Raw genomic sequence first — 108,029 nt, 5'->3', positions numbered from 1 at the left:
GCCCGTGCCGCCGCCGCGGCGGCCGCGCCGGCCGCACACCGTGCGGCTGGGCACACCGCGCCCGAGGCTGCGCCTCGTCGCGCTGGCACTGACCGTGGTCATGGGCGTGTTCGTGGTGCGCCTGCTGCAGGTGCAGGCGGTCGACGCGTCGGCGTATGCCTCGAAGGCCGCGGTGAACCGCTGGGTCACCCACGACGTCACCGCCGACCGCGGCACGATCACCGACCGCTCGGGCGTGGCGCTGGCCGCGACCGTGGACGCGTACGACATCACCGCGGACCCGTATCTGTTCACGCCGGCGCAGGCCAAGGTCAAGGACGCCCCGCTGCAGGCGGCGGAGCTGCTCGCGCCGATCGTCGGCGGCGACGCGACGACGATCGCCCGGCAGCTGTCCACCCCCGGCTCCCGCTACCAGATCCTGGCCCGCCAGCAGTCCCCGCAGGCCTGGAACCAGATCTCCGACCTGAAGAAGGCGCTCGCCGCCAAGGCGGTCAAGCAGCCCGGCGCCGACGTGCTGGCCGGGGTGTTCAGCGAGCCGCACACCAGGCGGGTCTACCCCGGCGGCGACCTCGCCGCCGGCGTGCTCGGCTTCGTCAACAGCAAGGGCACCGGCGGCGGCGGGCTCGAGTCGATGCTGGACAAGCAGCTGACCGGCAAGAACGGCAAGATCCGCTACGCCCAGTCCAACGGCCGCCAGGTCCCCACCGCCGGCGTCCAGGAGCACCCCGCGGTGCCCGGCTCCGACGTGGAGCTGACCTTGGACCGGGACATCCAGTGGGCCGCGCAGAGCGCGATCCGCGCCCAGGTGAAGAAGTCCGGGGCCGATCGCGGGTACGTGACCGTGATGGACAACAGGACCGGCGAGGTGCTGGCGATGGCCGACGCCCCGAGCTTCGACCCCGGCGACCTCTCGCACGCCGACCCCGAGGCGCTCGGCAACGCCGCGATGCAGGACGCGTACGAGCCCGGCAGCGTCAGCAAGCTCATGTCGATGGCCGCGATCATCGACACCGGCACCGCGACGCCCACCACCCGCGTCACCGTGCCGGGCACGCTGCCGCGCGCGGACCGGGTCTTCCACGACGACGTCGACCACGGCACCTGGTACCTGACGCTGAACGGCGTCCTGGCCAGGTCCAGCAACATCGGCACCATCGAGGCCACCGGCCAGCTCGGCAAGACCCAGGCGCAGGCCAACCAGGTCCTCTACTCGTACCTGAAGAAGTTCGGCATCGGCGACCCCAGCGGCATCGGCTTCCCCGGCGAGACCCCCGGCATCCTGGCCAAGCCGCAGGACTGGAACGCCTCGCAGCAGTACACGATCCCCTTCGGCCAGGGCCTGTCGCTGAACGCGCTGCAGGCCACCTCGGTCTACGCGACGATCGCCAACGGCGGGATCAGGGTCGAGCCCAGCCTGATCCGCGGCGTCACCGGGCCCGACGGGCGCTTCGTGCCCGCCGCCCCGCCGAAGAAGACCCGGGTGGTCAGCGCCCAGAGCGCGAAGACGCTGTCCACCATGCTGGAGTCGGTGGTCGGCAGCGAGCAGGGCACCGGCATCCACGCCCGGATCGACGGCTACCGGGTCGCGGGCAAGACCGGTACGGCCAACCGGGTGGACCCGAAAACCGGCAGGTACAAGGGCTACACGGCGTCCTTCATGGGCTTCGCGCCGGCCGACGACCCGCGGGTCACCGTCTCCTGCGTCATCCAGAACCCGACCAGGGGCAGCTACTTCGGCGGCTCGATCTGCGGACCGGTCTTCAAGCAGGTGATGGAGTTCGCCCTCAAGACGCTCCAGGTGCCGCCGTCCGGCGTACCGGCGCCGAAGCTGCCGATCGACTTCGACCCTGCGGACCCCGCCCTGGGCGCGGCCCCGCCGGCCGGCACCAAGGCGCGGTGACCATGCCAGGCACCGACCGTGACCAGCACGGCGTCACCGGTGGCCGCCGCCGCGACCCGCGGCGGCCGCACCCGGCCCGTTTTGGCCCGGAGCCGGGGCAGCCCGGTAACCTCACCGCCGTGCCCAACCCTGATCAAGCCACCCTCACCCAGCCGGGCCTGCCGCGCCCGACGCGGGTCCGCCCCAAACCGCTGGCCGACCTCGCCCGGCGGCTCGGCCTACCGGACCCCGGCGGTGACACCGCTGTCACCGGCATCACCCACGACTCGCGGGCGGTCCGCCCCGGCGACCTCTACACCGCACTGCCAGGCGCCCGCTTCCACGGCGCCGACTTCACCGGCCAGGCGGCCGCCGCGGGAGCCGCGGCCGTCCTCACCGACCCGGCGGGCGCCGCCCGCGCGGCCGCGACCGGCCTGCCGGTGCTGACCGTCGCCGACCCCAGGTCCCAGATGGGCGCGCTCGCCGCGGCCGTCTACGACGAGCCGGGCGAGGCGCTGCTGCAGATCGGCATCACCGGTACGTCCGGCAAGACCACCACCGCCTACCTGGTCGAGGGCGGCCTGCGGGCCGCCACCAGCGGCGGCACCGGCCTGGTCGGCACGGTCGAGACCCGGATCGGCGAGGAGCGCATCAAGAGCGAGCGCACCACGCCGGAGGCCACCGACCTGCAGGCGCTGTTCGCGGTGATGCGCGAACGCGGCGTCGGCTCGCTCGTCATGGAGGTCTCCAGCCACGCCCTGGTGCTCGGGCGGGTCGACGGCGCCGTCTTCGACGTGGCCGTCTTCACCAACCTCAGCCCGGAGCACATGGAGTTCCACACCGGCATGGAGGACTACTTCCAGGCCAAGGCGCAGCTGTTCACCCCGCGCCGCAGCCGGCTCGGCGTGGTCAACCTGGACGACGAGTACGGCCGCCGGCTGGTCGCCGAGGCCACCGTGCCGCTGGTGACGTACTCCGCGCAGGGCCGGCTGGACGCCGACTGGCGGGCCGAGGACGTCGAGGCGGACCTGATGGGCAGCGCCTTCACGGTGATCGGCCCCAAGGGCGAGCGGCTGCGGGCCACCGCCCCGCTGCCCGGCCCCTTCAACGTCGCCAACACCCTCGCCGCGATCACCGCGCTGGCCGCCGCGGGCCTCGACCCGCAGAGCGCCGCCGAGGGCGTCGCTGCCGTGCCCGGGGTGCCGGGCCGGCTGGAGCGGGTCGACGCGGGCCAGCCCTACCTCGCTGTGGTGGACTACGCGCACAAGACCGATGCCGTGGAGTCCGTGCTGCGGGCGCTGCGCACCACCACCCACGGCCGTATCCACGCCGTGCTGGGCTGCGGCGGCGACCGCGACACGACCAAGCGCGGCCCGATGGGCGCCGCGCTGGCCAGGCTCGCCGACACCGCGGTGCTGACCTCGGACAACCCGCGCTCGGAGGACCCGCTGGCGATCCTCAGCGCGATGCTGGCCGGGGCCGCCGAGGTGCCGGCCGGACAGCGCGCCCATGTCGTCGTCGAACCCGACAGGGCCGCCGCGGTGGCCGCCGCCGTCGCCGCGGCCGAGCCGGGCGACATCGTGCTGGTGGCGGGCAAGGGCCACGAGCAGGGCCAGGACATCGACGGAGAGGTGCGCCCCTTCGACGACCGAGAGGTGCTGCGCGCCGCGATCGAGAAGGACCGGAAAGCATCGTGATCCCCCTTACCCTCGCCGAGGTCGCACGCGCGGTCGGCGGGAGCACGCACGACATACCGGACGACGGCCTGCTGGTGACGGGGCCCGTGGTCAGGGACTCCCGCGAGGTGGTGCCCGGCGCGCTGTTCGTGGCCTTCGCCGGCGAGCGGGCCGACGGCCACGACTTCGCCGGCCAGGTGGTGCGGGACGGCGCTGTCGCGGTGCTGGCGGCCCGCCCGGTCGGTGTGCCCGCGATCGTGGTGGACGACGTGCAGGCCGCGCTCGGCGCCCTCGCCCGGCACGTCATCGAGCGGCTCGGTGCCACCGTGGTGGCGCTGACCGGCTCCGCCGGCAAGACCAGCACCAAGGACCTGATGGCGCAGATCCTGGAACGGATCGCGCCGACGGTCTACACCCCGGGGTCGCTCAACAACGAGATCGGCCTGCCGCTGACCGCGCTGCAGGCCGACGAGCACACCCGGCACCTGGTGCTGGAGATGGGCGCCCGCGGTATCGGCCACATCGCGTACCTGACGGGCCTGACGCCGCCGAGGATCGGCGTGGTGCTCAACGTCGGCTCGGCCCACATCGGCGAGTTCGGCGGCCGGGAGCAGATCGCCCAGGCCAAGGGCGAGATGGTCGAGGCGCTGCCGGACGAGCACGCGGGGGGCATCGCCGTACTGAACGCCGACGACCCGCTGGTGCTGGCCATGGCGGACCGCACCAAGGCGCGGGTGGTGCTCTTCGGGGAGAGCGAGCAGGCCGCCGTGAGGGCCACTGACGTGCGGCTGAACGACCGGGGTCAGGCGGTCTTCTCCCTGCGAACACCCACCGGGTGCGCCGACGTGACCTTGCGCCTGTACGGTGAGCACCACGTGTCGAACGCGCTTGCCGCAGCCGCCGTCGCCAGTGAACTCGGCATGCCCGCCGGGGAGATCGCCACCGCGCTCTCTTCAGCGGGATCGCTCTCGCACTGGCGGATGGAGGTCACCGAGCGCCCCGACGGCGTGACGGTCGTCAACGACGCCTACAACGCGAACCCCGAATCCATGAGGGCAGCCCTGCGCGCACTCGCCGCGATGGGCAGGTCCGCACAGGCCGCGGGGGGACGGACGTGGGCGGTGCTGGGAAAGATGGCCGAACTGGGCGGGGAAGCTCTCGCCGAGCACGACGCGGTGGGGCGGCTGGTCGTCCGGCTCAACGTCAGCAAGCTCGTTGCGGTCGGCGGTACGGAAGCCGCGTGGCTGCAAATGGGCGCCTATAACGAGGGTTCGTGGGGTGAGGAGTCGGTGCACGTGTCCGACGCGGAGGCGGCGATCGACCTGTTGCGCGCAGAAGTGCGCCCGGGTGACGTCGTGCTGGTGAAGGCATCACGGTCGGTCGGTCTTGAGGCCGTCGCCCTGGCGCTGACCGAAGGCGGTCCCGGCGGTACGGCGGCCCGTGAGGGTGCCGCGCGATGAAGCAGATCCTCGTCTCCGGGGTGATCGCGCTTTTCCTGTCGCTGATCGGAACTCCGCTGCTGATCCGCCTGCTGGCCCGCAAGGGCTACGGCCAGATGATCCGCGACGACGGGCCGCAGGCCCACCACAGCAAGCGCGGCACGCCGACCATGGGTGGTATCGCCTTCATCCTGGCCACCCTGGTCGCGTACGCCTCGACGAAGCTGATCACCGGCGACAAGCCGAGCATGTCCGGTGTGCTGGTGCTGTTCCTGACCACCGGGCTCGGCGTCGTCGGCTTCCTCGACGACTACATCAAGATCGTCAAGCAGCGCAGCCTGGGCCTGCGGGCCAAGGCGAAGATGGCGGGCCAGCTCATCGTCGGCATCACCTTCGCGGTGCTGGCGCTGAACTTCTCCGACTCGCGCAACCAGACCCCGGCGTCCACCAAGCTGTCCTTCACCACGGACTTCGGCTGGTCGATCGGCCCGGTGATCTTCGTGATCTGGGCGCTGTTCATGATCCTGGCGATGTCCAACGGCGTGAACCTCACCGACGGCCTCGACGGCCTGGCCACCGGCGCCTCGGTGATGGTCTTCGCCGCCTACACCGTCATCGGCGTCTGGCAGTACGGCCAGTGGTGCGGTGCCCAGGTCAGCGCCAACGGCGCCTGCTACGAGGTCCGCGACCCGCTCGACCTCGCGGTGGTCGCGGCGGCCCTGATGGGCGCCTGCTTCGGCTTCCTGTGGTGGAACACCTCGCCGGCCAAGATCTTCATGGGCGACACCGGTTCGCTCGCGCTGGGCGGCGCCCTCGCCGGCCTGGCGATCTGCTCGCGCACCGAGCTGCTGCTCGCCATCCTCGGCGGCCTGTTCGTGCTCATCACGATGTCCGTGGTCATCCAGGTCGGCTCGTTCCGGCTGACCGGCAAGCGGGTCTTCCGGATGGCACCGCTCCAGCACCACTTCGAGCTGAAGGGCTGGAGCGAGGTCCTGGTGGTGGTCAGATTCTGGATCATCCAGGGCATGTGCATGGCCGTCGGGCTCGGCATCTTCTACGCCGGGTGGGTGGCCGCCTCATGACCGCGGGCGGCGAGTACCGGGACCTGAAGGTCACCGTGGCCGGGCTCGGGGTGTCGGGGGTGCCCGCCGCCAAGGCGCTGCACGGCCTCGGCGCCCGGGTGACCGTGGTCAACGGCACCGCGGGGGAGCGGCAGCAGGCCGAGGCGGCCGAACTGGAGGCGCTGGGCGTCACCGTGCGCCTCGGCGACGGGGACACCCTGCCCGAGGGCACCGAGCTGGTCGTCACCTCGCCCGGCTGGAAGCCGTCGAGCCCGCTCTTCGCGGCCGCCGCGGCGGCCGGCGTCGAGGTCATCGGCGACGTCGAGCTGGCCTGGCGGCTGCGCGGCCCGGACGCCGCACCCTGGCTGGCGGTCACCGGCACCAACGGCAAGACCACCACGACCCGGATGCTCGCCGCCGTCCTCACCGCGGCGGGCCTGCGTACCGCCGCGGTCGGCAACATCGGCGTCTCCCTCTTCGACGTCGTCCTCGGCGAGCAGGACTACGACGTCCTGGCCGTGGAGCTGTCCAGCTACCAGCTGCACTGGGCGCCCGGTATCCGCCCGCACTCCGCCGCGGTGCTCAACCTGGCGCCCGACCACCTCGACTGGCACGGCTCGATGGCGGAATACGCCGCGGACAAGGGCCGGATCTACCACGGCAACAAGGTCGCCTGCGTCTACAACGCGGCCGACCCGGAGACCGAGCGGCTGGTGGAGGAGGCCGACGTCGAGGAGGGCTGCCGGGCGATCGGCTTCACCCTTGAGGCGCCGCGCATGTCGGAGCTGGGCGTGGTCGACGGGCTGCTGGTGGACCGGGCCTTCGTGGAGGACCGCCGCAACAGCGCCCAGGAGCTGGCCGAGACCGCCGACGTCCAGCCGCTCGCCCCGCACAACGTGGCCAACGCGCTGGCCGCCGCCGCCCTGGCCCGCGCCTACGGGGTGCCGGCCGGCGCGGTACGCGACGGCCTGCGCGCCTTCCGCCCCGACGCGCACCGCATCGAGGAGGTCGCGGTGCTGGACGGGGTGAGCTACGTCGACGACTCCAAGGCCACCAACACCCATGCCGCGCAGGCCTCGCTGACGGCGTACGACCACGTGGTGTGGATCGCCGGCGGGCTGGCCAAGGGCGCCGAGTTCGACGAGCTGGTGGCCGCGGCCGCCGACCGGCTGCGCGGAGCTGTGCTGATCGGCGCGGACCGCGCGCTGATCCGCGAAGCCCTGGCGCGACACGCCCCGCAGGTGCCGGTGGTGGACCTGGAACGGACCGACACTGGGGCGATGTCCGCGGCCGTGGCCGCGGCGCGGCAGCTGGCCGCGGCGGGCGACACGGTCCTGCTGGCACCCGCCTGCGCGTCGATGGACATGTTCAGCAACTACAACCAGCGCGGCGACCTGTTCGCGGAAGCCGTGCGCGCCGTACTGCCGGACACCGCGGCACGCTCCTAGCCGCCGCGGCCCCGCTCCCGCAGGCCGCGGCGCACCGCACCGACGGAGGGGACCCATGACGGCACACGGCTCCACCCCCCGCGCGGCCGCACGCCCCGCCAGGGCGCCCAGCGCCCTGCGCGGGGCCGCCCGGCTGCCCGGGCGGCTGCGGGACGCCTGGGACCGGCCGCTGACCGCGTACTACGTGATCCTCGGCGGCAGCCTGCTGATCACCGTGCTCGGCCTGGTGATGGTCTACTCGGCGTCGATGATCCAGGCGCTGCGCTACGGGCTGCCGTCCACGTACTACTTCCGCAAGCAGCTGCTCGCGGTCGCGATCGGCTCGGTGCTGCTCTACACGGCCGCCAGGATGCCGGTCAGGGTGCACCGGGCGCTGGCGTACCCGCTGCTGCTGGGCTCAGTGTTCCTGATGTGCCTGGTGCAGGTGCCGGGGATAGGGCAGTCGGTCAACGGCAACACCAACTGGATCTCGGTGGGCGGCCCCTTCCAGCTGCAGCCGAGCGAGTTCGGCAAGCTCGCGCTGGTGCTGTGGGGCGCGGACCTGCTGGCCCGCAAGGGCGACAAGGGCCTGCTCGTGCAGTGGAAGCACCTGCTGGTGCCGCTCATCCCGGTCACCGTGCTGCTGCTCGGACTCATCATGCTCGGCGGGGACCTGGGCACCACCGTGATCCTCACCGCGATCCTGTTCGGCATGCTGTGGCTGGCCGGGGCGCCGACCCGGCTGTTCGCCGGGGTGCTGGGCGGCGCGGGGGCGCTGGCCGGGCTGGCCGTCGTCACCAGCCCCAACCGGATGGAACGGCTGCACTGTATCGCCGCCTCCGACCCCGACAACGGCTGCTGGCAGGCCGTGCACGGGATCTACGCCCTCGCCTCCGGCGGCTGGTTCGGCTCGGGACTCGGGGCGAGCGTGGAGAAATGGGGCGAACTCCCCGAACCGCACACCGACTTCATCTTCGCCGTGACCGGGGAGGAACTGGGCCTTGCGGGGACACTGTCGGTACTCGCCCTCTTCGCGGCACTAGGCTACGCGGGTATCCGCGTGGCCGGTCGTACGGAGGACCCCTTCGTCAGGTTCGCAGCGGGTGGCGTGACCACCTGGATCACGGCCCAGGCCGTGATCAACATCGGTGCGGTGCTCGGCCTGCTGCCGATCGCCGGAGTCCCGCTCCCGCTGTTCTCCTACGGAGGTTCTGCCCTCCTGCCGACCATGTTCGCGATCGGGCTGCTGATCTCCTTCGCCAAGAGCGAGCCGGCGGCGCGAGCCGCGCTGGCCGCGCGGGGGCGGCGGAACGGGCGTAACTCCCCGAGCCGGGCAATGACACGGACGATGCGACGGTACGTCACCCGACGGCCGTCCGGAGAGCGGTGAATTTCGGTGCATGTCGTACTCGCCGGTGGGGGGACCGCCGGCCACATCGAGCCCGCGCTCGCGCTCGCCGATGCCCTGCGCAGGCAGGACCCGACCGTGGGCATCACCGCCCTCGGCACCGAGAAGGGCCTGGAGACCAGGCTGGTGCCCGAGCGCGGCTACGAACTGGCGCTGATCCCCGCCGTTCCGCTGCCGCGCAGGCCCACCCCCGAACTGATCACCGTCCCCGGGCGGCTGCGCGGCACCATCAAGGCCGCGGAGCAGATCCTGGAGCGCACCAAGGCCGACTGCGTCGTCGGCTTCGGCGGCTACGTCGCGCTGCCCGGCTACCTGGCCGCCAAGCGGCTCGGCGTGCCGATCGTGGTGCACGAGGCCAACGCCCGCCCCGGCCTTGCCAACAAGATCGGCTCGCGGTACGCCCACGCGGTCGCCGTCTCCACCCCGGACAGCAAGCTGCGCGACTCCCGCTACATCGGCATCCCGCTGCGCCGCTCCATCGCCACCCTGGACCGCGCGGCGGCCCGCCCCGAGGCCAGGCACGCCTTCGGCCTCGACCAGAACCTGCCCACCCTGCTGGTCTCCGGCGGCTCGCAGGGCGCCCGCAGGCTGAACGAGGTGATCGCCACGGTCGCCCCCAGGCTCCAGCAGTCCGGGGTGCAGATCCTGCACGCGGTCGGCCCGAAGAACGAGCTGCCCAGGGCCGACAACATGCCGGGCATGCCGCCGTACCGCCCGGTGCCCTACGTCGACCGGATGGATCTCGCGTACGCCGCCGCCGACATGATGCTCTGCCGGGCCGGCGCCATGACCGTGGCGGAGCTGTCCGCGGTCGGCCTGCCCGCCGCGTACGTGCCGCTGCCGATCGGCAACGGCGAACAGCGGCTCAACGCGCAGCCGGTGGTCAAGGCCGGCGGCGGCCTGCTGGTCGACGACGCGGAGCTGACCCCGGACTGGGTGCTCGGCAACGTCCTGCCGGTGCTCACCGACCCGCACCGCCTCTACGACATGTCCCGCGCCGCCGCGGAGTTCGGCCGCCGGGACGCGGACGACCTGCTCGTCGGCATGGTGTACGAGGCGGTGGCCGCGCGCCGGGCACGATAGACCCGCCGGGCGTCAACACACGGGAGGCCGACGTGACAGGACCGGGAGCCGGTGCCGGAGCCAGATCCGCGGAGCGCGGCGGCCAGGACCGTACGCGGGTACCCCCCGCCGCGGCCCGCCCGCCCGCCGACGGCAGCCGCCGGCCGCGGCTGACGGTGCCCGCCCGCCGTACGGTGCTGATCGTGCTGGTGGCGCTCACCGTACTGCTGGGCGGCGGCACCTGGGTGGTCTACGGCTCGTCGTGGCTGCGGGCCGACCGGGTCGCGGTGACCGGCGGCCAGGTGCTGACCGCGCAGCAGATCCAGCGGGCCGCCGCCGTACCGCTCGGCGGCCCGCTGGTCTCGGTCAACACCGCAGCGGTCAGGAAGCGGCTGCTCAAGGCGCTGCCAAGGCTGCGCGACGCCCGGGTGCACCGGTCGTGGCCGCACACGATCCGGGTCGAGGTGACCGAGCGCACGCCGTCGGCGATCCTGAAAAGCGGCGGGAAGTTCATCGAAGTCGACAAGGAAGGCGTCAGGTTCGCCACCGTCGATCAGCGGCCGCGCGGAGTGCCGGTGGTGCAATTGACGCCGGATCAGACGGCGAGCTTTCGGCATTTCGGAACAAAGAGACTGCTGCAGGCCGCGATTAGCGTCGCCGGCCGGCTGCCCCAATCGCTGACCGGCCGGGCGACCGCGATCCGGGTGCGTTCCTACGACGCGATCACCGTCGAACTCACCGGCGGGCGGGACGTGATGTGGGGCAGCCAGGAGGACGGCGCCCCCAAGGCGGCGGCGCTGACCGCGCTCATGAAGGCCGAGCCGCACGCCACGCATTACGACGTCAGCGCCCCCACCGCCCCTGCGGCTTCCGGAAGTTGACGCGTGCGGGACGTCCGCTTCGATAGTATTCGACCCCTGGTTCACGGAGCCCGTGCGTGATCACATAGGGTCAAAAGAAAAACGGGAGGTTCGGCGTGTTCGTTGAACCACCACCGCTTGTCGACTTAGTGTCTCGTCCCAAAGGAACACATGGGACAGGCATACTGGTAACCCTAAACCTCAGGGTCAGGGTTCGGAACGGCCCCGGCGAGCGTACCGACCGTCCCACACGATTCGTAAATCGAGGCGAGAGGCCTTCGACGTGGCAGCACCGCAGAACTACCTCGCAGTCATCAAGGTCGTCGGCATCGGCGGCGGTGGCGTCAACGCCATCAACCGGATGATCGAGGTCGGTCTCAAGGGCGTCGAGTTCATCGCGATCAACACCGATGCGCAGGCCCTGCTGATGAGCGACGCCGACGTCAAGCTCGACGTCGGCCGGGAGCTGACCCGGGGACTCGGCGCCGGCGCGAACCCCGACGTCGGCCGCAAGGCCGCCGAGGACCACCGTGAGGAGATCGAAGAGGTGCTCAAGGGCGCCGACATGGTCTTCGTCACCGCGGGCGAGGGCGGCGGCACCGGCACCGGTGGCGCCCCCGTGGTCGCCAACATCGCCCGCTCGCTGGGCGCACTGACCATCGGGGTGGTCACCCGCCCCTTCACCTTCGAGGGACGCCGCCGCGCCAACCAGGCCGAGGACGGCATCGCGGGGCTGCGCGAGAACGTCGACACCCTGATCGTGATCCCCAACGACCGGCTGCTGTCGATCTCGGACCGCCAGGTCAGCGTGCTGGACGCCTTCCGCTCCGCGGACCAGGTGCTGCTGTCCGGTGTGCAGGGCATCACCGACCTGATCACCACCCCCGGTCTGATCAACCTGGACTTCGCCGACGTGAAGTCCGTGATGTCGGAAGCCGGTTCCGCCCTCATGGGCATCGGCTCGGCCCGCGGCGACGACCGGGCCGTCGCCGCCGCGGAGATGGCGATCTCCTCGCCGCTGCTGGAGGCCTCCATCGATGGCGCCCGCGGTGTGCTGCTGTCCATCTCCGGCGGCTCCGACCTCGGCCTGTTCGAGATCAACGAGGCGGCCCAGCTGGTCAGCGAGGCCGCCCACCCGGAGGCCAACATCATCTTCGGCGCGGTCATCGACGACGCGCTCGGCGACGAGGTCCGGGTCACCGTCATCGCGGCCGGCTTCGACGGCGGCCAGCCGCCCACCAAGGGCAGCCGCGACAAGGTGCTCAACTCTCCCTACGCGGGCCGCGACGACGCGGCGGCCTCCGGCGGCGCCAGGACCCCCGCCCCCGGCGACCCCCAGCGCCCCGCGCCGTCCTTCGGCGGCCTGGGCAGCGTCCCGGCCGCAGCACCCGGCGAGCGGGAGCCCGAGCCGGTCGCCGAGGCGCCGGCCGTCCCGGCACCGTCGCCGATCGTGCCGCCGGCCCGGCCGTACCAGGACAGCGCGGCGGAAGAGCTCGACGTTCCCGACTTCCTGAAGTGACCGCCAGGACGTGATAGGGAACCGCACTTCAGCGAACGGCGCGCACTTCGCCTTCACCGACAGGTGGGGCGGGGTGAGCGCCGTTCCGTACGACAGCCTCAACCTCGGCGGTGCGGTCGGCGACGACCCGGCCGCCGTCCGCGCCAACCGCGACCTGGCCGCCCGCGCGCTGGGCCGCGATCCGGGCGGGGTGGTCTGGATGAACCAGGTGCACGGCCGTGAGGTCGCCGTCGTGCACGAGCCGTGGGGCGCGGGTCCCGCGCCCGACGTCGACGCGCTCGTCACCACCGGCACGGACCTGACCCTCGGGGTGCTCACCGCGGACTGCGTGCCGGTGCTGCTCGCCGACCCGGTGGCCGGCGTCGTCGCCGCCGCGCACGCCGGCCGGCCGGGGATGACCGCCGGGATCGCCACCGCCGTGATTGAGATGATGATCACACTCGGCGCCGATCCCGACCGCACAACAGCCGTACTCGGCCCGGCGGTCTGCGGCAAATGCTATGAAGTGCCCGCTTCGCTCCGGGACGAGGTCGCCGCCGTCGAAGCGGCGGCGTACGCCGAGACGAGCTGGGGCACTCCGGCGGTCGACGTGGCCGCCGGAGTGCGCGCCCAGCTGACGCGCGCCGGAGTGCGCTCGATCGAGGGTCCCGCCGCCTGCACCCTGGAGTCCGCCGACCACTTCTCCTACCGCCGCGACCGGGTCACCGGCCGGCTGGCCGGCTACGTGTGGCTGGACGGCGACCGGTGAGCGCGCAGAACGGGACCGGAGAGGCGCGCGCGGAACAGCTCGCGGCGAACCTCGCCCGGGTCGAGCAGCGGATCGCCGACGCCTGCCGGGCCGCGGGCCGGGACCGCGAGGAGGTGACCCTCGTCGTGGTCACCAAGACCTACCCGGCCTCCGACGTACGGCTGCTGGCCGGGCTCGGCGTCCGCGAGGTCGCGGAGAACCGCGACCAGGACGCCGCGGGGAAGGCGGCCGAGACCGCCGATCTCCCGCTCAGCTGGCACTTCGTGGGCCAGTTGCAGACCAACAAGGCCCGCTCCGTGGTCCGTTACGCTGATCATGTGCACTCGGTCGACCGGCTCCGGCTGGTCGAGGCGCTGTCGTCGGCGGCCACCGCCGCCCGGCGGCAGGTCGGTTGCCTCGTTCAGGTCGCCCTGGACGCGGAGGCCGGGGATCGCGGGGAGCGCGGCGGGGTGGCGCCCGACGCGGTGCCCGCGCTGGCCGACGCCCTCGCGGCGGCCCCGGGGCTGCGGCTCGACGGGCTGATGACGGTGGCGCCGCTCGCCGGGGCGTACGCGGGTCAACCCCGCGCTGCCTTCGACCGGTTGATGGAAATCTCATCCCGCCTGCGCGAGACGCATCCGGCTGCCACCATGGTCTCGGCAGGGATGAGTCAGGACCTCGACGAAGCGGTGACGGCCGGAGCGACACATGTACGCGTCGGAACGGCGGTACTCGGAGTCCGTCCCGGGCTCCGGTAACGTCACCAAACAAGTCGGACCACAGCATAAATATGGTGTGGCGGCCGCTCCCCGAGGCGGCCGAGGACCGCAACCCCGCTGAGAGGACGCAGAGCATGGCCGGCGCGATGCGCAAGATGGCGGTCTACCTCGGCCTCGTGGAGGACGACGGATACGACGGCCCGGGCTTCGACCCGGATGACGAGTTCGAGCCGGAGATGGCCGCGCCGCCCGCGCGTGCCGTGACCGAGCAGGAGCGCGCCCCCCGCCGCCCGCACAGCCAGCACGTGCCACCGAGCCAGCACCAGCCGGCGCAGGCCGAGCCGCCCCGGCTCGTGCACGCCCCGGCACCCCGCGAACCGCGGATCGCCCCCGTGGCGTCCATCACACCCGAACGTCACAGCCTGGAGAAGAACGCAGCGGTGATCATGCCCAAGGTCGTGTCAGAACGAGAGCCGTACCGGATCACGACACTTCACCCCCGGACCTACAACGAAGCCCGTACCATCGGGGAACACTTCCGCGAAGGCACCCCGGTGATCATGAACTTGACGGAGATGGACGACACGGATGCGAAGCGACTTGTCGACTTCGCGGCCGGTCTGGTCTTCGGCCTCCACGGGAGCATCGAGCGGGTGACGCAGAAGGTCTTTCTGCTGTCGCCTGCTAACGTCGATGTCACGGCGGAGGACAAGGCCCGGATCGCCGAGGGCGGGTTCTTCAACCAGAGCTGAGCGAAACGCAACCGTAGGAACCGGCCAACAGGCCGTCGAGCAGGGGAGAGGGAAGCGCGATGAGTGTCGCACTCCAAGTGCTGTCATACGCGCTGTACGTGTTCCTCTTTGTGCTTATTTTCCGATTGGTGATGGACTACGTCTTCCAGTTCGCCCGTTCATGGCACCCTGGGAAGGCGATGGTGGTGGTCCTGGAGGGCACCTACACTGTCACCGATCCGCCACTCAAGCTTCTGCGGCGGTTCATCCCGCCGCTGCGCCTCGGGGGCGTGGCGCTCGACCTGTCCTTCTTCGTATTGATGATCATCGTTTACATCCTGATCTACGTTGTTGGGAGCTTCATGTGAACGGTGCGAGCTCCCGATATGTCGACGATCACGTTGAGGTGAAGAGATGCCGTTGACCCCCGAGGACGTTCGGAACAAGCAGTTCACGACCGTCCGCCTCCGAGAGGGCTATGACGAGGATGAGGTCGACGCCTTCCTCGACGAGGTGGAGTCGGAGCTGACCCGACTGCTCCGCGAGAACGAGGACCTGCGCGCCAAGCTGGCCGCAGCCACTCGTGCCGCAGCCCAGAACCAGCAGGGCATGCGCAAACCGGAACCGCAGGACCGTCCGGTCCCGGCGGCCATATCTGGACCGCAGCCGGTGCAGCAGCAGATGCCGCAGCAGCAGATGCCCCCCCAGCAGCAGGGCGGCATGCCGCAGTTGCCGCCCGGCCCCAGTGCCCAGCAGCAGGGTCCCGGTCCGATGGGCCAGCACCCGATGCAGCAGCAGGGTCCCGGTCCGATGGGTCAGCACCCGATGCAGCAGCAGGGTCCCGGCCCCATGGGTCAGCACCCGATGCAGCAGCAGGGTCCCGGTCCGATGGGCCAGCACCCCATGCAGCAGCAGGGGCACCCGATGCAGCAGCAGGGACCCGGTGGCGACAGCGCCGCCCGTGTCCTTTCGCTCGCCCAGCAGACCGCCGACCAGGCCATCGCAGAGGCGCGGTCCGAGGCCAACAAGATCGTCGGTGAGGCCCGCAGCCGCGCCGAGGGTCTGGAGCGGGACGCCCGCGCCAAGGCCGACGCGCTGGAGCGGGACGCCCAGGAGAAGCACCGCGTCGCGATGGGCTCCCTGGAGTCCGCCCGCGCCACGCTGGAGCGCAAGGTCGAGGACCTGCGCGGCTTCGAGCGGGAGTACCGCACGCGGCTGAAGTCCTACCTGGAGTCGCAGCTGCGCCAGCTGGAGAACCAGGCGGACGACTCGCTCGCCCCGCCGCGCACCACGCCCGCCGCGCCGTCCCTGCCGTCCGCGCCCGCGATGGGCGGGACCATGGGAGGCAACTCCATGGGCAACGGCTCCATGGGCAACGGCTCGATGAGCAACGGCATGAGCGGGATGGCTCCCGCCGGGGCCGGCGCCATGGGGCACAACGCCTCGGCGCCCTCCTACGGCGGCGGCGGTCAGGGCATGGGCGGTCACACTCCCGGCCCGACGTACGGCGGCCAGCAGCAGATGTCGCCGGCGATGACCCAGCCGATGGCGCCGGTCCGCCCGCAGGGCGGCCCCTCGCCGCTCCAGCAGGCGCCCACGCCGATGAGGGGCTTCCTCATCGACGAGGACGACAACTAGCCGCTCGCGGCAGGTTTTCAGGGCCGGGCCTCCCGGGGATCTTCCCCCGGCGAGGCCCGGCCCTTTTGCGCTCCGCGGCACTCTGTGGGGGTGCCTGTTCCCGAAGAGGGCAAGCCGAAGGGGCGCGGGGAACTGCGCGACAGTTCCCCGCGCCCCTGAAGGGCGCTGCCTCAGGCGGCCTTGCGCAGGTGGAAGGTCAGGGACAGCGGCTCGTCCGTGAAGGCGGGGCCGAATCCGTCGGAGGGGGCGCCCTCGGAGAAGGCGACGGCCAGGACCTCCTCGGCGATGAGCGCGGAGTGCGCGCGCAGCGCTTCGGCCAGGTCGGAGCGGTCCGCGGACCAGCGGACCTCGATCCGGTCCGCCACGTCCAGGCCGCTGTTCTTGCGGGCCTCCTGGACCAGCCGGATCACGTCGCGGGCCAGGCCCGCGAGTCGCAGCTCCGGGGTGATCTCCAGGTCGAGGGCGACCGTGGCGCCCGAGTCGGCGGCCACCGACCAGCCCTCGCGCGGGGTCTCGGTGACGATGACCTCGTCCGGGGTCAGCACCACCTCGGCACCGTCCACGACGACCGTTGTCGTACCGCGCTCCCGCAGATCCGCCGACAGCGCCGCCGCGTCGGCCGCGGCCACCGCCGCGGCGACCGCCTGGACGCCCTTGCCGAACCGCCTGCCCAGCACCCGGAAGTTCGCCTTCGCGCTGGCGTCCACCAGGGAGCCGCCGACCTCGGAGAGCCCGGCGAGCGAGGAGACGTTCAGCTCCTCGGCGATCTGCGCGCGCAGCTCGGGCGAGAGGTCCTCGAAGCCGGCGGCGGCGACCAGTGCGCGCGACAGCGGCTGCCGGGTCTTGACCCCGGACTCCGCGCGGGTCGCCCGGCCCAGCTCCACCAGCCGGCGCACCAGCTGCATCCGCGTCGACAGCCCGGCGTCGATCCGGCCGGCGTCGACCACCGGCCAGGACGCCAGGTGCACCGAGTCCGGCGCGTCGGGTACGACCGGCACGACCAGGTCCTGCCAGACGCGTTCGGTGATGAAGGGCACCAGCGGCGCCATCAGCCGGGTCACCGTCTCGACCACGTCGTGCAGCGTGCGCAGCGCCGCCGGGTCGCCCTGCCAGAAGCGGCGCCGCGAACGGCGTACATACCAGTTGGACAGGTCGTCCACGAACGCCGACAGCAACTTGCCCGCGCGCTGGGTGTCGTACGACTCCAGTGCCTCGGTGACGTCGCGCACCAGGACGTTCAGCTCGCCGACCAGCCAGCGGTCGAGCAGCGGCCGCTCGCCGACCTGCGGGTCGGCCGCGGAGGGCGCCCAGCCGGACGTCCGGGCGTAGAGGGCCTGGAAGGCCACCGTGTTCCAGTAGGTGAGCAGCGTCTTGCGCACCACCTCCTGGATCGTGCCGTGCCCGACCCTGCGGGCCGCCCACGGGGAGCCGCCGGCCGCCATGAACCAGCGCACCGCGTCGGCGCCGTGCTGGTCCATCAGCGGGATCGGCTGCAGGATGTTGCCCAGGTGCTTGGACATCTTGCGGCCGTCCTCGGCCAGGATGTGGCCCAGGCACACCACGTTCTCGTACGCGGACCGGTCGAAGACCAGCGTGCCGACCGCCATCAGCGTGTAGAACCAGCCGCGGGTCTGGTCGATCGCCTCGGAGATGAACTGCGCCGGGTACGTCCGCTCGAAGACGTCCTTGTTGTGGTACGGGTAGCCCCACTGCGCGAACGGCATCGACCCCGAGTCGTACCAGGCGTCGATCACCTCGGGCACCCGCGTCGCGGTCTCGCCGCACGTGCCGCAGGGGAAGGTCACCGCGTCGATGTACGGCCGGTGCGGGTCGAGGCCCGACTGGTCGGTGCCGGTCAGCCCGGTCAGCTCGGCCAGCGAGCCGACGCAGGTCAGGTGGTCCTGCTCGCAGCGCCAGATCGGCAGCGGGGTGCCCCAGTAGCGGCTGCGGGACAGCGCCCAGTCCACGTTGTTGTCCAGCCAGTCGCCGAAGCGGCCGTGCTTGACCGACTCCGGGTACCAGCTGGTCCGCTCGTTCTCCCGCAGCATCGCGTCCTTGACCGCGGTGGTCCTGATGTACCAGGACGGCTGCGCGTAGTAGAGCAGCGCGGTGTGGCAGCGCCAGCAGTGCGGGTAGCTGTGCTCGTACGGCACGTGCCGGAACAGCCGGCCGCTGGACTCCAGCTCGGCGACCAGCGCCTCGTCGGCCTTCTTGAAGAACACCCCGCCGACCAGCGGCACCTCGGGCTCGAAGGTGCCGTCCCTGCGCACCGGGTTGACCACCGGCAGCCCGTACGCGCGGCACGCCTTGAGGTCGTCCTCGCCGAAGGCGGGGGACTGGTGGACCAGGCCCGTGCCGTCCTCGGTGGTCACGTAGTCGGCGTTGAGCACGAAGTGCGCGTCGGGGATGTCGACCAGGTCGAAGGGCCGCTCGTACGTCCACCGCTCCATCTCGCGGCCGGTGTACGTCTCGCCGGTCGCCGTCCACTCCTCGCCCAGCGCCTTGCCGAGCAGCGGCTCGGCGACGACCAGCTGCTCGGTGCCGTCGGTGGCGACGACGTAGGTGACGTCCGGGTGCGCGGCGACCGCGGTGTTGGACACCAGCGTCCAGGGCGTGGTCGTCCACACCAGCAGGGAGGCACGGCCGGCCAGCGGGCCGCCGGTGAGCGGGAAGCGGACGTAGACCGACGGGTCGACGACCGTCTCGTACCCTTGCGCCAGCTCGTGGTCCGACAGGCCGGTCTGGTCGCGCGGGCACCAGGGGGCGACCCGGTAGTCCTCGACCAGCAGGCCCTTGTCGAAGATCTGCTTGAGCGACCACCACACCGACTCGACGTACTCCGGGTCCATGGTGCGGTAGGCGTTGTCCAGGTCCACCCAGTAGCCCATCCGGGTGGTCAGCTCGGTGAAGGCGTCGGTGTGCCGGGTCACCGACTCGCGGCACTTCGCGTTGAACTCCGCGATGCCGTACGCCTCGATGTCCTGCTTGCCGGTGAAGCCCAGCTCCTTCTCCACCGCCAGCTCGACCGGCAGGCCGTGGCAGTCCCAGCCGGCCTTGCGGGTCACGTGGTGGCCCTGCATCGTCTTGAAGCGCGGGAAGACGTCCTTGAAGACCCGGGCCTCGATGTGGTGGGCGCCGGGCATGCCGTTGGCGGTCGGCGGACCCTCGTAGAACACCCAGTCGGGCAGCCCGCGGGTCTGCTCCACGGAGCGGGCGAACGTCTTGCGCTCGTCCCACAGCGCCAGCACCTCGTGTTCGAGGGCGGGCAGGTCGACCTGCGCGGGGACCTGGCGGTACTGCGGCTGGCTGTTCGGGCTCATCGGGGACTTCCTCCGGCGGACACTGGGACAGGCTCCGTCGAAGGGACGAGGGCGCCGTTGCGACGCGCTCCCGCGGTACCACCCTTCTTGGCGGTGGAGGACTTCCCACCGCCCCCTCATTGGGGTAGCGATGCCGGTTCTACTCGCCCTCGCCCGAGGGCTTTCTTCCGGCGGCTCCGGGCTGATCTTCACCCCGCGCACACCCCCGGGCTTCCACCGTCCCCGGGTCGCTCTTGGCTGCGTGCGGCGCTACTCGTCCCATCCACGCCGGTTCGCTGCCGCTCAGTGTACGGGGGCGGGCGGCGCCGCGTCGCCCGCGTTCGGAGCGGCCCTGCCGGGTGAGGTGGCTGACCCGAATGGCCTGCTCCGCGCGCCAGGGCGGCGGTCGTCACGCATCGTTACGGAGGTACCGGAATACCTGGCGGCGAGCTGGGCACAACGGATGCAGACCTCTCCGCCCCGCACACCCGGGCGGCCGGGTCGGCCAGGCAGTGCCCCGTTGCCGCAGGTCCGGAGCGGATGGCCGCTATCGGCGCGGTCCGCGAAAGAGGATCACAGAGGTGAAGGGGTCGCGGCCATGGTGGTGAAGAAGTCGGCGGAGCAGCCTCCGGCGGAATCCGGCGACGCCCCCGCCGGTACCGGTTCGCACAGCACCGCCGCCGAGAAGACCGCCCCTGTGAAGAAGGCCGCGGCCAAGAAGGCGGCTCCCGCGAAGAAGGCGGCGGCCAAGAAAGCGGCGGCCAAGAAGGCGGCGCCGGCCGGGAAGAAAGCCGCCGGGAAGAAGGCCGCCCCGGGCAAGAAGGCCGCCGCCAAAGCGGCTACCCGGGGGAATGCCGCAGCAACTGCGGCACCTTCGGCAGGACAGGCCCCTGCCGTGGGTAGGAAAGCCGCAGGCAAGAAGACTGCGGCCGAGAAGGCAGCGGGCAAGAAGGCGGCCCCTGCAAAGAAGGCCGCCGCGGGGAAGCGTGCCACGGGCAGGAAAACGGCGGGCGCGAAGCACGCCGGTCGAGATGGGTCCAAGACGGGAGCTGGCACTGTGACGGTGGAGAAGACTGCGGCCGGTACGGCCGCGAGCGGCGTGCCGGCGGCGCGCGGAGCTGCCGAGGCCGGCGTGCTCGCGGTACTGCCGGGGGAGGAACCCTGGACCGCGGAAGAGGCCGAGGAGGCGAGAACCGAGCTGGTCTCGGAGGTCGAGCGGCTCAAGGCCGAGATCGCCTCCTCCGAGGCGGCCGTCGCGGGCATGCTCCGCGACTCGGCCGACAGCGGCGGCGACGAGGCCGACACGGGGGCGAAGAACATCAGCCGGGAGTCCGAGCTGGCGCTCGCCGCGAACACCCGGGACATGCTGGTCCAGGCGGAGCACGCGCTGCAGCGGCTCGACGAGGGCACGTACGGCCTGTGCGAGGTGTGCGGCAACCCGATCGGCAAGGCCAGGATGCAGGCCTTCCCCCGGGCGACCCTGTGCCTGGACGACAAACAGCGCCAGGAGCGCCGATGACCTGGCCGCGGGGTGTGCCGTACCCTCGTCAGCAGGCGGGCGACGGAGCACACACGGGCTGAGGGCTGAGGGACCACGTGACGGAAGCGGAGCGCATCATCATCACGCCGGACGACGACACTCCGGGCGGAACCGAGGAGTCCGTGTCCGGCAGCTCCGAGCATCCGGCCGCGGTACGCCGGCGGCGCATCACCGTGCTGATCGGGGTCGCGGCCTTCGCGTACCTGCTCGACCTGCTGTCGAAGATCTGGGTCGTCACCAGCCTGGAGAACCACGCGCCGATCAGTGTCCTCGGCCACTACCTGCGCTTCGACGCGATCAGGAACGCGGGGGCGGCCTTCGGCCTGGGCCAGGGCATGACGATCGTCTTCACGCTGATCGCGGCCGGCGTGATCGTGGTGATCGCCCGGCTGTCCCGCCGCCTGTACAGCGTGCCGTGGGCCATCGCGCTCGGCCTGCTGCTCGGCGGCGCCTTCGGCAACCTCACCGACCGCGTCTTCCGCGCGCCCGGCGGCTTCCAGGGCCGCGTCGTGGACTTCATCGCCCCGGCCCACTTCGCGGTCTTCAACCTCGCCGACTCCGCGATCACCTGCGGTGGCGTGCTGATCGTCCTCCTCTCCTTCCGCGGCATCGACCCCGACGGCACCCGCCACCGCGACTGATCCCCGCGCTTCCGCCGGCAGCGGTGGCCGGGCGGTTCCCCTTCCCCGGGGCGGCGCCCTTCCGCCGGCCGCGGTGCTGTGCGGTTCCCCTTCGGCAATGGGTGCCCACCAGGGGCGCGGGGAACTGCGCGACCAGCCCCCACCGGCCGGTGGTCCGTCGTCGACAGCAACTGCCCCTTCGGGCCGGTGACGACCCGCGCCCCGGTGGTGGGCCGGTCGCGCGGTTCCCCGCGCCCCTGACAAAGCACCGCCTTACGCAGAGGCACCCCCAAGGCACCGCGGCCCGCGGAAGGCTCCCCTGCCAAGGGGGGCGGGACCCGGGCGGGTCGGGGGGGACGGACGGGTCCGGCATACTCGTCTGGTGAGTACCGTTCCGGAAATCCGCTCCTTGCCCGTACCCGACGGCCTGGAAGGCGAAAGAGTCGACGCGGCCCTGGCCCGTATGTTCGGCTTCTCCCGTACCAAGGCCGCGGAATTGGCCGCCGGGGGGAAGGTGTCGCTCGACGGGTCGGTCGCGGGCAAGTCGGAGCGGGTGCACGGCGGGGCGTGGCTCGAGGTCGAGATGCCCGCGGCGGCGGCCCCGATACAGATCGTCGCCGAGCCCGTCGAGGGCATGGAGATCGTGCACGACGACGACGACGTCGTGGTCATCATGAAGCCGGTCGGTGTCGCCGCCCACCCGAGCCCCGGCTGGACCGGCACCACCGTGATCGGCGGCCTGGCAGCGGCGGGCTACCGCATCTCCACCTCGGGCGCCGCCGAGCGCCAGGGCATCGTGCACCGGCTCGACGTGGGCACGTCGGGCCTGATGGTGGTCGCCAAGTCGGAGCGCGCCTACACCCGGCTCAAGCAGCAGTTCCGCGACCGGGTGGTGGACAAGCGCTACCACGCCCTGGTCCAGGGGCACCCGGACCCGATGAGCGGCACGATCGACGCCCCCATCGGCCGGCACCCCACCCATGACTACAAGTGGGCCGTCACCGCGGACGGCAAGCCCTCGGTGACGCACTACGACCTCATCGAGGCCTTCCGCTCCGCGAGCCTGCTGGACATCAAGCTGGAGACCGGCCGCACCCACCAGATCCGGGTGCACATGTCCGCGCACCGCCACCCGTGCGTCGGCGACCTCACCTACGGCGCCGACCCGGTGATGGCCAAGCGGCTCGGCCTGACCCGGCAGTGGCTGCACGCCAAGCGGCTGGGCTTCGAGCACCCGGCGGACGGCGAGTGGGTGGAGTTCGAGAGCGACTACCCCGACGACCTCCGGCACGCGCTGGACACCGTACGGGCCGACAGCCGGTGACCGCCCTGAAGCCCGCGGTGCGGGTGGTCGCGGCCGACGACGCGGAGGCCATGGCGGCGGTGCACGCGATCCGGCACGAGGTCTTCGTGGTGGAGCAGAACGTGCCGGCCGAGCTGGAGTGGGACGGCAAGGACGCCAGGGCCGTGCACGCGCTGGCCCCGGACGCCGGCACCGGGCGGCTGCTGCTGGGCGCGGACGCGGCGGCCAAGAACGGCGGCGACCCGGATCTGGCGGTACTGGGCAGGCTCGCCGTGGTCAGGTCCGCCCGCGGTACGGGCCTGGGCGCCCTGCTGGTGCGCGCCCTGGAGGACGAGGCCGCACGGCTCGGCCTGGCGGGCGTCTACCTGGAGGCCCAGGTCCACGCCATCGGCTTCTACCGCAAGCTCGGCTACGCCGCGTTCGGCCCCGAGTTCCAGGACGCCGGCATCGCCCACCGCGCGATGCGCCGCACCTGGCGGCCGTAAGGGCCTGGTACGCGGGCCGCCGCCGTGCGGGATCGCGCGCCGCCCGGTGCGGCGCGGCCCGGCGGCCGCGGCGGCACCGCGTGGCACGCTGACGGGCGTGGATCAGCTCGCCCTGTTCTTCTCGCTCATGCTCGCGGCCGTGGTGATGGTGCCGCTCGGGGACCGTACGGGCCTGCCGTCGCCGGTGCTGATGACACTGCTCGGCGGGGTGCTCGCGCTGATCCCGCAGGTCCCGAACGTACGGATCGACCCGGACCTGATCCTGCCGCTGGTACTGCCGCCGCTGCTGTACGCGGCGGTGCAGCGCACCTCCTGGCGGCAGTTCGCGGCCAACCGGAGGGCGATCTTCCTGCTCGCGGTGGCGCTGGTCTTCGTCACCACCGCGGCCGTCGCCGCGGTGGTGGACGCCGTGGTGCCCGGCATCACCCTTGCCGCGGCCTTCACGCTGGGCGCCCTGGTGGCGCCGCCCGACCCGGTGGCGGCGACCGCGGTGGCCGGGGCGCTCGGGCTGCCGCGCCGGATGATCTCCATCCTGGAGGGCGAGGGGCTGTTCAACGACGTCACCGCGATCGTGCTCTACCACGTGGCGGTGGCCGCGGCCGTCTCCGGGCACTTCTCGCCGTCGCACGCGGTGCTCGAACTGGTGCTGTCGGCGGTGGTGGCGGTCGTCGTCGGCCTGGCGCTCGGCTGGGGCGCCAACAAGCTGATGGGGGTGGTCGGCGACCCGACGCTGCAGGTCGGCCTGTCCCTGCTGGTGCCCTTCGCGTCCTACGCCCTCGCCGAGGAGTTCTCCGGGTCCGGTGTCCTGGCGGTCCTCACCAGCGCCCTCTTCCTGGCCGAGCACGCCTTCGCCGCGGACGACGTGACCGCCCGGCTGGCCGGCACCACCTTCTGGGAGATCGTCGACACCCTCGTCACCGGGATCGCCTTCGGGCTGATCGGCCTCGAACTGCACCACGTCTTCAGCGTCGGCGCGGGCAACTGGGGGCCGATGACCCGGCATGCGGCGCTCGTGGTGGTCGTGGTGGTCGGGGTGCGGCTGCTCTACCTGCTGCCGGCCGCCTGGATCGCCAGGAAGATGCACAAGCTGCGGGACATGGACGAGGACATCCCGATGACCTGGCAGGAGACCGTGATCATGTGGTGGTCGGGGATGCGCGGGGTGGCCTCGGTCGCGCTGGCGCTGGCCATCCCGCTGGAGACCGACCATGACGGCCCCTTCCCCGCCCGCGCCGAACTGCTCTTCATCGCCTTCGCCGTGGTGCTGGCCACCCTGGTCGTGCAGGGCCTCACGCTGCCGTGGCTGGTCCGGCGGCTCGGGGTGAGCAGCGACATCGACGCCGAGCACGCCCTGGAGCACGACCTCGCGGTGCGCGCGATGGCCGCGGCCCGCGCCAGGCTCAGGGTGATCGAGCGCAGCGAGCCCATCGACGAGGACCTGTCGGAGCTGCTGCACCGTACGGCCTTCGACATGGGCGCCCGGATCTCGCCGGACATCGTGGACGAGGAGCGGCGCGAGTCGCACGCCCGCCGGGTCAAGCGGGTCAAGTCGCTGCGCCGCATCCAGGACGACATGCTGTCCGCCGCGCGCCACGAGGTGCTGGCCGCCCGCAGCGAGCCGGGCAACGACCCGGAGGTCGTCGACCGGGTGCTGCGCCACCTCGACCTGCGCTCGATGCGCGGCTGACCGCCGCCGGGGGAGGCCGGCCGCCGACCCGGCGACCACGGACTGTCACAGCGGCCTGGCACCATGGGACACGCAAGCGAAGGACCCGAGGGAGACGCCGTGACGATCGTCCTGTTCCACTCCATGTACGGCCTGCGGCCCGCGGTGCATGCCGCCGCCGACCGGCTGCGGGCCGCAGGGCACGAGGTGCACGTGCCCGACCTGTACGACGGGCGTACCACCACCGACGCGGAGGAGGGGATGCGCATCAAGGACGAGATCGGCAAGGACGAGCTGCTGCGCCGCGCGGTCACCGCGGCGGCCCCGCTGTCCGACCGGGGCCTGGTCTACGCCGGGTTCTCGCTCGGCGGCTCGGTCGCGCAGAACCTGGCGCTCGGCGACGAGCGGTGCCGCGGTCTGCTGCTCCTGCACGGCACCTCGGACATCGCCGACGACGCGGCCACCGACATCCCCGTGCAACTCCATGTCGCCGACCCCGACCCGTTCGAGCCGGACGACTGGCTGAACGCCTGGTATCTGCGGATGCGCAAGGCGGGTGCCGACGTGGAGGTGCACCGCTACCGCGGGGCCGGGCACCTCTACACCGACCCCGAACTGCCCGACTACGACGCCGAGGCCGCCGAGCGCACCTGGGCGATCGCGCTGGACTTCCTCCGGGAGCTGTAGGCCCGCCGGAGGAAGCCGCGCGTGCCGGCTACTTCTTCAGCTGCGCCGCGATGCCCGACACGACCTGGTCGGAGGCCACCCCGTTGACCTCGACGGCGGTGCCGTTGACCAGGACGTACGGGGTGCCCTTGGCCGCCGCGGGGTCCTTGTTGTAGGCGGCGGTCATCACCAGCGCCCACTTGTCGTAGGTGCCCTTCTTCACCGCGTCGGAGAACTTGGCGTTGCCCTTGAGCGCCGGGACGCTCTGCGCGATGGAGATCAGCTTGTCGGCGCTCTTGTACGAGTCGGACGTCTCGTCCGGGTGGTTGGCCTTGGCGTAGAGGGCCTTGTGGTACTCCTCGAAGGCCTCGACGGACACGTTGAGGGCGGCGCCCATGGCGCTGAGCGCCTTCTTCGAGCCCTGCCCGTTGTCCTTGTCGTCGATGAAGGTGCCGAAGGTGTAGTTGATCTGGTACTTCCCGTCCTTGGCGCCCTGCAGCACCGCGTCGCCCGCGGTCTGCTCGTAGGCCGCGCAGTACGGGCAGCGGGGGTCCTCGAACTCGTGGACGACGTTCTTGTTGCTCGCGTCGCCGATGACGATCGTGGTGCCGTCGGTGCCGGAGGTGTTGGCCGGCTTGACCAGCGTGTTCTTGGCGGCCTCTGACCAGTAGCTGGGCTTGTTCATCTCGTTGACGGCGAAGGCCACGCCGCCGGCTATCGCCAGCAGGGCGACGACGCCGCCGCCGACCAGCAGCTGCCGGCGGACCTTGGCCTTCTTCGCGTCCTTCTCGCGCTGGATGCGCAGGCGCTCGCGGGCGGCTTCCTTGCTGGCCTTGCTGTTGCGGTTGCTCATGACGGATCTCCGTGAGTACGCGTGGTGAGTGGGGGTGGTGCCGGTCCTGCGGTCAGGCGCTGACTGACGTCAGGCGCTGACCAGGACGGGCGGACCACGGCGTACGACGGCGTGGTGCAGCCAGCGGGTGGTCGGACCGCCCGCGACGGGGCCGCGGGCGGCGGGCCGCACCCGGTGCGGCACCGCGGTGAGCACGCTGCGGATGGCGGCAGCGGCGAACAGCAGCGGGCGGAAGGCGGCGACCGAGACCGCCCGTACGACCTGCTGCAGGGCCGCCTCGCCGCGGCGCAGCCACCAGGCGGCCAGCAGGCCCACGGACACGTGCACGGCGAGCAGCAGCCACGGCAGGGCGCTCGACTGCATCTCGGCGGCCGCCTGGGCGCCGCCCGGGACCGCGGCCAGCGGGGTCTCGGGGGCCGGGCCGACATGGCCCGTGTGGCACAGGAAGGCCTCGTTGAACGACCGCCACGGCCCGGTCACCGGACCGCCGAAGGCGCCGTAGCAGGCCTGCTGGCCGGTGGTCAGCAGGGTGTCCACGGCCAGTTCGAGCGGCACCATCAGACCGGCCAGCGTACGGAAGCCGCACTCGGGGCGGGCGGTGGCCAGGTAGGCCAGGCCGAAGACCGCGGCGAAGGCCCCGGCGACCGCGGGCAGCGGCAGCGGGGCCTTGGCCATCAGGACGTGCGAGGTGGAGGAGAGCGTGACGCACAGCGCGGCGAAGAGGGCAGCACGCAGTGCCCTCAGCCGCGGACGTATCTCCTCCATGGCGACAGAGTGTGCCACGGGTACCTGTGTGTGTGACCTAAGAGCGGGCAACAGATGTGGTACGCGGGGCGGCGGGGGTCTCCCGCCGCACCCTTCCGGGCCGCTACAGCCCCGGTATGCGCCCGTTGCGGAAGAGGTCCACGAAGATCCGGTGGTCCGCGCGGACCCGGTCGCCGTAGGAGTGGGCGAAGTCCACCAGCATCGGTGCGAAGCCGTCCTCGTCGGCGCCGATCGCCTCGTCGATGGCGTCCTCGGTGGAGAACGGCACCAGCGAGTGGCCGCTCTCGTCGTCCGCCGCGGCGTGCATTGTCGCGGTGGCCCGGCCCAGGTCGGCCACCACCGCCTCGATCTGTGCGGGGTCGTCCAGGTCCGACCAGTCCAGGTCCACCGCGTAGGGCGACACCTCGGCGACCAGCTGCCCCGCGCCGGCCAGCTCGGTCCAGCCCAGCCAGGGGTCGGCGTGCGCCTGCAGCGCCCGCTGGGAGACGACCGTGCGCTGCCCTTCGTGCAGGAAGTACTCGCGCACCGCGGGGTCGGTGATGTGCCGGGACACCGCGGGGGTCTGCCCCTGCTTCATGTAGATGACGACGTCGTTCTCCAGCGCGTCGCTGGTGCCCTCCAGCAGCAGGTTGTACGACGGCAGGCCCGCGCTGCCGATGCCGACCCCGCGGCGGCCCACCACGTCCTTGACCCGCAGGCTGTCGGGCCGCACCCGGCTGGCCTCGGGCAGCGTCTCCAGATACGACGCGAAGGCGGTCAGCACCGCCCCGCGGGTGGCCGCGTCCAGCGGTACGGCGCCGCCGCCCTCGGTGAAGCGGCGGTCGTGGTCGCGCACCGCGGTCATCGAGTCGAGCAGCCCCACCCGGGTGCGGGTGCGGGCGCTGCGCAGGGCGTCGAGGAGCGGCCCCTGCGCGGTGTCCAGGGTCAGCTGCGGCACCGCCTCGCCCTTGGCCAGCAGCCGGACGCGCTCGCGGTAGGCGGCCGCGTAGACCGTCACCAGGCGGCTGATCACGTCGTCGCCGAGCGCCTTGACGTAGCCCAGCAGCGCCACCGAGGCGGCGAAGCGCTTGAGGTCCCAGGTGAAGGGGCCGACGAAGGCCTCGTCGAAGTCGTTGACGTTGAAGACCAGCCGGCCGTTGGACGCCAGGTAGGTGCCGAAGTTCTCGGCGTGCAGGTCCCCGTGGATCCACACCCGGCCGGTGCGCGGCGTCACGTAGCGGCCCTCGTGCTGCTCGCCGTCCAGGTCGGCGTAGAACAGGCACGCGGTGCCCCGGTAGAAGGCGAAGGCCGAGGCGGCCATCTTGCGGAACTTCACCCGGAAGGCCGCCGGGTCGGCGGCCAGCAGCTCGCCGAAAGCGCTGTCGAAGACGGAGAGGATGTGCTCCCCGCGCGGGCCGTCGCCCGTCGTGATGTCTGCCACGACAGGGGGGACGACGCGCGGTGCCCGGATGGTTGCCTGCCGCGGCCGGGTCCGCCCGGCGCGCCGCCGGGTTGCGGCCCGCGCTGTCGTACCCGGGTCGTAGACTTCCCGACGCCGCCAGACAACCCGTTCCGATGGCCCGTTCTCGCCGGAGGTGTCGCCGCCTTGACCGATCAGCCCTTCACTCACCTGCACGTCCACACCCAGTACTCGCTGCTGGACGGAGCGGCGCGACTGAAGGACATGTTCAAGGCGTGCAACGAGATGGAGATGAGCCATGTGGCCATCACCGACCACGGCAACCTGCACGGGGCCTACGACTTCTTCCACCAGGCCCAGGCCGCCGGTGTGACCCCGGTCATGGGCATCGAGGCGTATCTGGCGCCCGAGTCGCGGCGGTACAACAAGCCGGTCAAGTGGGGCGCCCCGCACCAGAAGGGCGACGACGTCTCCGGCGCGGGCGCGTACACCCACATGACCATCTGGGCGCGCAACCAGGTCGGGCTGCACAACCTCTTCCGCGCCCAGTCCCGCGCGTCCTTCGAGGGCTACTTCCGCAAGCCCCGGATGGACCGCGAACTGCTCAGCGAGTACGCCGAGGGCCTGATGGGCACCACCGGCTGCCCCTCGGGCGAGGTCTCCACCCGGATCAGGCTGGGGCAGATGGACGAGGCGATCAAGGCCGCGTCCGAGTACCAGGACATCTTCGGCAAGGAGAACTTCTTCGTCGAGATCATGGACCACGGCATCGACATCGACCGCAGGGCCAGGGACGGCCTGATGGAGATCTCGAAGAAGCTCAACGCGCCGTTCGTGGTCACCAACGACTCGCACTACACCTACGCGCAGGAGTCGTCCGCGCACGACACCCTGCTGTGCATCCAGACCGGCTCGAACATGACGGACCCGGGCCGGTTCAAGTTCGACGGCTCCGGCTACTACCTGAAGTCCGCGGCCGAGATGTACGCGATCGACTCCTCCGACGCCTGGCAGGAGGGCTGCCGCAACAGCCAGCTGCTGATCGCCGACCGGGTCGACACCGAGGGCATGTTCAAGTTCCGGAACCTCATGCCCAAGTTCGACGTGCCCGAGGGCTACACGGAGGTCACCTGGTTCCGCGAGGAGGTCGCCCGCGGCATGGGCAGGCGCTTCCCCGGCGGCATCCCCGAGGACCGGCAGAAGCTCGCGGACTACGAGATGGACACCATCGTCCAGATGGGCTTCCCCGGGTACTTCCTGGTGGTCGCCGACTTCATCATGTGGGCGAAGAACAACGGCATCGCGGTCGGCCCCGGCCGCGGCTCCGCAGCCGGCTCGATCGTCGCGTACGCGATGGGCATCACCGACCTCGACCCGGTCCCGCACGGCCTGATCTTCGAGCGGTTCCTGAACCCCGAGCGCATCTCCATGCCCGACGTCGACATCGACTTCGACGAGCGCAGGCGCGGCGAGGTCATCCGGTACGTGACGGAGAAGTACGGCTCCGACAAGGTCGCCCAGATCGCCACCTACGGCACCATCAAGGCCAAGGCCGCGATCAAGGACTCGGCCCGGGTGCTGGGGTACCCGTTCTCGATGGGCGACCGGATCACCAAGGCGATGCCCGCCGACGTCCTCGGCAAGGGCATCCCGCTGTCCGGCATCACCGACAAGGACCACCCCCGCTACAGCGAGGCGGGCGAGGTCCGGGCGATGTACGAGAACGAGCCGGACGTCACCAAGGTGATCAACTCGGCGAAGGGCATCGAGGGCCTGGTCCGGCAGATGGGCGTGCACGCGGCCGGCGTGATCATGTCCGCCGAGCCGCTGATCGACCACGTGCCGATCTTCTCGCCGAAGAACGACGGCGCGGTCGTGACGCAGTGGGACTACCCGAGCTGCGAGTCGCTCGGCCTGCTCAAGATGGACTTCCTGGGCCTGCGCAACCTGACGATCATGGATGACGCGGTCAAGTCGATCAAGGCCAACAAGGGCATCGACATCGACCTGCTCTCGCTGCCGCTGGACGACCCCAACACCTACGCCCTGCTGGGCCGCGGCGACACCCTGGGCGTCTTCCAGTTCGACGGCGGCCCCATGCGCGCCCTGCTGCGGATGATGAAACCGGACAACTTCGAGGACATCTCCGCCGTCTCGGCCCTCTACCGGCCCGGCCCGATGGGCATGAACTCGCACATCAACTACGCGCTGCGCAAGAACAAGCAGCAGGAGATCACCCCGATCCACAAGGAGCTGGAGGAACCGCTCCGCGAGGTCCTGGAGGTCACCTACGGCCTCATCGTCTACCAGGAGCAGGTGCAGAAGGCCGCCCAGGTGCTGGCCGGCTACTCGCTGGGCCAGGCCGACCTGCTGCGCCGGGCGATGGGCAAGAAGAAGAAGGAGGTCCTGGACAAGGAGTTCATCCCCTTCCAGGCCGGCATGCGCGAGCGCGGCTACTCCGACCAGGCCATCCAGGCGGTCTGGGACGTGCTGGTGCCCTTCGCGGGATACGCCTTCAACAAGGCGCACTCCGCCGCGTACGGCCTGGTGTCGTACTGGACCGCGTATCTCAAGGCGAACTACCCGGCCGAGTACATGGCGGGCCTGCTGACGTCGGTCAAGGACGACAAGGACAAGATGGCGCTCTACCTCAACGAGTGCCGCCGGATGGGCATCAAGGTGCTGCCGCCGGACGTGAACGAGTCCAACGCCAACTTCACCCCGCGCGGCGACGACACGATCGTCTTCGGCCTCACCGCGGTCCGCAACGTCGGGCAGAACGTGGTCGAGTCCGTGGTCAGGTGCCGCAAGTCCAAGGGCCGCTACGGGAGCTTCCCCGACTTCCTGGACAAGGTCGAGGTGGTGGTCTGCAACAAGCGCACCGTCGAGTCGCTGATCAAGGCCGGCGCCTTCGACACCATGAAGCACACCAGGCGCGGCCTGACCGAGCACTTCGAGTCGATGATCGACAACGTGGTGCAGGTCAAGCGCAAGGAGGCCGAGGGGCAGTTCGACCTCTTCGGCGGCATGGGCGAGGAGGACGCGGACGACGGTCCCGCCTTCGGCATGGACGTGGTCTTCTCCGACATCGAGTGGGACAAGACGTATCTGCTCGCCCAGGAGCGCGAGATGCTCGGCCTGTACGTGTCCGACCACCCGCTGTTCGGGATCGAGCACATCCTCAACGACAAGACCGACGCCGCCATCGCCGCGCTGGCCGGCGACTACCAGGACGGTGCGATCGTCACCATCGGCGGCATCATCTCCGGGCTGCAGCGCAAGATGACCAAGCAGGGCAACGCCTGGGCGATCGCCACCGTCGAGGACCTGGCCGGCACGGTGGACTGCATGTTCTTCCCCGCGACCTACCAGCTGGTGTCCACCCAACTGATGGAGGACGCGGTGGTCTTCGTCAAGGGGCGGCTCGACAAGCGCGAGGACATCCCGCGGCTGGTCGCCATGGAGCTGATGGTCCCCGACCTGACCGACGTCGGCACCAACGCGCCGGTGAGCATCTCCATCCCGACGGTCAAGGTCACCCCGCCGCTGGTGGCCAGGCTCGGCGAGGTGCTGGCCAGCCACAAGGGCAACACCGAGGTGCGGGTGCGGTTGCAGGGCGTGCGGTCCACCACGGTGCTGCGGCTGGACCGGCACCGGGTGACCGCCGATCCCTCGCTGTTCGGCGACCTCAAGGCGCTGCTGGGTCCCGCCTGCCTGGGCGCGGGCCAGCAGGCGGGCTGACGCCAACCGGCCAAACCAGCGCGGGGGCGCCCCCGAAGGGGCACCCCCGCTCATGCCTGCCGCCCAACGGCAGGTCCGGCACGTTCAGTTGTGGCCGAACCGCTTCTGCTGCTTGCGCGGCACCTGCGTGGCCGCGGGCATCGAGCGCTCTTCCGCCTGGTGGCTGCGCTCCTGCTCCTGGGCCTCCGTGGCGGAGTTGCGCTGCTGGTCCTGGTGCTGCTCGGGCCGGCGGTTCGGGTTCTGGTTCCGGTTCTTAGCCACTGTCGTGCCTTCCTGATGAGGGGATGACGGCCGAAGGGCCTGCCACGCAGCGGGCTTGGTGCCCCCGCGGGCCTCGTGGCCGAGCGGCCGCCATCAGATTTGCACGGGAGTACGAAGCGCGCATTTCGGGCAGTTGACGGGGCAGGTGTGACTGAAATGGCACGACCGCCACGCCGAAGATCGCGTTCCAGCTCATAACGCCCCCGCATTCGGGCAGACTCGGGGGAGCCTGAGGGGATTCAGGACCCAGGGGGCGACCGGAAGAGGTGCGATATGGACCGCTGCGTCGTCCTGGTGGACGCCGGATACCTACTGGGCGCAGCAGCAAGTCTTCTTGCCGGTGAGCCGTCTCGTTCCCGGATTGTCGTGGATCATGCCGCCGTCGTGGCTGGCCTGCGGGAAAGGGCGGAACGCGAGACCGGCCAGCCGCTGCTGCGCATCTACTGGTTCGACGGCGCACCCGACCGCGTTCCGCAACCCGAACACCGCAGGCTGCGGGTGATGCCCCGGGTGACCGTGCGGCTCGGCGCGCTCACCCGTACGGACGGCCGGTGGGCGCAGAAGGGCGTCGACGCCGCCATGCACGCCGAGCTGTCGGAACTCGCCCGCAACCGGGCCTGCTCCGACATCGTCCTGGTCACCGGTGACGGCGATCTGCTGCCCGGCATGATGTCCGCCAAGGAGCACGGCGTCGCCGTCCACCTGTGGGCCGTACAGGCCGCCGACGGCGACTACAACCAGTCGGAGGACCTGGTCGCCGAGGCCGACGAGCGCCGGGTGTTGGACCGGGAGTGGATCACCGCCGCGATCAGGTCGCGGGACGGGGTCTGCCCTCCGGTGAACACCTCCCGGCCCGACCTCGGCCCGGAGATCGTCGCGATCCTGGCCGCACCGCTCCCGGAGTCCGCCGCCGGGACGCGCACCCAGGAGCCGCACCCCGCACACCCGCCGCACACCCCGCACCCCGAGCAGAACGGCACGACGCCGGCCGCCGAGCCCGCCGAACCGGCCGGTGGCGGCAAGGGCGTACCCACCCCCAAGGACCTGGCCGGCCTCGGCAAGCCGCACCCCGCCCCGCCGGCCGCCGGGCACCCGGCGCCCAACGCCACCCTGCGCTGGTCGTCCGACAAGAACTGGACCGACCGGGGCGCCGGCGGCCCCGACGTGCCCGACACCAGCGGCCTGCCCACCCTGGCCCAGCTGACCACCGCCGAGCAGCGCTGGGCCGACCGGGAGGCCGACATCACCGCCGTCAGCGGCGACCCGTACGAGGTCGGCCAGGTCTTCGCCCGCCGCTTCACCGCCCGCCTCACCGACTCCGCACAGCTCCAGCAGCTGTCCACGCACTACCCCCGGGTCCCGCACCGGATCGACGGCGAGCTGCTGCGGTACGCCGCCCGTTTCGGCCTGCTCGCCCACAAGGACGACCAGATCGACGAGCACGACCGGTACGCGATCAGGGCCGGATTCTGGCGCGAGGTCGACGCGCGTACCGGTACCGACCACAACCAGAACGGCGACTGATCGCGCGGACCGGCCCCGGGAGCGCCTCCCGGGGCGATTCCGCGCTGCCGCGCACAACCCCCGTTGCGGCACGATCCGTCCGCGCCGCGTAGGCTCGATCCTCGTGAATACGGGCACGGAGGACAAGGCGCCCCCGGGGGTCGCCGAGGCCCGCGACACGGTGTGCACCGTCCGCGGTCTGATCAGGACGTACCCGGCCGGTTCCGGCGTGCGCGGCAGGGGCCTGCGCCGCCGCGGCCCCGCCGCCGAGCCCGCGGCCGTACGGGCGAGCGACGGCATCGACCTCGATGTGGCGCGCGGCGAGATGTTCGGCATCCTCGGCCCCAACGGCGCCGGCAAGACCACGCTGGTACGCCAGCTCACCGGCCTGCTGCGGCCCGACGCGGGCACCATCGACCTGCTCGGCCACGACCTCGTACGCCACCCCGACCGGGCCGCCCGGCTGATCGGCTACCTCGGCCAGGAGTCCACCGCGCTGGACGAGCTGACCGTGTCGCTGGCCGCCGAGACCACCGGGCGGCTGCGCGGCCTGGACGCGGCCGCCGCCCGCGCCGCCGCGGACGCCGTCCTGGACGAGCTCGAACTCGGCACGATCGCGTCCCGCCCGATCAAGCGGCTCTCCGGCGGCCAGCGCCGGCTGGCCTGTTTCGCCGCCACCCTGGTGGGGGAACGGCCGATCCTCGTACTCGACGAGCCCACCACCGGCATGGACCCGGTCGCCCGCCGGGCGGTGTGGGCCGCACTCGGCCGCCGCAGGGCGGAGAACGGTGCCACGGTGCTGCTGGTCACCCACAACGTCATCGAGGCCGAGACCGTGCTCGACCGGGTCGCCGTGCTCGACCACGGCCGGGTCATCGCCTGCGACACCCCCGCCGGGCTGCGCGCCCTGGTCGCCGACGAGGTGCGCCTGGACCTGGTGTGGCGCACCGACCCGCCGCTGGACCTGCCGGAGATCGCCGCACTCCAGCCGCTGGCCGACATCTCGGGCCGCCGCTGGACCCTGCGCCTCCCGCACGACCGCGCCCGCACCACCGTCGCCTCGCTGACCGCGGGACCCGGCTACGCGGCCCTGGACGACTTCACCCTCGCCACCCCCAGCCTCGAAGACGTCTACCTGGCCCTGGGCGGCCGCGCGAAAGGCCTGGTGAAGGCGTGACCACGCAGATCCGGGTGGCCGACCCGCACCCCGCCGCCGTGGCGGCCCCCGCGCCGCTGGCGCCCCGCGCACGGATGGGGTCCGCGTTCGCGGCCGTCTACCGCGCCCAGCTCTCCCGCGCCCGGGTGGCGCGGATCCCGCTGCTGTTCGTGGCCACCTTCCAGTCCATCGGGATCATGGTCATGATGCGCGGGGTCGTCGAGGCGGGCGACGGCGAGGCCGCACGGGCCGTCGTCGCCGGCTCCAGCGTCCTCGTGGTCGCCTTCGTGGCCCTCAACCTGCTCGCGCAGTACTTCGGCCAGCTACGGGCCTCAGGCGGCCTCGACCACTACGCCACCCTGCCGGTGCCGCCCGCCGCCGTCGTGCTGGGCGCCGCGGGCGCGTACGCGTCCTTCACGGTGCCGGGCACCCTGCTCACCGCGCTCGTCGGCTGCGTGCTCTTCCACCTCACGCTGACCACCCTGTGGGTGCTCGCCGTGGTGATCCCGCTGGCCGGCGCCGCCCTGTCCGGGCTCGGGGCCGCCCTCGGGCTGCTCGCGCCCCGGCAGGAGATCGCCACGCTCTTCGGCCAGCTCGGCATGTCCGCGGCCCTGCTGCTCGGCGTGCTGCCCGCCTCGCACCTGCCCGCGCCCGTCGGCTGGGTCCGCGACCTGCTGCCGTCCACCTACGGCGTCGAGGCCTTCGCCCGCACGCTGGGCGGCAGCTCCGGCACCGACTGGGCCGCGGTCGCCGGCGACCTGTCGGTGTGCGCCGCGGTCGGCGTGGCCTCGCTGGCCGTCGCCACCTGGGCCTACCGCAGGGCTGCCTGCCGGTGAGGCGTCCCACAGCCGGACCTGGCACGATGGGCAGGTGACCGCTCCCCTGACTCCCCACGACCACTCGTCGCACCTGCCGCCCTACCCGGGATCCGGCGGGTCCGGCCCAGGCAAGGGCGAGGACCGTACGAAGGCGGTGCTCTCCGAGGCCCGCAGGGGCGCGCTGGTCGCGCTGCTGGTCACGGTCTGCGGGATCGCGCTCGGCCTGCTGTGGCTGTGGCTGTCGCCCCGGGTGCCGCTGGTCTCCGACGGCAAGGCGGTCTACCTCAAGGACACCGAGGGCGAGGAGGCCATCGGCGGCGACGGCACCTTCGCGCTCATCGCGGCCGGCCTCGGCATCCTCACCGCCGCCGCGGTCTTCTGGCGCTACCGGCGCGGCGGGGTCGGCGTCGTCCTCGGGCTCGCGGCGGGCGGCGTGCTGGCCTCGGTCGTCGGCTGGCGGCTCGGCATCTGGCTCGGCCCCGACACCGACATCGTGGCGCACGCCACCGCCGTCGGCCCGAAGGTCGTCTTCGACGCCCCGCTGGAGCTGCGGGCCAAGTCCGCGCTGGTCGCCTGGTCGGTCGCGGCGATGGTCGTGCACCTGGTGCTGACGTCCGCGTTCGGCCCGCGGGAGCCGGAGGACGACGGGAAGGGCGTGCCGCCCGAGGCGTACTGGACGCCCGCGGCACCGCCGCCCGCCCCGCCTGCCTCGCCCGACTCGCCTCCGGACGAGCCGCCGTCGAAGGAGTAGGCCCTCGGCGCTTCGCCTGGGGGTTGTTGCCACCCGGCGCTTGGTCTGGGGGTGCCGCCGTGTGTCGCTTCGCTCAGGCGCGGGCGATCGGCGCGGAGACCGCCGAGGTCAGTGCGCGGAGGTCGGCCGGCGCCAGCTCCACTTCGAGCCCGCGCCTGCCCGCCGAGACGAAGACCGTCTCGAAGCCCTCGGCCGAGCTGTCCAGGACCGTCGGGAGCGCCTTGCGCTGGCCCAGCGGCGAGATCCCGCCGAGCACGTAGCCGCTGCTGCGCTCGGCCGCCGCCGGGTCCGCCATCGCGGCCCGCTTGCCGCCCGCCGCGGCGGCCAGCGCCTTGAGGTCCAGCGACCCCGCGACGGGGACGACCGCGACGGTCAGCGCCCCGTCGACGTCGGCGACCAGCGTCTTGAACACGCGCTCAGGACTCGTCCCGAGCGCTTTCGCGGCCTCCTCGCCGTACGACAGGCCGCGAGCGAAGCGAGATGGGGGTACCCCCAGGCCCTGCTCTGGGGGAGGGTCGTGCGTGTAGGAGTGCACGGTGAAGGGCACGCCCGCCTTCTCCAGCGCGACGGTCGCGGGGGTTCCGCCGGCGCCGCCGGCCCGCTTCTTGGCCACGTCAGTTCGCGCTGATCGGCTGGCTGGTCAGATCGACCGCGGGCAGCGACGGCAGCTTCTCGATGACCGCCGTCTCGCGGCGCAGCAGCCGCAGCTCCGCGGCCAGCCGGGACGCGCTGTCCGGTTCCTCCAGCAGCGCCTGCTTCACCGGGGTCTCGGCGATCAGCGCGGCCGCCACCAGATACGACAGCACGGTCGGGTCGTCGGGGAACTCCTGGCCCGGCGCCAGGGTGCGCTCCCGTGCCCCCGCCAGCCGCTTCTGGTACGTGCCGAACACCCGGGTCACCTGGGAGGCCAGCGCGCCCGCGCCCGCGCCACCGCCCGGGTCCTCCGGGACCTCCTCGATCTCCGCGGTCAGATACGTGCCGCTGACGTCCAGCGACAGCAGCTTGAAGCGGAGCAGGCCGGTGGCGACGAGTTCGTAGCTGCCGTCGTCGCGGGCGGCGATGCCCGTCGCGTCGGCGATGCAGCCGACGCCGTGCAGGGCGGCGAGCGGGTCGTCGCCCAGGCCCGCGGCCGCGCCGTCGGCCCGGCCGTCCTGGCCCGTCGGGGCGACCTCCTGGCCGTTCTTGATCGCGACCACGCCGAACCGCCGCGGGGCGTCCTCCGGGAGGGCGAGCAGATCCGCTACCAGGGCGCGGTAGCGCTCTTCGAAGACGTTCAGCGGGAGCACGAGGCCGGGGAAGAGGGTGGCACCCAAGGGGAAGAGCGGAATCCGATCGGTCACAATGAGCCAGCGTACGGCCTCCGGCCGGGGCTGAGGCGGCTTCCCCCGGGCTGCCCCGCCCGCCCGTCCCGGGACCTTCCCCCGGTGAGTGGCTTGTCGCGCAGTTCCCCGCGCCCCTTCCGTGATCGCCGCTTGCCGCGGCGTTGCCGCCTTCCCGCCGTCGTGGCTGAGCGCGCAGCCACGACGGCGGGGACGGTCCAGGGGCGGCAGGACGGGGCAGCCCGGGGGATCACGAACCCCGGCGGAGGAGGCGGCTGGCGCCGGCGGCCGCGGTGGTGGCGAGCATCCAGCCGAGGAGGGTGAGGAGGGACGCCACCCATTGCGCGAGGCCGGACTCGCGCCACGCGTTGTCCTGGCCCAGGTCGATGACCGGGAGCAGCAGGTCCAGGGCGTAGAGCGCCGGGCTCCAGTGCGGCCGGTAGCCGCCCGCGTCCGCCGCCGGGGGCGAGTGGTGGAGGGCGAAGTACGCGGCGCCCAGCGCCCACAGCACCGCCATCCAGACCGCGGCCCGGCCGGGGCGGTAGCCGTAGCCGACGGTGATGTCCTGGAGCCAGCCCCACACCCGCCCGGCGGGCGTCAGCGTCTCCCGGCGCCGCCGCTGCCGCGCGAGCAGCACCTCGCGGGCCGCCGCGTCCTCACCGGCGGCCCGCAGCGCCGCCGCCAGCCGCTCGTACGGCTCCGGCCGGAACTCCGGGGTCGCCGCCTGCAGCCAGGCCAGCCGGTCGCGCAGCGGGAACTCGGCGAGCGGGGTGAGGTTGTCGTAGCCGAAACCGGTCATCCTCAGCCGTCCGGCCGAAGGCCACGCCCCCCGCGCGTCGGTGAGCTTGCCCACCCTCGCCCCGGACAGCACCACCACCCCGTCCGGCGCCCGCGGCACCGTGAAGCACAGCTCGGGCGTCTGGATGCGGCGCAGCGACACCTGCTGGTCGCCGTCCAGCAGGAAGCGCGCCCGGCTGATGATCACCGCGTTGCCGAACCGCCCGTCGTCGAGCCGCAGCCCGCCGTGGCAGGTGAACTCCCGCACGGTGACGTCCTCCGGCGGTGGCGCCGACCCGCTGCCGGCGGCCATCGCGTTCCACCCGCCGGACAGGTACAGCGTGTGCTCGACGGCGATACGGGCCGCGTTGAGCGCCTGCCGGCCGCCGGGGTTGCGCAGGGTGGCGCCGCGCAGGCTGAGCCGGCCGCCTATCCGGGCGCTGCGCAGGCTGAACTCCCCGGTGACGTCGATGAGTTCGGCGTCCACGTCCTGGCCGACGGTCAGCCCGTCCGCGGCGAAGGCCCGGCCGGCGCTGCCGCGCAGCACGGTGATCTGGTTCAGCAGCAGGTCGGTGCCTATCTGCGCGTCGGCCAGCCGGACGCCCCCGGTGACCAGGCACTGCGGCAGGTGCAGGTCGCCGCTGACCTGGACCCTGGCCGCGTCGATCCTCGGCATCCGGCAGCGCACCATCCGCATGCTGCCGATCCGGCACTCCTGCAGCATCAGCGGGTCGTCGAAGCGGCAGTCGTCCAGCTGGACGTACGGCGTGACCGTGCCGCCCGCGAGCATCAGCCGCCCGGTGATCCGCACCCCGGCGAGCTTCAGCGCCGTCACACGCCCGGGCACCGCGGCCGGCCCGTCGAGCAGCAGCTCGGCGACGGCCTGGGCGCGTACCGTGCGCTCCGCACCCCACTCGGGGCCGGTCGGGGGTACCCCCATGCGAAGCCATGGGGGAGGGTCGTCCCGGTCGGCGTGTCCGGTGCGCAGATCGCACGTGCGGCCCTCCCTGAAGGCCTGCCACATGCGCTGTTCCACCGGTGTCCAGCCCTGCGGCGGTGCCCCGCCGGACGCCTCGGCCACCCGATTCCCCTCCCCGTCGTCGCGCCGGACACCGTAGCGGTTCGGGGCGACAGCGGCGTATCACGGAGTGGAACCTGGGAACGTCCCGCATGCCCGGGTCTCTACACTTGGCAGCGTGATCTCCCGAATCGATCTGCGTGGCGCCGCCTTCCCCGAGGGCGGTATCGACCGCGACCTGCTGCCCCGTGCCGACTTCGACGTGGAGGCCGCCCTGGAGGCAGTGCGGCCGATCTGCGAGGACGTCCGCCATCGTGGCTCGGCGGCGGTGCTCGACCACGGGGAGCGCTTCGACGGGGTGCGCCCCGCCTCGCTGCGGGTACCGGCGGAGGCGCTGCGGACAGCGCTGGCCGGGCTCGACCCCGCGGTCAGGGCCGCCCTGGAGGAGTCGGTGCGGCGGGCCAGGATCGTGCACCGCGAGCAGCGCCGTACCGACGTCACCACGCAGGTGGTGCCGGGCGGCACGGTCACCGAGCGCTGGGTGCCGGTCGACCGGGTCGGGCTGTACGTGCCCGGCGGTCTGGCCGCCTACGCGTCCTCCGTGGTGATGAACGTGGTGCCGGCCCAGGAAGCCGGCGTCGAGGGCATCGCGGTGGCCTCGCCCGCGCAGAAGGAGTTCGGCGGCCTGCCCGCGCCGGCCATCCTCGCCGCGTGCGAGCTGCTCGGCGTGACCGAGGTCTACGCGGCCGGCGGCTCCCAGGCGATCGCGATGTTCGCGTACGGCACCGAGGACTGCCGCCCGGTCAGCCTGGTCACCGGCCCCGGCAACATCTACGTCGCCGCCGCCAAGCGGCTGCTCAAGGGCCGGATCGGCATCGACGCCGAGGCGGGACCCACCGAGATCGCGATCCTCGCCGACGACTCCGCCGACCCCGCGTTCGTCGCCGCCGACCTGATCAGCCAGGCCGAGCACGACCCGCTGGCCGCCGCGGTGCTGGTCACCACCTCACCCGGGCTGGCCGACGCGGTCGACAAGGAGCTGGACGTCCAGGTCGCCGCCGCGAAGCACCGCGAGCGGATCACCGCCGCGCTGTCCGGCCGGCAGTCCGCGACCGTGCTCGTCGACACCCTCGACCAGGGCCTGGAGGTGGTGGACTCCTACGCGGCCGAGCACCTGGAGATCCAGACCGCGGACGCCGCCGCGGTCGCCGCCCGGGTGCGCAACGCCGGTGCGGTCTTCGTCGGCGCGCACGCCCCGGTCTCGCTCGGCGACTACTGCGCCGGGTCCAACCACGTGCTGCCCACCGGCGGCTGCGCCTGCCACTCCTCGGGCCTGTCCGTGCAGTCCTTCCTGCGCGGCATCCACGTCGTCGACTACTCCCGCGACGCGCTCGCCGAGGTCGCCGCCCACGTGGTGACCCTCGCCAACGCCGAGGACCTGCCCGCGCACGGCGAGGCGGTACGGGTCAGGTTCGGCGGGGGTGAGCCGGCGTGACCCGCATCGACGACCTGCCCATCAGGGACGAGCTGCGCGGCCAGTCCCCGTACGGCGCCCCGCAGCTGGACGTGCCGGTGCGGCTGAACACCAACGAGAACCCGTACCCGCTGCCCGAGCCGCTGGTCGCCAGGATCGCCGAGCGGGTCGCCGAGGCCGCCCGCGGCCTGAACCGCTACCCCGACCGCGACGCCGTCGACCTGCGCACCGCGCTCGCGGCGTATCTGACCAGGACCGCCGGCCACCCGGTCGGCCTGGCCCAGGTGTGGGCGGCGAACGGCTCCAACGAGGTCATCCAGCAGCTGCTGCAGACCTTCGGCGGCCCCGGCCGCAACGCGATCGGCTTCGAGCCGTCGTACTCGATGCACGCGCTGATCTCCCGCGGCACCGGCACCGGCTGGATCTCCGGGCCGCGCAACGCCGACTTCACCATCGACGTGGCCGCTGCCGTACGGGAGATCGCCGAACGCCGCCCCGAGGTGGTCTTCGTCTGCTCGCCCAACAACCCGACCGGCACCGCGGTGGCCGCCGAGACCGTCCTGGCGCTGTACGAGGCCGCGCAGGCCGCCCGCCCGTCGCTGGTCGTGGTGGACGAGGCCTACGGCGAGTTCTCGCACCAGCCGTCGCTGCTGCCGCTCATCGAGGGCCGGCCCAACCTGGTGCTGACCCGCACCATGTCCAAGGCGTTCGGCGCGGCCGGGCTGCGGCTCGGCTACCTGGCCGCCGACCCCGCGGTGGTCGACGCCGTGCAGATCGTCCGGCTGCCCTACCACCTGTCTGCGGTCACCCAGGCGACCGCGCTGGCCGCGCTGGAGTTCACCGACACGCTGCTCGGCTACGTCGACCAGCTCAAGTCCGAGCGGGACCGGCTGGTCCGCGAGCTGCGCGCCACCGGCTACGAGGTGGTCGACTCCGACGGCAACTTCGTGCAGTTCGGCCGGTTCGCCGACAGCCACACCGCCTGGGAGGCGGTGCTCGCCCACGGCGTGCTGGTACGGGACAACGGTGTGCCCGGCTGGCTGCGGGTCTCGGTCGGCACCCCCACGGAGAACGACGCTTTCCTCGACGCGGCGCGAGCCGTCTTCAAAGAGCACAGCACTACTGAGGAGCAGGTATGACCCGCGTGGGCCGCGTCGAGCGCACCACCAAGGAGACCTCGGTGGTCGTCGAGATCGACCTCGACGGCACCGGGCAGGTGTCGGTGTCCACCGGCGTCGGCTTCTACGACCACATGCTCGACCAGCTCGGCAGGCACGGGCTGTTCGACCTGTCGGTGAAGACCGAGGGCGACCTCCACATCGACACGCACCACACCATCGAGGACACCGCGCTCGCCCTGGGCGCGGCCTTCAAGCAGGCGCTCGGCGACAAGGTCGGCATCTACCGCTTCGGCAACTGCACGGTCCCGCTGGACGAGTCGCTCGCCCAGGTCACCGTGGACCTCTCGGGCCGCCCCTACCTGGTGCACACCGAGCCCGAGCAGATGGCGCCGATGATCGGCTCGTACGACACCACGATGACCCGGCACATCCTGGAGTCCTTCGTCGCCCAGGCCCAGATCGCCCTGCACGTGCACGTGCCCTACGGGCGCAACGCGCACCACATCGTGGAGTGCCAGTTCAAGGCCCTCGCCCGGGCACTGCGTTACGCCAGCGAGCGCGACCCGCGCGCCGCGGGAATTCTGCCGTCGACGAAGGGCGCGCTGTGAGCGACGCACGTAAGGCCACTCGGCCGCAGCCAGGACCCGGCGCGAGCTGTCGCCGCGCGGGCGGAGAAGGGGGCACCGCCCATGCGGCAGCTCTGGGGAACGGAATGATGCTGTGAACAAGGGATCGACCCTCTTCATCCTGCTGGGGCTGTTCCTGGCGGGCGGGGTGTACTCGTTCTGGCAGCAGAAGCAGTCCAGGAGCCTGATCGCACTGCTGGCCATCGGATCGGCGATGTCGCTGGTCGCCGGCCTGCTCAACCTGTAGGGACGACTCGTGACGACGAAGAGCGTGGTCGTGCTCGACTACGGGTTCGGCAACGTCAGGTCGGCGGAGCGCGCCCTCGCGCACGTCGGCGCGGACGTCGAGATCACCGCCGACTTCGACCGGGCGATGGAGGCCGACGGCCTGCTGGTGCCCGGCGTCGGCGCGTTCGCCGCGTGCATGGCCGGGCTCAAGGCGGTGCGCGGCGACTGGATCGTCGGGCGCCGGCTGGCCGGCGGCCGGCCGGTGATGGGCATCTGCGTCGGCATGCAGATCCTCTTCGCCCGCGGCATCGAGCACGGCGTGGAGACCGAGGGCCTCGACGAGTGGCCCGGCACCGTGGAACCGCTGCAGGCCCCCGTCGTCCCGCACATGGGCTGGAACACGGTCAAGGCCGCGGCCGGCTCCCGGCTGTTCGAGGGCACCGACGAGGACGCCCGCTTCTACTTCGTGCACTCCTACGCGGTCCGCAGCTGGGACCTTCAGACGCAGAGCGAGCGCATCGCCGGCCCGAAGGTCAGCTGGACCACCCACGGCGAGCCGTTCGTGGCCGCGGTGGAGAACGGCCCGCTGTGGGCCACCCAGTTCCACCCGGAGAAGTCGGGCGAGGCCGGCGCCCTGCTGCTCGCCAACTGGCTCCACACCCTCTGACCCGCCGTCCACCGACCCACACCACCCGCGAGGACGCATCCCGATGACCAAGCTCGAACTGCTCCCCGCCGTCGACGTCCGCGACGGCCAGGCCGTACGCCTCGTGCACGGCGAGTCCGGCTCCGAGACGTCGTACGGCGACCCGCTCGCCGCGGCGCTCGCCTGGCAGGGCGCGGGCGCGGAGTGGCTGCATCTGGTCGACCTCGACGCGGCGTTCGGCACCGGCGACAACCGGGCGCGTATCGCCGAGGTGGCCCGCACCATGGACATCAAGGTCGAGCTGTCCGGCGGCATCCGCGACGACGACACGCTCGCCGCGGCGCTCGCCACCGGCTGCACCCGGGTCAACCTGGGCACGGCCGCGCTGGAGACCCCGGAGTGGGTCGCCAAGGTCATCGCGCAGCACGGCGACCGGATCGCGGTCGGCCTCGACGTGCGCGGCACCACCCTGCGCGGCCGCGGCTGGACCCGGGACGGCGGCGACCTCTACGAGACGCTGGCCAGGCTGGACTCCGAGGGCTGCGCCCGCTACGTCGTCACCGACATCGCCAAGGACGGCACCCTGCAGGGGCCGAACCTGGAACTGCTGGCGAACGTGTGCGCCGCGACCGACCGCCCGGTCGTCGCGTCCGGCGGTGTCTCCAGCCTTGACGACCTGCGCGCCATCGCGTCTCTTGTTCCGCAGGGTGTGGAGGGCGCGATCGTCGGAAAGGCGCTCTACGCGAAGGCGTTCACGCTCGAAGAGGCCTTGGAGGCAGTGTCACGATGACCGGAACCCCCGCAGTACGGCGTGAGCAGTCCGACAGCCCGCTGGAGGAGACCATCGGCTTCGCCCGTGCCGTCGCCGCGGGGGACAGGGTGCTGGTCTCCGGCACCATGCCGCTGGTCGACGGTGCGGTGCGGGGCGAGGGCAGCCCGTACGAGCAGACGCTGCTGGCCTTCGGCAACGCGCTGGCCGCGCTGGAGCCGTTCGGCCTGGGGCCGGACAGCGTCATCCGCACCCGGATGTACCTGAGCCACGCGCGGGACGCCGACGACGTCGGCCGTGCCCACCGCGAACTGTTCGACGCCGTCCGGCCGGCCGCGACGATGGTCGTGGTGGCCGGCTTCACCGACTCCCGGGTGCTGGTCGAAGTCGAGATCGAAGCTTTCCGTGCTTTTGGAGGAGACACCGAATGACTCTCGCGGTGCGCGTCATCCCCTGCCTGGACGTGGACGGCGGGCGGGTCGTCAAGGGTGTCAACTTCCAGAACCTGCGCGACGCGGGCGACCCGGTCGAGATGGCCAGGCTCTACGACGCCGAGGGCGCCGACGAGTTGACCTTCCTGGACATCACCGCGTCCTCCGGTGACCGCGAGACCACGTACGACGTGGTCCGCCGCACCGCGGAGCAGGTCTTCATCCCGCTCACCGTCGGCGGCGGGGTGCGCAGCGCAGACGACGTCGACAAGCTGCTGCGGGCCGGCGCCGACAAGGTCGGCGTCAACACCGCGGCCATCGCCCGCCCCGAGCTGATCCGCGAGATCGCCGAGCGCTTCGGGCGGCAGGTGCTCGTGCTGTCGGTGGACGCCCGGCGGTCCGCCTCGGGCGAGGGCTTCGAGGTCACCACGCACGGCGGCCGGCGCGGCACCGGCATCGACGCGGTCGAGTGGGCCGAGCGGGCGGCGGAGCTGGGCGCGGGGGAGATCCTGCTCAACTCGATGGACGCGGACGGGACGAAGGACGGCTACGACACGGAGATGATCGCGGCGGTGCGGTCCCGGGTGTCGGTACCCGTGATCGCGTCCGGCGGCGCCGGGCAGCTTGCCGACTTCGCGCCGGCCGTCGCGGCCGGCGCGGACGCGGTGCTGGCGGCGTCCGTCTTCCACTTCGGCGACCTGCGCATCCCCGAGGTCAAGTCGGCGCTGCGCACGGCGGGCCACCCGGTCCGCTGAGGCCTCACCCCACCTTCGTACAGAGCAGGACCGCGAGGTCGGGCGCCAGCGGGACCTCGACCGTACGGAGCGCCGGGTGCTCCAGCCAGTGCAGGCGCGCGGTGTCCGGGGCGCCCTGGTGGGTCGGCGGGCCGCCCCGGGACGGGGTGAAGTCGTCGATGACCAGGACGCCGCCCGGCCGCAGGAGGGCGACGGGGTCGGCCGCGGGGCCGTCCCCCTTGCCCTGGCCGCCGCCGTCGAGGACGAGCAGGTCGAAGGGGCCGTCCTCGCCTATCGCCGTCCAGTCGGCGTGCCGCACGGTGACCCAGGGGGCCAGCGCGCTGAAGAGGCCGGCCGCAGCCGCGGCACGGTTGGCGTCCCGCTCGACGCTCACCGCTGTCGCGCCGTTGCGCATGCCGGACACCAGCCAGGCCAGGCCCACCCCGCAGCCGGTGCCGGTCTCGCCGATGCGTTCCGCACCCGCCGCGAGCGCCTGCAGCAGCCGGCCCTGCTCGGGCCGGCAGGAGTAGGGGAAGTCGAGCCGGGTCGCGGTGAGGGCGGCGCGTTCCACCAGGGGCGGCAGATCACCGGGGCCACGGAGATGCGCACGGGTGCCGTCGAGAGACATGGCGGTCATCCTGCCGGGACGGCAGGGGCGGACGGGGGCAATCAGGTGAGAAAGAAAGTTTGCGCAATCTGTATTGCGCAAACTTATTTTCGTATCTAGCGTAGGTGGTGTGACCGATCAGGACCGCTCCCAGCGCATCACCGACCTCGACGCCCTCAAGGTCTTCACCCACCCGCTGCGCATCCGCCTCTACCGCGCGCTGTTCACCGCCCGCACCGCTACCGCCTCCCACCTGGCCGACCAGGTCGACGAGGCGGTCTCCCTGGTGAGTTACCACCTGCGGAAGATGGCCGCGCACGGCTTCATCGTCGAGGCGCCCGAGCACAGCACCGACGGCAGGGAACGCTGGTGGAAGATCTCGGCCGAGCGCGGATTCACCTTCCGCAGCGCCGACTTCGACGACCGGCCGGAAGGCGCCGCCGTCCTCGCCCGGGTCACCCGGCAGCTGCTCGCCACCCGGGCGGAGCGCTACGAGCAGTACCTGGACGAGCAGTCCGCCTGGCCCCGCGAGTGGACCAACGCGTCCTTCTCCTCCGAGTACATGCCGCTGCTCAACGCGGCGGAGCTGCAGCAGATGGCCGAGGAGATCGGCGAGTTGATGCAGCGCTGGTCCGACCGCGGCCATGCCGCGGAGGACGCGGGCGACACCGAGGGCCGCGAGCACGTGGCCGTGCAGATGTACGGATTCCCCTTCCGCCCCTGACCCGAGGAGGCCGGCGCATGTCGGCGACCGCGACCACCACGACCACCACGACCGCAGCGAACCGGCCCGCGTACCGGGACGGCAACGTCCTGCGCTGGCTCAGCGCCTACACGGCGTCGCTGCTCGGCGACTCCGTCTACTTCGTCGCCCTCGGCTTCGCCGCCGCCAAGGTCGCGCCGCCCGCGCAGGTCGGCCTGGTCATGGCGGCGGGCGCGGTGCCGCGGGCGGTGCTCATGCTCGGCGGGGGAGTGGTCGCCGACCGCTTCGGCCCGCGCCTGGTCGTCATCGGCAGCGACGCCGTGCGCTGCGCGCTGATCCTCGCCGCGGCCGGGGCGCTCGCGCTGGCGTCGCCCGGGCTGTGGCTGCTGGTCGCCGTCGCCCTGCTCTTCGGCGTCGTCGACGCGCTGTTCATGCCGGCGGTCGGCGCGCTGCCGCCCCGGATCACCACGCCCGACCAGCTGGTGCGGCTGCAGGGCCTGCGCGCGCTGGTGATACGGCTCAGCACCGTCGTGGGGCCGCCGGCCGGCGGGCTCGCGATGGGCCTGGGCGGGGCCGCGGCGGCCTTCACGGTGGCGGGCCTGCTCTTCGCGACCTCCGTGCCGCTGCTGATCCGCACCCGGATCACCCCGCAGCCCAGGGCCGAACGGGCGCCCGCCACACAGGAGCTGCGCGACGGACTGCGCTACATCCGGCGCCACCGGGTGGTCGGCCCGCTGGTCCTGTCCGGCGCGCTGTGCGAACTCGGGCTGGTCGGGCCGCTCAACGTCGGCATGGTGCTGCTCGCCGACGAACGCGGGTGGGGCGCCGCCGGATACGGCTGGGTCATCGCGGCCTTCAGCGCCGGGGCCGGGGCCAGCGCGCTGCTCCTCACCGTACGCGGCCGCATACCCCGCGCCGGGGCCGTGCAGATCGCCACGCTGCTCGTGGGGTCCGCGGCGATCGGCTTCATAGGCGTCGCCCCCGTGCTGGCCGTCGCGGCCGGCGTGGCCTTCCTGGCCGGGCTCATCTGCGGGGTCTGCGGCGGCCTGGCCTCCGCACTCATCCAGACGTCCACGGACCCGGCCTACCTGGGCCGTGTCACCTCCGTCATGAGCCTCACGGGCTTCGGCCTCGCCCCCCTGGCCTACCCTCTCTTCGCGGCAGCCGTCGGCGCGTTCGGCCCTTCCCCCGTCTTCCTCGCCAGCGCCACCTTCGCCGCACTCGGCGCGGCCTTCACGGCCTTCCTCCCGGCCATCCGCCAGGCCGAACTCCCCTGACGGCCGAGGCCCAGCGCAACTGTGAACGCCACCGTAAGGGGCACCCCCAGGGGCGCGAGGCTGCATCTCATCTGCGGCCGGCGCTGCGCGAGCGCGCCAGCCCACCACCGGGAGAAGGTCCCGGGAAGGGGCACGGGGGCACCCCGGGGGGATCAGACCCCGAGATCGGCGGCTTGGGCCAGGGCCACAGCCGCCTTGTCGCCTTCGGCGACGACGTCGGCCGAGGTCTGGCGCCCGGACGCGAAGAGGGCGAGCTCCGCGGGCTCGCCGGTGACCGTGACGACGGGGGAGCCGCGGTGGGCGACCACCGTCTGCCCGTCGGGCCGGCGCAGCACGAGGCCGACCGGGGAGCGCCGCGCGAAGAGACGCGCGGCGCGTTCGAGGCGCGACCACAGCGCGTCCGCGAAGACCGGGTCGATCTCCCGCGGCGTCCACCCCGGCACCGCCCGCCGCACATCCTCGGTGTGCACGTAGAACTCCACCGTGTTCGACGCCTCGTCGACCTGCTTGAGCGCGAACGGTGACAGGCGCGGCGGCCCGGTCCTGATCAGCCGGATCAGTTCCTCGTACGGCCGCCGCGCGTACTCGCCGCGCACCCGCTCCAGCCGGTCCGCGAGCTGCGGGACGACGAGCCCCGCGGCCGCGTCACCGCGGCGCTCGCGCACCACGATGTGCGCGGCCAGGTCCCGGGTGGTCCAGCCCTCGCACAGGGTCGGCGCGTCGGGGCCGGAGCTTTCCAGCAGGTCGGCGAGGAGCAGACGTTCACGCTGCGCATGGGTCGTCATGCCGCCAGGTTAGCCGCGGTCAGCTCAGCTTGCTGTGCAGCTTCTTGCCGTTGGTGCCGTCGTTGAGGGTCAGCGAGCACGTGACGGTGTTGCGGCCCTGCAGCTGGTACGTGATCAGCTGCGGGAACAGCACGTAGGAGTAGTAGTCCCCGCCGGCCGGCGCATGCCGGTTGGCGTCGGCCTCGCACAGCGAGAACGCCTTCTTCTCGATCTCGTCCTCGGTGGTGAACGTGCCGCTCAGCGTCTTGTTCGCGATCGCCTGCGCGTCGTGCGCGGACGTGCAGGACACTGTCTGGACGGTGTCGATGCCGGGCGTCATCGAGGGTGCGTTGAAGCACTTCCCCGGGTCGACCACCACGTACGGCATCTCCTCCCCGTCCGTGGCCGACGGCTCGGGCTCGTCGCTGCTCGACGGGAGGTCGGTCGGCAGGTCCAGGCTAGGGAAGTCCGTGGGCAGCGTGAAGGTGGGCGTCGGGACGGTCGGCAGGGTCGGCAGCGAGCTGATCGACGGCTTGGGGGTGTCCTTGGCGCTCGGCTTGTCGCTGCCGCCGCCGCTGGACGCGGCGATGGCGCCGACGATCGCCCCGACCACGGCGACCGCGCCGACCGCGATCCACACGTTGCGCTTGGTGTGGTTCGGCGGCGGCTGCGGCGGCGGGAAGCCGCCCGGGTAACCGCCGCCCGGGTAACCGCCGCCGGGGTAGCCGTAGGCACCGCCTGGCGGCACCGGCGGTCCTGGCGGACCTGACGGGCCGTAACCGCCCTGCTGGGGATATCCGTATCCGTCGGCGGGCGGGGGCGGCGGGCCGAATCCGTCACCGGGCGGAGGCGGCGGACCGAATCCGTCACCGGGCGGGGGCGGCGGGCCGAAGCCCTGCGGCGGCCCGAAACCGCCGCCCTGTTCGGGTGGCGGCTGCGGACCATTGTGCGGAGGCGGAGGAAAACCCATGGTGGAAGGATGCCCCATACGGGTGACGTCGGCGGGTAACAACCCTGCGACAGGTGGGTGACGGCTCAATGTGCTTACCCCCTTTGCCGGTTATTGACGATTTTCCTCAGCCGGACGGCGCATAGGACGGGCCGCGGAACACCCTTTCGCAGCACCTTCCGCCCACCCCTTGGACATCGCGTTTCCGCCGGTGGCGCGTCCGGCGGCATGATGGACGCATGTCCGCGACCTCGCTCGATCCCGCCATCGCAGCCCGACTCAAGCGCACCTCCGACGGCCTGGTGCCCGCCGTCGCCCAGCAGTACGACACCGGTGAGGTGCTGATGCTGGGCTGGATGGACGACGAGGCGCTGCACCGCACGCTGACCACCGGCCGCTGCACGTACTGGAGCCGCAGCCGCAGCGAGTACTGGGTCAAGGGCGACACCTCGGGGCACGTGCAGCACGTGAAGTCGGTCGCGCTGGACTGCGACGGCGACACCGTGCTGGTGAAGGTCGACCAGGTCGGCGCCGCCTGCCACACCGGCGACCGCACCTGCTTCGATTCCGACCTCCTCCTGCCCGCCCCGGGCCAGTAATGTCTGCGGCCATGGACCTCGATACCTTCCGCAAGCTGGCGGTCGACCGCCGCGTCATCCCGGTCAGCCGACGGCTCCTCGCGGACGGCGACACGCCGATCGGGCTCTACCGCAAGCTCGCCGCGGAGCGGGTCGGCACCTTCCTGCTGGAATCGGCCGACACCAGCTCCAACAGCGGCGCGGGCGGCGGGTCCTGGTCGCGCTACTCCTTCGTCGGCGTGCGGTCCTCCGCCGCGCTGACCGCCGTCGACGGGCAGGCGCACTGGCTGGGCACCCCGCCGGTCGGCGTCCCGGTCGACGGCGACCCGCTGGCCGCGCTGCGCGCCACCGTCGAGGCGCTGCACACCCCGCGCGACCTGACCGCGGGCATGCCGCCCTTCACCGGCGGCATGGTCGGCTACCTCGGCTACGACATCGTGCGCCGCCTGGAGCGCATCGGCGACAGCACGTACGACTCGCTGCAGCTGCCGGAACTGACCATGCTGCTGACCTCCGACCTGGCGGTGCTCGACCACTGGGACGGCACGGTGCTGCTGATCGCCAACGCGATCAACCACAACGACGAGGCCACCGGCGTCGACGAGGCCTACGCCGACGCCGTCGCCCGCCTCGACGCGATGCAGGCGGATCTGGGCAGGGCCGTACCGCAGCAGCCCATCGCGCTGCCGGAGTCGATCGACTTCGGCGTGACCTGGGGCTGGGGCGGCGAGGACTTCAAGGCCGCGGTCGAGGACATCAAGGAGCGCATCCACGCCGGCGAGGCCTTCCAGGTCGTGGCCTCGCAGCGGCTGGAGACCGAGTGCACCGCGAGCGCGCTCGACGTCTACCGGGTGCTGCGGACGACCAACCCGTCGCCGTACATGTACCTGCTGCGCTTCGACGGCTTCGACGTGGTCGGGTCGAGCCCCGAGGCGCTGGTCAAGGTCGAGGACGGCCGGGCGATGCTGCACCCGATCGCGGGCACCCGCCCGCGCGGGGCGACCCCGCAGGCCGACGCGGCGCTCGCCGTGGAGCTGCTCGCCGACCCCAAGGAGCGTGCCGAGCACCTGATGCTGGTCGACCTGGGGCGCAACGATCTGGGCCGGGTGTGCGAGCCGGGCAGCGTCGAGGTCGTCGACTTCATGTCGGTGGAGCGCTACTCGCACGTGATGCACATCGTCTCGACCGTCACCGGCCGGGTCGCCGCGGGCAGGACCGCCTTCGACGTGCTCACCGCGTGCTTCCCGGCTGGCACCCTGTCCGGTGCGCCCAAGCCGCGCGCGATGCAGATCATCGAGGAGCTGGAGCCGACCAGGCGCGGTGTCTACGGCGGCTGCGTCGGCTACCTGGACTTCGCCGGCGACTCCGACACCGCCATCGCCATCCGGACCGCGGTGCTGCGCGACGGCGTCGCCTACGTCCAGGCCGGCGCGGGCGTCGTCGCGGACTCCGACCCGGCCGCCGAGGACGCCGAGTGCCGCAACAAGGCCGCGGCGGTGCTGCGCGCGGTTGCGACGGCCAACGTGATGCACGGCTGATGCACCGCTGAGGACGTGCGAGGGCGGGGCGGCCGCCAGGTCCGCCCCGCCCCGCCGCCCGCGGGTCAGCCGGTGAAGGCCGCCACGCCGTTCGGGGTGCCGAGCCCGGTCGGGCCGTCGTAGCCCGCGCTGCCCGTGCACAGGTACGAGCCCGCGCACTCGCCGTTGGTCCCGCTCACCGCGTCGTCGAGCGCGTCGGTGTGCGCGTACGGGAAGGACGCCGGGTACGAGCCGTCGGACGGTGTTCCGGCCAGCGCGTAGAGCGAGGCGATGATCGGCGCCGAGGCGCTGGTGCCGCCGAAGACCTCCCAGCCGCTGTCGTTGCCGTAGGTGTCGTAGACCGCGACACCGGTGGCCGGGTCGGCGACCGCGGACACGTCGGCGACGGTACGGCCGGCGCACTCGCCGTCCTGCTGCCAGCCGGGCTTGGGGTCGTAGGCCGAGCAGCCGGAGCCCGCCCCGCCCCACACGGTGTCCGTCCAGCCGCGCGAACTGCCGTCCTGGCGCAGCGAGGTGCCGCCGACCGCGGTCACGTACTGCGAACCCGCCGGGTACTCCACGCCGTAGCCCGCGTCGCCCGAGCTGACGGTGATGGCGACGCCCGGGTGGTCGAAGTACTGCGTGTCGTACGTGGTGTCGGCGCCGGACTCACCGCCGCCGTAGCTGTTGGAGACGTACTTCGCGCCCAGCGACACCGCGGTGTTGACGGACTCGCCGAGGTCGGTCATCGCCGAGGTGTCCGCCTCGACCAGCAGGATGTGGCAGGCCGGGCAGACCGCGCTGACCATGTCCACGTCGAGGGATATCTCCTCGGCCCAGCCCGGGTCGGGCGCCGGCAGCGCGGAGCCGCCGCTCTGGCCGACCTTGCGGAAGCAGCCGTTGTCGGTGGTGCAGGCCGGCAGGCCGTACTGCTCGCGGTAGGTGGCCAGATCGGCCTCCGCGTCGGGGTTGTCGTAGGCGTCCACGACCGCCACGGTGGCGTCGGAGCCGCCGGTCTCCGGGATGGCGTAGGCGCTGCGCAGCTCGGAGGGTCCGTAACCCGACGGGATGGCCGCCGGGTGCGCGGAACGCGCCGAGAGTGCGAGGGAGTCGGTGCCGCTGGTGACCTTGAGCGCCTTGCAGGCCATCAGATCGGGCGCGGTGCTGACCGCGCAGGAGCGTGCGGTGGTCAGCCGGTGCGCGGGTGCCTGCTGGGGCTCCGCGCCGGCGGTGGGGGAGAAGGCGACCAGCCCGGTCGCGGCGAGCCCGGCGGCCGCGACGAGGGCCGGCCACATATGGCTCGCCGCGCGGCGGGTGCGGTGGGGGGTGTGCAAGTGCTGCCTCCGGTGGGGGGAGTGTGTGATGCGTGGTGCCGCTGCGTCCGGTGGGGGAGCAGGGGGATGGCGGCGAACGTATGGTGACCGGTCGCACGCCAACAAGGCGGGCTACCGGTGGGATCGGAAGCTATACCGCTGCTTTGCCTGCCATTGGCGGGAGTTGGCGCATCCTTGATCTGGTCATGACCAACGGAGAGGTGTGAAATCGGCTTGCGCCGGTCCGTCCGGTACGGCCGCCTACCGTCCGGTACGCACCGGCTCCTGCCCCCCGGTCGAGGCCGCCCGGCATCGGCAGGGGATAGTGGACGGGTGACCTCCGTCCCGCAGCAGCCCCACCCCGCGCCGGCCCCCGCCCCCGAGCAGGACGCCGCGCCCTCCGCCGCGCACCGGCGCGGCGTCAGGACGCTGGCCGCCGCGCTGCCCGCCGGCGCGGTCGGCGCGAGCCTGGTGCTGGTCGCCGCGGGCAAGACCTGGACGCGCGGCTCCGCCGCCTTCGGCGACACCCACCTGCCGGTGCACGCCTCGGGCACCGACACCACCGCGCTGCCCGGCGCGCTCGCCCTGGTCGGCCTCGCCTCGCTCGTCGCCGTCTTCGCCGTCCGCAGGGCGGGGCGCTACGCCGTCTCCGCGCTGCTCACCCTCAGCGGGCTCGGCGTCGTCGTCATGGTGCTGGCCCGGCACGGCGACCACGCCGCCCTCGACACCGCCGCCGGGACCGCCGTCGGCCTCGCCCACGCCACCGCGGAGCACGCCTCCACCACCGGCTGGCCGCTGGTCTCCGCCGCGGGCGGCGTGCTCCTGCTGCTCGCCGGGCTGCTCGCGCTGCGCTACGGCCAGACCTGGCCCGCGATGTCCAGCCGCTACGACCGCCCCGGCGCCCGCCGCCCGGTCCGCGCCAGGGCCGCCGCCTCCGCCGCCGCGTCCCGCCGCCCGTCCCCCGTCGACCCGGATCGCGCCGAGGACCTCTGGAAGGCCCTCGACCGCGGCGAGGACCCCACCGGCGCCTAGGGCGTCGGCAGCGCGTCCGACCCCCATGCGTGGTCCGCTGCGGATACGCGCAACAATGGGGGACGACGTGGAAGGCGACGGACGCCTCCCACCGGGAGCATCAGGGAGTATTCATGGCGGCCCACTACGACCACGGACACACCCCGGCCGCGTGGACCGGAGTGATCATCTCCTTCATCGGCTTCTGCGCCGGCGGTGTCTTCATGGTCGCCGCGGAGCCCGTCCCGTTCTGGGGCAGCATGGTCGTGGTCCTGCTCGGCCCGCTGGTCGGCGGCATCATGAAGTCGATGGGTCTGGGCCGCAAGGCGCAGGGGCACGTGAGCACCCCGGTCGTACGCGCCGAGGAACCGCAGAAGGAAGCCGCCGCGCACGTCGGCGCCTGACCCACGCCCGCACCGCCACCTGGCGCAGCGTCCCGCTGCGCCTTCGTGCGTCCCGGGGCAGAATCGCCGCCGTGACCACCCACCAGGCCGCGGCGGCCCCGACCGGCAGGCCCGCGGGCCTGCGCGCGGCGGCCGTCCCGCTCGGCGTGCTCGGCGCCGTCGCCGCAGGCTTCGCCTACGTGGCGGCCGTCGACCCCGGGCAGCCCGGCCACTACCCCGCGTGCCCGCTGCTGTACTACACCGGCGTCTACTGCCCCGGCTGCGGCGGCCTGCGCGGTGCCCACGCCCTGGCCCACGGCCACCTCGGGACCGCGCTGGGCTGCAACGCCGCCGCCGTCGCCGGGTACGCCGTCTTCGCCGTCGTGTGGACGGTCTGGTTCGCCCGCACCCTGCGCGGCAGGCGCTTCGACCCCGCCCTGCCGCCGGGCGCCCTCTACGCCCTGTGCGGGCTGCTGCTGGCTTTCACCGTGATCAGGAACCTGCCTTTCGGGGCCGCGCTCGTGCCCTGAGGGATCCGCCGGGCGGGGCAAGATTGTCCAGGTGGTGGGACCGTCGATCACCGGATGCGGGCTGCCGGGCCGCCGCCCGATACCATCGCAGTGCCGGTGCTCTCCGTACCGGCCCGATCATTTCGCTGCACGGCCGGCCGGAAGGGGAGCTCTCGCGTGAGTGTGCTCGACGAGATCATCGACGGAGTCCGCGCAGACCTCGCCGAGCGGCAGGCACGGGTCTCCCTCGACGAGCTCAAGGAGCGCGCCGCCAAGGCGCGGGACGCCAAGGACGGGGTCGCCGCGCTGCGCGGCGAGGCCGTCAAGGTCATCTGCGAGGTCAAGCGGTCCAGCCCGTCCAAGGGCGCGCTCGCCGCGATCGCCGACCCCGCGGGCCTGGCCGCGGACTACGAGGCGGGCGGCGCGGCCGTCATCAGCGTCCTCACCGAGCAGCGCCGCTTCGGCGGTTCGCTCGCCGACCTCGAAGCGGTACGCGCCAAGGTCGACATCCCGGTGCTCCGCAAGGACTTCATCGTCACCGCCTACCAGCTGTGGGAGGCCCGCGCGTACGGCGCCGACCTCGCGCTGCTGATCGTCTCCGCGCTCGACCAGCCCGCGCTGGTCTCGCTCATCGAGCGGGCCGAGTCGATCGGGCTCACCCCGATCATCGAGGTCCACGACGAGGAGGAGGTCGGCAGGGCGGTGGACGCGGGCGCGCGCATCATCGGCGTCAACGCGCGCGACCTGAAGACGCTGGAGGTCGACCGGGGGAACTTCGGGCGTATCGCGCCGGAGATCCCCGACCACATCGTGAAGATCGCGGAGTCCGGGGTCCGCGGACCCCACGACCTGATCGCGTACGCGAACGACGGTGCCGACGCGGTGCTCGTCGGTGAGTCCCTCGTCACCGGGCGCGACCCGCGCACTGCGGTCGCCGACCTCGTCGCCGCCGGCGCGCACCCGGCACTCCGCCCCGGCCGCGACTGACGGCTCCGCCGCGCCTCGGGGGGTGCGCCTCTGCCCGCGAGGGGGTTCCTGCGGTTCCCCTTGCGCAAGGGGGCAACTACCCCTGAAAAACGCTCGCCCTCTCCGGAAGAGGGCACCCCCGGTCAGGCACCCCTGCCAAGGGGAGTCGTGCACCCCGGGGACCCGGGAGGGAGTCCGGGGGCACCCCGGGGAGGTAGAGTGCGGGGCGTGTCATTGGAATCGCGCCTCGCACCCGGCTGCCGCCCCCGCGGCTGCCGCGCCCCCGCACGCCGTGTGCTGGGCCGCCGCGTGCGGTACGTGATCGGGTGCGAGCCCGGCCAGGTGAACGGCAGGCGATGGCGCCGCGGCTGAGCCGCCCGCCAGTCCGCGTACAGCCGTCAGGACAACCTCACCGCCGTCAGAGGCGAGCCGCACCGTGTGCGGCCCTTCGGCGGGAGCACGTGGAAACCATGACCAGGGGATACCCATGCCAGAAAAACCCGAGTTCTTCCTCCCCGACCCGGAGGGTCTGACCCCCAGCGCCGAGGGCTACTTCGGCGCGTTCGGCGGGAAGTTCATCCCGGAGGCGCTGGTCGCCGCCGTGGACGAGGTCGCCGCCGAGTACGAGAAGGCGAAGGCCGACCCCGCCTTCGCGGCCGAGCTGAACGAGCTGATGGCCAACTACACCGGCCGGCCCAGCGCCCTGACCGAGGTGCCGCGGTTCGCCGCGGAGGCCGGCGGGGCCAGGATCTTCCTCAAGCGCGAGGACCTGAACCACACCGGCTCGCACAAGATCAACAACGTGCTCGGCCAGGCGCTGCTGACCCGGCGGATGGGCAAGACCCGGGTCATCGCCGAGACCGGCGCGGGCCAGCACGGGGTGGCCACGGCCACGGCGTGCGCGCTGTTCGGCCTGGAGTGCACGATCTACATGGGCGAGGTCGACACCAAGCGGCAGGCCTTGAACGTGGCGCGGATGCGCATCCTGGGCGCCGAGGTCGTGTCGGTGACCTCCGGCAGCCGCACCCTCAAGGACGCGATCAACGAGGCCTTCCGCGACTGGGTCGCGAACGTCGACCGCACGCACTACCTGTTCGGCACCGTCGCGGGACCGCATCCCTTCCCCGCGCTGGTGCGCGACTTCCACCGGGTGATCGGCGTCGAGGCCCGGCGGCAGCTGCTGGAGCGCACCGGGCGGCTGCCCGACGCGGCCGTCGCCTGCGTCGGCGGCGGCTCCAACGCCATGGGCCTGTTCCACGCCTTCCTGCCGGACGCGGGCGTGCGGCTCGTCGGCTGCGAGCCGGCGGGGCACGGGGTGGAGACCGGCGAGCACGCGGCCACCCTGACCGCGGGCGAGCCCGGCATCCTGCACGGCTCGCGCTCGTACGTCCTGCAGGACGACGAGGGCCAGATCACCGAGCCGTACTCGATCTCCGCGGGCCTCGACTACCCCGGAGTCGGCCCCGAACACGCCTACCTCAAGGACACCGGGCGGGCCGAGTACCGCGCCGTCACCGACGACGCGGCCATGCAGGCGCTGCGGCTGCTGTCCCGCACCGAGGGCATCATCCCCGCCATCGAGAGCGCGCACGCGCTGGCCGGTGCGCTGGAGCTGGGCCGCGAGCTGGGCCCCGAGGCCCTGCTGCTGGTGAACCTCTCGGGACGCGGGGACAAGGACATGGACACCGCGGCCCGCTACTTCGGGCTGTACGACAGTGAGGAGGCGGGCAAGTGAGCGGGACGATCGAACTTCTGCAGGAGGCCCTCGCACACGCGAAGGCCGAGAACCGCGCCGCCCTCATCGCCTACCTCCCGGCCGGCTTCCCGACCGTCGACGGCGGCATCGAGGCGGTCAAGGCCGCCTTCGACGGCGGCGCCGACATCGTCGAGGTCGGGCTGCCGCACAGCGACCCGGTGCTGGACGGCCCGGTCATCCAGACCGCCGACGACATCGCGCTCAAGAACGGCGTCCGGATCGCCGACGTGCTGCGCACGGTCCGCGAGGCGCACGCGGCGACCGGCAAGCCGGTGCTGGTCATGACGTACTGGAACCCCGTCGACCGCTACGGCGTCGAGCGCTTCGCCGCAGAGCTGGCCGAGGCGGGCGGCGCCGGCTGCATCCTGCCCGACCTGCCGGTCGAGGAGTCCGAGGGATGGCGGAAGGCGGCCGAGCAGCACGGCCTGGCCACCGTCTTCGTCGTCGCCCCCTCCAGCAGGGACGAGCGGCTGGCCCGGATCACCGCGGCCGGCTCCGGCTTCGTCTACGCCGCCTCGCTGATGGGCGTCACCGGCACCCGGGCCAGCGTCGGCGAGCAGGCCGGCGAGCTGGTGCGGCGCACCCGGGCCACCACGGAGCTGCCGGTGTGCGTCGGCCTGGGCGTCTCGAACGCCGTACAGGCCGCCGAGGTCGCCGCCTTCGCCGACGGCGTCATCGTCGGCTCCGCCTTCGTCAAGCGCATCCTGGACGCGGAGGGCGACGAGGCGGCCGGCCTCGCCGCGGTCCGCGCGCTGGCCGCCGAGCTGGCGGAAGGCGTACGCAAGCGCGGCTGACGATCACCCGTGGGAGCGGGTTTTGTCACTCCCGCGGGCGAAAAACGGTGGGGGGAGGCGCTGAGCGCCTCCCCCCACCGTTGCGCTGGGCGTGAGTCAACGCAACAGTGACGGAAAGCGCAGCGCCCGCGAGGCCCTGCAAGAGCAGCGCGCCCAGGATGCGGCCCGAGCCAAGCGCAAACGGACGCTGGTGGTGGCGGGCGGTGTGGTCGCCGTCCTCGGCATCGCCGCCGTGATCGGCGTGGCCGCGTCCGGCCACCACGGCAGCACCACCCCGCAGTCCGGCACCCCGGCGGCCGCCCCCAGCGGCGCCACCGGCACGGACAGCCTGGTGATCCCGGTGGGCGCCCCCGACGCGCCCTCGACGCTGACCATCTACGAGGATTTCCGCTGCCCGGCCTGCGACGCGTTCGAGACGCAGTTCACACCGACCATCCACGCGCTGGAGGACAGCGGGCAGATCAAGACCGAGTACCACCTGGTCACCCTGATCGACGGCAACCTCGGCGGCAGCGGCTCGCTGAACGCCGCGAACGCCGCCGCGTGCGCGCAGGACGCCGGGAAGTTCCGCGCCTACCACGACGTCCTCTACGCCAACCAGCCCGACGAGCAGGACGACAAATTCGCCGACAAGAACACCCTGCTCACCCTCGCGGGGAAGGTCCCGGGGCTGAAGACGGCGACTTTCACGGCGTGTGTGAACAACGGCACTCATGACTCGTGGGTGCAGAAGTCCAACGACGCGTTCGGCAATTCCGGCTTCAACGCCACGCCGACGATCCTGCTGAACGGCAAGAGCATCTACGGGACGAACCCCGCGCTCACCCCCGACAGCCTCCAGCAGATGGTCACCGCCGCGAACAAGGGAAAGCAGCCGGCGAAGGTCACCGCGACGCCGTCCTGACCGGCCGCGGTCGCCCGTCCCGGCACGACGCCGTGCGCCCTGCCGTTATCCAGACGTAGCCGGGCGGGCTGCCGTGTACCCGTCCGGCACGGTAGCGTCGGACATTGCCATGGAACTCGCATTCATCCCCAGCCCCGCGCACGGCGTCGTCCACCTCGGACCGATCCCGCTGCGCGGCTACGCGTTCTGCATCATCATCGGCGTCTTCGTTGCCGTCTGGTACGGCAACAAGCGCTGGATCGCCCGCGGCGGGGGGGCCGGCACGGTCGCCGACATCGCCGTGTGGGCGGTGCCGTTCGGCCTGATCGGTGGCCGTCTGTACCACGTGATCACCGATTACGAGCTGTACTTCACCGACGGCAAGGACTGGGTCGACGCCTTCAAGGTCTGGCAGGGCGGGCTCGGCATCTGGGGTGCCATCGCCTTCGGCGCACTGGGCGCCTGGATCGGCTGCCGCCGCCGCGGTATCGCGCTGCCGGCGTACGCCGACGCCATCGCGCCGGGCATCGCCTTCGCGCAGGCCATCGGCCGCTGGGGCAACTGGTTCAACCAGGAGCTGTACGGCGGGCCGACCACCCTGCCGTGGGGTCTGAAGATCGACGCTTCGCACCGCCCGGACACCACGCCGGACCTGGCGACGTACCACCCGACCTTCCTGTACGAGTCGCTGTGGTGCGTCGGTGTGGCACTGCTGGTGATCTGGGCCGACCGGCGCTTCAAGCTCGGGCACGGGCGGGCCTTCGCGCTCTACGTCGCCGCCTACACGGTGGGCAGGGCGTGGATCGAGCACATGCGGGTCGACTACGCGCACCACATCCTGGGCATGCGTCTCAACGACTGGACAGCGATCATCGTCTTCGCGGGCGCCGTCGTCTACCTGGTGCTCTCCGCCAGGATGCGGCCCGGCCGTGAGGAGACCGTGGAGCCGGTCGCCGCGCTGGACGGCCAGGCGGACGCCCAGGCGGACGCCCAGGCGGACACCGCCGACGCCGCGGAGCCGCCGGCCGACGCCGACGCGACCGCGAAGGACCTGGTGAAGGAGCCCGCGGCCGACTCCGCCGCGGACGCGCCCGACGACCCGGCGGAGCCGTCACAGGAGGCCGAGCCGGCCGGCGACGAGCCCTCCAAAGCCGCCGCGGGACCGGCCGGCGGACCGGCCGCGAGCTAGTTTCCGCAGGCCAGGTCAGCCTTTCCTTGCTGGCGGGCGCCCCGCGTCCCCAGGTACGGTCGAACCCGTTTCCGACAGGGCGCGGCCGCACGGCCGCGCGGGGGAGGGTGAACCGTATGACAAGCGCCGCCGCAGAGAAGGCCGCCGCCGCGCCGTATCACGTCCCCCACCACGTGCACCGGGACGTGACCGGCGGATGGCTGCGGCCCGCGGTGTTCGGGGCCATGGACGGCCTGGTGTCCAACCTCGCGCTGATGACCGGGGTGGCCGGCGGCGATGTGAGTTCCCGCACCATCGTGGTCACCGGCCTCGCGGGCCTGGCCGCCGGCGCCTTCTCCATGGCGGCCGGCGAGTACACCTCGGTGGCCTCCCAGCGCGAGCTGGTGCAGGCCGAGCTGGACATCGAGCGGATCGAGCTGGACCGGCACCCCGAGGACGAGCTGCGCGAGCTCGCCGCGCTGTACGTGGCCCGCGGAGTGGAGCCGAAGCTGGCGCACGAAGTGGCCAGGCAGCTGTCCGCCGACCCCGAGCAGGCGCTGGAGATCCACGCCCGCGAGGAGCTGGGCGTGGACCCGGGCGACCTGCCGTCGCCGCTGGTCGCCGCGGGCTCGTCCTTCGTGTCCTTCGCGCTGGGCGCGCTGCTGCCGGTGCTGCCGTACCTGCTGGGCGCCGACGTGCTGTGGCCTGCGGTGCTGCTGGCGCTGGTGGGTCTGTTCGGCTGCGGTGCGGCTGTGGCGCGGGTCACCGCACGTTCCTGGTGGTACAGCGGGCTGCGGCAGCTGGTCTTGGGCGCCGCGGCCGGTGGGGTTACCTTCGTACTGGGAGCACTCATCGGCACCGCCGTCGGCTGAGTCCGCGCCCGCGCGGAAGCCGTCGGCCACAAGCCCCGTGTTTCCCCGCCGTTTCAGCCGCCACCGCACGGGGCATCACTCGGTAACGCACCGGCAGAGCCGCCAGGGCAGCGCCGGAATCGTCGGTCAACCCACAGCCGGACGCTGGCCCGAAGTGGCTGCTCCATCCCCCTGGAACGTCCACATGCTGGAATTGAGTATCCGCTTCTCGAACACTCGGCCATCATGTAACCTGCACGAAATCGCAGAGGGCCAACGTCGTCCCTGTTGCGCATGCCTGGAAATACAGGCAATGCATACAAGCCAATGACGACGACGGGAGAGCCATGCGTTCGCGTTCCGCGTTCATGGACGGGCGCCCCGCCCCGCAGGGGATGTACGACCCCCGCAACGAGCACGACGCCTGCGGTGTCGGCTTTGTGGCCACCCTCACCGGCGAGGCGAGCCATGATCTCGTGGAGCAGGCGCTCACCGTCCTGCGCAACCTGGAACACCGCGGAGCCACCGGCGCCGAACCCGACTCGGGCGACGGCGCGGGCATCCTGCTCCAGGTCCCTGACGCGTTCCTGCGCGAAGCCGCCGGCTTCGAGCTGCCCGCCGCCGGTCACTACGCCGTCGGCGTGGCCTTCCTGCCCGTCGAGAACGAGGACCGCACCAAGGCCGTCGACGCCATCGAGCGGATCGCCGGCGAGGAGGGCCTGACGGTCCTGGGCTGGCGCGAGGTCCCGGTGGCCCCCGAGATGCTCGGCACCACCGCCCGCTCGACCATGCCGTACTTCTCCCAGCTCTTCGTCGCCGACACCAACGGCGAGCTGGCCGGCATCGAGCTCGACCGGCCCGCCTTCGTGCTGCGCAAGCGCGCCGAGCGCGAGGCCGACGTCTACTTCCCCTCGCTGTCCGCCCGCACCCTGGTCTACAAGGGCATGCTCACCACCGGGCAGCTGGAGCCGTTCTTCCCCGACCTGTCGGACCGCCGCTTCGCCACCGCCATCGCGCTGGTGCACTCGCGCTTCTCGACCAACACCTTCCCGAGCTGGCCGCTCGCCCACCCGTACCGCTTCGTCGCGCACAACGGCGAGATCAACACGGTCAAGGGCAACCGCAACTGGATGCGCGCCCGGGAGTCGCAGCTGGCCAGCGACCTGTTCACCGGCGACATCGAGCGGATCTTCCCGGTCTGCACCCCCGAGGCGTCCGACACCGCGTCCTTCGACGAGGTCCTCGAACTGCTCCACCTGGGCGGGCGCTCGCTGCCGCACAGCGTGCTGATGATGATCCCCGAGGCGTGGGAGAACCACGACTCCATGGACCCCGCGCGGCGGGCGTTCTACCAGTACCACTCCACGCTGATGGAGCCCTGGGACGGCCCGGCCTGCGTCACCTTCTCCGACGGCTCGGTCGTCGGCGCGGTCCTGGACCGCAACGGCCTGCGCCCCGGCCGCTACTGGGTCACCGACGACGGCCTGGTCGTGCTGGCCTCCGAGTCCGGCGTGCTGGACATCGCCCCGGAGAAGGTGGTCCGCAAGGGCCGGCTGCAGCCCGGCCGGATGTTCCTGGTCGACACCGTCTCGCACCGGATCGTCGAGGACGACGAGATCAAGGCCGCGATCGCGGCCGAGAACCCGTACTCCGACTGGCTCGACGCCGGTCTGATCGACCTCGCCGACCTGCCCGAGCGCGAGCACATCGTGCACACCCACGCCTCGGTCACCCGGCGCCAGCAGACCTTCGGCTACACCGAGGAGGAGCTGCGGGTCCTCCTCGCGCCGATGGCCAGGACCGGCGGCGAACCGCTCGGCTCGATGGGCACCGACTCGCCGATCGCCGCGCTGTCCGACCGCCCCCGGCTGCTGTTCGACTACTTCACCCAGCTGTTCGCGCAGGTCACCAACCCGCCGCTGGACGCGATCCGCGAAGAGCTGGTCACCTCGCTGATCTCCACCATCGGCCCCTCGGGCAACCTGCTGGAGCCCAGCCCGGCGTCCTGCCGCAACCTCACCCTGCCCTTCCCGGTGATCGACAACGACGAGCTGGCCAAGCTCATCCACGTCAACGCCGACGGCGACATGCCGGGCCTGAAGGCCGCCACCCTGTCGGGCCTGTACCGGGTCACCGGCGGCGGCGAGGCGCTGGCCGCCCGGCTCGCCGAGATCTGCGCGGAGGCCGACGCCGCCATAGAGGACGGCGCCCGGCTGATCGTGCTGTCCGACCGGCACTCCGACGCCGAGCACGCCCCGATCCCCTCGCTGCTGCTCACCTCCGCCGTGCACCACCACCTGATCCGCACCAAGCAGCGCACCCAGGTGGGGCTGCTGGTCGAGGCCGGCGACGTCCGCGAGGTCCACCACGTGGCGCTGCTGATCGGCTACGGTGCCGCCGCCGTCAACCCCTACCTGGCCATGGAGTCCGTCGAGGACCTGGTCGCGGCCGGCACCTTCCTGGGCGGCATCGAGCCCGAGGCGGCGCTGCGCAACCTGATCAAGGCGCTCGGCAAGGGCGTGCTCAAGGTCATGTCCAAGATGGGCATCTCCACCGTGGCCTCCTACCGCGGTGCCCAGGTCTTCGAGGCCATCGGCCTGGACGCCGACTTCGTGGACACCTACTTCCACCTCACCGACACCAAGATCGGCGGGGCGGGCATCGACGTCATCGCCGCCGAGGTCGCCGCCCGGCACGCCAAGGCCTACCCGGTCTCCGGCATCCAGGCCGCGCACCGCCGGCTGGAGATCGGCGGCGAGTACCAGTGGCGCCGCGAGGGCGAACCGCACCTGTTCGACCCGGACACCGTCTTCCGGCTCCAGCACGCCACCAGGACCCGCCGCTACGACATCTTCAAGCAGTACACCGAGCGGGTGAACGAGCAGTCCGAGCGGCTGATGACGCTGCGCGGCCTGTTCGGCCTGAAGTCCGAGCGCGAGCCCATCGCGATCGACGAGGTCGAGCCGGTCTCCGAGATCGTCCGGCGGTTCTCCACCGGCGCCATGTCGTACGGCTCGATCTCCCGCGAGGCGCACGAGACGCTCGCCATCGCCATGAACCAGCTCGGCGGCAAGTCCAACACCGGCGAGGGCGGCGAGGACCCCGAGCGGCTCTACGACCCCGCCCGGCGCAGCGCCATCAAGCAGGTCGCCTCCGGCCGCTTCGGCGTGACCTCGGAGTACCTGGTCAACGCCGACGACATCCAGATCAAGATGGCCCAGGGCGCCAAGCCCGGCGAGGGCGGCCAGCTGCCCGGCCACAAGGTCTACCCGTGGATCGCCGGCACCCGGCACTCCACCGCGGGCGTCGGCCTGATCTCCCCGCCGCCGCACCACGACATCTACTCCATCGAGGACCTCGCCCAGCTGATCCACGACCTGAAGAACGCCAACCCCAAGGCGCGGGTCCACGTCAAGCTGGTCTCCGAGGTCGGTGTCGGCACGGTCGCCGCGGGCGTCAGCAAGGCGCACGCCGACGTCGTCCTGATCTCGGGACACGACGGCGGCACCGGCGCCTCCCCGCTGACCTCGCTCAAGCACGCCGGCGGCCCCTGGGAGCTGGGCCTGGCCGAGACGCAGCAGACGCTGCTGCTCAACGGGCTGCGCGACCGTATCGTCGTGCAGACCGACGGCCAGCTCAAGACCGGCCGCGACGTGGTCATCGCCGCGCTGCTCGGCGCCGAGGAGTTCGGCTTCGCCACCGCACCGCTGGTGGTCTCCGGCTGCGTCATGATGCGGGTCTGCCACCTGGACACCTGTCCGGTCGGCGTCGCCACCCAGAACCCGGTGCTGCGCGAGCGCTTCTCCGGCAAGCCCGAGTTCGTGGTGAACTTCTTCGAGTTCATCGCCGAGGAGGTCAGGGAGATCCTGGCCGAGCTGGGCTTCCGCAGCATCGAGGAGGCCGTCGGCCACGCCGAGCTGATCGACGCCGGCCGCGCCGTGGACCACTGGAAGGCGCAGGGCCTTGACCTGGCCCCGCTGCTGCACGTCCCCGCGCTGCCCGAGGGCGCCGCACTGCACCGCACCACCGAGCAGGACCACGGCCTGGCCAAGGCGCTGGACAACGAGCTGATCAGGCTCGCCGCCGACGCCCTGGACACCGGCGCCCCGGTCCGCGCCCAGGTGCCGATCCGCAACGTCAACCGCACGGTCGGCACCATGCTCGGCCACGAGGTGACCAAGAAGTACGGTGGCGCGGGCCTGCCCGAGGGCACCATCGACATCACCTTCACCGGCTCCGCGGGCCAGTCCTTCGGCGCGTTCCTGCCCAGGGGCGTCACCCTGCGGCTCGAAGGCGACGCCAACGACTACGTCGGCAAGGGCCTGTCCGGCGGCCGGGTGATCGTCCGCCCGGACCGCGGCGCGGACCACCTCGCCGAGGAGTCCACCATCGCCGGCAACACCATCGCCTACGGCGCCACCGGCGGCGAGCTGTTCCTGCGCGGCAGGACCGGCGAGCGCTTCTGCGTCCGCAACTCCGGCGCCACCGTCGTCTCCGAAGGCGTCGGCGACCACGGCTGCGAGTACATGACCGGCGGCCGGGCCGTCGTCCTCGGCACCACCGGGCGCAACTTCGCGGCCGGCATGTCCGGCGGCATCGCCTACGTCCTCGACCTGGACCCGGCCGCCGTCAACCCCGGCATGGTCGAGGTCGAGGCGCTGGACGCCGACGACATCACGTGGCTGCACGATGTGGTGCGCCGCCACGCCGAGGAGACCGGCTCCACCGTCGCCGAGCGGCTGCTCGCCGACTGGGGCGCCGCCCTCACCCGCTTCGGCAAGGTCATGCCGAGGGACTACAAGGCAGTGCTCGCCGCCAAGAACGCCGCCGAGCAGGCCGGACTCTCCGAGTCCGAGACCACCGCGAAGATGATGGAGGCGGCAAATGGCTGACCCCAAGGGCTTCCTCACCACCGGCCGCGAGACCGCTCCGACGCGCCCGGTCGAGGAGCGCAAGCAGGACTGGAACGAGGTCTACGTCCCCGGCGGGCTGCTGCCCATCATCAGCAAGCAGGCCGGCCGCTGCATGGACTGCGGGATCCCGTTCTGCCACAACGGCTGTCCGCTGGGGAACCTGATCCCCGAGTGGAACGACTACGCCTACCGCGAGGACTGGCAGGCCGCCTCCGAGCGGCTGCACGCCACCAACAACTTCCCGGAGTTCACCGGGCGGCTGTGCCCGGCGCCCTGCGAGACCGCGTGCGTGCTGGGCATCAACCAGCCGGCGGTGACCATCAAGAACGTCGAGGTCACCATCATCGACAAGGCGTGGGACTCCGGTGACGTGACCCCGCAGCCGCCCGACCGGCTGTCCGGCAAGACCGTCGCCGTCATCGGCTCGGGCCCCGCGGGCCTGGCCGCCGCCCAGCAGCTCACCCGGGCCGGCCACACCGTCGCGGTCTACGAGCGCGCCGACCGGATCGGCGGGCTGCTGCGCTACGGCATCCCCGAGTTCAAGATGGAGAAGCGGCACATCAACCGGCGCATCGAGCAGATGCGCGCGGAGGGCACCAAGTTCCGCACCGGTGTGCAGATCGGCACCGACCTGGACGCCGGCAAGCTCGCCAAGCGCTACGACGCCGTCGTCATCGCCGCCGGTGCGACCGTCTCCCGCGACCTGCCGGCCCCCGGCCGGGAGCTGACCGGCATCCACTTCGCGATGGAGTACCTGCCGCTGGCCAACAAGGTGCAGGAGGGCGACTACGTGGCGCCCCCCATCACCGCGGAGGGCAAGCACGTCGTCGTCATCGGCGGCGGCGACACCGGCGCGGACTGCGTGGGCACCGCCCACCGCCAGGGCGCACTGTCGGTGACGCAGCTGGAGATCATGCCGCGGCCCGCGGACGAGCGCCCGGCCGGCCAGCCCTGGCCGACGATGCCGGCGGTCTACAAGGTCACCTCGGCCCACGAGGAGGGCGGCGAGCGGGTCTACGCCGTCAACACCGTGAAGTTCACCGGCGACGCGGACGGGCACGTGCGCGAGCTGCACCTGGTCGAGGTCGTCTTCCAGGACGGCCGGTTCGTCCCGCAGGAGGGCACCGAGAAGGTCATCCCGGCCGACCTGGTCACCCTCGCCATGGGCTTCACCGGCACCGACCAGTCCAACGGCATGGTCGAGCAGCTCGGCCTGGAGCTGGACGCCCGCGGCAACATCGCCAGGGACGGCTCCTACGCCACCAACGTCGACGGCGTCTTCGTCGCCGGCGACGCGGGCCGCGGCCAGTCGCTCATCGTGTGGGCCATCGCCGAGGGCCGCTCGGCGGCCAAGGCCGTCGACGCGTACCTGACGGGCCTGCCGTCCGCCCTGCCGGCGCCCATCCGCCCCACCGACAGGCCGCTGACCGTCTGACGGCCCCCGAATGTCCCGCACAACGGTGTGCGGAACGCCTGCAGCGCCCGCCTCCCCGACCAAGAAGGCGGGCGCTGTTCCTTTCCCTCGCGCCTTTCCCCTCGCGCCTCTTCTCCCTTGCGACGGCACGCCGGGCGCGGACCTCACGTGTCGACGTCCAGCTCCGTGTGGCACAGCGCGCAACGCGCCCGCAGCCGCCCGCGGCAGGGGAGCCGGATGCGCTGGAAGCAGGTGGGGCAGGGGAAGGCGACCCGCACCGTCGGGGCGCCGCCCTCGAAGGAGTAGTCCGGTCCCGCCGCCAGCGCCCTGCGGTCCTTGGCGTAGCGGCGGCGGGCCGCCCAGCCCGCACCGGCCAGCGGCGCCCGCCGCAGGTCCTGCTGGGCGCGGGCGAGGCCCGCACGGTACGCGTCGCGGGCCTGCGCGGAGTGGAACCACGGCTCGATGTCCTCACCGAAGGCGGCCGCCCGCTTGGCCAGGACGTAGCCGAACTCCTCGGGCGTGAGATAGCCCAGCTTGTACGCCGACATCATCAGCCGCTCGCCGCGGATCGCGGCCTCCTCGCGGTACGCGTCCAGCAGCAGCCAGCCCGCACCCAGGTACGTCGTCACCGTGTCGGTGAGGATCTCGTTGTCGCGGGTGCCGGGGAACTCCAGGCCGAGCCGATGCAGGTAGACGTGCATCACCTCGTGCGCCAGCGCCGCCCCGACGTCACGCCGGTCGGACCTGAAACGCGAGTGCAGCTCGATGAAGTACTCGGGACCCGCGGCCAGTTCGACGTTCCCCGCGTGGACCATGTCGCGGAAGCCGACCACCATCCGGGCGTCCGGCAGCCGGAAGTGCTGCACCATCACCCGGGCCACCCGCTGCGCACCCAGATACAGGTCCTCGTCGGCGGGGAAGTCCACCAGATCAGGGAGCACGCTGCTGGGGAAGCGCTGCACCCCGTCAGCGGAGATCCGCCGGTACAGCGCGGTCAGCGCCGCCCGTACGGTGTCCAGGTGCGGAAAGCCGTGCACGATGGCCCCGCCTCCCGCGGTCGACGCCCCCGGCTCCGCGTACCCGGTCATGACCACCTCCCCGTACTCCACGAGCGTACGCGTCGCCGTACACGCCTGTCCCGGGCAGCACGGCTTACGGCAGCATGTGCCGCATGCCTGTTCTGACCCATGCCGAGGCTGAGACCCGTGCCCGCGACCTGACCGTCCACCACTACGCGATCGACCTCGACCTCACCGGAGGCGACGAGGTGTTCGGCTCGGCGACCGTGATCCGGTTCCGCGCCGAACGCGACTGCGACACGTTCGCCGAGATCCGCCCGGCCACCCTGCACCGCGCCGTCCTCGACGGCCGCGACCTCGACCCCGGCCTGCTACTGGACAACCGGCTGCCGCTGGCCGGCCTGGCCGCGGGCGAGCACGAGCTGCGGGTCGAGGCCGACATGCCGTACTCGCACACCGGTGAGGGCATGCACCGCTTCACCGACCCCGAGGACGGTGAGACCTACCTCTACACGCAGAAGTTCATGAACGACGCCCAGCGCGTCATCGCGTCCTTCGACCAGCCCGACCTCAAGGCCGTCTTCGACGTCACCGTCAGCGCACCCGAGGCGTGGACCGTGTTCGGCAACGGCATCGCCACCAGGACCGCGCCGGGCCGCTGGCGGCTCGCCACCACCCCGCCGCTGGCCACCTACTTCGTCGCCGTCGCCGCGGGACCCTGGCACTCGGTGCGCACCGAGCACGCCGGGCTGCCCTTCGGCCTGCACTGCCGCCGCTCGCTGGCCGAACACCTCGACCGCGACGCCGCAGCCCTCCTCGACATCACCCGGCGCTGCTTCGACCGCTACCACGAGCTGTTCGACGAGCCGTACCCGTACGACTCCTACGACCAGTGCTTCGTCCCCGAGTTCAACGCCGGCGCGATGGAGAACCCCGGCCTGGTCACCTTCCGGGACGACTTCGTGTACCGGTCGGCCGTCACACCGGCCGAGGCGCAGTTCCGCGCGGTCGTCATCGCGCACGAGATGGCCCACATGTGGTTCGGCAACCTCGTCACCCTGCGCTGGTGGGACGACATCTGGCTGAACGAGTCCTTCGCCGAGTACATGGGCTTCCAGGTGCTCAGCGAGGCCACCGAGTTCACCGGCACGTGGACGGACTTCGCGGTCGCCCGCAAGGCGTGGGGCTACGACGCCGACCAGCGGCCCTCCACCCACCCCGTCGCCCCCGACCCGGAGGCCGTGCCGGACACCGCGTCCGCGATGAACAACTTCGACGGCATCTCCTACGCCAAGGGCGCCTCCGCGCTGCGCCAACTCGTCGCCTGGCTCGGCCCCAAGGCCTTCACCGCAGGCCTCAACACGCACTTCGCCCGGCACCGCTTCGGCAACGCCGCACTCGCCGACTTCCTGGACTCCCTCGGCTCCGCCACCGACCGCGACGTCCCCGCCTGGGCCGCGGCCTGGCTGCGCACCCCCGGCCTCGACACGCTCACCCCCGAGGTGGCGCCGGGCGCCCCCGAGGGCCGGTGGCGGCTGGAGATCCGGCACCGCGGGCACCGCCCGCACCGCATCGAGGTCGGCCTCTACGACCGGGGCGCCGCCGACCCGGGCACCCTCGTGCTGCGCGACCGGCTCACCGTCGACCTCGCCCCCGGCACGGTCGTCGGGCAGCACGAACTGGTCGGGCCGCGGCCCGACCTGATCCTGCTCAACGACGGCGACCTGACCTTCGCCAAGGTCCACTTCGACCCGCAGTCCTGGGCCACCGTGCGCGACGCCCTCGGCGGGCTGCCCGACCCGCTGGGCCGCGCGGTCGTCTGGAACGCGGCACGCGACCTGGTACGCGACGGCGGCATCGCACCCGAGGAGTACGTGGCGCTGATGGCGGCGCACCTGCCGGGCGAGAGCGAGCCCGGCATCGTGGACGCAGTCCTCACCTTCTGCCGTACGCAGGTCGCCGACCAGTACCTCGGCCCGGAGCTCCGCCCCCAGGCGCTGCGCACCCTCGCGGACACCGCACGCCGGCTGCTCGCCGCCGGCCTCGACGGCACCAGGCTCAGCGCCACCCGGGCGCTGGTCGGCGCGGTGTACGACGCCGACGACACGGTGGCGCTGCGCGACTGGTACGACCGGGGGGAGATCCCCGGGGGCTCGCCCCTGGACCCCGAGCTGCGCTGGCGGATGCTGCTGCGGCTCGCGGTGCTCGGCGCGGCGACCGCCGCGGACGTCGACGCGGAGCTGGAACGCGATCCCAGCGCGGTCGGCCGCGAGGGCGCGGCCAGGTGCCGGGCGGCTCTGCCGGACGCGGCGGCCAAGGCCGCGGCGTGGGCGGCGATGTTCCACGACGACTCGCAGTCGAACTACCTCGTCTCGGCCAACGCGGAGGGTTTCTGGCACCCCGAGCACGAGGCGCTCACCGCCGAGTACGTGGCGCGGTACTTCGCCGACGTCGTGCCGCTCGCCGCGCGGCGCGGCACCGCCATCGCGAAGCTCGCCGGACGCCGGGCCTTCCCGCACACGGCCGTCTCGGCGGACACCCTGCGGGTCGGGCGCGCATGCCTCGACGACCCGGCGGTCACCCCGGCTCTCCGCCGCACCCTCGCCGACTGCCTCGACGACCTGACCCGCACCCTCCGCATCCGCGCGACCTGAGCTTTCCCCCCGGGGGTTGCCCCGCCCTCCCTTCCCGGGACCTCCCCCCCCGGGTGGGGGCTGGGCGCGCAGTTCCGCCCCCAGCGCCGCCTGGGGGTGCCACTTGCTGTGGCGTTGCCTTCTTTCCCGCCGTCCGGGCTGAGCGCGCAGTTCCCCGCGCCCCTTTCTGGCCCGCGTCCCCCTGCGCGCTGCGCCTGCCCCTGGCGGGCGGCTCGCGTCGTCCGCGAAGGGCGGGCGTTTTTCCAGGGGCGCGGGGAACTGCGCGACAAGCCCCCACCGGGCCGCAGGCGGGAACGTCGGAGCACCCCGCAGGGAAAGTGCGTGCCCGGCGTGGGGAGTGGGTCGTTGTGCTGGGGGAGGAGCGATACGGGGAGGACCGTTGAAGGAGATGCCCGGGCTGGCGGGTGGCCGGCAAGGGCCGGCGGAACTGCGGCCCCTGGTCGAGACGGTGCTGACCGCACTGGAGGAGGGCACGGCCGCCCGCGGCGGCCCGCTGCCGGCGGGCGGTCCCAAGGAGACCGCCAGACGCGTCGCCGGCGCCCTGGGCAGGCCCCTGCCGGCGCACGGCACCGGCGCCCAGGAGGCGCTGCACACGCTGGTGCGGGAGATGGCGCGGGGGGCCGCCGACCCGGCGGACCCGTACTGCGCCGCCCACCTGCACTGCCCGCCGCTGGCCCTGTCCGCGGCAGCGGAGTTGGCCGCGGCCTCGCTCAACCCCTCGCTGGACTCGTGGGACCAGGCACCCGCCGCGACCGAGATCGAGACGCGGACCGCGGCCGCCCTGGCCGCGGTGGTCTACCCGGACCTGCCGGCGCCCGACGCGCTGATGACGACCGGCGGGACGGAGTCCAACCAGCTGGCCCTGCTGCTGGCCAGGGAGAGGGCGGCAGGCGGGCCGCGCGTGCAGGTGGTGTGCGGCGCGAACGCCCACCACAGCGTGCAGCGCGCCGCCTGGCTGCTCGGCCTGCCGCGGCCGGTCGTCGTGGACACCCCCACCGGCGTGCTCGCCCCAGCCGACGTGGACGCCGCCCTGGACGAACTCCCGGGCCGCGCCCTGCTCGTGGCGACCGCGGGCACCACGGACACCGGCGCGATCGACCCGCTGCCGCAGCTCGCGCAGGTCACCGCGAAACACGGCGCCGAGCTGCACGTGGACGCGGCCTACGGCGGCCCGCTGCTGTTCAGCCGGCACGAGGCCGGCAAGCTCGACGGGCTGCAGTCGGCCGTGTCGGTCACCCTCGACCTGCACAAGCTCGGCTGGCAGCCGGTCGCGGCCGGCCTGCTGGCCGTACCCGACGGCACCGCGCTGCGCCCGCTCGGCCACCAGGCGGACTACCTCAACGCCACCGACGACACCGAGGCCGGGCTGCCCGACCTGCTGGGCCGCTCGCTGCGCACGACCCGCCGCCCCGACGTGCTGAAGATCGCCGTCACCTTGCGGGCGCTGGGCCGCGAGGGCCTCGGCGCCCTGGTGGACGCGGTGTGCGGGCACGCGCGGCAGCTGGCCGCCGCGGTCGACCGGCACCCTGCGCTCGACCTGCACGCGCCGCCGGTGATCAGCACGGTGCTCTTCCGCCCCGCGGGCGCCGACGACGAGCAGGTGGCGGCGCTGCGGCGGGAGCTGATGTACGAGGGGCGGGCGGTGCTCGGCCGCGCGGCGGCGGACGGCCGGCTGTGGCTGAAGGCGACCCTGCTCAACCCGCACATCCGCCCGCAGGACCTCGACGCCCTGCTCAGGCTGGTGGCCGACGCGCAGGCCAGGCAGACCCAGGGGGCGCCGTGACCGGACCGGCGCCGTACCAGAGAAGGAAGGTTCAGCACCGATGAACGCCTCGACCGCACCGGAGGACCCGCCGGCGGAGGAACCGGAAGCCGCACCGCAGCAGGACCAGCAGCAGGAGCCGTTCGACCTGCTGGGCGTCGGCGTCGGCCCGTTCAACCTGTCGCTCGCCGCACTCGCCGACGCCGTACCCGGCCTGACCACGGCCTTCTACGACCAGCGGCAGGACTTCCACTGGCACCCCGGGCTGCTGGTCGACGGCGCCACCTTGCAGGTGCCCTTCCTCGCCGACCTGGTGACCCTCGCCGACCCGGCGAGCCGCTGGTCGTTCCTGAACTTCCTCAAGGCCCGCGATCGGCTGTTCCCGTTCTACTTCGCCGAGCGCTTCCACGTGCACCGGGCCGAGTACGACGCCTACTGCCGGTGGGTCGCGGACGCGCTGCCGTCCACGCACTTCGGCCGGCAGGTCGACACCGTCCGCTGGGACGCCGGGCGCGGCCACTTCGAGGTCGACCACACCCAGCTCGACGTGCACGGCGAGGCCGAGGCCCTGGGCCGTACGTACGCCAGGCACCTGGTACTGGGCATCGGCACGGCGCCCTACGTACCCGAGCCGCTGCGGCCGCTCGCCGAGACGCCGACCGTACCCGTGGTGCACTCCGCGGACTACCTGCCGCAGCGGGAGCGGCTGCTGGCCGCCGAGCACATCACGGTGATCGGCTCGGGGCAGTCGGGCGCCGAGGTCTTCCTCGACCTGCTGCGGTCCAGGCCCGCGGGCCGGGAGGCGATCACCTGGCTGGCGCGGACCCCGGCCTTCGCGCCGATGGAGTACAGCCGGCTCGGCCTGGAGCACTTCACGCCCGACTACACCCGCTACTTCCACGGGCTGCCGGAGCCGGTGCGCGACCGGCTGGTGCCGCAGCAGTGGCAGCTGCACAAGGGCATCGACACCGAGACCATCACCGCGATCCACGACGAGCTGTACCGCCGCACCCTGGACGGCGGCTGGCCGGACGCGGTGCTGACGCCAGGGGTGGCCGTGCGCACCGCCGGCCGGATCGGCACCACCGGCATCGAACTGCACCTGGAGCACGCCGACCAGGGCACCCGCACCCGCCTGGTGACCAGCGCGGTGGTGCTCGCCACCGGGTACCGCGAGCGCCCGCTCGACCAGCTCCTCGGCCCGCTGCACCCCCACGTGCTGCGGGATGCCGCGGGCCGGCCGCGGATCGACGCGCGGCACCGCCTGGAGCTGGACCGGCGGGTCACCGGCCGGGTCTACGTCCAGAACGCCGAACGCCACACGCACGGCGTCGGCGCCCCGGACCTGGGACTGGCCGCCTGGCGGTCCGCGGTGATCCTCAACGACCTGACGGGGCTGCTGACCGGCGCGGAGCACTACCCGCTGCCGGCCAGGACCGCCTTCACCACCTTCGGACTCGACGGCGCGGCCGCCTGCGACGTGCCTACGAGAACAGCGGCACTCCGGCGCGGGTGAGCCGCCACTGGTCGGTGCCGAACGTCGCCGGGTCGATCGTGCCGTGCGCCTGCACCCACGCGATGATCGTGTTGCGGATCTCGCCGGAGTTGGACCACACCGACTGCGCCGCCGCCACGTGCGGGTAGTTGCTGCCGCCGCTGGAGCGGTAGTTGTTCACCGCGAGCACGAACTGCGCGGCCGGGTCGATCGGCGCCCCGCCGTAGGTGAGGTTCACGATCCGCGAGCCGGCCGGCTGCGCGATGTCGATGTCGTACGACACCCCGCTGAGGACGTCGTAGCTGTAGTCGGGGGTGTTGCCGGCGTTGGTGAGCTTGGTGACGTCGACCGGGGCGTCGGGGGCGGTCTGCACGAAGTACCGCGCCGACCACTCCAGGTAGTCCTTGACCTGGGCGCCGGTGAGGATCTTGGCGTCCAGGGTGTTCTCGTAGACGTACAGGCCGGCCACGTCGCGCAGCGAGACCTGCCCGGCGGGGATCGCGGCGGTCCGCGAGAAGGGCGACGCCTCGGAGAGCACCGGCAGCGAGGCGTACGAGGTGCCGGCCAGCGCCGCCTTGACGGTGTCGGACTGCACCAGGTTGAGGAAGTCGATGATCGGCGTGTCCTTGTACGTGGACTGCGCCGCCGACATGGCGGCCGTGCAGGTGCCGACGATCTGGTTGACGTAGTCCACGACCTTCTGGTGCTCGTCCCGCACCAGCTTGGCCACCTGCGGGTCCTCGGCGACGGTGTTGGCGTTGCGCACCTCGGCGGTGACCGAGGAGACGTTCCAGCGGCCGCGGTCGAAGGTCAGGTCGATGTCGAAGACCGACAGCCGCATGCCCCAGTACAGCGGTTCGGAGAGCACCACGGTCTTGCCGGTCTGCTCGTTGACGACCAGGGTCTGCGGGCGCTCGACGTGGGTGTGGCCGACCAGGATCGCGTCGATGCCGGGCACCTGGGCGGCGACCATCGACGAGGCGTTCTCCGGGTAGGGCACCGCGTCGCCGTAGGAGGTGCTGCCGTCCAGGCCCGAGTGGTCGGTGCAGATCACCACGTCGCAGCCGAGCGCGCGCAGCTTGGGGACGTACACCTTGGCCTGCTCGACCAGGCCGGGGAAGGCCATCTTGCCCTGCACGTTGGCCTTGTCCCACACCGCGATGCCGGGGTTGGTCAGGCCCAGGATGCCGACCTTGACCGGCTTGCCGCCGTGCACTTTGATCTCCTTGACCAGGTAGGGCGGGAAGGCGGGCTTGAGGGTGGTGGCGTCCACCGCGTTGGCGGCCAGCAGCGGGAAGTCGCACTGGTCCTGGAAGGCGCGCAGCAGCGGGATGCCGTAGTTGAACTCGTGGTTGCCGAGCGCGGCCGCGTCGTACTTCATGTGGTTCATGGCCAGCGCCATCGGGTGCTGCGGGCCGCTCCGGGCGCCGGTGATCGGCTCCACCCGGGCGTAGTAGTACGACAGCTGGGTGCCCTGGATGATGTCGCCCGCGTCGATCAGCAGGGTGCGGTCGTGGCCCTTCTCGGTACGGGCCTGCTCGACCAGGGTGGCGACCTTGGCCAGGCCGACGTCGTTGTGGGCGGCGTCGTCGTACTCGGCGTTGGTGAAGTAGTCCCAGTTCAGGGCGTGCCCGTGCAGGTCGGTGGTGCCGAGCACGCGCAGGCTGAACGTCTTCGGCTGGTGGCCCTGGCCCTGCTCCGCGGCCTGCGCGGGGCCCGCCGCGGCGACCGCGCCCGCGGTGCCGGCCAGCGCCACGCCGGCGCCGGTGGCGGCCGACCGGTTGATGAAGTCCCTGCGGTTGAGCGGCATCTCGTCTCCTTGACGTTCACGGCCGTGCTGAGGACACAACGCGCGTAGATTCTGGACCAGGGGAGTGCCCCGGCAACAGACCCCGCAGGTTAACGGCTGCTGACGACCGCCGGCGCGGCCCTCCCCCGACCGGCCCGCACCGCCGCCCCGACGCTCATCCGAGCGATGGCCCGCACACTTCGAGAGTTGTCAACAACCTTTAATCCAGACGTCGTTGGTCAGTTGCCTCCAGTGGTCCTGGCTACCAACGAGTAAGTCATACGCTCGACACATGCGCCGAGCGAAAATTGTCTGCACCCTGGGTCCCGCCACCGACTCCTACGACCAGATCAAGGCGTTGGTCGAGGCCGGGATGGACGTGGCACGCCTGAACCTGAGCCACGGAAGCTACGCCGAGCACGAGGACCGCTACCGACGGGTGCGCAAGGCGTCCGACGAGACCGGGCGCAGCGTGGGCATCCTGGTGGACCTTCAGGGCCCGAAGATCAGGCTCGGACGTTTCGCAGAGGGTCCGGTACTGCTTGAACGCGGCGACGAGTTCACCATCACCGCCGACGACATCGAGGGTGACCAGCAGATCTGCGGCACCACGTACAAGGGCCTGCCCGCGGACGTGGCGCGCGGCGAGCGCATCCTGGTCGACGACGGCCGGGTCACCCTGGAGGTCACCGACGTGGAGGGGCCGCGGGTGCACACCATGTGCATCGAGGGCGGCATGATCTCCGACAACAAGGGCCTCAACCTGCCGGGTGTCGCGGTCTCGGTGCCCGCGCTGTCCGAGAAGGACATCCGCGACCTGCGCTGGGGCCTGCGCACCGGCGCCGACGTGATCGCGCTGTCCTTCGTCCGCTCGGGGCGGGACGTCGCGGACGTGCTGCGGATCATGGCCGAGGAGGACCGCAGGGTCCCGGTGATCGCCAAGATCGAGAAGCCGCAGGCGGTCGACAACCTGGAGGAGATCGTCGACGCCTTCGACGGCATCATGGTCGCCCGCGGCGACCTCGGCGTCGAGATGCCCCTCGAAGCGGTGCCGCTGGTGCAGAAGCGGGCCGTGGCGCTCGCCCGGCGCAACGCCAAGCCGGTCATCGTCGCCACCCAGATGCTGGACTCGATGATCGACAACTCCCGCCCGACCCGCGCCGAGGCCAGCGACGTGGCCAACGCGGTGATGGACGGCACCGACGCGGTGATGCTGTCCGGCGAGACCAGCGTCGGCAAGTACCCGATCGAGACGGTCAAGACGATGTCGCGGATCGTGGCCGCCGCCGAGGAGGACATGCTCACCGCGGGGCTGCCGCCGCTCACCGACCAGAACAAGCCGCGTACCCAGGGCGGTGCGGTGGCCAGGGCCGCCGCCGAGATGGGCGACTTCCTCGGCGCCCGCTTCCTGGTCGCCTTCACCCAGTCCGGCGACACCGTCCGCCGGCTGTCCCGCTACCGCTCGCCGATCCCGGTGCTGGCCTTCACCCCCGAGCAGGCCACCCGCTCGCAGCTGAACCTGACCTGGGGCGTGGAGACCTTCCTCGGCCCGACGGTGCAGACCACCGACGAGATGGTGCAGCAGGTGGACGAGGAGCTGCTGCGGATCGGCCGCTGCAAGAAGGGCGACGTCGTCATCATCACGGCCGGCTCGCCGCCCGGAATGGCGGGCACCACCAATATGGTCCGGGTCCACCACATCGGCGAGGACGACGCGCCGAACGCGTAATGCGTCACCGCGATATTGGTCCTGACTTCAGCGCGCCCCCGACAGCAACGGCCGCCGGGGGCGCCGCCTTTCGGCCACGGCGGGAAATGCCTTTCGACGGCAATTAACGCTGCGTAACACGGACGCAATAGGGAAACCCGCTGGCAGCCCCGCGGGTCCCTACCCGCGGCGCCGGGGGATATTCCTGCCGACCCGATCTGCCGGGTTCGGGCCGGATCGGACCCGTGACCGGCGACAAGTCGCGTACGCGCCACCGGAAGTGCGGGTTCTCAGCATCCGGACGGGGGAGCAATGCACCCAAAAGCCGCAGCTAATCTCAAGGGAAGCTCAAGAGTTTCCGATTGGCATAACAAGACAGTCACACTCTTCCCCGCACCTCTGCCTCACTCCCCGAACCGGGCCTAGAGTCACGCCCAGTCACCGCGCCTCCGGATTTGTCAGTTCGGGTTCCAGCGCGCGACTCGGCCTCTCATCAGAGACGGCCGCGCCAGGGGAAAGGACTGACCGTGCGACACCGTTCCTTGCTGATTCTGACCTCCGTACTCACCACAGGAGCCCTTACTCTCACTGCTTGCGGCTCGCGTAGCGACGATGACAAGGGCGGCAGCAGCGGGGGCTCAGGCGGCAGCTCCACCAGTGCCACGAAGAACGTCACCGTGGTGATCGGCGTCGACGCCCCCCTGACCGGCCCGAACTCGGCCACCGGCCTCGGGCTCCAGTACGGCGCGCAGATCGCGGCCGACGACGCCAACGCCAAGAACCTGGTTCCCGGCGTCACTTTCAAGATCTCCGCGAAGGACGACAAGGCGCAGCCGGCCACCGGCCAGCAGAACGCCACCGCCTTCACCTCCGACGACAGCGTCATCGCCGCGATCGGCCCGCTGAACTCCAGCGTCGCCGTGTCGATGCAGCAGGTCTTCGCGACCGCCAACATGGTGGAGATCTCGCCGGCCAACACCAACCCGGCCCTGACCCAGGGCAAGGACTGGGCCACCGGCAAGAAGACCCGGCCCTTCCCCACCTACTTCCGTACCGCCACCACCGACGCCAACCAGGGCGGCTTCGCGGGCGACTACGCGTACAACACCCTCAAGAAGAAGAGCGCCTTCGTCGTCGACGACAAGCAGACCTACGGCGCCGGCCTCGCGGCCATCTTCAACCAGAAGTTCAGCAGCCTCGGCGGCAAGATCGCCGGCACCGACCACGTCAACACCGGTGACAACGACTACTCCACCCTGGTCACCAAGATCAAGAACTCGCACGCCGACCTGGTCTACTACGGCGGCCAGTACGACGAGTCCGAGCTGATCACCAAGCAGCTCAAGGCAGCCGGCGTCAAGATCCCGCTCATGGGCGGCGACGGCATGTACTCCGACACGTACATCAAGACCGCGGGCGCCGCCGCGGAAGGCGACCTGGTCACCTCGGTCGGCGTCCCCGTCAGCACCCTGCAGACGGCCACCGACTTCATCAACGCCTACAAGTCCAAGGGCTACCCCGGCGACTACGGCACCTACGGCGGCTACACCTACGACGCCACCACCGCGATCATCAAGGCGGTCAAGGTCGTCATGGACGCCAACGGCGGCAAGCTGCCCGCGATGCCCGACGCCCGCAAGGCCCTCATCGACGCCGTCCAGAAGACCGACCTCGACGGCGTCGCCGGCCACGTCTCCTTCGACGAGTTCGGTGACACCACCAACAAGCAGCTGACCGTCTACCAGGTCAAGGCCGGCAAGTGGGTCGCCGTCAAGTCCGGCGTCTACACCGGCTGACCCACCCGCAGCACCCGGGGCCGCGCGGCCGGACGACCTCCGGCCGCGCGGCCCGCGCACCCCCCGCGTCTCCCGCCAGGGGCGCCGCACCACCGTCCCCGCTCCCCACCTGCTCCCAGCGACATGGAGGCCATGCGGTGCACACCCTGCCGCAACAGCTGGCCAACGGGCTGTTCATCGGCTCGATGTACGGGCTCATCGCCATCGGCTACACGATGGTGTACGGCATCGTCCAGCTCATCAACTTCGCCCACGGCGAGATCTACATGACCGGCGCCTTCGGCGCCCTCGCGGTCTACACGAACCTCCCGGACGGCATGTCCATATGGGCCGCGCTGCCCCTCATGCTGGCCGGCGGCGCACTGGTCTCCGTGCTGATCGCGGTGGGCGCGGAGAGACTCGCGTACCGGCCGCTGCGGAACGCCCCACGGCTGGCACCGCTGATCACCGCCATCGGCCTCTCGCTCGCACTGCAGCAGGCAGTCTTCCTGTGGTATCCCAACGCCACCAGCGGCAAGCCCTTCCCGCAGCTGCCCGGCGGCCCCTTCCACATCGGATCCGTCGACATCCAGAGCGGTGACATCTTCCTGGTCGTCGCCGCCGTGGTCTGCATGTCCGCCCTGGCCGCCTTCGTCCGCACCTCGCGCACCGGCCGCGCCATGCAGGCCACCGCGCAGGACCCGGACACCGCACAGCTCATGGGCATCGACACCAACCGCATCATCGTGATCGCCTTCGCCATCGGCGGCTTCTTCGCCGCCGTCGCAGGCCTCGCCTCCGGCCTGAAATACGGCCAGATCAAGTACGACATCGGCTTCCAGGCAGGCCTGAAGGCCTTCACCGCCGCCGTGCTCGGCGGCATCGGCAACATCTACGGCGCCATGCTCGGCGGGCTCGTCCTCGGCATCGCCGAATCGTGCGCCTCGGCGTACATCTCCAACATCCCCGGCATGGAACAGCTCGGCGGCGGCAGCTGGAACACCGTCTGGGCCTTCGTGCTGCTCATCATCGTCCTGCTGGTCAGGCCGCAGGGCCTGCTGGGCGAGCGCGTAGCGGACAGGGCGTGATCTCGATGACCGACCTCTCCACGAACGCGGCGGCCATGACCGCCACCACCCCCGGCGCCCGCAGGACCGAGCAGTACATCCCGCTCCCGCTCAACGCGGCCCGGCTGCTCACCCTGGCCGGCGTGGTCGCCTCGATCGCCTCGACCTTCATGTCCTGGACCTACACCACCGACTTCCCCGGTGACCTCACCGTCAGCGGGTACCCCGGCGGCCTCCAGATCATGACGCTGATCGGCGCCATCCTCACCGGCGTCATCGCGCTCGGCGCCTTCCGGATCAAGGGCCTGGCCTGGCTCAATCCCAGCCGCTCGAACAACTCGGTGCTGCTGCTGGCCCTCGGCACCCTCGCCACCACCTGGTACACGGTGATCGACATCGCCGCCAAGCTCGGCGGCCTGGCCAACCTCGACCCCGGCGGGTTCGTCGCCGCGGTCGGCACCCTGGCGCTCTTCGCCGGCACCCTCGCCCTGCCGATCGACCGGCACCCGCACGACGAGGACGACGCCGAGTACATCGAACTCGGCTCCCTCGCCGCCGTCTCCCTGGTCGTCGCCGTCTACCGCTGGCTGCGCGAACTGCGCATCACGCACGGCGACATCAACGTCCCCGACCCCCGCCGGCTCAACGTGTGGCTGCAGCGGCTGGCCATCGTCGCGGTCTTCGCCGCGGGCCTGAAGGTCCTCACCTACGGCCTGGCGACCACCTACAGCGACATCTTCATCGGCTACATGATCGTCGTGTCCTTCACCTTCTGGGGCCTCGGCGCATCCGGCCTGCTGCGGCAGTTCCAGCAGCTCACCCGGGAGAACCGGGTCTTCTCCTCCAGCGTCGGCATCGTGGCGGCCGTCGCCTACCCCTTCGCGCAGAACAACGAGCACTGGGCCAACCTCGGCGTCAGCGTCCTGATCGTCGGCACCGTCGCACTCGGCCTGAACATCGTCGTCGGCCTGACCGGCCTGCTCGACCTCGGCTACGTCGCCTTCCTCGGCGTCGGCGCCTACACCGCGGCCCTGGTCTCCGGCTCCCAGTACTCCATCTGGTCCGGCGTGCAGTTCCCGTTCTGGGCCGCGGCCCTGACCGGAGCCGCCGCCGCCCTGGTCTTCGGCGTCCTGATCGGCGCCCCGACCCTGCGGCTGCGCGGCGACTACCTGGCCATCGTCACCCTCGGCTTCGGTGAGATCTTCCGCATCGTCGTCAAGAACCTCGACGGCGTCAGCGGCCCCCAGGTCACCAACGGCCCCAACGGCATCGCGCAGATCCCCGACCTGTCGATCTTCGGGTACAACCTCGGCGACCAGCACGACATCGGCTCGTTCACGCTCGGCCGGTTCGCCAACTACTACCTGCTGATGCTCGTCATCACCGTGATCGTGGTGCTCGTCTTCACCCGCGCGTCCGACTCCCGGATCGGCCGCTCCTGGATCGCCATCCGGGAGGACGAGACGGCGGCCACCGCCATGGGCATCAACGGCTTCCGCGTCAAGCTGGTCGCCTTCGCCCTCGGCGCCTCGCTGGCCGGCCTCGCCGGCACGGTCAGCGCCCACGTCACCAACAGCGTCGTGCCCGACCCGTACGTCTTCTCCGGCTCCGTCCCGCCGAACTCCGCCTTCCTGCTCGCAGCCGTCGTCCTCGGCGGCATGGGCACGGTCAGCGGCCCGATCCTCGGTGCGGCACTGCTCTACGTCATCCCGGAGAAGCTCGACTTCCTCGCCAAGTACGAGCTGTTCGCGTTCGGCATCGCACTGGTCCTGATCATGCGCTTCCGGCCCGAGGGCATCATCGCCAACCGCCGCCGGCAGCTGGAATTCCACGAGGACGACGCCACCGCGCCGGACAAACGCACCCTCGGCGACGACACCGTCTCCGCCGGCACGGCAGGGGCGTGAAGGACACCATGACCACCACCATTCCGCACCAGCCCACCCCGGAACAGGTCCCCGACAGCGGCCCGCTGCTCCAGGCCAGCGGCGTCATCATGCGGTTCGGCGGCCTCACCGCCGTCCGCGACGTCGACCTCACCGTCAACAACGGCGAGATCGTCGGCCTGATCGGCCCCAACGGCGCGGGCAAGACCACCTTCTTCAACTGCCTCACCGGCCTGTACGTCCCCACCGAGGGCACCGTCAGCTTCCGCGGCAGCGTCCTGCCGCCCAAGCCGCACCTGGTCACCAAGGCCGGCATCGCCCGCACCTTCCAGAACATCCGGCTGTTCGCCAACATGACCGTGCTGGAGAACGTCCTGGTCGGGCGGCACACCCGCACTCGCGAAGGACTGCTGTCCGCGCTCATCCGCGGCCCCGGCTACCACCGGGCCGAAGCCGCCTCCCGCGCCCGGGCCATGGAACTGCTGGAGTTCACCGGCCTGGCCGCCAAGGCCGACCACCTGGCCCGCAACCTGCCCTACGGCGAGCAGCGCAAGCTGGAGATCGCCAGGGCACTGGCCAGCGAGCCCGGCCTGCTGCTGCTCGACGAGCCCACCGCGGGCATGAACCCGCAGGAGACCCGGGCGACCGAGGAACTCGTCTTCGCGGTACGGGACCAGGGCATCGCCGTCCTGGTCATCGAGCACGACATGCGGTTCATCTTCAACCTGTGCGACCGGGTCGCCGTCCTCGTCCAGGGCGAGAAGCTGGTCGAAGGCACCTCCGAGGTCGTACAGCAGGACGAGCGGGTCATCGCCGCCTACCTCGGCGAACCCTTCGAAGGCACACCCGGGGACGGGGAGCAGACGACCGGCGAGCAGGAGAACGACCGATGACCGCACTGCTCGAAGTGGAGAACCTGCGCGTCGCGTACGGCAAGATCGAAGCCGTCAAGGGCATCTCCTTCTCCGTCGAGGCCGGCCAGGTGGTCACCCTGATCGGCACCAACGGCGCCGGCAAGACCACCACCCTGCGCACCCTCAGCGGGCTGCTCAAGCCCACCGGCGGCCGGATCGTCTTCGACGGCCGGCCCCTGACCCGGGTCCCGCCGCACAAGATCGTCGCCCTGGGCCTGGCCCACTCGCCCGAAGGCCGGCACATCTTCCCGCGGCTCACCATCGAGCAGAACCTGCAGCTCGGGGCGTACCTGCGCAAGGACACCGCCGGCATCACCCAGGACATCGAGCGGGCCTACGAGCTGTTCCCGATCCTCGGCGAACGCCGCAAGCAGGCCTCCGGCACCCTGTCGGGCGGCGAGCAGCAGATGCTCGCCATGGGCCGCGCCCTGATGTGCCGGCCCAAGCTGCTCATGCTCGACGAGCCCTCGATGGGCCTCTCGCCGATCATGATGCAGAAGATCATGGCGACCATCGTCGAACTCAAGGCGCAGGGCACCACGATCCTGCTCGTCGAGCAGAACGCCCAGGCCGCGCTGTCGCTCGCCGACCATGCCCACGTGATGGAGATCGGCTCCATCAAGCTCTCCGGCACCGGCCAGGACCTCCTGCACGACGAGGGCGTCCGCAAGACCTACCTCGGCGAGGACTGAGCCCCCGGCCCCATGGACGAGGGGCCGCACCCGGCACCGGGTGCGGCCCCTCGTCCATGCCGGGACCACCGGGACTACTTGTCGGTGACCTCTTCGATCACGGCCTGCGCGACCGCCTGCATCGACATCCGCCGGTCCATCGACGTCTTCTGGATCCACCGGAAGGCCGCCGGCTCGGTCAGCCCGTACTTGGTCTGCAGCACGCTCTTCGCCCGGTCCACCAGCTTGCGGGTCTCCAGCCGCAGCGACAGGTCGGCGATCTCCGCCTCCAGCGCCCGCAGCTCCTGGAAGCGGCTCACCGCCATCTCGATCGCCGGCACCAGGTCGCTCTTGCTGAACGGCTTCACCAGATACGCCATCGCGCCCGCGTCCCTGGCCCGCTCCACCAGCTCCCGCTGCGAGAACGCGGTCAGCATCAGCACCGGCGCCAGCTTCTCGCCCGCGATGCGCTCGGCCGCCGAGATCCCGTCCAGCACCGGCATCTTCACGTCCAGGATCACCAGGTCGGGACGGTGCTCCTCGGCGAGCTTCACCGCCGTCTCCCCGTCCCCGGCCTCACCGACGACGGAGTACCCCTCCTCCTCCAGCATCTCTTTCAGGTCCAGCCGGATCAGCGCCTCGTCCTCGGCGATGACGACCCGGGTGGTCAGCGGAGGTACGTGCGACTGCTCGGACTGCTCGTCGGACCTGTCGCCGGACTGATCGGCGGACTCGTCGGGGGCGCTCACGGTGCTCCTCGTTTCAGGCGGGGTGCTGCTCCTAGAGCCTACCTAGCTGCGAGCTCAAGCAGCTACGCGGTACGCTGACCACTGTGACCTGGCCGGGTTGGCGGAACGGCATACGCTGATGTCTCAAACACATCTGTCCGAAAGGACATGTGGGTTCGAATCCCACACCCGGCACCCAAGCTCAGCAACCCGACGAAAGATGTCTTGCTACAGATCACTGCACCGGGTGAACATCTGCGCGATTCCAGGTCTTCCCGCGGAACGCCCGGCACATTGGGATCATGCACGATCCCAAGATCCGTCACCAGGCCATCACTCTCGTTCGCTCCGGTGTCACCAACGCCGAGGTGGGCCGTCGGCTCTGCGTCCCGCCGGGCACCGTCAGCTACTGGGTGCATCGTGACAGAGCGCAGCGCGGCGAGTGCCCGGGCAGACCCGCGATGGTCTGCCCTGTGTGCGGCGGCGGCGAACTCGACCGACCCGCCTACAGCTATCTCCTGGGCCTTTACCTCGGTGACGGCCACATAGTCCAGTACGCCGGGCACCGTGTGCCGAGCCTGATGATCACCTGCGACGATGGCTGGCCCGGCCTCATGGATGCGGCCGATGACGCGATGCGTGCGGTCTTCCCCGGCCACAGCACGTGCCGTGTCCGGTCGGCGGGGTGCCACAACGTGAAGGTCTACTCGAAGCATCTGTGGTGCCTGTTCCCCCAGCACGGCCCCGGCCGCAAGCACGAGCGCCGCATCGCGCTGGAGCCCTGGCAGCAGAAGATCGTCGACGTGTACCCGTGGGAGTTCATCAGAGGGCTGGTCCACTCCGACGGGTGCCGGTTCACGAACTGGACGGAGCAGCGGCGCGGCGGCGAGCTGCGGCGCTACGAGTACCCGCGGTATTTCTTCACGAACAAGTCCGAGGACATCCTCGGCCTGTTCTCCGCCACCCTCGACCTCGTCGGCGTCGAGTGGAAGGTCACCCGGCGCGGCGGGCGGCCGTACAACATCTCGGTCGCCCGGCGGGCGTCCGTGGCGCTGATGGACCTGCATGTCGGCCCGAAGCACTGAGGCGGCCGGTCGCGCCCGCGGAATGCCGGGACCCGGAGCGGTCCGGCGGGGAGAGGCAGTGGCAGGATCGGTGTATGCCCAAGAAGCCGCCCGCAGGGGACCCCGTACAGGACGCACCGCGTGTCAGCGCGCCGAAGAGGGCGGCCGCCGGGCTGCCGGCGGTCGGGCACAGCGTGGCGGTGGCCGGGGCGCAGATGGGGGCCAGACGGGCGGCGTTGACGCTGCTCAAGGTCAACCAGAAGAACGGGTTCGACTGCCCCGGGTGCGCGTGGCCCGAGCCCGAGCACCGGCACACCTTCGAGTTCTGCGAGAACGGCGCCAAGGCGGTCGCCGAGGAGGCGACGGTCCGCCGGGTCACCCCGGACTTCTTCGCCGAGCACCCGGTCGCGGACCTGGCGCGGCGCAGCGGCTACTGGCTGGGCCAGCAGGGCCGGATCACCCAGCCGATGTATCTGGCCGAGGGCGCCGAGGCTTACGAGGCGGTGCCGTGGGAGCGGGCCTTCGAGCTGGTCGCCGACGAGTTGCACGCCCTGGAGTCTCCTGACGAGGCCGTCTTCTACACCTCGGGGCGTACGAGCAACGAGGCTGCTTTCCTCTTCCAGCTCTTCGCCCGGGAGTTCGGCACCAACAACCTGCCGGACTGCTCCAACATGTGCCACGAGTCGTCGGGCTCGGCGCTGACCGAGACGCTGGGCGTCGGCAAGGGCAGCGTGCTGCTCGACGACCTGCACCAGGCCGAGTTGATCATCGTCGCGGGGCAGAACCCGGGTACCAACCACCCGCGGATGCTGTCGGCGCTGGAGAAGGCCAAGCGCGGCGGCGCGACGATCGTCACCGTCAACCCGCTGCCGGAGGCGGGCCTCGAACGCTTCCGCAACCCGCAGAACGCGTCCGGGCTGGTGGGTGCCGGCACCGTGCTGACCGACCTGTTCCTGCCGGTCAGGCTCGGCGGGGACCAGGCGCTGTTCCGTGCGCTGGGCCGGCTGCTCATCGAGGCCGGCGCCCTGGACCGGGACTTCATCGCCGAGCACACCCACGGCTTCGCGGACTACGAGGCCGCGGCCCTGGCCACCGACTGGGACGAGGTGCTGCGCGCCACCGGCCTGGACCGGGCGGCCATCGACAGGCTGTACGCCCTGGTGAGCGGGGCGAAGAGCATCGTGGTGTGCTGGGCGATGGGCCTGACGCAGCACAAGCACGCGGTGCCCACCATCCGCGAGGTCGTCAACTTCCTGCTGCTGCGCGGCAACGTGGGCCGTCCCGGTGCCGGGGTGTGCCCGGTGCGCGGGCACAGCAATGTGCAGGGCGACCGAACCATGGGCATCTTCGAGCGGCCCCTCCCGGCCTTCCTCGACTCCCTGCAGCGGGAGTTCGGCTTCGAGCCGCCCCGCAAGCACGGTTTCGACGTCGTTCGGGCGATCCGGGCGCTGCGCGACGGTGACGCGAAGGTCTTCTTCGCGATGGGCGGCAACTTCGTCGCCGCGTCGCCCGACACGGCGGTGACCGAGGCGGCGATGCGCCGTGCCCGGTTGACGGTCCATGTGTCGACCAAGCTGAACCGCTCGCACGCGGTGACCGGCGCCCGTGCGCTGATCCTGCCGACGCTGGGGCGTACGGAGCGGGACCGGCAGGGCGGCGGCGACCAGTTCGTCACCGTCGAGGACTCGATGGGCATGGTGCACGCCTCGCACGGCGGTCTGCCGCCGGCGTCCCGGCAGTTGCTGTCGGAGCCGGCGATAGTCTCCCGGCTCGCGCGGGCGGTCTTCGGCGACCGCAGCAGCGTGCCGTGGGCGGACTTCGAGTCCGACTACGACCTGATCAGGGACCGTATATCCCGGGTCGTGCCGGGCTTCGGCGACTTCAACGCGAAGGTTCGCAGGCCCGGCGGTTTCACCCTGCCGCACGCCCCGCGTGACTCGCGGACCTTCCCCACGGCCACCGGCAAGGCCAACTTCACCGCGGCGCCGCTGGAGTACCCCCGGGTGCCGGAGGGCCGGCTGCTGCTGCAGACGCTGCGGTCGCACGACCAGTACAACACCACGATCTACGGGCTGGACGACCGCTACCGCGGGATCAAGGGCGGTCGCCGGGTGGTCCTGGTGCACCCGGACGACGCGGCCGCCGCGGGTCTGCGGGACGGGGACTACGCCGACCTGGTCAGCGAGTGGACCGACGGCAGCGAACGCCGTGCCGACGGCTTCCGGGTGGTGCACTACCCGACCCCGAAGGGCTGCGCGGCGGCCTACTTCCCGGAGACCAACGTCCTCATACCGCTGGACCACACCGCGGACACCAGCAACACGCCCGCCTCGAAGTCCGTCGTCATCCGGCTGGAACAGTCCGACCCCGCGCACCGCTGAACGGGGCGGTGCGGTAGAAAGCCGGGTAGAAAGCTGTCCGGTACACCGAAAACCGCAGCGACCGAGGCCGATCGGAGCCGACCGCATGGGCGAGCAGACCGTCACCCGATTCCCGCAGGAGATCCTGGAGCAGTACGCCGGGCTCGGTATCGACCTGCAGGCGCTGTTCTCCGCGGGGCACCTGGGTGAGCGGATGGGTATCCGCATCCTGGAGGCGTCCCCCGAGAAGGTGGTCGGCACGATGCCCGTCGAGGGCAACACCCAGCCTTACGGGCTGCTGCACGGCGGCGCCTCGGCTGTCCTGGCGGAGACGCTGGGCTCGGTCGGCGCGATGCTGCACGGCGGCCCCAGCAAGATCGCGGTCGGTGTCGACCTCAACGCCACGCACCACCGCGGTATGCGCTCGGGCCTGGTCACCGGCACCGCGACCCCGGTGCACCGCGGCCGGTCGTCGGCCACCTACGAGGTCGTGATCACCGACGACGCGTCCGGCAAGCGGGTCTGCACCGCCCGGCTGACCTGCATGCTGCGCCCGGCTGCGCCTGCGGTGACGGCCTGACCCCGAGGTGGGGCGGGAATGTCACAGGGGCGTGGGAGGATCCGTCCGTGGCAAAGAACGCATCGAAGACGACGACCGACCGCCCCCGCCTGATGCTGCTCGACGGGCACTCGCTGGCGTACCGGGCGTTCTACGCGCTGCCCGTGGAGAACTTCAGCACCGCCACGGGGCAGCCGACGAACGCGATCTACGGCTTCACGTCCATGCTGTCGAACACGTTGCGTGACGAGCAGCCGACGCATCTGGCGGTCGCCTTCGACGTGTCCCGCAAGACGTGGCGCTTCGACGAGTATCCGGAGTACAAGGCGACCCGGTCCAAGACGCCCGACGAGTTCCGTAGCCAGGTGGAGCTGATCGGGGAGTTGCTGGACGCGATGGGCGTCAACCGCTTCGCCGTCGACGGGTACGAGGCGGACGACATCATCGCCACGCTCGCCACCCAGGCCGAGGAGCTGGGGTACGAGGTGCTGATCGTCACCGGCGACCGGGACTCGTTCCAGCTGGTCAGCGATCACGTCACGGTGCTCTACCCGACCAAGGGCGTCTCGGAGCTGACGCGTTACACGCCGGCGAAGGTCGAGGAGAAGTACGGCCTGACCCCGCAGCAGTATCCGGACTTCGCTGCGCTGCGCGGGGACCCGTCGGACAACCTGCCGGGCATCCCGGGTGTGGGGGAGAAGACCGCGGCCAAGTGGATCACGCAGTTCGGGTCGTTCGCCGGGCTGGTCGACCGGGTCGACGAGGTCAAGGGCAAGGCGGGCGAGAACCTGCGGGCACATCTGGACGCGGTCAAGCTCAACCGGCGGCTCACCGAGATGGTGCGGGACGTGAAGCTGCCGCTGACGCCCGAGGGTCTGGAGCGGGTCCCCTACGACCGGCAGACCGTCGTCGGTGTGCTCGACGTGCTGGAGTTCCGTAACGCGAACTTCCGGGAGCGGCTGTTCGCCGCCGATCCGGGCGCGGAGCAGGAGGAGGCGGAGATCGCCGAGGGCGTCGCCGTCGAGGGGACGGTGCTGGCGGCCGGTGACCTGCCGGACTGGCTGGCGGCGCACAGCGGTTCGCCGCTGGGTCTGGCCAGCGTGGACACCTGGGCGCTGGGCGCGGGCAGTGTCACGCAGATCGCGCTGGCCTCCGCGGAGGACGCGGCCTGGTTCGACCCGGCGCAGCTGGACGAGGCCGACGAGCGGGCCTTCGCGGGCTGGCTCGCGGACCCGAAGACCCCCAAGGTGCTGCACAACGCGAAGAACACCGCGCGGGTCTTCGCCGAGCACGGCTGGTCGGTGGCGGGGGTGTCGATGGACACCGCGCTGGCGGCGTATCTGATCAAGCCGGGCCGCCGCTCCTTCGCGCTCGACGTGCTGTCGGTGGAGTACCTGGGGCGCGAGCTGGCCCCGGTGGACTCCGGCAGCGGGCAGTTGGCCTTCGGCGAGGAGAGCGAGGACGAGGGGGCTGCGGCGGCCGGTGCGCTGATGGTCCAGGCGCGTACGGTCCTCGATCTCGGCGAGGTCTTCACCGAGCGGCTGCCCGAGGTCGGCGCGGCGGAGCTGCTGCACGACGTGGAGCTGCCGACGTCCGCGCTGCTGGCGCGGATGGAGCGGGCCGGTATCGCCGCGGACCGCGCCCATCTGGAGGGCCTGGAGCAGCAGTTCGCCGCGGCGGTGCAGCATGCGGTGGCCGAGGCGCACGCCTCGGTGGGGCACGAGTTCAACCTCGGCTCGCCCAAGCAGCTCCAGGAGGTGCTGTTCGGGGAGCTGGCGCTGCCCAAGACCAAGAAGACCAAGACCGGTTACACGACCGACGCCGACGCGCTGGCGTGGCTGGCCGCGCAGACCGACCACGAGCTGCCGGTGATCATGCTGCGGCACCGGGAGCAGGCCAAGCTGCGCGTCACGGTCGAGGGCCTGGTCAAGACGGTCGCCCCCGACGGGCGTATCCACACCACCTTCAGCCAGATCGTGGCCGCGACCGGCCGCCTGTCGTCCACCGACCCGAACCTGCAGAACGTGCCGGTCCGCACCGACGAGGGCCGGGCCATCCGGCGCGGCTTCGTCGTCGGCGAGGGGTACGAATCGCTGCTGACGGCCGACTACAGCCAGATCGAGCTGCGGGTGATGGCCCATCTGTCCGAGGACGAGGGCCTGATCGCGGCGTTCACCACCGGTGAGGACCTGCACACCACGGTCGGCTCGCAGGTCTTCGGGGTCGGCAGGGACGCGGTCGACGCGGAGATGCGCCGCAAGATCAAGGCGATGTCGTACGGCCTGGCGTACGGCCTGTCGGCGTTCGGCCTGTCGCAGCAGCTGGGGATCGAGGCGGCCGAGGCGCGGGGGCTGATGGAGACGTACTTCGAGCGGTTCGGCGGGGTGCGGGACTATCTGCACCGGGTGGTCGAGGAGGCCCGTATCACCGGTTACACCGAGACGCTGCTGGGCCGCCGCCGCTACCTGCCCGACCTCAACAGCGACAACCGGCAGCGTCGCGAGATGGCCGAGCGGATGGCGCTGAACGCGCCGATCCAGGGCTCGGCGGCCGACATCGTGAAGATCGCGATGCTGCGGGTGGACGAGGCGATCGCCAAGGAGGGTCTGGCGTCCCGGATGCTGCTCCAGGTGCACGACGAGATCGTGCTGGAAGTCGCCCCGGGCGAGCGAGAGAGGGTCGAGGAGCTGGTGCGCCGCGAGATGGCCGGGGCGTATCCGCTGCGGGCACCGCTCGACGTGTCGGTGGGCGACGGTCCCGACTGGGAGTCGGCCGCGCACTGAGCCGCGGCTCGGCCGTGCGGGGAGTGCCCGTACGGCCCGTCGACGTGCGGGTGACCTGGGGGGAAACGCTGTGCGGTGACAAGCGGGCGGCGCCCGTTTGCGCACATTTTGAGCATGCCGGCGCGGTGGTCACGTGGTGCAAGTTGCCGTAGGGTCGGTCGAGTTGTGGCGCCGGAGACGGCGCGCTCGGGTACGTGGGAGGGGACCGCTCTATGGCAGCGCGGCGTTATGGCCGGAGGCTACGCAGGGGAGCGGCGGGTACCGCGGTCGCCGCGGCGGCGATGGCGGCGCTCAGCGCGTCGCAGGCGCCGGGTTTCCTCCCGGTGGCGCACGCCGCCGCCGGGCACAAGGAGGCGCCGCCCGTGGTGACGCCGCCGCCCGGCCCCGCGATTGACGGCGGTTCGCCGTACATCACGGACATGCCCCCGCTGAACACCCCGACCGGCCCGCCGCTCGTCTCGCCGACGACCACGCCGGGCAGCTCCACGGTGAACGTGCCGGGCAGCGGTGCGGGACTGCCCGCCACCGTGCTGGCCGCGTACCAGCGCGCCGAGGCGTCCGTCGCCGAGTCCGACCCCGGCTGCCACCTGCCGTGGCAACTGCTCGCCGCCATCGGGCAGGTGGAGTCCGGGCAGGCCCGCCACGGCTCGGTCGACGCAGGCGGCACCACGTACTCCCCGATCCTCGGCCCGGTGCTCAACGGCGACGGGTTCGCGAACATCAGCGACACCGACGGGGGCCGCTACGACGGCGACGCGGTCCACGACCGGGCGGTCGGCCCCATGCAGTTCATCCCCTCGACGTGGGAGCACTGGGGGGTGGACGGCAACGGCGACGGGGTCGACGACCCGAACAACGTCTACGACGCCGCGCTCGCCGCCGCCCACTACCTGTGCGCCGACGGGCGCGACCTGGCCGTGCCGCAGGACATGGACCGGGCGATCCTCGGCTACAACCACTCGCAGGCCTACCTGAACCTGGTCAGGGCCTGGTACGACCACTTCGTGCGGGGCGGCGCGCAGGCGGTGCCGGACAACCCGGGCACCCCGGGTACCAGCAGCGGCAACCCGCTGTCGCCGACCGGCGCGCCGTCGGCGCCGCCCGCGGCGCCCGGCACCAATCCGGGCAGCAGCCCGCAGCCGTCGGTGAGCCTCCCGCCGGTCAGGCCGGGCACCCCGTCGAGGCCGACCACCCCGCCCCCGTCGACCGGCCAGCCGACGACGCCCCCGACGACGCCGCCGACCACGCCGCCGACCACCCCGCCGACGACGACGCCGCCCACCGGGGACCCCACGGACCCGCCGACGACGCCCGGGTGCCCCACGCCGACCCCGACGCCGACGCCGAGCGAATCCGCCACGCCCACGCCGACGGAGACGCCCACCGACGACCCGTGCGCCACCCCGACCCCCTCGGGCTCGGCGACGCCCACGCCGGCCGACAGCGGCGCGGCGACCACGGAGGCGGCGCTCACCCCGTCGCCCTGACCGGGCGGGCTCAGCCGCGGCGGGCGTTGGTCCGCCGGGTCGGCGCCGCCGTCGACGGGTCCTCCGGCCACGGGTGCCGGGGGTAGCGGCCGCGCAGTTCGGCGCGGACCGCCCGGTAGCCCTCGCGCCAGAAGGACGCCAGGTCCGCGGTCACCGCGGCCGGGCGCCCCGCGGGCGACAGCAGATGGACCAGGACGGGCACCCCCGCGACCCGCGGGGTGTCCGCCAGGCCGAACAACTCCTGGAGTTTCACGGCCAGTACGGGCTGCTCGCCGCCGTAGTCGACCCGGATGCGCGAGCCGCTGGGCACCTCGATGCGCTCGGGCGCCAGCGCGGCGAAGCGGGCCGCGTCGCCGGTGGCCCACGGCAGCAGCCGCGGCAGCGCGGCGCCCGCGTCGATCCGCGCCAGGTCGGCGCGGCGGCGGGCGCGGGCCAGTTCGGACCCCAGCCACTCGCCGGCTCGGGCCAGCAGCGCCTCCTCCGCGACGTCGGGCCACGGCGGGCCGAGCACGCGGTGCACGAACGCCATGCGCTGCCGCAGCTCGTCGGCCTCCCTGCTCCACCGCAGCAGGCCGGTGCCCTCGGCTGCGAGCCCGTCGAGCAGCGCGGCCAGCACCGCGGCCGGGTCGGGCGAGCGCAGCGGCGCCGCGGCCAACTCCACCGCGCCCAGCCGCTCCACCCGCCTGGCCACGACGTCGCCCTGCGCCCAGCGGACCTCCTCGTAGCGCTCCAGCGCCCAGGCCGCCGCCTCGCGTGCCGTCTCCTCGTCGACCACCGCGGCGAGCCGCACCCGTGCCGCGGCGCGGCCCACCCCGCGGTCGGCCACCGCCACGGCGACCCATTCGGCCTCCCCGAGGCCGCCCGCGACCTCGGCTCCGGTCCCGGACACCATCAGGTAGCCGCCCTCCCCGCGCCGCCGCGCCACCCGCTCGGGGAACGCCAGCGCGACGACGAGCCCGGCGGCGGCGTCGTCGCTGAGCGGCGGCTGTCCGGGACGTCGTTCCGCGGACGGCCCGGCCGGGCCGTCCGCGGGGGTGTGTTCGGGGGACGCCGTGCGGAGGGCGGATTCGAGGCGGCGGGATTCGGCGCGCCAGCGGCTGGTGTAGGCGTCGGAGGTGCGGCGGGCGGTGTGCCAGGCGCCGGTCAGGTCGGTGCCGTAGGAGCCGGGGACCTCCTCCGAGAGCAGCGCGGTCACCTCGGCGGCGCGGGCGGCGCCCAGCGCGGGCGCGGCGTCCAGCAGGGCGCGGGCCAGCCGGGGGTGCAGGCCGAGGCGGCCGAGGCGGTGCCCGCGAGGGGTGGCGCGGCCTGCCGCGTCGACGGCGCCCAGCGTGCGCAGCGTCGTACGGGCGGCGGCCAGCGCGCCCTGCGGGGGCGGGTCGAGCAGGGCGAGCCCGGTGGTCTCGGGCTCGCCCCAGCACGCGGCCTGCAGGGCGAAGCCGGTGAGGTCGGCCAGCGCGATCTCCGGTGCGGGCTGCCGGGGCAGCCGGTCGTGCTCGCCCTGCGTCCAGCAGCGGTACACGGTGCCCGGCGCCTCGCGCCCGGCACGGCCGGCCCGCTGCTCGGCCGCCGCCCGCGACACCCGGACCGTGGTCAGCGCCCCGAGGCCCCTGGCGTGATCCATCCGCGGTTCGCGCGCGAGCCCGCTGTCGACGACCGCCCGCACGCCCGGCACGGTCAGGCTGGACTCGGCGACCGACGTCGCCAGCAGCACCCGGCGGCGCTGCCCGGGGGCCAGTGCCGCGTCCTGGACGGCGGCCGGTGCGCGGCCGTGCAGTTGCAGGACGTCGACGCCGAGCCCGGTCAGCATTCCGGCCACCCGGGCGATCTCGCCGACGCCGGGCAGGAAGCACAGCACGTCGCCGCCGCCGTCGGCCAGCGCTGTGCGGACGACCGCCGCGACGTGGTCGAGCAGTGCGGGGTCCACGCGCATGCCGTGCGGCGGGCGGACCTGCCGCGGCGGCGGCGCCCACCGTACGGCCACCGGGTGCAGCACCCCGGCGGCCTCCACCACCGGCGCGTCGAGCAGCGCGGCCCATGCCGCCGTGTCGGTCGTCGCGGACGCCGCGACCAGCCGCAGCTCGGGCCGCAGGGTGGCGCGCACGTCCAGTAGGAAGGCCATCGCGGTGTCCGCGTCGAGGTGCCGCTCGTGGCACTCGTCGAGCACGACGGTGCCGACGCCGGCCAGTTCCGGGTCGCGCTGCAGCCGCTGCAGCAGCACACCGGTGGTCACCACCTCCACCGCGGTGGCCGCCGACACCCGCCGCTCGCCGCGCACGGTGAAGCCGACCGTCCCGCCGACCTGCCCGCCCAGCAGCCACGCCATCCGCCGGGCCGCGGCCCGCGCGGCCATCCGCCGCGGCTCGGCGACCAGCACCCGGCCGCCCGGACGGCCCTGCGCGCCGGCCAGCAGCAGCGGCACCAGGGTGGTCTTCCCGGTGCCGGGCGGCGCGGCGAGCACCGCGCAGCCGCGGTCGGCGAGCGCGTCGAGCAGCGCGGGCACGACCGAGGCCACCGGCAGCGCGAGCCCCTCGGCCCTGACCGCAGCCCCGCCAGGCCCTGTCCCGCCGCCTACCGCCCCGGCCACGGCACCGCCCGGGCCGGCACGCCGTGCACACCGCCGGGTGGCCTCATTCCGCCACGCACACGAAGATCGCCGTGCCCGGCAGCAGGCGGCCGCGCAGCGGGGACCAGCCTCCCCATTCCTGCTCGTTCCACCGCGGCCACTCCGGTTCGACCAGGTCGACCAGGCGCAGGCCCGCCGCGGCGATCTCGCGGACGCGGTCGCCCAGGGTGCGGTGGTGCTCGACGTAGACGGCCAGGCCGCGGTCGTCCTGCTCGACGTAAGGGGTGCGGTCGAAGTAGGAGGACGCGGCGGTCAGGCCCTCGGGTCCTGGCTCGTCGGGGAAGGCCCAGCGCACCGGGTGGGTCACCGAGAACACCCAGCGTCCGCCGGGCCGCAGCACCCGGCGCACCTCGCGCTGCACCCTGCCGGTGTCGGCGACGAAGGGCAGCGCCCCGTAGGCAGAGCAGGCCAGGTCGAAGGAGGCGTCGGCGAAGGGCAGGAACGCGGCGTCGGCCTGCACCAGCGGCAGCGGCGCAGGCCGGCCCGGCTCCTGGTCGATGCGCCTGGCGTGCTGCAGCTGGCGCCGCGACAGGTCGAGGGCCACCGGCAGCGCGCCCTGCGCTGCCAGCCAGCGCGAGCACTGCGCGGCGCCCGCGCCGATCTCCAGCACCGAGCGGCCCTTGAGCCCTGCCGCGGGGCCGAGCAGCGCGGCCTCGGCCTCGTCCAGCCCCTCGGGACCCCAGACGAACCGGTCGTCGCCGAGGAAGTCGCCGTGCTCGATCTGGTAGTCGTCCGCGTTGCGGTCCCACCAGCCACGGCTGGCCCGGCTGCTCTCGGTGATCCCGGCGCTGCGCCGGGTAGCTTCAGGTTCGGGTCCTTGGATCATCGCGGCAGTCGTCGTACTCTCTGGAAAGACCTGCGGTCTGGAGACTTGGGTCGGTTTGGTCCGATACGCGCCCGGTGCGCTCTTCGTGCATTGACCGTGCCCGGCTGCCCCCGTATGCTACAAGTTGCGCTGCGAGCCTGCGCGCCTCAGACGGAGCAGGCCACGCTCGAATCTGCTGCGAGTCCCCACGGCCACAGGCCGTCGGTATCGGGGCAGGATTGAAAAAGGCTCGAAGCGTAGCAGTACCTACGACTTACTGTCCGTACCGGAGTCCTTTCCCTAATGACGAGCAGCACCGAGGCCCCTCGTACCACCCCGCAGGTGGCGGTCAACGACATCGGCAACGAGGAAGCCTTCCTCGCCGCGATCGACGAGACGATCAAGTACTTCAACGACGGCGACATCGTCGACGGCGTCATCGTGAAGGTCGACCGGGACGAGGTCCTGCTCGACATCGGTTACAAGACCGAAGGTGTCATCCCCTCCCGCGAGCTGTCCATCAAGCACGACGTCGACCCCAACGAGGTCGTCGCCGTGGGCGATGAGATCGAGGCCCTGGTTCTCCAGAAGGAGGACAAGGAAGGCCGCCTGATCCTCTCGAAGAAGCGTGCGCAGTACGAGCGCGCGTGGGGCACCATCGAGAAGATCAAGGAAGAGGACGGCATCGTCACCGGTACCGTCATCGAGGTCGTCAAGGGCGGTCTCATCCTCGACATCGGCCTGCGCGGCTTCCTGCCCGCGTCGCTGGTCGAGATGCGCCGCGTGCGCGACCTGCAGCCCTACGTGGGCAAGGAGCTCGAGGCCAAGATCATCGAGCTGGACAAGAACCGCAACAACGTGGTCCTGTCCCGCCGTGCCTGGCTGGAGCAGACCCAGAGCGAGGTCCGCCAGACCTTCCTCACCACCCTGCAGAAGGGCCAGGTGCGCTCCGGCGTCGTCTCCTCCATCGTCAACTTCGGTGCGTTCGTGGACCTCGGCGGTGTCGACGGTCTGGTGCACGTCTCGGAGCTGTCCTGGAAGCACATCGACCACCCCTCCGAGGTCGTCGAGGTCGGCCAGGAGGTCACGGTCGAGGTCCTGGACGTCGACATGGACCGCGAGCGCGTCTCCCTGTCGCTGAAGGCGACCCAGGAAGACCCGTGGCAGCAGTTCGCCAGGACGCACCAGATCGGGCAGGTCGTGCCCGGCAAGGTCACCAAGCTCGTTCCGTTCGGTGCGTTCGTGCGCGTCGACGAGGGCATCGAGGGCCTGGTCCACATCTCCGAGCTGGCCGAGCGCCACGTGGAGATCCCGGAGCAGGTCGTCCAGGTCAACGACGAGATCTTCGTCAAGGTCATCGACATCGACCTGGAGCGTCGCCGGATCTCGCTGTCCCTCAAGCAGGCCAACGAGTCCTTCGGTGCCGACCCGGCCTCGGTCGAGTTCGACCCGACGCTCTACGGCATGGCCGCGTCGTACGACGACCAGGGGAACTACATCTACCCCGAGGGCTTCGACCCCGAGACCAACGACTGGCTCGAGGGCTACGACAAGCAGCGCGAGGAGTGGGAGGGCCAGTACGCCACGGCCCAGACCCGCTTCGAGCAGCACCAGGCCCAGGTCATCAAGTCCCGCGAGGCCGACGAGCAGGCGGCGGCCGAGGCCGGCACCGCGGCTCCGGCAGCCGGCGGCTCGGGTGGTGGCGGCGGCGGTTCGTACTCCTCGGAGTCCGACGACACCTCCGGCGCCCTGGCCTCCGACGAGGCACTGGCGGCCCTGCGCGAGAAGCTGGCCGGCGGCCAGAGCTGACCGCAGACCGCAGCCGTCGCGGCCCCGTCCCCCACTTTCGGGGGGCGGGGCCGCGTTGCGTGGTACGGACCCGCCGGGCGGAGGTGGGAATGGCGGGCCGCGGTTGTTCGTTGTGGTGACAGAGAACGAGGAGGACGATCATCGTGCTGGATCCGCAAGGGCTGTACGAGTACGTGCCGGGCGGGGCCGAGGCCGTGGACGAAGCGGTCGGGGACGCAGGACCCGTGCTGCTGTACTACTTCGAGGGGTTCATGGACGCCGGTGAGACCGGCCAGCAGATCAGCGAGCAGCTGCTCGACCGGCTCGACAACCAGCTCATCGCCCGTTTCGACGCCGACCGGCTGGTGGACTACCGCGCCCGCCGCCCGCTGATGACCTTCGAACGCGACCACTGGACTTCCTACGAAGCACCGGAGATCGACCTCTATCTGGTGCGTGACACGACCGGCACCCCGTTCCTGCTGCTCACCGGCTCCGAGCCGGACGTGGAGTGGGAGCGCTTCGCCACCGCCGTGCTCCAGGTCATCGAGCGCCTCGGCGTCCGGCTCGCCATCAACTTCCACGGCATCCCGATGGGCGTGCCGCACACCCGCCCGGTCGGGCTGACCCCGCACGGCAACCGGGTCGACCTGATGCCGGGTCACCGCGCCTGGTTCGACGAGGCCCAGGTGCCCGGCAGCGCCTCGGCGCTGGTCGAGCTGCGGCTCGCGGAGGCCGGCCGCGACGTGCTCGGTGTCGCCGCCCACGTGCCGCACTACCTGGCCCGCTCCCCGTATCCGGACGCCGCCCTGGCCGTCCTGGAGGCGATCACGGCCGCAACCGGCCTGGTGCTGCCCGAGATCGCCCACGCCCTGCGCAACGAGGCGCACACCGTGCGGGTCGAGATCGACCGGCAGGTCGCCGAGGGCGACGGCGAGCTGGTGTCGGTGGTGCGCGGCCTGGAGAGCCAGTACGACGCGGTCGCCGGGTCCCAGTCGCGCGAGAGCCTGATCGCCGAGCCCGTCGACCTGCCCTCCGCCGACGACCTCGCCGCGGAGTTCGAGCGCTTCCTCGCCGACCGTGAGGACGACGGCGGGCGCTGACCGGCGCCCCGCCGGACGGCTGCCGGCCGTCGATTAGGCTGGCCGGCATGCTGACAGTTGGCCTGACCGGCGGAATCGGGGCCGGCAAGAGCGAGGTGGCGCGACTGCTGACCTCGTACGGGGCGATCCTGGTCGACGCCGACCGGATCGCCCGCGAGGTCGTGGAGCCCGGCACGGAGGGGCTGGCCGCGGTGGTCGCCGAGTTCGGCACCGGGGTGCTGGCCCCCGACGGCTCGCTCGACCGGCCGAAGCTCGGCGCGATCGTCTTCGCCGACGAGGACCGCCGCAAGGCGCTCAATGCGATCGTCCACCCCCTGGTCGGCGCCCGCTCCGCCGAACTCCAGAAGGCCGCGGGACCCGAGGACATCGTGCTGCACGATGTGCCGCTGCTCACCGAGAACGGCCTGGCCCCCGCCTACGACTTGGTCGTCGTGGTGGACGCCGACCCCGCGACCCAGCTCGACCGGCTGGTGCGGCTGCGCGGCATGACCGAGGACGAGGCCCGCTCCCGGATGGCCGCCCAGGCGAGCAGGGCCGAACGGCTGGCGGTCGCCGACCTGGTCATCGACAACGACGGCCCGCTCGACGCGCTGGAAGGGCAGGTTCGGGCGGTGTGGGAGCGGCTGCGGGAGCGTGCGGACGGGCCCGGAGGGTCCGCCTGACCGGAGCAGTCGTGGCGGCCCTGGGCGGGCGGCACCCGGGGAATGCGGTTGCCGACCGCTGCGTTGGGTATGTCTGTCCAGACGATCATTCGTCGCCGTGCCCGATGTCAGGGAGGCGGACTTGCCCGAGCGCACCCCAGAGACCGATGTGATCGACTTCCGCGCCGCCGAGCAGCTGCTCGCCGCGCGCGACCCGCGCGGCGCGGTCAAGCTGCTCGACCGGGTCGTCGCCGCCCACCCGGAGAACACCGCGGCCCGGCTGCTGCGCGCCCGCGCCTTCTTCCTCGCCGCGCAACTGCGTCCCGCCGAGCTGGAGTTCCAGATCGTACTGGAGCGCGAGCCGGACAACGCGTTCGCCCACTTCGCGCTCGGCCGCACGCTGCAGCGCGCCGACCGGGCCGACGAGGCGCAGCGGCACTTCCGGCTGGCCGCGGCTCTCGACCCGCGCCCCGACTACCTCGCCGCGGCACGCTTCGAGGCGTAGGTCGCCGGACTGCCGCCGGTGCGGCGGGCAGGGAACCGCCGACGGCTCGTCAAGCTCCTGTCAAGAAAGCGCCCCTGCCGGTACGGCCGGCGGGCGCTGCCGTTATCTTCACACCCTTGACCGAGGGGAGCGGGGGACATGGAAGCCGTCGTGGTGCTGCTGGTCGTGGCAGCGGTGATCGGCCTGATAGGGCTGATGAGCAGTGTCCGGGTCGTCAAGCAGTACGAGCGCGGTGTCGTCTACCGCTTCGGCCGGGTGACCTCCTTGCCCAAGAATCCCGGGCCGCGGATCCTGGTGCCCTTCGTGGACCGGATGACCAAGGTCAACATGCAGGTGGTCACCATGCCGGTGCCCTCGCAGGAGGGCATCACCCGGGACAACGTGTCCGTCCGGGTGGACGCGGTGCTCTACTTCCGGGTCGTCGACCCGGTCCGGGCGACCGTGGACGTGCAGAACTACCAGTTCGCGATGCTCCAGGTCGCCCAGACCTCGCTGCGGTCGATCATCGGCAAGAGCGATCTCGACGACCTGCTGTCGGGGCGGGAGAAGTTGCACGAGGGCCTTGAGCTGATGCTGTCCACCCCCGCCACCGGCTGGGGCGTGCACATCGACCGGGTCGAGATCAAGGATGTGGCGCTGCCGGAGTCGATGAAGCGCTCCATGGCGCGGCAGGCCGAGGCGGACCGCGAGCGGCGGGCCAGGATCATCACCGCCGACGGTGAACTCCAGGCGTCGCACAAGCTCTCCGAGGCGGCCAGGACGATGGACGCCAACCCGGCGGCGCTGCAACTGCGCATGCTGCAGACGGTGGTGGAGGTCGCCGCGGAGAAGAACTCGACGCTGGTGCTGCCCTTCCCCGTGGAGCTGCTGCGCTTCTTCGACCGCGCCGCCCAGGGCTCCGCGGCGCCGGGCGGACCCGAGGCCGGCGGGAAGCCGGCCGCGGAACCCGAGGTGGCGGCGGCGGACGAGCCGGCCGAGGTCGAGCAGGCCGGGCGCGGCGAACTGCCGGGAACCGCCTCCCCGTTGCAGATCCCCGACCCGCGGACCTCGGAGGAGTAGCCCACCGCGGCCCGCCGGGCCCCGCGGCCGTACGGCTCCGGGGTCCCGCCGGCGCGGACGTCAGAACAGCGGTGCGGGCAGCACTCCTTCGAGCGCTAGCAGATGCCGCTTGATCTCCAGGCCGCCGCCGAAGCCACCTATGCCGCCGCCGCTCTCGATCACCCGGTGGCAGGGCACCACCACCGGCAGCGGGTTGGCCCCCATCGCCCCGCCCACCGCCCGGGCCGCGTCCGGCTCGCCGACCCGGTCGGCCAGGTCCTGGTAGCCGACGACCGTGCCGTACGGCACGCCCTCGGCCAGTTCGCGCAGCACCCGCCGCTGGAAGCCGGTGATCAGCGACCAGTCGAGCGGCAGGTCGAAGTCCTTGCGGCTGCCCGCGAAGTACTCGTCGAGCTGGGCGGTCACCGGTGCCAGCCGCGCCGCGTCCTCCACCGGTGTGCACCCCAGCCGGCGGCCCACCGCCTCCACGGCCCGCGCGGCGGTGACCTCGTCGGCCCTGAAGACGACGAGGACCAGGCCCTCGTCGGTGGCCGCGAGCAGCAGCGGTCCGATGGGCGCGTCGTAGCGGGTCCAGGCAGCACTGGTCATGCCGGCAAGCCTAGGCGCAGGGTCTGACAGCGCGTCGGACACCGTGGGGGAGCGCGGGCCGGGGGCCGCGCGGCGGCTCTGTCCCCATACCGTCGGGAAGCCGTACCAAGTCCGTCACAGCAGGTAGCCGGCGGCTCACCAGCGGGGAAGGTGCGGCCATGACCAGAACCGTATACGCCGACGCCCTGGGCCGCCTCGCCCGGGAGCAGCACCAGGTCGTCACCACCGGCCAGCTCGCCGTGATCGGCGTACCGGCCAACGCGGTGCGCAACCTGTGCCGCCCCGGCGGGCGCTGGCAGCGCGTGCTGCCCCGGGTGATCGTGCTGGGGACCGGCGGGCTGACCGCGGAGCAGCGGTGCAGGGCCGCCCTGGCCTACGCGGGCCACCCGCAGGCCGGTCCCGGCGAGCCGCGGCACCCCGCGGGCGGCGCGCTGCTCACCGGCGCCGCCGCGCTCGCCCTGCACGGCCTGTCCGCGGCCCCCTTCACGAACGCGGCGGGCAGCGCGGTCGTGGACGTTCTGGTGCCCCGTGACCGCGGGGTCCGCACCCACACCTGGGTGCGGGTGCACACCGTGCCCGCGCTGCCCCGGGCGCAGTCGGCCGAGGGCCTGCCCGTGGTGCCGGTGGCGCGGGCCGCGGTGGACGCCGTGCGGGCCTCCTGCGATCCGCTGTGGGTGCGCTCGGTGCTCACCGAGGTGGTCGCCGAGCGCGGCGTGGGCCTCGAAGTGCTGGCCGAGGAGCTGCGGGCCGAGGGCCTGGCCGGGAAGGCGGGCGTCGCGGAGACCCTGCGCGAGCTGCGTGCCGGGTCCCGGGGGCCGGTCCCCGACCAGCTGCGGGCGCTGGTGCGCGGCTGCGGCGTCCGCACCCCGCTGTGGCGCCCCGTGCTGCGGCTGGACGGGGCCTTCCTCGGATCGCCCGACGCGTACTGGCCGCGGGACGGCGTCGCCCTGGCAGCGGCCGGCGCCGGCCGGCCGCCCGCCGGGGGCCGCCACGAGCGGCTGGCCAGGCTGGGCCTTCGGGTGATCGGCGTCCCGCAGGACGCGCTCACCCGCCGCCCCGGGCAGGTCGCCGCGGCGCTGCGGACCGCCCTCGACACCGGGCCGCACGGCCTGTGGGACCGCATCGCGGTCTTCCCCGGCGGCGGCTGACCCGCGGGCCGGGGTCCCGCACCGCGGCGGCCCCGGCCGATTGTCGGTGGGTGGTCGTACCGTGGTGGCATGCGGCCCGTATCAGACATCGAACGCACCGTGGCGCCCTTCGAGGTCGTCAGTCCCTTCCAGCCCAGTGGCGACCAGCCCGCGGCCATCGACGACCTGGAGCGGCGCATCCGCGCGGGCGAGCAGGACGTGGTGCTGCTCGGCGCGACCGGCACCGGCAAGTCCGCCACGACGGCGTGGATGATCGAGCGGCTGCAGCGCCCCACCCTGGTGATGGCGCCCAACAAGACCCTCGCGGCACAGCTGGCCAACGAGTTCCGCGAGCTGCTGCCCAACAACGCGGTCGAGTACTTCGTCTCGTACTACGACTACTACCAGCCCGAGGCGTACGTCCCGCAGACGGACACCTACATCGAGAAGGACTCCTCGATCAACGAGGAGGTGGAGCGGCTCCGGCACTCCGCCACCAATTCCCTGCTGACCAGGCGCGACGTCGTCGTGGTCGCCTCGGTGTCCTGCATCTACGGCCTGGGCACCCCGCAGGAGTACATCGACCGGATGGTGCGGCTCAAGGTCGGCGACGTCATCGACCGCGACCAGCTGCTGCGCCGCTTCGTCGACATCCAGTACACGCGCAACGACATGGCGTTCACCCGCGGCACCTTCCGGGTGCGCGGCGACACCGTGGAGATCTTCCCGGTGTACGAGCAGCTGGCCGTCCGGATCGAGATGTTCGGCGACGAGATCGAGGCGCTGTACACGCTGCACCCGCTGACCGGCGAGGTCATCACCGAGGACGAGCAGATCTACGTCTTCCCCGCCACCCACTACGTGGCAGGTCCCGAGCGGATGGAACGGGCCATCGCCGGGATCGAGAAGGAGCTGGAGGGCCAGCTCGCGCTGATGGAGAAGCAGGGCAAGCTGCTGGAGGCCCAGCGGCTGCGGATGCGCACCACGTACGACATCGAGATGATGCGGCAGATCGGCAGCTGCTCCGGCATCGAGAACTACTCGCGGCACATCGACGGTCGCGAGCAGGGCAGCGCGCCCGACACCCTCATCGACTACTTCCCCGAGGACTTCCTGCTGGTCATCGACGAGTCGCATGTCACCGTGCCGCAGATCGGCGCGATGTACGAGGGCGACGCGTCCCGCAAGCGCACCCTGGTCGACCACGGCTTCCGGCTGCCGTCCGCACTGGACAACCGGCCGCTGAAGTGGGAGGAGTTCCTGACCAGGGTCGGCCAGAGCGTCTACCTGTCGGCGACGCCCGGGCCGTACGAGCTGTCCCGCGGCGACGGCGTGGTCGAGCAGATCATCCGCCCGACCGGCCTGATCGACCCCGAGGTGGTGGTCAAGCCCACCGAGGGCCAGATCGATGACCTGGTGCACGAGATCAGGCTGCGCACCGAGAAGGACGAGCGCGTCCTGGTCACCACGCTGACCAAGAAGATGGCCGAGGACCTGACCGACTACCTGCTGGAGCTGGGCATCCAGGTCCGCTACCTGCACAGCGACATCGACACCCTGCGCCGGGTGGAGCTGCTGCAGGAGCTGCGGGCCGGCGAGTACGACGTGCTGGTCGGCATCAACCTGCTGCGTGAGGGCCTCGACCTGCCCGAGGTGTCGCTGGTGGCGATCCTGGACGCCGACAAGGAGGGCTTCCTGCGGTCCGGCACCTCGCTGATCCAGACCATCGGCCGCGCGGCCCGTAACGTGTCCGGCCAGGTCCACATGTACGCCGACCGGATCACCCCCGGCATGGAGCGGGCGATCGAGGAGACCAACCGCCGCCGCGAGAAGCAGATCGCGTACAACACCGAGCGCGGAGTCGACCCGCAGCCGCTGCGCAAGAAGATCGCCGGCATCCTGGACTCCTTCGCGCGCGAGGACGCCGACACCGAGGAGCTGCTCGGCTCCGGGCGGCAGCGCTCGCGTGGCAAGGCCCCGGTGCCCGGCCTGTCGGCGAAGGCCGGCAAGCGCACGGGCGGCGCGCTGCCCGCCGAGGAACTGGCCGACCTCATCGGCCAGCTGACCGACCAGATGCACTCGGCGGCGGCGGAGCTGCAGTTCGAGGTGGCCGCCAGAATCCGGGACGAACTGGGGGACCTGAAGAAGGAGTTGCGCCAGATGAGGGATGCGGGAATGGCGTGACTCCGGCGGAAATCGGCACCGGACGAACCGGGATACGGTCGGTCCGCGTCTTGTTAGGGTGCGGGGCAACAACCGCACACATCAGGTGACGGGTGAGAGGGGCAAGCGCGTGACGGTCAACATGACCAAGGGCCAGAAGATCAGCCTGAGCAAGGCCGACGGAGGCTCGTTGACGGCGGTCAGGATGGGGCTCGGCTGGAAGGCGGCGCCGCGTCGCGGCCTGTTCGGCAGCCGCACCAGGGAGATCGACCTGGACGCCTCCGCGGTGCTCTTCGCCGACAAGCAGCCGGTGGACGTGGTGTTCTTCCGCCACCTCACCAGCGACGACGGCTCCGTCCGGCACACCGGCGACAACCTGGTCGGCGGCGTCGGCCAGGGCGGCGACGACGAGTCGATCATCGTCGACCTGTCCCGGGTCCCGGTGCACGTCGACCAGATCATCTTCACCGTCAACTCCTTCACCGGCCAGACCTTCGCCGAGGTGGAGAACGCGTTCTGCCGGCTGGTGGACGAGACCAACGGCCAGGAGCTGGCCCGCTACACGCTCACCGGCGGCGGCTCCTACACCGCGCAGATCATGGCCAAGGTGCAGCGCGGTGCGGCCGGCTGGTCGATGACGGCGATCGGCACCCCGGCCAACGGCCGGACGTTCCAGGACCTGATCCCGGCCATCCTCCCCGCCCTCTGACGGCGGGTCCGGCCGCAGGGCCGTAGCAGTTCACCACACACAGGAAGAAGACGGGGGCGGCGGAGATGACGGCCGAACTGGTCCGTGGGCAGAACCATCCGCTGCCGGGCAACCGGCTGGAGATCCGGGTGTCGGCGGGCACACCGGTGGTGGCCGCGGTCACGCTGGGCGACGAGGCGGGCCGGGTCGTCGGCGACGGCGAGTGGCTCGCGCACCCCGGTGTGCCGCAGCTCGCGGGGGTCGAAGTGCCGCGGCAGGCCGCCGCGGACCACCGGCTCGCGGTGGACCTGGGCGCGATGCCGCCGGCCGTGCACCGGGTGCACGTGCTGCTCGCGCTGCCCGGCGCCGCGGCCCGCCCGGGGGCACCCGCCGACTTCGGCGCCGCCCCTGCCCCCCGGCTCGCCGTCACCGCTCCGGACGGCACCGCGATAGCCGGCTTCACGATCACCGGGCTCGGCGCGGAGACCGCCCTGCTAGCCGTCGAGCTGTACCGCCGCCAGACCGCCTGGAAGGTCCGCGCGGTCGGCCAGGGCTACGGCGGCGGCCTGCCCGCACTCTTCCTCGACCAGGGGGTGCCCGACCCGTCGGGGGCCGCGGAGTCCATCCACACGGCGGTGGACCGCGAGCAGGCCCGCTCCATCGACCTCCCCGGCGCGGCCGCCGGCGCCTCCGGCGTGCGCTACGAGCGCCCGCCGCGGCCCGCTGCCGCCGGCGCCGGTACGGGCG

The 108,029-nt window shown here is 72.2% G+C and carries 90 protein-coding genes and 1 tRNA gene; 73 read left to right on the top strand and 18 right to left on the bottom strand.

Features of this window, described 5'->3' with window-relative positions; genetic code table 11:
- Positions 1-4: 4 nt before the first annotated feature.
- The 14 genes from NFU81_RS21955 (at position 5) to NFU81_RS21890 (ending at position 16,146) form a co-directional block, all read left to right on the top strand.
- The gene (locus NFU81_RS21955; protein ID WP_251492512.1) at positions 5-1,900 is read left to right on the top strand and encodes a peptidoglycan D,D-transpeptidase FtsI family protein; all 1,896 of its coding nucleotides are present in this window, start codon (positions 5-7) and stop codon (positions 1,898-1,900) included.
- A gap of 2 nt (positions 1,901-1,902) precedes the next feature.
- Entirely contained in the window at positions 1,903-3,576 is a 1,674-nt protein-coding gene (locus NFU81_RS21950) for a UDP-N-acetylmuramoyl-L-alanyl-D-glutamate--2,6-diaminopimelate ligase (protein WP_251492494.1), read from the top strand.
- On the top strand, positions 3,573-5,015 hold the full coding sequence (locus NFU81_RS21945) for a UDP-N-acetylmuramoyl-tripeptide--D-alanyl-D-alanine ligase (RefSeq protein WP_251492492.1): 1,443 nt from the start codon (positions 3,573-3,575) through the stop codon (positions 5,013-5,015). The genes NFU81_RS21950 and NFU81_RS21945 overlap by 4 nt, the downstream gene beginning before the upstream one ends.
- Positions 5,012-6,076 carry a phospho-N-acetylmuramoyl-pentapeptide-transferase gene (gene mraY, locus NFU81_RS21940; protein WP_251492490.1) on the top strand — a complete coding sequence of 355 codons (1,065 nt, stop codon included), beginning with the start codon at positions 5,012-5,014 and terminating at the stop codon, positions 6,074-6,076. Before NFU81_RS21945 ends, mraY begins: the two co-directional genes overlap by 4 nt.
- The gene (murD, locus tag NFU81_RS21935) at positions 6,073-7,503 is read left to right on the top strand and encodes a UDP-N-acetylmuramoyl-L-alanine--D-glutamate ligase (protein WP_251492488.1); all 1,431 of its coding nucleotides are present in this window, start codon (positions 6,073-6,075) and stop codon (positions 7,501-7,503) included. The genes mraY and murD overlap by 4 nt, the downstream gene beginning before the upstream one ends.
- Positions 7,504-7,558: 55 nt before the next feature.
- Positions 7,559-8,872 carry a putative lipid II flippase FtsW gene (gene ftsW / locus NFU81_RS21930; protein WP_251492486.1) on the top strand — a complete coding sequence of 438 codons (1,314 nt, stop codon included), beginning with the start codon at positions 7,559-7,561 and terminating at the stop codon, positions 8,870-8,872.
- A 6-nt stretch (positions 8,873-8,878) separates the two neighbouring features.
- Positions 8,879-9,973, top strand: a complete 1,095-nt coding sequence (gene murG / locus NFU81_RS21925; RefSeq protein WP_251492484.1) for an undecaprenyldiphospho-muramoylpentapeptide beta-N-acetylglucosaminyltransferase — start codon at positions 8,879-8,881, stop codon at positions 9,971-9,973.
- A gap of 32 nt (positions 9,974-10,005) precedes the next feature.
- Complete coding sequence (locus NFU81_RS21920; protein ID WP_251492482.1) at positions 10,006-10,833, top strand: cell division protein FtsQ/DivIB; 828 nt, start codon at positions 10,006-10,008, stop codon at positions 10,831-10,833.
- A 262-nt stretch (positions 10,834-11,095) separates the two neighbouring features.
- Positions 11,096-12,331, top strand: a complete 1,236-nt coding sequence (gene ftsZ / locus NFU81_RS21915; RefSeq protein WP_251492480.1) for a cell division protein FtsZ — start codon at positions 11,096-11,098, stop codon at positions 12,329-12,331.
- 10 nt (positions 12,332-12,341) lie between these two features.
- Positions 12,342-13,079, top strand: coding sequence for a peptidoglycan editing factor PgeF (gene pgeF, locus NFU81_RS21910; RefSeq protein WP_251492477.1), 738 nt, complete (start codon positions 12,342-12,344; stop codon positions 13,077-13,079).
- Positions 13,076-13,816, top strand: coding sequence for a YggS family pyridoxal phosphate-dependent enzyme (locus NFU81_RS21905; protein ID WP_251492475.1), 741 nt, complete (start codon positions 13,076-13,078; stop codon positions 13,814-13,816). Before pgeF ends, NFU81_RS21905 begins: the two co-directional genes overlap by 4 nt.
- Before the next feature lie 95 nt (positions 13,817-13,911).
- Positions 13,912-14,529: a cell division protein SepF gene (locus NFU81_RS21900; RefSeq protein ID WP_251492473.1), complete on the top strand. Its 618-nt coding sequence runs from the start codon at positions 13,912-13,914 to the stop codon at positions 14,527-14,529.
- A 59-nt stretch (positions 14,530-14,588) separates the two neighbouring features.
- Entirely contained in the window at positions 14,589-14,876 is a 288-nt protein-coding gene (locus NFU81_RS21895; protein WP_251492471.1) for a YggT family protein, read from the top strand.
- Positions 14,877-14,922: 46 nt separating this feature from the next.
- The gene (locus NFU81_RS21890) at positions 14,923-16,146 is read left to right on the top strand and encodes a DivIVA domain-containing protein (RefSeq protein WP_251492470.1); all 1,224 of its coding nucleotides are present in this window, start codon (positions 14,923-14,925) and stop codon (positions 16,144-16,146) included.
- A 170-nt stretch (positions 16,147-16,316) separates the two neighbouring features.
- Here the strand turns inward: NFU81_RS21890 and ileS are convergent, their stop codons facing one another.
- Positions 16,317-19,466 (bottom strand): isoleucine--tRNA ligase, encoded by a 3,150-nt coding sequence (gene ileS, locus NFU81_RS21885; RefSeq protein ID WP_251492469.1) that lies wholly within the window; start codon positions 19,464-19,466, stop codon positions 16,317-16,319.
- A 577-nt stretch (positions 19,467-20,043) separates the two neighbouring features.
- On the opposite strand from ileS, the gene NFU81_RS21880 reads away from it, so the two are divergent.
- The 6 genes from NFU81_RS21880 (at position 20,044) to NFU81_RS21855 (ending at position 25,746) form a co-directional block, all read left to right on the top strand.
- Positions 20,044-20,964, top strand: a complete 921-nt coding sequence (locus NFU81_RS21880) for a TraR/DksA family transcriptional regulator (RefSeq protein WP_251492467.1) — start codon at positions 20,044-20,046, stop codon at positions 20,962-20,964.
- 77 nt (positions 20,965-21,041) lie between these two features.
- On the top strand, positions 21,042-21,626 hold the full coding sequence (lspA, locus tag NFU81_RS21875) for a signal peptidase II (RefSeq protein WP_422665247.1): 585 nt from the start codon (positions 21,042-21,044) through the stop codon (positions 21,624-21,626).
- A gap of 361 nt (positions 21,627-21,987) precedes the next feature.
- Positions 21,988-22,929 carry an RluA family pseudouridine synthase gene (locus tag NFU81_RS21870; protein ID WP_251492465.1) on the top strand — a complete coding sequence of 314 codons (942 nt, stop codon included), beginning with the start codon at positions 21,988-21,990 and terminating at the stop codon, positions 22,927-22,929.
- A gap of 50 nt (positions 22,930-22,979) precedes the next feature.
- Positions 22,980-23,393 carry a GNAT family N-acetyltransferase gene (locus NFU81_RS21865; RefSeq protein WP_251492508.1) on the top strand — a complete coding sequence of 138 codons (414 nt, stop codon included), beginning with the start codon at positions 22,980-22,982 and terminating at the stop codon, positions 23,391-23,393.
- A gap of 97 nt (positions 23,394-23,490) precedes the next feature.
- Positions 23,491-25,080 carry a Na+/H+ antiporter gene (locus NFU81_RS21860; protein WP_251492464.1) on the top strand — a complete coding sequence of 530 codons (1,590 nt, stop codon included), beginning with the start codon at positions 23,491-23,493 and terminating at the stop codon, positions 25,078-25,080.
- A gap of 63 nt (positions 25,081-25,143) precedes the next feature.
- Positions 25,144-25,746: a dienelactone hydrolase family protein gene (locus NFU81_RS21855; protein ID WP_251492462.1), complete on the top strand. Its 603-nt coding sequence runs from the start codon at positions 25,144-25,146 to the stop codon at positions 25,744-25,746.
- 28 nt (positions 25,747-25,774) lie between these two features.
- Here NFU81_RS21855 and NFU81_RS21850 read toward each other — a convergent pair whose 3' ends face one another.
- The 3 genes from NFU81_RS21850 to NFU81_RS21840 all read right to left on the bottom strand — a co-directional run bounded on the left by NFU81_RS21850 (position 25,775) and on the right by NFU81_RS21840 (position 28,763).
- The gene (locus NFU81_RS21850) at positions 25,775-26,578 is read right to left on the bottom strand and encodes a thioredoxin domain-containing protein (protein ID WP_251492460.1); all 804 of its coding nucleotides are present in this window, start codon (positions 26,576-26,578) and stop codon (positions 25,775-25,777) included.
- 69 nt (positions 26,579-26,647) lie between these two features.
- Complete coding sequence (locus NFU81_RS21845) at positions 26,648-27,343, bottom strand: hypothetical protein (protein WP_251492457.1); 696 nt, start codon at positions 27,341-27,343, stop codon at positions 26,648-26,650.
- Positions 27,344-27,446: 103 nt separating this feature from the next.
- Positions 27,447-28,763 carry a DUF2252 domain-containing protein gene (locus tag NFU81_RS21840; protein ID WP_251492455.1) on the bottom strand — a complete coding sequence of 439 codons (1,317 nt, stop codon included), beginning with the start codon at positions 28,761-28,763 and terminating at the stop codon, positions 27,447-27,449.
- 165 nt (positions 28,764-28,928) lie between these two features.
- On the opposite strand from NFU81_RS21840, the gene dnaE reads away from it, so the two are divergent.
- Positions 28,929-32,483 carry a DNA polymerase III subunit alpha gene (gene dnaE, locus NFU81_RS21835; RefSeq protein WP_251492453.1) on the top strand — a complete coding sequence of 1,185 codons (3,555 nt, stop codon included), beginning with the start codon at positions 28,929-28,931 and terminating at the stop codon, positions 32,481-32,483.
- A gap of 84 nt (positions 32,484-32,567) precedes the next feature.
- Here the strand turns inward: dnaE and NFU81_RS21830 are convergent, their stop codons facing one another.
- The gene (locus NFU81_RS21830; RefSeq protein ID WP_251492451.1) at positions 32,568-32,744 is read right to left on the bottom strand and encodes a hypothetical protein; all 177 of its coding nucleotides are present in this window, start codon (positions 32,742-32,744) and stop codon (positions 32,568-32,570) included.
- Between the two features lie 273 nt (positions 32,745-33,017).
- Between NFU81_RS21830 and NFU81_RS21825 the strand changes: the two genes are divergently transcribed.
- The 4 genes from NFU81_RS21825 to NFU81_RS21810 all read left to right on the top strand — a co-directional run bounded on the left by NFU81_RS21825 (position 33,018) and on the right by NFU81_RS21810 (position 36,972).
- Positions 33,018-34,268 (top strand): NYN domain-containing protein, encoded by a 1,251-nt coding sequence (locus tag NFU81_RS21825; RefSeq protein WP_251492449.1) that lies wholly within the window; start codon positions 33,018-33,020, stop codon positions 34,266-34,268.
- 103 nt (positions 34,269-34,371) lie between these two features.
- The gene (locus NFU81_RS21820; protein ID WP_251492447.1) at positions 34,372-35,424 is read left to right on the top strand and encodes an ABC transporter ATP-binding protein; all 1,053 of its coding nucleotides are present in this window, start codon (positions 34,372-34,374) and stop codon (positions 35,422-35,424) included.
- Positions 35,425-35,498: 74 nt separating this feature from the next.
- The gene (locus tag NFU81_RS21815) at positions 35,499-36,239 is read left to right on the top strand and encodes an ABC transporter permease (RefSeq protein WP_251492506.1); all 741 of its coding nucleotides are present in this window, start codon (positions 35,499-35,501) and stop codon (positions 36,237-36,239) included.
- Positions 36,240-36,273: 34 nt separating this feature from the next.
- Positions 36,274-36,972 (top strand): ABC transporter permease, encoded by a 699-nt coding sequence (locus NFU81_RS21810; RefSeq protein ID WP_251492445.1) that lies wholly within the window; start codon positions 36,274-36,276, stop codon positions 36,970-36,972.
- Positions 36,973-37,045: 73 nt separating this feature from the next.
- Here NFU81_RS21810 and ybaK read toward each other — a convergent pair whose 3' ends face one another.
- From ybaK to NFU81_RS21795, 3 genes are all read right to left on the bottom strand, one after another.
- Positions 37,046-37,585 (bottom strand): Cys-tRNA(Pro) deacylase, encoded by a 540-nt coding sequence (gene ybaK, locus NFU81_RS21805; RefSeq protein ID WP_251492443.1) that lies wholly within the window; start codon positions 37,583-37,585, stop codon positions 37,046-37,048.
- Between the two features lies 1 nt (position 37,586).
- A complete protein-coding gene (locus tag NFU81_RS21800; RefSeq protein WP_251492504.1) occupies positions 37,587-38,315 on the bottom strand; it encodes an LON peptidase substrate-binding domain-containing protein in 729 nt (242 codons plus the stop codon).
- A gap of 226 nt (positions 38,316-38,541) precedes the next feature.
- The gene (locus NFU81_RS21795; RefSeq protein ID WP_251492502.1) at positions 38,542-40,092 is read right to left on the bottom strand and encodes an oxidoreductase; all 1,551 of its coding nucleotides are present in this window, start codon (positions 40,090-40,092) and stop codon (positions 38,542-38,544) included.
- A 172-nt stretch (positions 40,093-40,264) separates the two neighbouring features.
- Between NFU81_RS21795 and hisD the strand changes: the two genes are divergently transcribed.
- From hisD to hisF, 8 genes are all read left to right on the top strand, one after another.
- Positions 40,265-41,581, top strand: coding sequence for a histidinol dehydrogenase (gene hisD, locus NFU81_RS21790; protein ID WP_251492441.1), 1,317 nt, complete (start codon positions 40,265-40,267; stop codon positions 41,579-41,581).
- The gene (locus NFU81_RS21785; protein WP_251492438.1) at positions 41,578-42,699 is read left to right on the top strand and encodes a histidinol-phosphate transaminase; all 1,122 of its coding nucleotides are present in this window, start codon (positions 41,578-41,580) and stop codon (positions 42,697-42,699) included. The genes hisD and NFU81_RS21785 overlap by 4 nt, the downstream gene beginning before the upstream one ends.
- Positions 42,696-43,289, top strand: a complete 594-nt coding sequence (gene hisB / locus NFU81_RS21780) for an imidazoleglycerol-phosphate dehydratase HisB (protein ID WP_251492437.1) — start codon at positions 42,696-42,698, stop codon at positions 43,287-43,289. Before NFU81_RS21785 ends, hisB begins: the two co-directional genes overlap by 4 nt.
- A 112-nt stretch (positions 43,290-43,401) precedes the next feature.
- Positions 43,402-43,554, top strand: coding sequence for a hypothetical protein (locus NFU81_RS21775; RefSeq protein WP_205044214.1), 153 nt, complete (start codon positions 43,402-43,404; stop codon positions 43,552-43,554).
- Positions 43,555-43,563: 9 nt separating this feature from the next.
- On the top strand, positions 43,564-44,202 hold the full coding sequence (gene hisH, locus NFU81_RS21770) for an imidazole glycerol phosphate synthase subunit HisH (protein ID WP_251492435.1): 639 nt from the start codon (positions 43,564-43,566) through the stop codon (positions 44,200-44,202).
- A gap of 43 nt (positions 44,203-44,245) precedes the next feature.
- On the top strand, positions 44,246-44,971 hold the full coding sequence (priA, locus tag NFU81_RS21765; RefSeq protein WP_251492433.1) for a bifunctional 1-(5-phosphoribosyl)-5-((5-phosphoribosylamino)methylideneamino)imidazole-4-carboxamide isomerase/phosphoribosylanthranilate isomerase PriA: 726 nt from the start codon (positions 44,246-44,248) through the stop codon (positions 44,969-44,971).
- Complete coding sequence (locus tag NFU81_RS21760) at positions 44,968-45,381, top strand: Rid family hydrolase (protein ID WP_251492431.1); 414 nt, start codon at positions 44,968-44,970, stop codon at positions 45,379-45,381. The genes priA and NFU81_RS21760 overlap by 4 nt, the downstream gene beginning before the upstream one ends.
- The gene (gene hisF / locus NFU81_RS21755; protein ID WP_251492429.1) at positions 45,378-46,136 is read left to right on the top strand and encodes an imidazole glycerol phosphate synthase subunit HisF; all 759 of its coding nucleotides are present in this window, start codon (positions 45,378-45,380) and stop codon (positions 46,134-46,136) included. The genes NFU81_RS21760 and hisF overlap by 4 nt, the downstream gene beginning before the upstream one ends.
- Before the next feature lie 4 nt (positions 46,137-46,140).
- Here hisF and NFU81_RS21750 read toward each other — a convergent pair whose 3' ends face one another.
- Positions 46,141-46,743 carry an O-methyltransferase gene (locus NFU81_RS21750; RefSeq protein ID WP_251492427.1) on the bottom strand — a complete coding sequence of 201 codons (603 nt, stop codon included), beginning with the start codon at positions 46,741-46,743 and terminating at the stop codon, positions 46,141-46,143.
- A gap of 109 nt (positions 46,744-46,852) precedes the next feature.
- Here NFU81_RS21750 and NFU81_RS21745 point away from each other — a divergent pair, with 109 nt between their 5' ends.
- Both NFU81_RS21745 and NFU81_RS21740 read left to right on the top strand, forming a co-directional pair.
- Entirely contained in the window at positions 46,853-47,446 is a 594-nt protein-coding gene (locus NFU81_RS21745; protein ID WP_251492425.1) for a winged helix-turn-helix domain-containing protein, read from the top strand.
- Positions 47,447-47,463: 17 nt separating this feature from the next.
- Positions 47,464-48,702, top strand: a complete 1,239-nt coding sequence (locus NFU81_RS21740; RefSeq protein WP_251492423.1) for an MFS transporter — start codon at positions 47,464-47,466, stop codon at positions 48,700-48,702.
- Between the two features lie 152 nt (positions 48,703-48,854).
- Here NFU81_RS21740 and NFU81_RS21735 read toward each other — a convergent pair whose 3' ends face one another.
- Together NFU81_RS21735 and NFU81_RS21730 are read right to left on the bottom strand one after the other, a co-directional pair.
- Positions 48,855-49,487 carry a TIGR03085 family metal-binding protein gene (locus NFU81_RS21735; RefSeq protein WP_251492421.1) on the bottom strand — a complete coding sequence of 211 codons (633 nt, stop codon included), beginning with the start codon at positions 49,485-49,487 and terminating at the stop codon, positions 48,855-48,857.
- A gap of 19 nt (positions 49,488-49,506) precedes the next feature.
- Positions 49,507-50,214 (bottom strand): hypothetical protein, encoded by a 708-nt coding sequence (locus NFU81_RS21730; protein ID WP_251492419.1) that lies wholly within the window; start codon positions 50,212-50,214, stop codon positions 49,507-49,509.
- Positions 50,215-50,654: 440 nt separating this feature from the next.
- Here NFU81_RS21730 and hisI point away from each other — a divergent pair, with 440 nt between their 5' ends.
- Both hisI and NFU81_RS21720 read left to right on the top strand, forming a co-directional pair.
- Positions 50,655-51,014: a phosphoribosyl-AMP cyclohydrolase gene (gene hisI / locus NFU81_RS21725; protein WP_251492417.1), complete on the top strand. Its 360-nt coding sequence runs from the start codon at positions 50,655-50,657 to the stop codon at positions 51,012-51,014.
- An 11-nt stretch (positions 51,015-51,025) separates the two neighbouring features.
- The gene (locus NFU81_RS21720; RefSeq protein WP_251492415.1) at positions 51,026-52,531 is read left to right on the top strand and encodes an anthranilate synthase component I; all 1,506 of its coding nucleotides are present in this window, start codon (positions 51,026-51,028) and stop codon (positions 52,529-52,531) included.
- A gap of 65 nt (positions 52,532-52,596) precedes the next feature.
- Here the strand turns inward: NFU81_RS21720 and NFU81_RS21715 are convergent, their stop codons facing one another.
- Positions 52,597-53,805 (bottom strand): S53 family peptidase, encoded by a 1,209-nt coding sequence (locus NFU81_RS21715; RefSeq protein ID WP_251492500.1) that lies wholly within the window; start codon positions 53,803-53,805, stop codon positions 52,597-52,599.
- A 351-nt stretch (positions 53,806-54,156) separates the two neighbouring features.
- On the opposite strand from NFU81_RS21715, the gene NFU81_RS21710 reads away from it, so the two are divergent.
- The 12 genes from NFU81_RS21710 to NFU81_RS21660 all read left to right on the top strand — a co-directional run bounded on the left by NFU81_RS21710 (position 54,157) and on the right by NFU81_RS21660 (position 68,492).
- A complete protein-coding gene (locus NFU81_RS21710; RefSeq protein ID WP_251492413.1) occupies positions 54,157-54,855 on the top strand; it encodes a TIGR02234 family membrane protein in 699 nt (232 codons plus the stop codon).
- Between the two features lie 113 nt (positions 54,856-54,968).
- Positions 54,969-55,238, top strand: a complete 270-nt coding sequence (locus tag NFU81_RS21705; RefSeq protein ID WP_251492411.1) for an HGxxPAAW family protein — start codon at positions 54,969-54,971, stop codon at positions 55,236-55,238.
- Between the two features lie 71 nt (positions 55,239-55,309).
- Positions 55,310-55,747, top strand: a complete 438-nt coding sequence (locus tag NFU81_RS21700) for a DUF2752 domain-containing protein (protein WP_251492409.1) — start codon at positions 55,310-55,312, stop codon at positions 55,745-55,747.
- A gap of 156 nt (positions 55,748-55,903) precedes the next feature.
- Positions 55,904-56,713, top strand: coding sequence for an indole-3-glycerol phosphate synthase TrpC (gene trpC, locus NFU81_RS21695; protein ID WP_251492407.1), 810 nt, complete (start codon positions 55,904-55,906; stop codon positions 56,711-56,713).
- A gap of 147 nt (positions 56,714-56,860) precedes the next feature.
- Positions 56,861-57,064 (top strand): tryptophan biosynthesis modulator TrpM, encoded by a 204-nt coding sequence (trpM, locus tag NFU81_RS41330; RefSeq protein ID WP_422665246.1) that lies wholly within the window; start codon positions 56,861-56,863, stop codon positions 57,062-57,064.
- Between the two features lie 115 nt (positions 57,065-57,179).
- Complete coding sequence (trpB, locus tag NFU81_RS21690; RefSeq protein ID WP_251492405.1) at positions 57,180-58,427, top strand: tryptophan synthase subunit beta; 1,248 nt, start codon at positions 57,180-57,182, stop codon at positions 58,425-58,427.
- Entirely contained in the window at positions 58,424-59,242 is an 819-nt protein-coding gene (gene trpA / locus NFU81_RS21685) for a tryptophan synthase subunit alpha (RefSeq protein ID WP_251492403.1), read from the top strand. The genes trpB and trpA overlap by 4 nt, the downstream gene beginning before the upstream one ends.
- Positions 59,243-59,333: 91 nt before the next feature.
- Entirely contained in the window at positions 59,334-60,146 is an 813-nt protein-coding gene (locus tag NFU81_RS21680; protein WP_251492401.1) for a DsbA family protein, read from the top strand.
- Positions 60,147-60,255: 109 nt separating this feature from the next.
- The gene (gene lgt, locus NFU81_RS21675) at positions 60,256-61,314 is read left to right on the top strand and encodes a prolipoprotein diacylglyceryl transferase (RefSeq protein ID WP_251492399.1); all 1,059 of its coding nucleotides are present in this window, start codon (positions 60,256-60,258) and stop codon (positions 61,312-61,314) included.
- Between the two features lie 116 nt (positions 61,315-61,430).
- Positions 61,431-62,165 carry a VIT1/CCC1 transporter family protein gene (locus tag NFU81_RS21670; protein WP_251492397.1) on the top strand — a complete coding sequence of 245 codons (735 nt, stop codon included), beginning with the start codon at positions 61,431-61,433 and terminating at the stop codon, positions 62,163-62,165.
- 326 nt (positions 62,166-62,491) lie between these two features.
- Positions 62,492-67,036, top strand: a complete 4,545-nt coding sequence (gene gltB, locus NFU81_RS21665) for a glutamate synthase large subunit (protein WP_251492395.1) — start codon at positions 62,492-62,494, stop codon at positions 67,034-67,036.
- Positions 67,029-68,492: a glutamate synthase subunit beta gene (locus NFU81_RS21660; protein WP_251492393.1), complete on the top strand. Its 1,464-nt coding sequence runs from the start codon at positions 67,029-67,031 to the stop codon at positions 68,490-68,492. The genes gltB and NFU81_RS21660 overlap by 8 nt, the downstream gene beginning before the upstream one ends.
- A gap of 143 nt (positions 68,493-68,635) precedes the next feature.
- Here NFU81_RS21660 and NFU81_RS21655 read toward each other — a convergent pair whose 3' ends face one another.
- Positions 68,636-69,559, bottom strand: coding sequence for a hypothetical protein (locus NFU81_RS21655; RefSeq protein ID WP_251492391.1), 924 nt, complete (start codon positions 69,557-69,559; stop codon positions 68,636-68,638).
- A 74-nt stretch (positions 69,560-69,633) separates the two neighbouring features.
- Between NFU81_RS21655 and pepN the strand changes: the two genes are divergently transcribed.
- The 3 genes from pepN (at position 69,634) to NFU81_RS21640 (ending at position 75,422) form a co-directional block, all read left to right on the top strand.
- The gene (pepN, locus tag NFU81_RS21650) at positions 69,634-72,144 is read left to right on the top strand and encodes an aminopeptidase N (RefSeq protein ID WP_251492389.1); all 2,511 of its coding nucleotides are present in this window, start codon (positions 69,634-69,636) and stop codon (positions 72,142-72,144) included.
- 388 nt (positions 72,145-72,532) lie between these two features.
- Positions 72,533-73,927 carry a pyridoxal phosphate-dependent decarboxylase family protein gene (locus NFU81_RS21645; protein ID WP_251492498.1) on the top strand — a complete coding sequence of 465 codons (1,395 nt, stop codon included), beginning with the start codon at positions 72,533-72,535 and terminating at the stop codon, positions 73,925-73,927.
- A 40-nt stretch (positions 73,928-73,967) separates the two neighbouring features.
- A complete protein-coding gene (locus NFU81_RS21640; RefSeq protein WP_251492387.1) occupies positions 73,968-75,422 on the top strand; it encodes a lysine N(6)-hydroxylase/L-ornithine N(5)-oxygenase family protein in 1,455 nt (484 codons plus the stop codon).
- On the opposite strand, the gene NFU81_RS21635 is transcribed toward NFU81_RS21640, so the two are convergent.
- Positions 75,391-77,211 (bottom strand): bifunctional metallophosphatase/5'-nucleotidase, encoded by a 1,821-nt coding sequence (locus NFU81_RS21635; RefSeq protein WP_251492385.1) that lies wholly within the window; start codon positions 77,209-77,211, stop codon positions 75,391-75,393. The two genes, NFU81_RS21640 and NFU81_RS21635, sit on opposite strands and share 32 nt — an antisense overlap.
- A gap of 271 nt (positions 77,212-77,482) precedes the next feature.
- On the opposite strand from NFU81_RS21635, the gene pyk reads away from it, so the two are divergent.
- The 6 genes from pyk to NFU81_RS21605 all read left to right on the top strand — a co-directional run bounded on the left by pyk (position 77,483) and on the right by NFU81_RS21605 (position 85,232).
- The gene (gene pyk / locus NFU81_RS21630) at positions 77,483-78,919 is read left to right on the top strand and encodes a pyruvate kinase (RefSeq protein WP_251492383.1); all 1,437 of its coding nucleotides are present in this window, start codon (positions 77,483-77,485) and stop codon (positions 78,917-78,919) included.
- A gap of 506 nt (positions 78,920-79,425) precedes the next feature.
- A complete protein-coding gene (locus NFU81_RS21625; protein ID WP_251492381.1) occupies positions 79,426-80,694 on the top strand; it encodes a branched-chain amino acid ABC transporter substrate-binding protein in 1,269 nt (422 codons plus the stop codon).
- A 137-nt stretch (positions 80,695-80,831) separates the two neighbouring features.
- Positions 80,832-81,761, top strand: a complete 930-nt coding sequence (locus NFU81_RS21620) for a branched-chain amino acid ABC transporter permease (protein ID WP_251492379.1) — start codon at positions 80,832-80,834, stop codon at positions 81,759-81,761.
- A 5-nt stretch (positions 81,762-81,766) separates the two neighbouring features.
- The gene (locus NFU81_RS21615) at positions 81,767-83,647 is read left to right on the top strand and encodes a branched-chain amino acid ABC transporter permease (RefSeq protein ID WP_422665249.1); all 1,881 of its coding nucleotides are present in this window, start codon (positions 81,767-81,769) and stop codon (positions 83,645-83,647) included.
- Between the two features lie 8 nt (positions 83,648-83,655).
- Positions 83,656-84,519: an ABC transporter ATP-binding protein gene (locus tag NFU81_RS21610; protein WP_251492377.1), complete on the top strand. Its 864-nt coding sequence runs from the start codon at positions 83,656-83,658 to the stop codon at positions 84,517-84,519.
- Positions 84,516-85,232, top strand: a complete 717-nt coding sequence (locus NFU81_RS21605; protein WP_251492375.1) for an ABC transporter ATP-binding protein — start codon at positions 84,516-84,518, stop codon at positions 85,230-85,232. Before NFU81_RS21610 ends, NFU81_RS21605 begins: the two co-directional genes overlap by 4 nt.
- A 74-nt stretch (positions 85,233-85,306) precedes the next feature.
- Here the strand turns inward: NFU81_RS21605 and NFU81_RS21600 are convergent, their stop codons facing one another.
- Positions 85,307-85,960: an ANTAR domain-containing response regulator gene (locus NFU81_RS21600; protein WP_251492374.1), complete on the bottom strand. Its 654-nt coding sequence runs from the start codon at positions 85,958-85,960 to the stop codon at positions 85,307-85,309.
- 91 nt (positions 85,961-86,051) lie between these two features.
- Between NFU81_RS21600 and NFU81_RS21595 the strand changes: the two genes are divergently transcribed.
- The 6 genes from NFU81_RS21595 (at position 86,052) to NFU81_RS21570 (ending at position 94,192) form a co-directional block, all read left to right on the top strand.
- Positions 86,052-86,134, top strand: a tRNA-Leu gene (locus tag NFU81_RS21595).
- A 107-nt stretch (positions 86,135-86,241) separates the two neighbouring features.
- Positions 86,242-87,024 (top strand): helix-turn-helix domain-containing protein, encoded by a 783-nt coding sequence (locus NFU81_RS21590; RefSeq protein ID WP_251492372.1) that lies wholly within the window; start codon positions 86,242-86,244, stop codon positions 87,022-87,024.
- A 74-nt stretch (positions 87,025-87,098) separates the two neighbouring features.
- Entirely contained in the window at positions 87,099-89,384 is a 2,286-nt protein-coding gene (locus NFU81_RS21585) for an FdhF/YdeP family oxidoreductase (RefSeq protein WP_251492370.1), read from the top strand.
- An 85-nt stretch (positions 89,385-89,469) separates the two neighbouring features.
- The gene (locus NFU81_RS21580; protein ID WP_251492368.1) at positions 89,470-89,943 is read left to right on the top strand and encodes a PaaI family thioesterase; all 474 of its coding nucleotides are present in this window, start codon (positions 89,470-89,472) and stop codon (positions 89,941-89,943) included.
- 47 nt (positions 89,944-89,990) lie between these two features.
- Positions 89,991-92,705 carry a DNA polymerase I gene (polA, locus tag NFU81_RS21575; RefSeq protein ID WP_251492367.1) on the top strand — a complete coding sequence of 905 codons (2,715 nt, stop codon included), beginning with the start codon at positions 89,991-89,993 and terminating at the stop codon, positions 92,703-92,705.
- A gap of 212 nt (positions 92,706-92,917) precedes the next feature.
- A complete protein-coding gene (locus NFU81_RS21570) occupies positions 92,918-94,192 on the top strand; it encodes a lytic transglycosylase domain-containing protein (protein ID WP_251492365.1) in 1,275 nt (424 codons plus the stop codon).
- Positions 94,193-94,202: 10 nt separating this feature from the next.
- Here the strand turns inward: NFU81_RS21570 and hrpB are convergent, their stop codons facing one another.
- Together hrpB and NFU81_RS21560 are read right to left on the bottom strand one after the other, a co-directional pair.
- Positions 94,203-96,710 carry an ATP-dependent helicase HrpB gene (gene hrpB / locus NFU81_RS21565; protein WP_422665248.1) on the bottom strand — a complete coding sequence of 836 codons (2,508 nt, stop codon included), beginning with the start codon at positions 96,708-96,710 and terminating at the stop codon, positions 94,203-94,205.
- A gap of 109 nt (positions 96,711-96,819) precedes the next feature.
- The gene (locus NFU81_RS21560; RefSeq protein WP_251492361.1) at positions 96,820-97,641 is read right to left on the bottom strand and encodes a class I SAM-dependent methyltransferase; all 822 of its coding nucleotides are present in this window, start codon (positions 97,639-97,641) and stop codon (positions 96,820-96,822) included.
- A gap of 282 nt (positions 97,642-97,923) precedes the next feature.
- On the opposite strand from NFU81_RS21560, the gene rpsA reads away from it, so the two are divergent.
- The 5 genes from rpsA to NFU81_RS21535 all read left to right on the top strand — a co-directional run bounded on the left by rpsA (position 97,924) and on the right by NFU81_RS21535 (position 102,716).
- Entirely contained in the window at positions 97,924-99,429 is a 1,506-nt protein-coding gene (gene rpsA / locus NFU81_RS21555) for a 30S ribosomal protein S1 (protein WP_251492359.1), read from the top strand.
- 143 nt (positions 99,430-99,572) lie between these two features.
- Positions 99,573-100,511, top strand: coding sequence for a PAC2 family protein (locus tag NFU81_RS21550; protein ID WP_251492358.1), 939 nt, complete (start codon positions 99,573-99,575; stop codon positions 100,509-100,511).
- 47 nt (positions 100,512-100,558) lie between these two features.
- The gene (coaE, locus tag NFU81_RS21545) at positions 100,559-101,173 is read left to right on the top strand and encodes a dephospho-CoA kinase (protein ID WP_251492356.1); all 615 of its coding nucleotides are present in this window, start codon (positions 100,559-100,561) and stop codon (positions 101,171-101,173) included.
- A gap of 121 nt (positions 101,174-101,294) precedes the next feature.
- Complete coding sequence (locus NFU81_RS21540; RefSeq protein ID WP_251492354.1) at positions 101,295-101,657, top strand: tetratricopeptide repeat protein; 363 nt, start codon at positions 101,295-101,297, stop codon at positions 101,655-101,657.
- Between the two features lie 138 nt (positions 101,658-101,795).
- Positions 101,796-102,716, top strand: coding sequence for a slipin family protein (locus NFU81_RS21535; protein WP_251492352.1), 921 nt, complete (start codon positions 101,796-101,798; stop codon positions 102,714-102,716).
- Between the two features lie 60 nt (positions 102,717-102,776).
- Here the strand turns inward: NFU81_RS21535 and NFU81_RS21530 are convergent, their stop codons facing one another.
- Positions 102,777-103,304 carry a methylated-DNA--[protein]-cysteine S-methyltransferase gene (locus NFU81_RS21530; protein WP_251492350.1) on the bottom strand — a complete coding sequence of 176 codons (528 nt, stop codon included), beginning with the start codon at positions 103,302-103,304 and terminating at the stop codon, positions 102,777-102,779.
- A gap of 158 nt (positions 103,305-103,462) precedes the next feature.
- On the opposite strand from NFU81_RS21530, the gene NFU81_RS21525 reads away from it, so the two are divergent.
- The 4 genes from NFU81_RS21525 to NFU81_RS21510 form a co-directional block, all read left to right on the top strand.
- Complete coding sequence (locus NFU81_RS21525) at positions 103,463-104,452, top strand: hypothetical protein (protein ID WP_251492348.1); 990 nt, start codon at positions 103,463-103,465, stop codon at positions 104,450-104,452.
- Between the two features lie 69 nt (positions 104,453-104,521).
- Entirely contained in the window at positions 104,522-106,615 is a 2,094-nt protein-coding gene (gene uvrB / locus NFU81_RS21520; RefSeq protein WP_251492346.1) for an excinuclease ABC subunit UvrB, read from the top strand.
- A 109-nt stretch (positions 106,616-106,724) separates the two neighbouring features.
- The gene (locus NFU81_RS21515; protein ID WP_251492344.1) at positions 106,725-107,303 is read left to right on the top strand and encodes a TerD family protein; all 579 of its coding nucleotides are present in this window, start codon (positions 106,725-106,727) and stop codon (positions 107,301-107,303) included.
- A 65-nt stretch (positions 107,304-107,368) separates the two neighbouring features.
- The coding region (locus NFU81_RS21510) for a TerD family protein (RefSeq protein ID WP_251492342.1) at positions 107,369-108,029 on the top strand (661 nt) is incomplete at its 3' end.

The organism is Actinacidiphila cocklensis, assembly GCF_907177275.1.
Classification (GTDB): Bacteria; Actinomycetota; Actinomycetes; order Streptomycetales; family Streptomycetaceae; genus Actinacidiphila; species Actinacidiphila cocklensis.
The sequence above is the reverse complement of the archived record's forward strand: the minus strand, read 5'-3'. Positions and strand labels throughout refer to the sequence as shown.

Excerpts from the sequence above, each read along its gene's own strand:
- NFU81_RS21735 (WP_251492421.1), bottom strand. The coding sequence starts at position 49,487 with ATGACGACCCATGCGCAGCGTGAACGTCTGCTCCTCGCCGACCTGCTG.
- hisF (WP_251492429.1), top strand. The coding sequence starts at position 45,378 with ATGACTCTCGCGGTGCGCGTCATCCCCTGCCTGGACGTGGACGGCGGG.
- NFU81_RS21605 (WP_251492375.1), top strand. The coding sequence starts at position 84,516 with ATGACCGCACTGCTCGAAGTGGAGAACCTGCGCGTCGCGTACGGCAAG.
- NFU81_RS21640 (WP_251492387.1), top strand. The coding sequence starts at position 73,968 with ATGAACGCCTCGACCGCACCGGAGGACCCGCCGGCGGAGGAACCGGAA.
- gltB (WP_251492395.1), top strand. The coding sequence starts at position 62,492 with ATGCGTTCGCGTTCCGCGTTCATGGACGGGCGCCCCGCCCCGCAGGGG.
- NFU81_RS21580 (WP_251492368.1), top strand. The coding sequence starts at position 89,470 with ATGGGCGAGCAGACCGTCACCCGATTCCCGCAGGAGATCCTGGAGCAG.
- NFU81_RS21645 (WP_251492498.1), top strand. The coding sequence starts at position 72,533 with ATGCCCGGGCTGGCGGGTGGCCGGCAAGGGCCGGCGGAACTGCGGCCC.
- NFU81_RS21825 (WP_251492449.1), top strand. The coding sequence starts at position 33,018 with ATGGACCGCTGCGTCGTCCTGGTGGACGCCGGATACCTACTGGGCGCA.
- hisB (WP_251492437.1), top strand. The coding sequence starts at position 42,696 with ATGACCCGCGTGGGCCGCGTCGAGCGCACCACCAAGGAGACCTCGGTG.
- mraY (WP_251492490.1), top strand. The coding sequence starts at position 5,012 with ATGAAGCAGATCCTCGTCTCCGGGGTGATCGCGCTTTTCCTGTCGCTG.
- NFU81_RS21560 (WP_251492361.1), bottom strand. The coding sequence starts at position 97,641 with ATGATCCAAGGACCCGAACCTGAAGCTACCCGGCGCAGCGCCGGGATC.
- NFU81_RS21895 (WP_251492471.1), top strand. The coding sequence starts at position 14,589 with ATGAGTGTCGCACTCCAAGTGCTGTCATACGCGCTGTACGTGTTCCTC.
- NFU81_RS21845 (WP_251492457.1), bottom strand. The coding sequence starts at position 27,343 with ATGGAGGAGATACGTCCGCGGCTGAGGGCACTGCGTGCTGCCCTCTTC.
- pyk (WP_251492383.1), top strand. The coding sequence starts at position 77,483 with ATGCGCCGAGCGAAAATTGTCTGCACCCTGGGTCCCGCCACCGACTCC.
- NFU81_RS21615 (WP_422665249.1), top strand. The coding sequence starts at position 81,767 with ATGACCGACCTCTCCACGAACGCGGCGGCCATGACCGCCACCACCCCC.
- NFU81_RS21865 (WP_251492508.1), top strand. The coding sequence starts at position 22,980 with ATGGCGGCGGTGCACGCGATCCGGCACGAGGTCTTCGTGGTGGAGCAG.
- pepN (WP_251492389.1), top strand. The coding sequence starts at position 69,634 with ATGTGCCGCATGCCTGTTCTGACCCATGCCGAGGCTGAGACCCGTGCC.
- hisI (WP_251492417.1), top strand. The coding sequence starts at position 50,655 with ATGTCCGCGACCTCGCTCGATCCCGCCATCGCAGCCCGACTCAAGCGC.
- NFU81_RS21670 (WP_251492397.1), top strand. The coding sequence starts at position 61,431 with ATGACAAGCGCCGCCGCAGAGAAGGCCGCCGCCGCGCCGTATCACGTC.
- NFU81_RS21530 (WP_251492350.1), bottom strand. The coding sequence starts at position 103,304 with ATGACCAGTGCTGCCTGGACCCGCTACGACGCGCCCATCGGACCGCTG.
- NFU81_RS21760 (WP_251492431.1), top strand. The coding sequence starts at position 44,968 with ATGACCGGAACCCCCGCAGTACGGCGTGAGCAGTCCGACAGCCCGCTG.
- NFU81_RS21705 (WP_251492411.1), top strand. The coding sequence starts at position 54,969 with ATGGCGGCCCACTACGACCACGGACACACCCCGGCCGCGTGGACCGGA.
- rpsA (WP_251492359.1), top strand. The coding sequence starts at position 97,924 with ATGACGAGCAGCACCGAGGCCCCTCGTACCACCCCGCAGGTGGCGGTC.
- trpB (WP_251492405.1), top strand. The coding sequence starts at position 57,180 with ATGCCAGAAAAACCCGAGTTCTTCCTCCCCGACCCGGAGGGTCTGACC.
- murD (WP_251492488.1), top strand. The coding sequence starts at position 6,073 with ATGACCGCGGGCGGCGAGTACCGGGACCTGAAGGTCACCGTGGCCGGG.
- uvrB (WP_251492346.1), top strand. The coding sequence starts at position 104,522 with ATGCGGCCCGTATCAGACATCGAACGCACCGTGGCGCCCTTCGAGGTC.
- ileS (WP_251492469.1), bottom strand. The coding sequence starts at position 19,466 with ATGAGCCCGAACAGCCAGCCGCAGTACCGCCAGGTCCCCGCGCAGGTC.
- NFU81_RS21570 (WP_251492365.1), top strand. The coding sequence starts at position 92,918 with ATGGCAGCGCGGCGTTATGGCCGGAGGCTACGCAGGGGAGCGGCGGGT.
- coaE (WP_251492356.1), top strand. The coding sequence starts at position 100,559 with ATGCTGACAGTTGGCCTGACCGGCGGAATCGGGGCCGGCAAGAGCGAG.
- NFU81_RS21610 (WP_251492377.1), top strand. The coding sequence starts at position 83,656 with ATGACCACCACCATTCCGCACCAGCCCACCCCGGAACAGGTCCCCGAC.
- NFU81_RS21655 (WP_251492391.1), bottom strand. The coding sequence starts at position 69,559 with ATGACCGGGTACGCGGAGCCGGGGGCGTCGACCGCGGGAGGCGGGGCC.
- NFU81_RS21795 (WP_251492502.1), bottom strand. The coding sequence starts at position 40,092 with ATGTGGCAGGCCTTCAGGGAGGGCCGCACGTGCGATCTGCGCACCGGA.
- ftsW (WP_251492486.1), top strand. The coding sequence starts at position 7,559 with ATGACGGCACACGGCTCCACCCCCCGCGCGGCCGCACGCCCCGCCAGG.
- NFU81_RS21590 (WP_251492372.1), top strand. The coding sequence starts at position 86,242 with ATGCACGATCCCAAGATCCGTCACCAGGCCATCACTCTCGTTCGCTCC.
- NFU81_RS21880 (WP_251492467.1), top strand. The coding sequence starts at position 20,044 with ATGGTGGTGAAGAAGTCGGCGGAGCAGCCTCCGGCGGAATCCGGCGAC.
- NFU81_RS21855 (WP_251492462.1), top strand. The coding sequence starts at position 25,144 with ATGGGACACGCAAGCGAAGGACCCGAGGGAGACGCCGTGACGATCGTC.
- NFU81_RS21715 (WP_251492500.1), bottom strand. The coding sequence starts at position 53,805 with ATGTGGCCGGCCCTCGTCGCGGCCGCCGGGCTCGCCGCGACCGGGCTG.
- NFU81_RS21850 (WP_251492460.1), bottom strand. The coding sequence starts at position 26,578 with ATGAGCAACCGCAACAGCAAGGCCAGCAAGGAAGCCGCCCGCGAGCGC.
- NFU81_RS21900 (WP_251492473.1), top strand. The coding sequence starts at position 13,912 with ATGGCCGGCGCGATGCGCAAGATGGCGGTCTACCTCGGCCTCGTGGAG.
- NFU81_RS21890 (WP_251492470.1), top strand. The coding sequence starts at position 14,923 with ATGCCGTTGACCCCCGAGGACGTTCGGAACAAGCAGTTCACGACCGTC.
- NFU81_RS21740 (WP_251492423.1), top strand. The coding sequence starts at position 47,464 with ATGTCGGCGACCGCGACCACCACGACCACCACGACCGCAGCGAACCGG.
- NFU81_RS21720 (WP_251492415.1), top strand. The coding sequence starts at position 51,026 with ATGGACCTCGATACCTTCCGCAAGCTGGCGGTCGACCGCCGCGTCATC.
- NFU81_RS21585 (WP_251492370.1), top strand. The coding sequence starts at position 87,099 with ATGCCCAAGAAGCCGCCCGCAGGGGACCCCGTACAGGACGCACCGCGT.
- NFU81_RS21815 (WP_251492506.1), top strand. The coding sequence starts at position 35,499 with ATGGGGTCCGCGTTCGCGGCCGTCTACCGCGCCCAGCTCTCCCGCGCC.
- lgt (WP_251492399.1), top strand. The coding sequence starts at position 60,256 with ATGGAACTCGCATTCATCCCCAGCCCCGCGCACGGCGTCGTCCACCTC.
- NFU81_RS21660 (WP_251492393.1), top strand. The coding sequence starts at position 67,029 with ATGGCTGACCCCAAGGGCTTCCTCACCACCGGCCGCGAGACCGCTCCG.
- NFU81_RS21750 (WP_251492427.1), bottom strand. The coding sequence starts at position 46,743 with ATGTCTCTCGACGGCACCCGTGCGCATCTCCGTGGCCCCGGTGATCTG.
- NFU81_RS21635 (WP_251492385.1), bottom strand. The coding sequence starts at position 77,211 with ATGCCGCTCAACCGCAGGGACTTCATCAACCGGTCGGCCGCCACCGGC.
- NFU81_RS21535 (WP_251492352.1), top strand. The coding sequence starts at position 101,796 with ATGGAAGCCGTCGTGGTGCTGCTGGTCGTGGCAGCGGTGATCGGCCTG.
- NFU81_RS21950 (WP_251492494.1), top strand. The coding sequence starts at position 1,903 with ATGCCAGGCACCGACCGTGACCAGCACGGCGTCACCGGTGGCCGCCGC.
- NFU81_RS21525 (WP_251492348.1), top strand. The coding sequence starts at position 103,463 with ATGACCAGAACCGTATACGCCGACGCCCTGGGCCGCCTCGCCCGGGAG.
- priA (WP_251492433.1), top strand. The coding sequence starts at position 44,246 with ATGACCAAGCTCGAACTGCTCCCCGCCGTCGACGTCCGCGACGGCCAG.